The organism is Streptomyces sp. f51, from assembly GCF_037940415.1.
In the GTDB taxonomy this organism is placed as follows: domain Bacteria; phylum Actinomycetota; class Actinomycetes; order Streptomycetales; family Streptomycetaceae; genus Streptomyces.
This window is the reverse complement of the sequence record NZ_CP149798.1, coordinates 6468557-6583023: the sequence shown is the minus strand read 5'-3', so window position 1 is coordinate 6583023 and position 114467 is coordinate 6468557. Positions and strand designations below refer to the sequence as shown.

Below are 114467 nucleotides of genomic sequence, written 5' to 3'. Positions count from 1 at the left end.
TGGCAGCGGTCGCCGGGCGGGGGTTGGATCGGGACGAGGCACCGTACCGACTCAGCGAAGAGGCGTTCCGTCGTGAGGGATGGACACCGTTCGAAGGCCGACCCGACGGACGAGGACCTGGGTGACGCGCTCCTGGACGCGCTGTTCTCCCGGTCCCCGGCCGGTCTGCACGTGTACGACGCGCGTCTGCGGCTGGTACGGGTGAACACGGCCGCGCGCCTGATGCGCGACTTCCCGACCGATCGCATGGTCGGGCGGTCGCTTTCCGCGATCCTCCGGGCGTTCGACGTCGCCGACCGTGCCGTCATCGAGCAGACGGCACGGCGCGTACTGGAATCGGGCCGTCCCGTGTTCGACCTGCCCGTCCGGCTCCGCAGCCGGCTCGAACCCGGCGTCGAGGCGGTCGTCTCGGTGGCCGTGCTCCGGCTCCAGCGCCCCGACGGGACCGTGGTCGGGGTAGCCGCCGCGCTGACCGACATCACCGCCCGGGTACGCGCCGAGGCGGGTCTGCGGCTGCTGAACGAGTCGGCCACCCGGGTCGGCACCACGCTGGACGTGTTCCGCACCGCCGCCGAGTTCTGCGACCTGGCCGTCCCCCGTCTGGCCGACACCGTGACCATCGACGTCTACGACACCGTGCTGCGCGGCCACGCGCCGACCCCGGACTCCCGCGAACGGGAGGCGGCCCTGCGACGCGCGGGATTCCGCTCGGTCGCCGGTCCCGAGCACCAGGGCGTACCCAAGGTGGGAGAGATCACCACCTATCCGCCCGGCACGCCCTACCGGACCGCCCTGGACACACTGGCGCCCAAGCTGATCGGGCGGCTGGACCAGGACGCCCCCTGGCTCGACCCGGAGCGACGGCGTGACGCCCGGATCCTGACCGCGGGCGTGCACTCGATCCTGCTCGTCCCCATCCGGGCCCGCGGCCTCGTGCTCGGACTCGCCTGCTTCTACCGGTGGCGCGCCCCGACCCCGTTCGACGACAAGGACCTGGCCCTGGCGGAGCAGCTGACCACGCATGCCGCGCTCTGTCTGGACAACGCCCGCCAGTACGGACGCGAACGCTCCACATCCCGCATCCTCACCGGCCGCCTCGCCCATCCGGCGACGCCGGGAGCCGCCGCGGTCGACCTCGCCCACGCCTATCTGCCCGCGGGCACGGGCGGCGCGTGGTTCGACGTCATCCCCCTGTCCGGGGCCAGGATCGCGCTCGTCGCCGGGGACACCGCCGGCTCTGCGGACACCGCCGATCCCGCGGCCATGGGCGAACTGCGCGCCGCGATCGAAGCGCTGTCCGACCTGGACCTGCCACCCGACGAGATCCTGGAACGGCTGCACGACCTCGCCAGCCGCCCCCAGCCGGTGCTGGCCGGCACGCCCGACCTCCCCCCGCGCGACACGGCCCCGGCCAGCTGCCTGTACCTGGTGTACGACCCCGTCACCCGCCTCTGTACGGCGGCGAGCGCCGGGCACCCGGCACCCGTCCTGCTGCACCGGGGCGGAGAGGTCGAAGCCCTCGACATCGCACCCGGCCCTCCGCTGGGCCGGGACATCGCCCTCTACCGGGTCACGGAGCGCGCCCTGCCCACGGGCACCACGCTGCTGCTCTACAACAACGCGCTCCTGGGCGGCGCCGCGGACACGGCCCGTTCGCTCGAGGACCTGATCGCGGGCGCCGTCACAGCGCCGGACGGGTCCCTCCAGGCGCTGTGCGACTCCCTCACCCGCGACCTGGGGGCCGACCGGCTCCACCACGACGCCTTCCTGCTCCTGGCCCGCACGCACACGCTCGGCCCCGACCAGACCAACACCTGGACGTTCGCCAACAGCCCCGCGAACGTCTCCCGGGCGCGGCAGGCCGCGGCCGCCCAGCTGGCAGGCTGGGGCGTCGCCGCCGACCTCGTCGACGACACCGCGCTCATCGTCAGCGAGCTGGTGACCAACGCCGTCCGGTACGCCGAGGGGCCGATCCAGCTGCGTCTGATCCTCGGCGAGACCCTCACCTGCGAAGTCACCGACGACAGCAGCACCGCTCCGCACCTGCGCCGGGCCCTGGAGACGGACGAGAACGGGCGCGGGCTCTTCATCACCGCGCAGCTCAGCCGCCGCTGGGGGGTCAGGGGCGGTGGCCGGGGCAAGGCGATCTGGGCCGAACAGGAAAGACGCCGGAGGCCGCCCTCTCATCTCTGAGAAGACGGCCTCCGACCTGCGACAATGAGGTAAACCTCTGTCGGGACGACAGGATTTGAACCTGCGACCCCTTGACCCCCAGTCAAGTGCGCTACCAAGCTGCGCCACGTCCCGGTGCCCTCACCCGCGGTTCCCCGCGTGATCGTGCGAACAGAACTTTACCCCACGCCGGGGGGCCGCTCCGCAGGGGGACGGGGCGCGCGACAATCGGCGTATGACCGGGACATCTGAGACGCGGCGAGCCGGCGGACGCGACAGGGACGCCGAGGGGCGGGCACGGAACGCCCGGCCCCGCGACGGACTGGGGCGCCCGCTGCCGTACGGCGAGGCCGGGGTGGAACGGGCGCCCGAGGGCGTCGTGCGCCGTCCCGTGCGCACGGTCGCCGAGGCTCAGGCGCTGCTGGACGCGGGCCGGCCGTTCCACGCGCACGAGGTCTTCGAGGACGCCTGGAAGTCGGGTCCCGAGGAGGAGCGCGGGCTCTGGCGCGGGCTGGCCCAGCTCGCCGTGGGCCTCACCCACGCGGCGCGGGGGAACGCGACGGGCGGCGCCCGGCTGCTGCGGCGCGGCGCCGGGGCGGTCGAGGAGTGGACGGCCACGACCGGACGGCCACGGCCCTACGACCTGGACCTCGCCGAAGTCATCCGCTGGGCGAGGGAGTTGGCGGCCGTCGTCGAGAGCGGCGACGAACGGGTCGACGCGGCACGGGAATCGCCCCGGCTGCGCGGCGGGGCCGGCTGACGAGGGTACGCGGCGGGGCCGGCTGACGAGGGTACGCGGCGGGGGCGGTGAGAGCGCCCGGTCGTCCGCCGGACGCCTGCCCGACGCCTGGCCATCGGGCATCCGGGCCACACGCGGGCCGGTGTCGGGGCGGGCGCGGGCCCGGGGTCCCGGCCGGTGCGTCCGCGGTCGGTGGCGTGCGGCAGACTCTCGGTGTGCGAAAGATTCATGTCATCGGCATCGGCGCGGGCGACCCCGATCAGCTCACGCTTCAGGCGGTCAAGGCGCTGAGGAGCACGGACGTGTTCTTCATCCTGGACAAGGGCGAGGTGAAGTCGGACCTGGTCCGGCTGCGCCGCGACATCCTCGACGCGCACGTACCCGAGGGGTCGTACCGCCTGGTCGAGGCGCGCGACCCGGACCGGGACCGGACCGCGGGCGGCTCGGCGTACTCGCCCGCCGTCGGGGACTGGCGCACGGCCCGGGCCGGCATCTACGAGCGGCTGATCACCGACGAACTGGGCGAGGACGAGAGCGGCGCGTTCCTGGTGTGGGGCGACCCCGCCCTGTACGACAGCACGCTCGGCATCCTGGAGGAGATCCTGGACCGGGGCACGGTGGCGTTCTCGTACGACGTGGTGCCCGGCATCAGCAGTGTCTCGGCGCTCGTCGCCCGGCATCGCACCGGGCTGAACCGGGTCGCGCGGCCGGTGCAGATCACCACCGGACGGCGTCTCGCCGAGGGCTTCCCGGACGGGGTGGACGACGTGGTCGTGATGCTCGACGCCCACCAGAGGTTCCGGCAGTACGCGGACGAGGACATGGACATCTACTGGGGGGCCTACATCGGCACCCCCGACGAGATCCTCGTCTCCGGTCCACTGGCCGAGGCCGCCCCCCGGATCGAGCGGTTGCGCGCCGAGGCCCGCGAACGCAAGGGATGGATCATGGACACCTATCTGCTGCGCAGGAATCCGGCCACGTAGGGCGTCCGGCCCGTACACCGGGCGGCTCGCCCCGCATGCACGGGACGGCGACCGGTGTGAGGGTGGCCCTTGTGACGATCACCGAGGACACCGCGCCGGTCCCGGCGGCGGCACCCGGGCCGCCGGTGCTCGACAGCCGCCGCCGCAACATCGTGTTCGTGACGATCGCGCTCGGACTGCTGCTCGCCGCGCTGGACCAGACGATCGTGGGCACCGCGCTGCCGACGATCGTGTCGGACCTGGGCGGTGCCGCCCACATGTCCTGGGTGGTGACCGCGTACCTGCTGGCGGAGACCGTGGCGACCGTGCTCGTCGGCAAGTTCGGCGATCTGTTCGGCCGCAAGATCGTCTTCCAGGCGTCGGCGATCATCTTCATCACGGGGTCGTTCCTGTGCGGACTCGCCACGAACATGTCGCTGCTGATCGCCTGGCGCGGACTGCAAGGCGTGGGCGCCGGCGGTCTGATGGTGACCTCCATGGCGCTGATCGCGGATGTCATCCCGCTGCGCGAACGGGGCAAGTACCAGGGCGCGATCGGTGCCGTCTTCGGTGTGGCCACCGTCATCGGACCGCTGCTCGGCGGTCTGTTCACCGACCATCTGACCTGGCGCTGGGCGTTCTACATCAACGTACCCCTCGCGATCCTGGTGGTGATCGCGGCGGCGCGCACCATTCCCGTGGTGAAGTCGGTGACCCGTCCCGTCATCGACTACCTGGGCATCGCCCTGGTCGCGGTCGGGGCCAGCGCCCTGATCCTGGCGACGAGTTGGGGCGGCAACGAGTACGCCTGGGGATCGCCCGCCATCATCGGCCTGTTCGTCGGCGGCCTGATCGCGCTCGCGCTGTTCTGCTGGGTCGAGACCCGTGCGGCCGAACCGATGCTGCCGATGCGGCTGTTCTCCAACCCGGTGTTCACGGTCTGCTCGATCCTCAGCTTCATCGTGGGCTTCGCGATGCTCGGCGCGATGACCTATCTGCCGACCTATCTCCAGTACGTCGACGGGGACTCGGCCACCGTCTCCGGAGTGCGCACGCTGCCGCTCGTCCTGGGACTGCTCATCGCGTCGGTCTTCAGCGGCAACGTGGTGAGCAAGACCGGGCAGTACCGGATCTTCCCCATCGTCGGCTCCCTCGTGATGGCGGTCGGGCTCTATCTGATGTCCCGCATGGGGCCGGGCACCGGGGCGTGGCGGGAGTCGCTGTACATGTTCGTGCTCGGCACCGGGATCGGGCTGTGCATGCAGGTGCTGACGATCGCCGTGCAGAACACCGTCGAGTACACCGACCTCGGCACCGCGACCTCCGGGGTCACCTTCTTCCGTACGCTGGGCAGTTCGTTCGGCACGGCCGTGTTCGGCACGATCTACACCAACGCGCTGAAGCCCAACCTGGCCGAAGGCGTCAGGGCCGCCGCGGCGACCGGTGCGGCACCGCCCGCGGTCATCGCCCGGGCCGCGCAGAGCCCGGAGGGGCTGCACAGACTGCCGGCACAGGCGGCGGCGCCCATCGTCGACGCGTACGCCGACACCATTCACACCGTCTTCCTGTGGACGGTTCCGGTCGCGGTCCTCGGCTTCGTCGTGGCGCTGTTCCTCAAGCAGGTGGAGCTGCGCGACAGCGCGCGCATGGGGTCGACGGACATGGGCGAGGGGTTCGCGTCACCGTCCACCGCCGACTCCCGGCGCTTGCTGGAGGCCGCCGTCGGGAAGATCATCGGCACCACGGAGATGAACACCGCGCGCCGGATCGTGCTGGACTCCGACACCCGGCTGGATGTGGCGGGAGCCTGGGCCGTGATGCAGGTGGAGCTGTTCACCCGCATGGTCGGCCACGCCAATCTCGCGCTGATCGCCGCCCGGCGCAGGCTGCCACCCGAGGTGCTCGTCCCGGTCTTCCAGCGGATGGTCGACGAGGGGTATCTGACCCGGCACGGATCGCTGTTCTCGCACACGGCGGCGGGTGAGCGGGAGGCACAGGTCATCGGCCAGGCCTGGGGCCGATGGCTCGCCGGGCGGGTCGAGAAGGATCTCGGCCGACCGTCCGGCGCGGAGCTGCGCGCCGCCGTCGACACGATCGCCAAACGGCTGTTGGTCGAGGACCTGACACAAGGGCTGCCCGACCGGCCCCAGGAGCTGACGTCGGCCGCGACCCGCTGACGGGCCACGCCGGGGCGACGGGGGCCGCGAACGAAGGTCAGCGCAGCAGCAGTTGTACGCCGCCGACCACCGTCGCCGCGATCACCAGACGCTCGAAGAGCAGCTGGTTGATGCGCTTGACCGCCCACTTGCCGAGGAACGCCCCCGGCACCACGAAGACGGCCAGCGCCGCGTCCAGCAGCAGCGAACGGCCGTCGATCAGGCCGAGGCCCGCGCTGAACGGCAGCTTGGCGACGTTGACGATCAGGAAGAAGAAGGCCGAGGTGCCGAGGAAGCCCAGTTTCCGGAAGCCAGCCGAGAGGAGATACATCGACATGACCGGGCCGCCCGCGTTGGCGACCATGGTGGTGAAGCCGCCGAGGACACCGTAGGAGCGCGCCCTGACACGGCCCGCCCGGGTCACGACCGCGTCGGGTTCCTCGTCCCGGACGGCGGCCCGGCGGCGCCACAGCGTGATAGCGGTCATCAGCAGCAGGGTCGCGCCGATGGAGGCCCGTACGATCCCGTCGTCCGCCCACACCAGGAACAGGGTGCCGAGGACGACACCGGCGGCGACCGCGGGGAACAGCCGCCACAGCGTGGGCCAGTGGGCGTGGCGCCGGTAGGTGGCGACGGCCAGCAGGTCCCCGACGATCAGGAGGGGCAGCAGGACGCCCGTCGAGGCGCGGGCGGGCAGCACGGCGGCGAAGACCGCCAGACTGACCGTGTTGGCGCCGCTGACGGCCGTCTTGGAGAAGCCGACGAGGAGAGCCGCGGCGGCGAGCGCCGTGAACTCCCCGATGGATATGTGCCAGAGCGTCATCGTGTTCATGCGGGGGCCGATGCTATGCCCACGCTTCCCGCCCCCGGGGCGAGGGTCCCACCGGGGTTTCCCTGGCCGGCCGGGGACACCGGACCCGCCCGGCGCCCCCGGCCCCCGCTCCAGGGCCCGTTCGTCAGTGGCGCTCGACCAGGACCGCGCTGCCCTGCCCCACGCCCACGCACATCGTGGCCAGCCCGCGCTCGGCGCCCGTACGGCGCATGCGGTGCAGCAGGGTGGTCAGGATGCGGGCACCCGAGGCACCGAGCGGGTGGCCCAGGGCGATGGCGCCGCCGGTCGGGTTGACGAGGTCGGGGTCGATGCCGAGCTGGTCCACGCAGGCGAGGGCCTGGGCGGCGAACGCCTCGTTGAACTCGGCCTCCTGGATGTCGGCGACGCTCCAGCCGACACGGGCGAGCGCCTTGCGGGTCGCGGGCACCGGGCCGATGCCCATGACGTCGGGATGGACGCCGGCCGAGGCCCCGGCGGCGTAGCGGCCGAGCGATTCAAGCCCGAGTTCGTTCAGGGCCTCCTCGCTGACCAGCAGCACACCGGCGGCTCCGTCGTTCATCGGCGAGGCGTTGCCCGCGGTGACCGTGCCTCCGGCTCGGAACACCGGCTTGAGGCGGGCCAGTTTGTCGAGCGAGGTGTCCTCCCGTACGCATTCGTCGCTGTCGACGACCACACCGTCGGGGCGCTCGAAGGGGAGCAGCTCGGAGGCGAAGTACCCGTTCTTGCGGGCGTCGGCGGCACGCTGGTGGCTGCGGAGCGCGAACGCGTCCTGCCGCTCGCGCGAGACGCCGTACCGCGCGGCGACCTCCTCCGCGGTCTCGCCCATGGACAGGACGCCGTGCAGGTCCTTCATCGCCGGGTTGACCAGCCGCCAGCCGAGCCGGGTGTCGACGGTCTCGATGCGGTGCGGCAGCGCCTCGTCCGGGCGGGGCAGCACGAAGGGGGCCCGGCTCATCGACTCGGAGCCGCCGGCGAGCACGATGTCGGCCTCGCCCGAGGCGATGGCGCGGGCCGCGGTGGTGATGGCTTCGAGGCCGGACGCGCAGAGCCGGTTGACGGTGGCACCGGGCACGCTGTCGGGAAGTCCGGCGAGCAGCGCGGCCATCCGGGCGACGTTGCGGTTGTCCTCGCCGGCCTGGTTGGCCGCGCCCCAGTAGACGTCGTCGACGCGGGCCGGGTCCAGAGCGGGCACCTCGGCGACCAGGCCGCGGACGACGTGCGCGGCGAGGTCGTCGGGCCGCACGGAGGACAGGGCGCCGCGCAGCTTGCCGATGGGGGTGCGGCGGGCGGCCGCGAAGTGGACGGGACGCACGACAGGACTCCTGACGGACACCGGCGACCGGGCACCGGACGGTGATGAGCACAAGCCAGCAACAGTATTAATTAGCACTGCTAGTTTTGGACTATAGCCCCGCGCCGGACGCTTGGGAAGATCCCCCCGCCGCCCGTGTCCCCGCGTCCGCCCGTCCGCCCCGAACGGCCGGGCTCGTACGGAATCTCCCCGCGGGCTCCGGGACCGGGACGGTGGCCGGGGATCGACGGCCGCCCGCTCCGCCCCCGGCCCGGATGGCAGACTGCTCGCGCACCCCATCGAACCCGGGCCGACGGGGTGAACAGGCCGAGCCGAGCGGGGAGTTGTCGTATGACGGGGACGGGGTCCACCGCGGACGGGATCGACACCACCAGGCCGCATCCGGCCCGGGTGTACGACTGGTATCTGGGCGGCAAGGACAACTACCCGGTCGACGAGCGGCTCGGGCAGCAGATCACGGCGCGTGATCCGGGAGCCAAACGGGCCGCCCGCAGCAACCGGTGGTTCATGCAGCGCGCCACCCGGCACCTCGTCCGTACGGCGGGAATCCGCCAGTTCCTGGACATCGGCACCGGCATTCCCACCGAGCCCAACCTCCACCAGATCGCACAGCGCACCGCACCGGACGCGCGGGTGGTGTACGTCGACAACGACCCGATCGTCCTCGCCCACGCGGAGGCGCTGCTGCGCGGCACGACGGAGGGCAGGACGGAGTACGTCCAGGCGGACGTGCGCGAGCCGGGGAAGATCCTCGCCGAGGCCGCGCGCGTGCTCGACCTCGACCGTCCCGTGGGCCTGTCGCTGATCGCGCTGATGCACTTCATCGCCGACGAGGGCGGGGCGTACGAGCTGGTCGGGACCCTGGTCGACGCGCTGGCGCCCGGCAGCTTCCTGTCGCTGTCCGCGATGACCGCCGACTTCGAGCCCGAGGAGGTCCGGCGGGGCATCGAGGCGTACGCGCGCGGCGGCGTCACCCTGGTGGGCCGCTCGCACGCCGGGGTGAGCCGTTTCTTCGAGGGCCTGGACCTGGTCGAGCCGGGTGTCGTATCGGTGAAGGACTGGCGTCCCGGGCTCGCGGAGGGCGAGACCCCGATCGGCGACGAGCCGGTGTCCCTGTACGGCGGGGTCGGTCTGAAGCGCGGGTGAACGCGGGGCCGGGCCGGGGCCTCGGACCCGCACGGACCCCCGACCCGCCCGCCCCTCGACCCGCCCGGACCCTCGACCCGCCCGGGTCCTACGTCCCGCCCGCGGGGACGGTCCGGCCCCCGGCCGAGGACGGTCGGCCCCTGCTCCCGCGCGCGCCGGCCGGGCACGCTGGGAAGCCGTCCGAGCAGGAAGCGAGATGGCGAGATGACCCTCATCGTCGGGCAGGTGATGACCAGCGAGGTCGTCGGGGCGCGCAGGGAGATGTCCTTCAAGGACGTGGCCCGGCTCCTGGACCGGTACCGGATCAGCGGGCTGCCGGTCGTGGACGACGACGACAAGGTCGTCGGCGTGATCTCGGAGACCGATCTGCTGCGGGTACGGGCCCTGCGGTCCGGCAGCGAACGGGAACCGCGCCGCGGACCGCTCCCACCGCGCCGCGGACCGACCTGGCAGCGCCGCGCAGTGCCGTCTCTGCGGCGGGGACTGTTCTCGCTGCGGCGCCGACTGTTCTCGCTGTGCGGCGCGCTGCCCCGGCCGGCCGGCGGCGACGGTCCCTGGCGGGCGGCGGCGCGCCGCTCGGCGGCCGACGGGGGCGGGGCGGTCCGCCCCTCGACCGCGGAGCAGCTGATGTCCACACCGGCGATCACCGTGCATCCCGAGCAGCGGGTGGCCGACGCCGCCCGGGTCATGGAGCGCCATCGCGTCGAACGGCTTCCGGTGGTGGACGAGGAGGACCGTCTCATCGGTATCGCCACCCGCCGTGACCTGCTGCGGGTCTTCCTGCGGACGGACGAGGAGATCCGCCGGGAGATCGCCGAAGACGTCCTCGGGCGGGCGCTGTCGCTGCCCCCGCACGCGGTGATCGTCTCGGTCGGCGAGGGGGTGGTGACGCTGGAGGGCCGGCTGGAGCACCGCAGCGAGATCCCGGAGGCCATCCGGCTGACGTGGCGGGTCGACGGTGTCGTCGGGGTCATGAACAGCCTGACCTTCCGCGTCGACGACACGCACCCGGCCGAAAGGCACCCCTCGCACCGGATCGAACACCACTGGCTGCCCGAACGCTGAACCCTGAGCCGACTGCGGCGGACCCCGACGTACGCCGCACGTCCGCGCCGTCGGCGGACGTACGGGGACCATCTGAACCATTCTCACGTGTTCCTCCCCTCCACCCCCGAAGCCGTCGCCGCGTTCCGTACAGGTGCCCGACCACGGGGGCGTGCGGTCGGGCATCATGGCTTCGACGGGCGGCACGTGGAGGGGATGTCGAATGGACCGGAGCGCACATCTTCCGGAGGAGCCGGCGGCCCCGCAGTTCCGTCTCGACGCCCTCCTGGAGGACCTCCAGGAGCAGGTCCAGCGTGTGCGCGGCACCCAGAACCGGGTGCACACCCTTCTCGAAGCCGTGCTCGCGATTGGCAGCGACCTGGACCTCGACGTCGTGCTGCGGCAGATCGTGGAGTCCGCGGTGCAGCTCGTCGACTGCCGCTACGGCGCCCTCGGCGTCCTCGGCGACGAGGGCGGCATCAAGCAGTTCATCACGGTGGGGATCGACGAGGAGACCATCGCCCGCATCGGTCACTACCCCCGGGGAGAGGGCATCCTCGGTCTGCTGATCCGCGAGCCGCACGCGCTGCGGCTGCCCGTCCTGAGCGACCACCCCGACTCCGTGGGCTTCCCGCCGGGCCACCCCCCGATGACCACGTTCCTCGGCACCCCCGTGCAGGTCCGCGACAAGATCTTCGGCAATCTGTACCTCACGGAGAAGCACGGCGGGGCGGAGTTCGACGCCGAGGACGAGGCCGTGCTGCGCACGCTCGGCGCGGCGGCCGGCGTGGCCATCGACAACGCCCGTCTGTACGACGACGCCCGGCGCCGTGAGCGCTGGCTGGCCGCGAGCAGCGACCTGACCCGCACCCTGCTGTCGGGCGCCGACCCGGTCGACGTCCTGCACGCCTTCACGGCCACGGTCCGGGAGCTGTCCGACGCCGATCTCGTCACGCTGGCGCTGCCGCTGACCGGGACCACGGACCTGGTGATCGAGTCGGCCGAGGGGCGCGACGCCGACCAGGTGCGGGGGCTCACCCTGCCCGACGGCACGAGTCTGGCGGCCAAGGTGTACGCCTCGGGCGAGCGGATCGTCAGCCCCTCGCTCAGCCAGGACCCGCGCACCGGGACGGGCAGTGCTTCGGTCCTCGACCTCGGCCCGGCGTTCGTGATCCCGCTCGGCACCCACGAGCGGGTGCGGGGCGTGCTCCAGGTGGCGAACCGGCAGGGCGGCACCGTGTTCCCCGACGCCACCGTCGACATGATCGCCGGGTTCGCCGGCCATGCGGCGCTGGCCCTGGAGATCGCCGAGCACCGGCGCGACGCGGAACAGCTGCTCGTCCTCAACGACCGCGACCGGATCGCACGCGATCTGCACGATCTGGCCATCCAGCGGCTCTTCGCGGGCGGGCTCAGCCTCCAGTCGGTGCTCAACCGGCTCGCCGACCGGCCCGACGTGGCCGAACGCGTGCAGCGGGTGGTGGACGACCTCGACGACACGATCAAGGTCGTACGGTCCACGATCTACGCCCTGCGGGAGAGCGACCGGTCCGGCGCCACCGCCGGCCTGCGCACCCGGCTCGTCACCGAGGTGGGCCGCGCGGCCGAGACGCTGGGCTTCGCCCCGGCCCTGCGCATGAGCGGCCTGCTGGACACCGACGTGTCCGACGAGCAGCGGGAACACGTGGTCGCGGTGCTGCGCGAGGCCCTGTCCAACGTCGCCCGGCACGCCGAGGCCACCGCGGTGGAGGTCACCGCCGAGGCCACCGCCACCGCGCTGCGGCTGCGGGTGGCGGACAACGGGCGCGGGATCGGCCCCGACGTCACCCGCCGCAGCGGGCTCGGCAACATCGGCACCCGCGCCGAGCACCTGGGCGGCAGCTGCGCCCTGACGTCCAACGAGCCGAGCGGCACCGTCCTGGAGTGGACGGTACCGCTGCGCCACGACGCCACGGCCTGACCCCCGACGGGCCGACCGCCCTGATCCCGATGTCCCGGGCCGGCCCCGTCCCCACCGGGACCCCCGCCGGGGTTCAGTGCCGGTCGGCCGTGGCCGGGCTGTCGTCTATGAAGCCGCCGGACTGGTGGCGCCACAGCTTCGCGTAGGCGCCGTCCGTCGCGAGCAGTTCCTGGTGCGTGCCCTGTTCGACGATCTTTCCCCGGTCGAGGACGACGAGCCGGTCCATGGTGGCGACCGTGCTCAGCCGGTGCGCCACCACGAGCGCCGTACGCCGTTCCATGAGCCGCCACAGCGCCGACTGGACCAGGATCTCGCTCTCGGAGTCCAGAGCGCTGGTCGCCTCGTCGAGCAGCAGGATCGGCGCGTCACGCAGGATCGCGCGGGCGAGGGCGACCCGCTGGCGCTGGCCGCCGGACAGCTTGATGCCACGTTCCCCGACCATGGTGGCGAAACCGTCGGGCAGCGCGTCGGCGAACTCCGTGACATGGGCCGCCTCGGCCGCTCGCCGGATCTCCGCCTCGGTGGCGTCCGGACGGGCGAAGGCGATGTTGTCCCGCAGCGTGCGGTGGAACATCGCCGGGTCCTGCGGCACGTACGCGATCTGGCTGCGCAGATCGGCCTGCCTCAGCCTGCTGATGTCCTGGCCGCCGATCAGGATGCGGCCGCCCTCGATGTCCGTCATCCGCAGCAGCAGCCGGGTGAGCGTGGTCTTGCCGCCGCCCGACCGGCCGACCAGACCGACCTTCGCCCCGCTGGGCACGTCCAGTTCGAGCCCGGTGAACAGCGGCTCGGCGCCACCGTGGGTGAAGGTCACCCGCTCGAAGCGGACGTCGGCCCCGCCGGTCCGCAGCGGCTCCGGAGCGACCGGGTCGAGCACGGTCGGCGGTGTCAGCAGCAGCTCGGTGAACTGCGCGGCCTCCGTCATGGCGCTCTCCAGACGCCGGTAGATCTGGTTGAACTCGAACATGATCCTGGTCGCGTTGGCGTAGTACGTGAAGGCCACCACGACCGCCTCCACACCGTGCGCGCCCCCGCCGAGGGTGACCGCGAGCAGCAGTCCGAGCGCGTTGGTCAGGACGGACATCGGCGCGACGAACGTGTCGATGCGCAGATTGCCGTAGTCCCAGGAGCGCAGGGTGAGCCGCCGGGACGCCGCCACCCGGGAGCGGTGCTCGGCCGCCTCGCGCTCCTCGGCCGCGAAGGCCCGGACGGTGTCCATGTTCATCAGGCTGTCGGCGACATGGCCCGAGACCCGGGCGATCGCCTCCTCGCGCTCGTCGACGAGTGCCTGACGGCGGCGGATGAGGGGCACCACGCACAGCCCCGTCACGGCGATCATCACGAGGAGTCCGGCGACCAGGAGGGGTTCGTAGCGCCACAGCACCACCGAGCCGAAGAGGAGCGGCACGAGGCTGCCCACGACCTGGAAGGTCATGGTGTCGACGAACTCCTCGTAGCGGGAGGCGAAGCTCAGCACCCGCTTGGTGAGCGAGCCGGCGAAGTTGTCGTGGAAGAACGCGGCGTCCTTGGCGAACAGTTCGTCCATGCCGATCACGTACAGCCGCTCGATGCCGAGGGCGTCGAGGCGGTTCAGGCAGTGCAGGCCGAGGCGCCAGAACGCCTCCGCGAGGAGCAGGACACCGCCGAAGGCCAGGACGTACGGCAGTGCCTCGCCGGCGGAGACACCCTCGCCGCCCGCGATCCGGCCGACCAGCTTCGCGACGACGAGCGGCGCCACGTAGCCGATGCCGATGTTGCCCAGTGCCGGCAGCAGCATGCCGGGCACGGTCAGTCGTCGGAGCCTGCGCAGCTCCCTTCCGTAGTAGCGAAGTGCGAGGAGGACCGAGCCCTTGCCCGGTAATGCCTTGCGCGATTCAGGAGATGCCATCACAACCCTGTGTCGTCGTACGGCTGCCCGCCACGCCGTCCGCGGTCCACGGCGCCGGAGGTTCACCGGGACGCCGATGTCCGGATATGGGCAGGCAAGAAGTTAGATGGTCCCGTGACGGGGGCCGTGCGGTCCAAGCGTTTTTCCCGGCCACCGGTCCGTCTCGGCCAGTCGCCCGCCCGCGGCCCCGCGCGACCTCGCGCCCCGGGGCCCGGGTACGACGGAGGCCGTTTCCTCGGTGATGAGAAAACGGCCTCTGAACCACGACTCGAACGAGTCGGGACGACAGGATTTGAACCTGCGACCCCTTGACCCCCAGTCAAGTGCGCTACCAAGCTGCGCCACGTCCCGATGCCTGTCTGACCTGGGGTTTCCCCTGGCCGGACGTGCACGGAAACAATACCGCACTCACGCCGGTGGTCGCGCACCCGTTGTGCGCGGGCCGGGTGGCCTGCGGGCCTGTCCGAGCGGTGCGGCGAGGGTGTTCGCCGACCGGGGCACGGCGCTGTCGACCCGTACCAGACCACGGATCGCGGGCACCGAGAGCAGGGCCACGGGGACGACGAGCGACATCACGCCGGCCACGAGAAGGACGTGGTCCGCGCCCAGGGCCCCGGCGGCGGGCCCGGCGAGCGCCTGGCCGACGGGCATCATCGCCAGGGAGCCCGCGACGTCGTAGGCGTGGATGCGGTTGAGGACGTCGGGGGCGACCTGTGTCTGCACGCTCGTCGCCCACATCACTCCCCACAGCGACATGCCCGCTCCGGCGAGGACGGCGCCCGCCGAGATGGCCGCCACGCCGAACCCCGCCCCCACGGCCGCCGGGAAGCAGGCGAAGGCCAGCAGGGCGAAGGACCCGGCGCGCAGCATGCGGCGCGGGCGCAGGCGCAGGGCCAGGAGCCCGCCGACGACCGTGCCCGCGCCGAGGGCGGAGTTGATCAGGCCGTAGGCGCGCGGGCCGTGCCGTTGCACCACCTCGGTCGCCACCAGGGGCACGGTGGGGCCCCAGACGGAGATCATGTAGACGCACCAGATCACGATGACGGCCCACAGCCAGGTACGGGATCTGAACTCCCACCAGCCTTCGGCGAGATCGGCCTTGAAGGTGCCGCTGTGGATCCGGCTCCCGGGGGCGGCCGGGGGCACGCGGAGCAGCAGCAGGCACAGGGCGCTGAGCGCGTACGTGCCGGCGTGGGCCACGAAGACCCCTCCGGCGGAGGAGAAGGCGACCAGCACGCCGGCGAGGGCGGGGCCGGCGAGCTGGGCGGCGGACTCGGCGATCCGGATGGCGCCGTTGGCCCCCTGGATGTCGGCGGCCAGGCGCGGGACGGTACTGGCGACCCCGGGCTGGAAGACCGCGCCGGCCACCCCGTTGACCGCGCCGATCACGCAGATCTGCCACAGGACCACGTGGCCGGTGAAGAAGAGGGCGGCGGCCATCGACTGGGCGGCGAGCCGCACCAGGTCGGCGCCGATCATGAGTCTGCGGGTGCTGAACCGGTCGGCGATCACGCCACCGAAGATCACCAGCCCGGCGAACGGGGCGGCCGAGGCGGCCATGGCGAGGCCGACGGCACCGACTCCGTACCCGTACCGGAGGAGTCCCGCGGCGAGGGCCACCGGCAGCATGCTCTCGCCGAGCCGCGCGAGGGCTCGCGCGACGAAGAACAGGGCGAAGTCCCGCGACCAGACGGGCCTCGGCGGCCGCTCGCCGAAGGGGTCGGCCCGGGACCGGTCCGCACCCGACGCCCCGGATCTCTCGGACCCGGGCCTCTCAGACCCGGGCCTCTCAGACCCGGGCCTCTCGGACCCGGACCTCTCGGACCCGGATCTCTCGGGCCCGGGCTTTTCGGGCCCCGGCCCGCCCGAACCGCCCCCGCCGTCGCCGTCGCCTCCCCCCGTGCGGCGCCCCACCGCGGGCTCCGACGGCTCCCCCGTCCACGGCTCCTCGCCCGATGACGTCATGGACATCCCGCTCGTGCCCTCCCCCGGCCCCGGCCGCTCCCCCACGAGCGGCCCGCCCCACGCTTCGTTCCCGTCCGGATCACTCCGCGAGGCGGATCATGCCACGGGGCGGCGGCGGTGGAGGGGCCGTTTCACTCGGCGGACGGCAGGCCCAACTCGGGGTGCGCGTCGAGGAGTCGGGGCGGGGCCGCCTGGCGCCAGGAGTCGGCGAGGATGGCGTGGAGTTCCTCGTCGTCCTCCAGGGCCGCGAGCCGGGCCCGGACCCAGGCGAAACCGGCCTCGTGGTCGGCGATCCAGAACTTCTCCGGCTCGGCCAGGACCAGTTCGTCGCGCTCCTCCTTCGGACACCGCACGGCGATGGAGGTCTCCGCCTCGGGCAGCGTGGCGAACATCTTTCCCGAGACCCGGAAGGTGGGCATGCTCCAGGCGATCTTCTCCGCCGTGTCCGGCAGGGATAGGGCGATACGGCGTACGTCTTCGGCATCCGGCATGAGACGCACGCTAGCCAATGGCACTGACATCGACGCGGCGAACCACGACGTCACAGGGGCGTGCCCAGGGTCTCGGCGGCCGGGCGCAACCGCTTGTAGAAGATCGTCGTCGGGTGCGGCTCGCCCGCCGGGGTCGCCGCGTAGTCCGGTATCTCCCCGACCCGGGTCCAGCCCGCCGAGAGGTAGAGCGACTCGGCGGGACTGCCGGTCTCGGTGTCCAGGTGGAGGAGGGTGATGCCCGCGTCGGCGGCATGGGTCTCCGCGGTGGCGAGGAGCGTACGGCCGACGCCCTGTCCGCGGCCGTCCCGGTGGACCATCAGCTTGACGAGTTCGGCGCGGTGGCGGCTGTTGGGCTTGTCCGGGAAGGCGAGGGCGACCGTGCCGAGCAGCCGGTCGCCGACGTGGGCCACCCAGACCGTCTGGTGCCCGGCCGCGACCGCTTCCACGCGCTCCCGCCAATGGGCGACGGCGTCGGCGCGGCGGAGTGGCGCGAGGAATCCGATCGAGGCGCCGCCGTCCACGGTGTCGACGAGCAGGTCCGCCAACTCGTCGAGCACAGTGCGGAGTTCGGCCTCGGTGAGGCGGGTCGCGGTGATCACGGCAGCACCACCGCCAGCGCGTACCGCACGTCCTGGGGGCCGGGGCAGTGGAAGCGGGTCGGCCCCCACACGCGCAGCCGGAGGCAGTCACCGGCACCGAGGCGGTGCTCCATGTCCTGCGCGGTCACGTCGAGCCGGCCGTCGAGGACCCAGATGTGCTGTTCGAGGCCGGGTACGGGGGGACGGTCGTACGCGATGTCCGCGCCGGCCGCGAGCCGCCCCTCGACCAGTTCGCCGCGTAGTCCCGGATGGGGCGGCGAGACCGATCGGCGGACGAATCCGGAGGCGTGGTCCGTCCAGACCGTCTGGTCCTCGGCGCGGACCAGCAGGGCGGACTCCCGCTCGACCTCGCTGAGCAGCTGCGACATGGTCCGCCCGTATACATGGCAGAGGCGGTTCAGGAGGGAGGCGGTGGGGCTGATCTCGGCGCGCTCGGCACGGGAGAGGGTCGATCTGCTGATCCCGCTGCGCTCCGCCAGTTCACCCAGGGTCCAGTCCCGTTCGGCCCTCAGTTCGGCCAGCCGCGCCCCGAGCCGGACGTCGACGGTGCCGTCGTCATCGTTTCCCATATCCGGGATGCTATCCCAGATACGGGAGGGCCCGGGAGTCAGTCGACGGTGGCCGCCCGGGTCAGCGCGTCCAGGACGGGCCGGATCAGGGGGTGGTCCTCGGCTCCCCGGCGAACGGCGGCGAAGACACGGCGGGTGGGGGCGACCCCGTCCACGGGACGGACGACCACTCCGGTGAGCTCCATGCCCCGCAGCGCCGAGCGCGGGACCAGGGCGACGCCCGCGTCCGCGGAGGCGAGGGCGACGACGGCCCTGAAGTCGTCCGAGGAGTGTTCGAGGCGCGGCTGGAATCCGGCGTTCTCGCAGGCCAGGACGACCACGTCATGACAGGGGTTGCCCGGGTAGGGGCCGATCCAGGGGTCCTTGGCCAGCTCGGCGAGGGGCACCTCCTCGGCGTCGGCCAGCCGGTGGGTGACGGGCACGACCGCGTCGAACGGCTCGGCGTACAGCGGGACGTGGGTCAGACGCGGGTCGTCCGCGTCCGGGGCGCCCCGGTACTCGACGGCCACCGCGATGTCGACCTGCCGGTCGAGCACCATCGGCAGGCTGGCGTCGCCCTCGGCGTCCTGGACGCGCACGAGGATGCCGGGCGAGGTGACGGCGAGCCTGGCCAGCGCGGGGGCCACCACCAGGCCGATGCCGGTGGCGAAGGAGGCCACCGTGACCGTGCCGGCCGAGCCCGCGCTGTACGCGGCCAACTCGGCCTCCGCGCGCTCCAGTTGAGCCAGGACGGCGTTGGTGTGGCCGAGCAGGATCTCGCCGGCGGGGGTGAGCCGTACGCCCTTGGCGCCGCGCTCGACGAGCCGGTGGCCCGTCTCCTGCTCCAGGGCGGTCAGCTGCTGCGAGACCGCCGACGGGGTGAGATACAGCGCGGCAGCCGCGGCCGTCACCGTGCGGTGGTCCGCCACCGCACGGAGGATGTGGAGCCGCCGCGCTTCGATCATGCGACCGATTCTCTCAGGTCACACGCGCTTTCCGGCCATCGGACCGGTGTGCGCCCCCGGCGGCGGGGGCGCACTCGGCTGTCAGGCGTCGAGTTCCGCCCGCGCCGCCACGAAGGCGTCGACGGCCCGGTTCACGTCCTCGGTGGAGTGCCCCGCCGAGAGCTGGACGCGGATACGGGCCTGCCCCTGCGGGACGACCGGGTACGAGAAGCCGATCACGTACACGCCGCGCTCCAGGAGCAGTTCCGCCATGCGGCCGGCGACGGACGCGTCACCGATCATGACCGGGGCGATCGCGTGGTCGCCGGGGAGGATGTCGAAGCCCTCCTCGGTCATCCGGGAGCGGAACAGCGCCGTGTTCTCCCGCAGCCGCACCCGCAGGTCGTCGGCCGACTCCAGCAGGTCGAGGACCTTCAGGGAGGCCGCGGCGATCACCGGGGCGAGCGTGTTCGAGAAGAGGTACGGGCGGGACCGCTGGCGCAGCAGGGCGACGATCTCGGCGCGGGCGGCGACATAGCCGCCGGAGGCGCCGCCGAGGGCCTTGCCGAGCGTGCCGGTGATGATGTCGACGCGGTCCATCACCCCGTGCAGCTCGGGGGTGCCCCGGCCGCCGGGGCCGACGAAGCCGACCGCGTGCGAGTCGTCGACCATGACCATCGCGTCGTACCGCTCGGCGAGGTCGCAGATCTCCTGGAGCGGGGCGACGTAGCCGTCCATCGAGAAGACGCCGTCGGTGACGATCAGACGGCGCCGCGCGCCGGAGGCCTCCTTGAGCTGTGCCTCCAGGTCGGCCATGTCGCGGTTGGCGTACCGGAAGCGGCGCGCCTTGGAGAGCCGGATGCCGTCGATGATCGAGGCGTGGTTGAGGGCGTCGGAGATGACCGCGTCCTCGGCGCCGAGGAGGGTCTCGAAGACACCGCCGTTGGCGTCGAAGCAGGAGGAGTAGAGGATCGTGTCCTCCTGGCCGAGGAACGCGGACAGCCGCGCCTCCAGCTCCTTGTGCACCTCCTGCGTACCGCAGATGAAGCGCACGGAGGCCATGCCGTAGCCCCAGCGGTCGAGCGCCGCGTGGGCGGCGGCGACGACCTCGGGGTGGTCGGCGAGGCCGAGGTAGTTGTTCGCGCAGAAGTTGAGGACCTCACCGGGGCGGCCGCCCGCGGTGACGCTCACGGTCGCGGACTGCGGGGTGCCGATGACCCGCTCGGGCTTGTGGAGCCCGGCGGCGCGGATCTCGTCGAGGGTGGTGCGCAGGTCGTCACGGACGGAGTCGAACATCATCAGTTCCTTAAGTCCTCAGAGGGTCCAGTCGAGAATGACCTTGCCGCCACGGCCGCCGGCCGCGTCGTCGAACGCCGCCTCGTAGTCCCGGAACCCGTAGCGGCCGGTGATCACGGGCATGAGGTCGAGTCCGCTCTCCAGGAGGACCGACATCGCGTACCAGGTCTCGAACATCTCGCGGCCGTAGATGCCCTTGATCGTGATCATCGAGGTGACGATCCGGGCCCAGTCGACCGGGAACTCCTGGGACGGCAGACCCAGCATGGCGATCCGTCCGCCGTGGGTCATGTTGGCGATCATGTCGCGCATCGCCTCGGGGCGGCCGGACATCTCCAGGCCGATGTCGAATCCCTCGCGCAGGTTGAGCGTGCGCTGCCCGTCGGCGATCGTCGAGCCCGAGACGTTCAGGGCGAGGCTGACCCCGATCTTGCGGGCCAGCTCCAGGCGCTCCTCGCTCACGTCGGTGATGACGACGTTGCGGGCGCCCGCGTGACGGGCCACGGCGGCGGCCATCAGACCGATCGGACCGGCGCCGGTGATCAGGACGTCCTCGCCGACGAGCGGGAACGACAGCGCGGTGTGGACGGCGTTGCCGAACGGGTCGAAGATCGCGGCGACGTCGAGGTCGACCGGGACGCGGTGCACCCACACGTTGGTGGCGGGCAGCACGACGTACTCGGCGAAGGCACCGTCGCGGCCCACGCCGAGGCCGACGGTGGCACGGCAGAGGTGACGGCGTCCGGCGAGGCAGTTGCGGCACTTGCCGCAGACCAGGTGGCCCTCGCCGCTGACGCGGTCACCGACGTTGATGTCGCTGACGTCGCGGCCGGTCTCGACGACCTCGCCGACGAACTCGTGGCCGAGCACGAGGGGCGTCTTGATGGTCTGCTGGGCCCAGCCGTCCCAGTTGCGGATGTGCAGGTCGGTGCCGCAGATCCCGGTCCTGAGAACCTTGATCAGCACGTCACCGGGGCCCGCCTGCGGCTCCGGGACGTCCATGAGCCGGAGTCCGGGCTCCGCCTTCTCCTTGACCAGCGCCTTCACTCGAACGGCTCCTGTGCGTGAGGTCCCGGGAGTGGGCACGCCGCAGCGGACCGCACCGGGGAGAGGGGTGGATTCACCCAGGAATCTGCCGTACGACGGTGTCCCGGGTCCATCGAGGATTTCTTAAGCGCGTCCCCAGCTTTCCTTCACGCCCGCGTTCCCGGCGGGCGAACCGGGGGGACGACGGCGTCAGGCAGGGCTACGTGGCCATGCGTCACCCCCGTTCCACGGGGGCTCGTCACCTACGTCTGGGGCGGGGTCCGGCATACGTCACAGGATGGGTCCCGGGCGGCCGACCGGGCCGGACCCGCGCCCCGGCGCGTCGTCAGATCCCGTGCGCCTCTTCCCGCCCTTCGAGCTGCCCGGTCAGCTCGGCCGCCATCGCCTTGATGGTCTCCAGACCCGCCCGTCCCCAGGGGCGCGGCCCGGTGTCCACGACACAGATCGTGCCGAGGGCGATGCCGCTGCGGTCGAGCAGCGGGGCGCCGAGGTAGGAGCGGACGCCGAACTCGTCGACGACCGGATTCCCGGCGAAGCGCGGGTAGTCGCAGACGTCCTCCAGGACGAGCGCCTTGCGGCGCACCACCACATGCGGGCAGAAGCCGTGGTCCCGGGCCATGTAGCGGCCCAGTTCGAGCTCGTTCCCGTCCGCGGCGGCCACGAGGCGGCCGCCCCCCGCGCCCGCGTACGGGGTGCGCAGACCGGCGAAGAACTGCTGCTCCTCGTCGATGAAGTTGACCATCGCGTACGGCGCGGAGGCGATCTGGGCGAGCCGGTCCGCGAAGGCGTCGAGCATGGGCTCGGAGCGCTCCCCGAGGCCCAGCCGGCGCAGCCGTCGCACCCGGGCCGGAGCGTCCTTGTCCTGCGGGGTCAGCAGCAGACGACCGGCCGGCCGCGGCGGGTCGTAACTCATGCACGGGCTCCATGGCTCGGGGAGTGGGCGGGCGCGTGGGCGAGGAGGTGACGGACCAGGGTGAGCAGGGTCTGCACGCCCGAGCTGGAGATCCGGGCGTCGCAGCACACGACGGGGATCCCGGGGTCGAGGTCGATGGCGGCACGCACCTCGGCCGGGTCGTAGCGGTACGAGCCGTCGAACTCGTTGACCGCGACGATGAACGCCAGACCGCGCTGTTCGAAGAAGTCGACGGCCGCGAAGCAGTCCTCCAGGCGCCGGGTGTCGGCGAGGATCACCGCGCCGAGCGCGCCGTCGGAGAGTTCGTCCCACATGAACCAGAACCGCTCCTGCCCGGGTGTGCCGAACAGATAGAGCACGTGTTCCGGGTCGAGGGTTATGCGGCCGAAGTCCATCGCGACGGTCGTCTCGACCTTGTTCTCGATCCCGTCGAGCCGGTCGGTCGAGGCGCTGACGGTGGTCAGCAATTCCTCCGTACTGAGCGGCGCGATCTCGCTCACCGCTCCGACGAACGTCGTCTTGCCGACCCCGAACCCTCCCGCCACCAGGATCTTCAGCGCGGTGGGGAAGGGGTCAGAGCTGTCGTCGTAGTCCATCGAGCACTGCCTCCAGAAGGGATCGGTCAGTGGGGTTGTGGTGGAACCGCGGGGGCTTCGTGGTCAGCGCCCCGCAGTCGACGAGGTCCGACAGCAGCACCTTGGTGACCGCCGCCGGCAGCTTCAGATGGGCGGCGACCTCGGCGACCGAGACGGGTGCCCGGCAGCGTTCGAGCGCCTGGTTGTGCTCGGGTCCGAGGTAGCCGAGGGGTGTGGCTCCCGTGGCCATGACCTGGGAGAGGAGGTCGAGCGCCGTGCTCGGCCGGGTGCGGCCGCCGCTGACGGTGTAGGGGCGCACCAGGCGTCCCGCCGCGTCGTCGAGCCAGGGCCCGTCGCCGGCCGCGGCCCCCTTCAAGACCTCATCGCCGAGGGTTCGACGGTGTGCTGCCGGGGCGCGGTGACCAGATAGGGCCGGACGCTCTTGACCAGCATCGCCATCTCGTAGCCGAGGACGGCCGCGTCGGCCTCACGGCCCGCGAGCACGGCGAGACAGGTCCCGGAGCCGGCCGTGGAGACGAACAGCAGGGTCGAGTCGAGTTCGACCACGACCTGGCGCACCTCGCCGCCGTCCCCGAAGCGCACGCCGGCGCTGCGCCCGAGGGCGTAGAGGCCGCAGGCGAGCGCCGCCATGTGGTCGGCGCTGTCGGGGTCGAGGCCGTGGACGGACTTCACGAGCCCGTCGCTGGAGAGCAGTACGGCGCTCGTGGTGTGGGGTACGCGCTGGACGAGGCCGCTCATCAGCCAGTCGAGGTCGGACACGTGGCCGGTCGGCGCATCGCTCGCCATGGGGGATCGACTCCTTGGGGTACGAAGGTCTGCGGGAGCGGTGGGGGTGGGTACGGGGGTCGTCATCCGGCCGGTGCGCTCCCGTCGTGCCGGGTGCCGCTGTCGTGGCCGGAGGAGAGGCCGGGGGCTGCGTGCGGTGCCTGTGCGTGCGTGGCGCGCGAGAGGTCCGGATGAGCCACCTGGGTGCTGTCCTCCGGGGGGACGCCGAGGGGCGCGTCCGGCCCTGCGTCCGGGAGGAGTACGTCCAGGGGGTCGCCGGTGTCGGCGGAGGTGTCCGTGGGCGGCTCGCGGCGGGCCGGGACCGTGCCGTCCCCCGGCCGTTCCTCCAGGCGCGTCCGGTCCGGGAACGACGCGGGTGCGGTCGCCCCCTCCGCGGGCGACGGGCCCCGGGACGGCTCGGGGAGCTCCCGGCCCGGCGGTTCCGTCTGGGCGGCCTCCGCGAGCCCGATCCCGCGCTGGAACGCCGCCATGAGCGCCGGGTCGTGCACGACGGGGTGGTCCGGGGCCGGGCGGGGCGCCTGTCCTTCGCGCAGCTGCGGAACGATGTGCTCCTGGGCGCGCCGCTTGGGCAGGTTGGGCTTGCCCATCGTGCCGCGCACGACACCGGTGCGCGGTGTGGGCGGCATGGCCGCGTTCTCGGCGGCGGCGAGCCGGTCCTCCGGGCGGATGCCGGGGACGGCCTCGGCGGGGTTGGGCCGTGCGTCGCGGGCGCCGCGCACCGGGAGCGGGTTGGCGGCGCGTGCCCCGGCCGGTCCTTCGGCGCCCCCAGGAGACGTCCGTTCCGCTCGCGCGGGCTCGTACGCCGGCTCGCGCGGCGACTGACGTGGCACCACCGGGGCCGCACGGCGTCCGCCGCCGGGCAGGACCGGGACCTGTGTGGGCGACGGGTGCGCGGGCCCGGGGCCGAGGGCCGGACGGTGCCCTGCGTTCGTCCCGTTGCCCGTGCCGTTCACGGGCGCCTGCATCTGCGCCTGGCCCACGCCCTGGTCCGCGTCCCCGGCGTCCGGCGTCGCCCCCAACAGGCCCTGCGGGACGACGAGTACGGCCTGGACACCGCCGTAGATGTTGCTCTGGAGCCGTACGTGGATGCCGTGTCTGCGGGCGAGCTGCGAGACGACGAACAGACCGATGCGCCCGTCCTGGAGCAGTCCGGCGACGTTGACCTGGTCGGGGTCGGCGAGCAGGGCGTTCATCCTGTCCTGTTCGCCCGCCTGCATGCCGAGGCCGCGGTCCTCCACCTCGATGGCAAGACCCGAGGTGACGTGGTCGACGCGGAGCAGCACCTGGGTGTGCGGGGCGGAGAACAGGGTGGCGTTCTCGACGAGTTCGGCGAGCAGGTGGATGACGTCGGCGACGGCGTGCCCGCGCAGGGTGCCGTCGATCGGGGGCACCAGCTTGACCCGTGAGTACTGCTCGACCTCGGCGATCGCGGAGCGCAGGACCTCGGTCATGGAGACGGGGTTGCTCCACTGGCGGCGCGAGACGGCGCCGCCGAGCACGGCGAGGTTCTCGGCGTGGCGGCGGATGCGGGTGGCCAGGTGGTCGACGTGGAAGAGGCCCTTGAGGAGGTCCGGGTCCTCGATCTCGTTCTCCAGCTCGTCCAGGAGGGAGATCTCGCGGTGCACGAGGGACTGGAGGCGCCGGGCCAGATTGACGAAGACCTCGACCTTCTGGTCGCTGCCCGCCCGGCTGGAGAGGCGCGAGGCCTGCACGACGGCCGTGACGGCGCCGTCATGGGCGCGGGAGAGGTCGGCGGCGAGCAGTTCGAAGTCGTCGGCGTCCGCCGGCGGGCGGCGGCGCTTCTTGCGCGCGGGCGGGTCCTCGCCGCGGCTCAGCCCCTCGACGACGGCACGCAGGTCGGTCTCGGTCCTGGCGCTCGCCCGGCGCAGGGCCGCCATCCGTTCGCGTACGGAGGTGGCGGCGCGGTTCGCGGCCACGGCGGCGATCAGGATGCCGGCCAGGGCCACGCCCACGGCTCCGGCGAGGACGGCCCACAGGACGGGGCCGGGCCGGGCTCCGGTGGAGCGGACGGTGAACAGGACGGCGGCGCACGCGCTGAGGGCCACGGCGGTCGGCGGCAGGACCGCGAGGCGCAGGAGCTGGGGCCGCAGGTGCGTCTCGTGCGGCGCGACGGTGGCGCGGGCGGCCGGGCGGCCGTGCCGCCCGCCCTCACGGCGGTCTGCGCGTGCGGCCGGTGCGCGGAGGTGAGACATCGGCGTCCTCGTACTGGATGCGTCGGGGGCGTGGAGCTCCCGCGGTTCCGCGACTCGGGCGTCGCCGTCGCGGTGCCGGTCGAGAGAGCCGAAAAAAACGGCCCTGCGTCGCCCGTCGGCAACTGACAGTAGTCGCCAACGCATCATGTGCGGTGGGCTGTTGACAAACTCCCCCAGGTGACGTCCCGCTCTGGTATGAGCCGTCGTACGGCTGACCGATAAGCCCGTCGGACGCGTGTTCGCACCGCGCTCCGGAGCCGATCAGAGCTGGTCGGAAGCGGTCGCAAGCAAACAGCGGGGGCCGGGGAGCGTCGCGCTCCCCGGCCCCCGCCGTCGGTCGGTGAATCAGCCCGCGGGCACCGTTTCGGGCTCTCCGGTGCCCTCCGTCGAGCCGTCGGCGATGTCACCCGGCGTGTTCTCCGTGACGGCCTCCTCGACGGCCGGCCAGCCGCCCTCGGGCGTGCGCGCCACACCCCGCCACCACGGCTCGCCGGGGACGGTCTCGGCCGTGGGCTCGAAGGGCTCACCGGGGCGGGGCAGCGCGACCCTCGCCCCCACTGCGCGGGCGGCTGCCAGCGTGCCCTCGCCCGGGTCGGCCCAGGCGTGGGTGGAGAGGTTGAACGTCCCCCAGTGGATCGGCAGCATCACTCCGGAGGGCTGCCCGCCCTGGAGGTCCAGGTGGGAGCGCATCCCCTCCTGGGGCGTCATGTGGATGTCGGGCCAGAAGTCGCTGTAGGCCCCGATCTGGATCATCGTGGCGTCGAACGGGCCGTGGGCGGCGCCGATGTCCTTGAAGCCCTGGAAGTAGCCGGTGTCGCCGCTGTGGTAGATCCGGTGCGCGTCGCCCTCGGCGACCCAGGACGCCCAGAGGGTGTGCTGGGTGTTGCGCAGGCCACGGCCACAGAAGTGGCGCGCCGGTGTCGCGGTCAGGGTGATCCCGCCGACCTTGGCCGACTCGTTCCAGTCCAGCTCGCGGATCCGCTCGGCGGCGATGCCCCAGTGCTCCAGGTGGGCTCCGACGCCCAGCGGCACGGCGAACACGGTGTCCGTGCCGCCCAGCGCCTTGATCGTGGGCATGTCCAGGTGGTCGTAGTGGTCGTGCGAGATCACCACGACGTCGACCGGGCCGAGCGCGGCGAGCGGCAGGGGAACCGGGTGGAGCCGCTTGGGGCCGGCGAACGCGAACGGCGAACAGCGCTCGCCCCAGACCGGGTCGAACAGGACCCGGTGACCGTCGATCTCGGCGAGGACGCTGGAGTGCCCCATCCAGGTGAGCCGCAGCCCGGTCGCGGCGGGCCTGGCCAGGTCGGCGAGGGTCGTCGCGTGCACCGGGACGGTCCCGGCCGGGGAGCGGTGGGCGCGCTCCTCGCTGCGGAAGTAGACCTTCGCGAACTCGACCATCGAGCCGTCCGGGCGGGTGCGGGCGGTCTCCGGGTTCTGGAAGACCCCGTCCGCGAAATTCGGCGAATTGCGGATGCGGCGCAGGCGCGCACCAGCCGGATCCGCGCCGAAGGCGGCGGGCCGCAGCGCGCGGAGCCCGGAGCTCAGGGTACGGAAACCGGTCACGGATACCTCCAGATGGAGTCGGTCAGGCTTTCATTATGGTCGTCGCCTCTGACAGCGCCGGGTCACCCCGGTCACAACGCGATGCCCGTGGCCCTGGGTCCGTACGTGCTCAACCCCGTCGAGCCCCCGCTTCTTCCGCTTCGGGGAGGCGATTCCGGGCGCCGTCGCGCCCCCGACCCGTCGGCGGCCCGTTTCCGGACCCGCCGTGCCGGGCGCCGGACCGCCGATGCCGGGCGCCGGACCGCCGGTGCCGGGTCGGTACAGGCCCGGCCCTACGAAGCCGCCCCGACCCCCGCCCCCGGGTCACCCGGCGCCTCGAACGACGCGAGCCTCCCGCGCGTTGACACGACCCGGCGCCTGTTCCGATACTGACTCATGGTTCAGTAGTCCGTACGCGTTCCACCGGTCCGACCGCCGTCGGCGCCCGCACCGTGACCCGCCGCCCGCACTTGGCCCTTCCCCCTTGGAGACACCGTGTCCGACCTCCCCGCCGCCCCGGCCACGGCCGCGGGTGCCTCGCCCGGCCGGCGCCCCGCCGCCACGCGGAGCCTGTGATGGGCGAGAGGCTCACCGGCGGCGAGGCCGTCGTCCGCGCGCTGTCCGGACACGCGGTGACCCGGGCCTTCGGCATCCCCGGGACGCACAACCTGGAGATCTACCGCCACCTGTCCTCGTACGGGATACGGCACGTCCTGACCCGCCACGAACAGGGCGCCGGATACGCCGCCGACGGCTACGCGCGCGTGACCGGGCGTCCCGGTGTCGTGATCACCACGACCGGACCCGCCCTGCTGAACGCGGCGGCGGCCGTCGGCCAGGCCTACTCGGACAGCGTGCCGCTGCTCGTGGTCTCCCCCGGCATGCCCCTGCGCCATCCACGGCTGGCCACCGGTCTGCTGCACGAGACCCGCAGCCAGACGGAGGCCCTGCGGGGTGTGGCCGCCTTCAGCCACCGCGTGTCCTCGGTCGCCGAGATCGACGCGGCGGTGGCCCGCGCCTTCACCCTCTTCCGCACCGGCCGGCCGCGGCCCGCGCACATCGAGATCCCCCTCGACCTGCTGGAGTGCGCCGAGGAGACCGGTCCCGTCCGCGTCGCCCCCGCCGTCGCTCCCGCCGCACCCGCCCCTGAGGCCCTGGAGCGGGCCGCCGAGGCCCTGCGCGAGGCCCGCCGTCCGGCCCTCGTCCTGGGCGGCGGAGCGCGCGGCGCGGCCGTCCCCGCGCTGGCCCTCGCCGAGGCGCTGGGCGCCCCCGTCGTCACCACGGCCAACGGCAAGGGGATCGTCCCCGAGACCCATCCGCTGGCCCTCGGCGTGTCACTCCACAGTCCCTCGGTCCGCGACTGGCTCACGGAACGGGACGCCGTGCTCGCCGTCGGCACCGAGCTCGCCGAGTCCGACTTCTGGTCCGCGCCGCCCGCCCTCGACGGCACCCTGATCCGCGCGGACCTCGACCCCGACCAGATGTACGCGGGCCTCACCGCGGACATCCCCGTCGTCGGCGACGCCCGGCTCACCCTGACGGCCCTGCTCGCCGCCGTCGGGGAGTCCGGCGGCGGCGGCCCGCACGCGCGCGTGCCCGGCGAGGAGCCCCTCCTGCGGGCGAAGGCGCTGCGGGCCGCGCGCAACGCCGAGACCGCCGAACGCGACGCACGCTGGATCCCGTACCTGCGGGCCGTCCGTTCGGTCCTGCCCGAGGACGCCGTGATCACCTCGGACAGCGCCCAGTGCTGCTACTACGGAGCCCTCCCCCACCTCGCGCTCGGGCCCGCCGGCCGCTATCTTCACCCGACCGGCTACGGCACGCTCGGCTACGCTCTGCCCGCGGCGATCGGAGCCAAGGCGGCGTGCCCCGGCCGTGAGGTCGTGGCGCTCAGCGGGGACGGCGGTCTCCAGTTCACCGTGCAGGAACTGGCGACCGCGGTACAGCTGGGCCTCCCCCTGCCCGTCGTGGTGTTCGACAACGGCGGCTACGGAGAGATCCGCGACGAGATGGCCGCCCGGGGCGACACGCCCACGGCCGTCGACCTCGCTCCCGTCGACCTGCCCGCCCTGGCCCGCGCCTACGGAGGACACGGCACGCGCGCGTACGGCCCGGACGAGCTGAGCGCCGCGCTCGCCGAGGCCCTGCGCACCCCCGGCCCCACCCTGATCGCCGTCCCCGAGGAGACCCGATGACCGCCGCCCCCCTGATGACGCTCACCTGGACGGACCATGTCACCGGCCGTCCGGGGTTCCTCGTCGTCGACCGGCTCGTACGGGGCGTGTCCAGCGGCGGCCTGCGGATGCGGCCCGGCTGCACGCTGGAGGAGGTCGCCGGCCTCGCCCGCGGCATGACCATGAAAGAGGCGCTGCACTACAACCCCGAGAGCCGGTACATCCCGCTGGGCGGCGCCAAGGGCGGCATCGACTGCGACCCCCAGGACCCGGCGGCGTACGGCCTGCTGGTGCGCTATCTCCGCGCGATGCGCCCCTACATCGAGTCCTTCTGGACCACCGGCGAGGACCTCGGGCTCAGCCAGGACCTGGTCGATCGGGCCGCCGCCGAGGCCGGCCTCGTCTCGTCCATCCAGGCCGTCTACCCGCTGCTCGACGACGAGGCGGCGGCCCGCAAGCGGCTCGCGGACGCCTTCGCCGTCGAGGTGGACGGCATCGGCCTCGACGAACTGGTCGGCGGCTGCGGGGTCGCCGAGTCGGTGCTCGCCGCGCTGGACCGGGCCGGAACCCCGTACGCGGGAACGCGGGTGGCCGTGCAGGGGCTCGGCACCATGGGCGGGGCCACCGCGCGGTTCCTCGCGCGCGCGGGCCTGAGGATCGTGGCCGTCGCCGACGTCAAGGGGACCATCGCCAACCCGGACGGCCTCGACGTCGACGCCCTGCTCGCGGGCCGGGACGCGTACGGGACGGTCGACCGCGGGGTGCTGCGCGCGGCGGACCGTGAACTCCCCGGTGACGCCTGGCTGTCCGCCGACGCGGAGGTGCTGGTGCCCGCCGCCGTCTCGTACGCGATCGACACCGCGAACCAGCACGGGATCAAGGCCCGCTGGATCGTGGAGGCCGCCAACATGCCCGTCGTGGCGGACGCGGAACGCCTGCTGGCGGCGCGCGGGATCACCGTCCTGCCGGACGTCGTCGTCAACTCCGGTACGAACGCCTGGTGGTGGTGGACCCTGTTCGGGGACATCGGCGCCGACGCGGACGAGGCGTTCGCGTACACCCGGCGCTCCATGCGCGCCCTGATCGACCGGACGCTCGCGCGCGCCCAGGCCGACGGCACGACCCCGCGGGCCGCCGCCCACGCCATCGTCACCGACCGGCTGCCCGTCATCGTCGAACGGTTCGGCTGGTACCGCTGAGGCCCGGGACGGGGGGCTCCCGGCCGGGCGCCGGGACCGTGTCAACTCCTGTCGGGGCCTCCGGCGTGGGGGCTGTGTAGGGTTGCCGCGTGGCGAGAGTTCGGTTGAGCGTGGCGGAGCGGCGCGAGGAGTTGCTGCGGGCCGCCGTCGAACAGATCGAGGCGCGGGGCGTGGCGGCGGTACGCATCGCCGACGTGGCCTCGGCCCTGGGCGTGAGCAACGCGCTGGTGCTGTACCACTTCTCGACCAAGGAGAAGCTGGTCGCCGCCGCGTTCACCCATGCCGCCGAGGACGACCTCGCCCGTCTGCGCAAGCTGCTCGGCCGCCGTACGACGGCACTGCGACGCCTGCGGGCCGCCGTGCGGTGGTACGCCCCGACCGGGCAGGCCAAGGGCTGGCGCCTGTGGATCGAGGGCTGGGCCGTCGCCCTGCGCGAGCCCGCGCTGCGCGAGGTCACCCGGGATCTCGACCGTCAGTGGAAGGCCGCGATGACCGAGGTGATCGCGGAGGGCGTGGCCGCCGGCGAGTTCCGCTGCCCGGACCCCGCGAGCGCGGCCCTCAGACTCACCGCGCTGCTGGACGGTCTCGCGGTCCAGATGACGGCTTACTCCGGCGGGGTCTCACGGGCACGGACCCAGGAATGGGTGGACGAGGCCCTGGCCCGCGAACTGGGCCTGGAACGATCGGCGTTGATGGCGGCGGTGCGCTAGCCGCGCAGTCCGCGGAACCGCCCCGGGCCGGTGCGCGACCCCGGGGCCGGTGTCCGACCCGGGGCCGCTGTCCTGCCCGGGTCCCGCCAAGCGTCACTCCCCCTTGAGGGGTCACCCCCGTCGGTGCCCGTTCCGGGCGGGCCGGGTTCTCCCGCCCGGAAGGACCGGGTTCAGGCCACCGACTCGATGCGCAGCTTGATGTCGTCCGGTGAGAGCGGCCCCTTGGCCGACACGTGGTCGCCCGAGGACTCACCGCGCAGTCGCCGTCCGATCCACGGGACCAGGTACTCGCGGGCCCACTGGATGTTGTCGCGGCGCACCTCCAGCGTGCCGCGCGGCGGGAGGGGCGGCCAGGGCTGGTCCGGGTCGGCCGGGACCTCGAGACCGAGGACCTGTCCGGCGCGGAGGGCCACCCGGGTGTGCCCCTCGGGAGAGAGGTGCAGCCGGTCGCCGTCCCACGCCCTGCGGTCCTGGATCGTCTTCAGGGACCAGAGGTCGAGAACGGGACAGCCGTAGCGGTCCGCGATGGCCCGCACATGTCCGTTGTACGTGGCGATCTTGCCGCGCAGATGCTTGAGCACGGGGACACCACGGGTGTCGAAGCCGGTGGTCACCATCACGGTGCCCACGGCGGAGGTGAGGTCGGCGACCGCGCGCTCGAAGCGCTCCGCGACCTCGTCGGGGTCGGTGCCGGGGCGGAGGATGTCATTGCCGCCGGCGCAGAACGAGACCAGGTCCGGGCCGAGTTCCCTGGCCTGCTGGAGCTGGGTCTCGACGATCTGGTCGAGCAGTTTGCCGCGCACCGCGAGATTGGTGTAGTCGAAATCGCCTTCGGGCCTGCGGTCCGCGAGAAGTACCGCGAACCGGTCCGCCCATCCGACGAACGCCCCGTCGGGCCCAGGGTCGCCGACGCCCTCGGTGAAGCTGTCCCCCACCGCCACGTACGACCCGATCACTGATCTGTTGTCATCCTTCGAATCGTCTGCCACATCGAGCATGATTCACCTTTCGATGTGAGCTACGCGACCGTAGGGAAGGGTTGACGGACGGTGAGATAAGCCACTCGCCAAGCATTGGTCAACTCCGGAATAAGGCCCACATCAGGGATGTTCAAGCAGCGATCACCAAGATGCCCCGCAAACCGGCGCCGTGGAACACACCGGAGGCCGGACCCAGGGGATCTGGGGTCCGGCCTCCGGAGTCGGTCCTGCCGTCAGGAGCAGGAAGTGGGGGCGTCAGCCCACGGCGACACCGTGCGAGCGCAGGTACGCCACCGGGTCGACGTCGGAGCCGTAGTCGGGCGTGGTGCGGATCTCGAAGTGCAGGTGCGGTCCGGTCACGTTGCCGGTCGCGCCGGAGAGACCGATCTGCTGGCCCTCCGTCACGGTCTGTCCCGCGGAGACGGACAGCGACGACATGTGGGCGTACTGGGAGTACTTGCCGTCGGCGTGCTGGATGACGACCTGGTTGCCGTAGGCGCCGCCCCAGCCGGCGGAGACGACGGTGCCCGCGGCGACGGACTTGATGGTGGTGCCGGTCGGGACCACGAAGTCCACGCCGGTGTGGTAGCCGCTGGACCACATGCTGCCCGCGACCTTGTAGCCGGTGCCGATGGTGCTGCTGTCGACCGGCAGGGTGTAGCCGGCGGAGTCACCGGTGGACGCGGTGGTGGTCGCGGCCGTGTCGGCGGCGGGGGTGGCCTGGGACTTCGCCGGAGCCGTCGCCGTGGTGGCCGTGTGCGTGGCCGTGTGTGTGGCGGCGGCCCTGTGGCCGAGCGACAGCTTCAGACCGGGGTGGATCAGCGACGGGTCGCCGCCGATGGCGGACCGGTTGTCGGCGTAGATCTTCTTCCAGCCGCCGGTGACGTTCTGCTCGTCGGCGATCTTCGAGAGGTAGTCGCCGGACTTCACCGCGTACGTCTTCGCCGTGGCCGTGGCGGCCTTCTCGGCGGGGGCGGCGGTCGCGGCCTTCTCGACGTGCTGCGCGACGGTGGCCTGGGTCGCGGCGTGGGCTCCCGTGGCTCCCATCAGAGGCAGCGCGAGTGCGGCGCCGCCGGTTCCGGCCGCGGCGATCGTGCGGGTGAAACGCAGGGACTTGGGACGGCGGTGCTTACCCTTCGCGGGCATGGCGATTTCCTCTCCGGCGCCTGCGGGGTGAGCTGTCGGGTGCGGGCTGGAGATGCCCGGCCGCGCTGCTGCGCGGCTGTACCCCTAGCCTGTTCCGGGAACCGGATCAGGCACGGAACCTGTGGGTCCCCCGCTCCTGCCGTGTACGGGTGAGTGTGCGGAATTCCGGGCGGCGGCAGGATTGGGCGTCCGTCCGGATTGAGGCAGAACGTAAGCGACATGAGAGCGCGTCGACAACTAAGTCCGGTTTCTGTGCGCTCGTCTTTCTTGATCCATGCGGAATTCACCGTCACCCTCCGTCGAATGACGATCTTCCGGACATCTCAACCCGCCCGGAAACGCGGGCGCGTTGAGAAAAGGGGACGGCAACGCATCGTCACGAATATGACGCTCCTCACGCGACTCGCCCCAGTGCGCCCTATTCCAGGGCCAGTTGTCACGAAGGTTCTTATTCGGACAGAACGGTCAGATGCACCGTGCGCGGATATCCAGCACATTCGGCCCCCTCTCCGGAAAGGAAGAACCGAAACTCCATTGATTCGAACATGCGCGCGAATAAATAACTCATTGCCTGAGGAACCCATGTCGTATCGTCGAGAGCGCGAACAGGTACAACTGCCGACGAGCGACGCCGAGTCCAGCCCGGTGACGCCGGAGGCCGAACAGGAGGAGCCCCGTGACGCAGCAGATCCCGTCGACCGAGCCCGAGCTCGGCGGAGTGCGCAACTTCCGCGACGTGGGCGGACTGCCCACCGTGGACGGCCGGCGCGTGCGCCACGGTCATCTGTTCCGCAGCGGCCACCTCGCGCACGCTACGGAGGAGGACGCCGCGTTCCTCTCCTCCCTGGGACTGCACACGATCTTCGACTTCCGCAACGCGGCCGACCAGAAGCTGGAGGGCCCGGACGTCGAACTGCCGGGCGTGCGGAACGTGAACCTCCCGCTGAGCGACCCGGCGGACGGCAGTGAGTTCTGGAAGATGGTCCGCGACGGCGACATCGAGCAGCTGCGCGGGCTCCTGGGCGAGGGCAGGGCCGCGAACCGGATGATCGGCTCGTACCGCGCGATCATCAGGGAGCGCACGGCGGAGCACTCCCAGGTGCTGCACGCGCTGGCCGACGACAGCGTGCCCGCGCTGATGCACTGCGCGGCGGGCAAGGACCGCGCCGGACTGTCGATCGCGGTCACCCTGCTGGCCCTCGGCGTGGAGCGCGAGGCGATCGTGGCCGACTACCTGGAGTCGAACGCCACGCACCGCCGGTACAAGGTGCACCGCACCAATTCCTCGGCGGGCGCCTACTCCCCCGAGGTGATGGAACTGCTCAGCCCGCTGTTCGACGCGCGCGCCGAGTACCTGACAGCGGCGTTCGAGACGATCGAGGAGACCTGGGGCGGCGTCGAGGCCTACCTGGAGCAGGGACTGGGGCTCACGCCCGAGCTGCGGGAGCGGCTGCGCGCGCGGCTCCTGGACTGAGCCGCGCGCCGGGCCCGGCTGCTACTGGTTCTGCGCGCCGAGCGTGAAGAGCAGGTAGATGAAGGCCGCGAACAGGTGGCCGACGGCGACGTAGATGATCAGCCGCACCCACAGGGCGCGCGGGAACCTGTCCTCCATGGACCGGCGGGGTTCCGTGGGTTCGGTCATGACGTCTCTCCCGGGGTGGGGTGGCCCGCCGCCGCGCCCAGGCACAGCGCGGCGACGGGGCTCTGGAGCAGGGTGTGTACGAAGAGGAGCTCGGCGCCGTCGCGCTCGGCGGCGGCGATGCGGTGCGGGGTCAGCGAGTCGAAGTGGGCGCTGTCTCCCGGAGCCAGGACGTGCGCGGTGTCCCCGAGCCGCAGACTGAGCCGCCCCTGGAGGACGTACAGCCACTCCTCGCCCGGGTGGACGCGCACGATGTCGCCCTGCGAGCCGTACGGGACGTGCACGCGCAGCGCCTGCATGCCGCGGCCCGCGGAGCCCGCCTGCCAGTAGGTCCAGCCGCCGGCGGGGGCGGGCTCCATGTCGGCGGCCCGTACGACCGCGTCACGTTCGGGGACCGCCTCGCCCAGCAGCTCGGAGACCGTCGTACCGTAGACACGTGCGAGCGTGAGCAGCATCGGCAGCGAGGGCTGGCGCTGCCCGGTCTCCAGCCGGGAGAGATGGGCGGGCGAGAGGCCGGCGGCGCGGGCCGCGGCCTCCAGCGTGAGCGAGACGCCGCGGCGCAGGGCGCGCAGCCGGGGCGCCACGGCGTACAGCTCGGCGGACGGCTCGTCGGCCGCCCCTGGATCGGCAGGGCTCATGGGACCATTGAGCCAAATAATTACCTCAGGGGCAATTTTCTTGCCTGAGAGGCAAAAGAGCCCGGCCGTTCCCATCGGCCGCCGTGGCGGCCCGCGGGAACGGCCGGGTCTCAGCGGTTGGCCACGGCCTGCTTGACCAGCGTCTTCCCGAAGTCCCACATCAGCCCGCCACCGCTGTGCGCGTCCTCCATCACGGCGGTGAAGGCCTCCACGAACCGGTCGACGTCCTTCTCGTCGATCACCAGCGGCGGGATCAGCTTGATCACCTCCAGGTGGTCGCCGGAGACCTGGGTGAGGATGCGGTGCCGCTGGAGCAGCGGCACGACGACCATCTGCGCGAACAGGCCCTTGCGCGCGGCCTGGAGCATGGTCCAGCGGCTGCGCAGCTTGAGGGAGGCCGGCCGGCCGAACTCGATGCCGATCATCAGCCCCCGCCCGCGCACCTCGCTGAGCAGCTCGTACCGGTCGACCAGGGCCGCCAGCCGGGACTTCAGCAGCTCTCCGGTGATCCGCGCGTTGGCGACGATCTGCTCGTTCTCCATCACGGAGAGCACCGCGAGACCCGCCGCCATGGCCTGCGCGTTGGAGCCGAAGCTGGCCGAGTGCACGAGGACCCGGTCCATGGAGGAGTAGACCTTCTTGAAGATCCAGTCCTTTCCGAGGGTCGCGCCCACCGGCACATAGCCGCCGGAGAGCGCCTTGGCCACGCACACCAGGTCCGGTTCGACACCCTCCTCGTGCTGGTAGGCGTAGAAGTCCCCGGTCCGGCCGAGGCCGGTCTGCACCTCGTCCGCGATGAGCAGGGCCTTGTGCCGGTGCAGCAGTTCCTGGGCGGCGCGGAGATACCCGGGCGGGGACTCGTGGACGCCCTTGCCCTGGATCGGCTCCACGATCAGAGCGGCGACGTCGCCCTTCCTCAGCTCCCTCGCCAGGGCGTCGAGATCGCCGAGCGGGACGGCCGTGTCGGGCAGCAGCGGGGCGAAGCCGTCGCGGAAGCCGTCCTCGCCGTTGACCGAGAGGGAGCCCGTGGTCAGCCCGTGGAAGGCGTGCGAGCAGTACAGGATCCTCGGCCTGCCGGTGGCGTACCGGGCGAACTTCAGCGCGGTCTCGACGGCCTCCGTGCCGCTGTTGCCGAAGAACACCCGGTCCAGGTGCGGGCTGTGGGTGAGCAGCCGCTCCGCGAGGAGGCCGGGAAGGGGCTGGCAGTCGAAGCGGGTGAGGTCGGCGAGCGAGGCGTCGAGGACGTCGTGGAGCGCCTGCCGGACCACGGGGTGGTGGCGGCCGAGTCCCATCACCCCGAAGCCGGCGAGCATGTCGAGGTAGTCGTCGCCGTCGGCGTCCCAGAAGTGCGCGCCCTCGGCCCGCTCGTAGACCTTGTCGAAGCCGATGGTGTGCAGCATGCGCGGGAGCTGGTGGTTCAGGTACTTCGTGTGCAGTTCGTAGCGCTCGGCGCCGCGCTCGGCGAGGAGCGCGCCGAGGTCGAACTCGCCCTTCCGGGCCGGGTCGGTCATTCCTCGTTCTCCTTGGACGGCTCGTCCTCGGCCGGCCGGTCGGCGGCCAGGGTCAGCTCGGGTAGGGCCTTGGCCCGCTCGTCCCTGACGGCCAGCCCGGCGCTGATCCGACCGGCGATCTCCACGGGCGTGAGCCCGATGTCGGCGAGCACCTCGGACCGCTTGGCGTGCGCGAGGAACTGCTCGGGGATGCCGAACCGCCGTACGGGTACGTCGACTTCGGCGTCCCCGAGGGCCAGTGCCACGGCCGCTCCCACACCCGAGGCCCTGCTGTTGTCCTCGACCACGGCGACGAGCCGGTGGCCGGCGGCGAGGCGGGGCAGCTCCGGGTCGACGGGCTTGACCCAGCGCGGGTCGACGACGGTGCAGGAGATGCCGCGGGACTCCAGCAGGTCGGCGGTCTGGAGGCAGACCGGGGCCATCACGCCGACCGCGACGAGCAGGACCTCGGGGTGCTCGCCGCGGTGCAGGACGTCGAGGCCGCCCAGGCGGTCCACCGCCGGGACGACCGGACCGACGGACTCCTTGGGGAAGCGGATCAGGGTCGGCGCGTCGTCCACGGCGACCGCCTCGCGCAGCTGGGCCTTGAGCTGGTCGGCGTCGCGGGGCGCGGCGATCCTGAGGCCGGGCACGACCTGGAGGATCGACATGTCCCACATGCCGTTGTGCGAGGCTCCGTCGACCCCGGTGACCCCGGCCCGGTCGAGGACGAAGGTCACTCCGCAGCGGTGCAGGGCCACGTCCATGAGCAGCTGGTCGAAGGCCCGGTTGAGGAAGGTCGCGTACACGGCGACGACGGGATGCAGGCCGCCGGTGGCGAGTCCGGCCGCGGACACCGTGGCGTGCTGCTCGGCGATGCCGACGTCCCACACCCGGTCGGGGAACCGCTCGGCGAACTTCCCGAGCCCGACCGGATGCAGCATGGCCGCCGTGATCGCCACGACGTCCGCGCGCTCCTCGCCGATCCTGACGATCTCGTCGCCGAACACCGAGGTCCAGGAAGGACCGTTGGACGGCGCGAGGGGTTCGCAGGTGAGCGGGTCCATCACCCCGACGGTGTGGAAGTGGTCCTCCTCGTGCGCGATCGCCGGTTCGTAGCCGCGTCCCTTCTCCGTCAGACAGTGGATGAGGACGGGCCCGTGGAAGCGTTTCGCGCGGCGCAGCGCGGACTCCACGGCTCTCACGTCGTGGCCGTCGATCGGGCCGACGTACTTGAGCCCGAGGTCCTCGAACATGCCCTGGGGCGCGAAGGCGTCCTTGAAGCCCTTCTTGGCGCCGTGCAGCGACTCGTAGATGGTGTTGCCGACGAGGGGGGTGCGCAGCAGGACCTTCTTGCCCCAGGCGAGGACCTGCTCGTAGCTGTCGGTGGTCCGCAGGGTGGCGAGGTGGTTGGCGAGCCCTCCGATGGTGGGGGCGTACGAGCGTTCGTTGTCGTTGACGACGATGATCAGGGGGCGGTCCTTGGCCGCGGCGATGTTGTTGAGCGCCTCCCACGCCATGCCGCCGGTGAGCGCGCCGTCGCCGATGACCGCGACGACATGGCCCGTCCCGCCCTGCACCTGCCGGGCCTTGGCGAGCCCGTCCGCCCAGCCGAGCGCCGTGGAGGCGTGGCTGTTCTCGATGACGTCGTGCTCGGACTCCTCGCGGGAGGGATAGCCGGACAGGCCGCCCTTGCCCCGCAGCTTGGAGAAGTCCTGACGCCCGGTCAGCAATTTGTGCACATAGCTCTGGTGGCCGGTGTCCCACAGGATGCGGTCGACCGGAGACTCGAAGACCCGGTGGAGGGCGATGGACAACTCCACCACTCCCAGATTGGGTCCGAGGTGACCGCCGGTCCTGGCGACCGCGTGCACCAGGAACTCCCTCACCTCTTCGGCCAGTTCACCGATTTCCGCCTCGGACAGCGCCTTCAGGTCGCGTGGTCCCCGGATGTTCTCCAGAATCGTCACGTCGGGCCCCCTCTCGGTCCGTGCTGATCAGCTCACGGTGACGGCCGGTTCCCCGGACGCGACGCCGTCGTTCTCCATCTGCTGGGCGATCTTCATCGCCTCGTCGATGAGGGTCTCGACGATCTTCGACTCGGGGACGGTCTTGATGACCTCGCCCTTGACGAAGATCTGGCCCTTGCCGTTGCCGGAGGCGACCCCCAGGTCCGCCTCGCGGGCCTCACCGGGACCGTTGACGACACAGCCCATGACCGCGACGCGCAACGGGACCTCCATGCCCTCCAGACCTGCGGTGACCTCGTCGGCCAGCTTGTAGACGTCGACCTGGGCGCGGCCGCAGGACGGGCAGGAGACGATCTCCAGGCGCCGCTGCCGCAGTCCGAGCGACTCCAGGATCTGGATGCCGACCTTGCACTCCTCCGCGGGCGGCGCGCTCAGTGAGACCCGGATGGTGTCGCCGATGCCCTCGGAGAGCAGCGCGCCGAAGGCCACGGCCGACTTGATGGTGCCCTGGAACGCGGGGCCGGCCTCGGTGACGCCGAGGTGCAGCGGGTAGTCGCAGGCCGCGGCGAGCTGGCGGTAGGCGCTGACCATGACGACGGGGTCGTTGTGCTTGACCGAGATCTTGATGTCCCGGAAGTCGTGCTCCTCGAAGAGGGATGCCTCCCACAGCGCGGACTCGACCAGCGCCTCGGGCGTGGCCCTGCCGTACTTCTCCAGCAGTCGCCGGTCGAGCGAGCCCGCGTTGACGCCGATGCGGATCGGGATCCCGGCGTCCTTCGCGGCCCGCGCGATCTCCTTCACCTTGTCGTCGAACTGCTTGATGTTGCCGGGGTTCACCCGCACCGCGGCACAGCCCGCGTCGATCGCGGCGAACACGTACTTCGGCTGGAAGTGGATGTCCGCGATGACGGGGATCTGCGACTTCTTGGCGATGGTCGCGAGCGCGTCCGCGTCGTCCTGGGTGGGACAGGCCACCCGCACGATCTGGCAGCCGGACGCGGTCAGCTCCGCGATCTGCTGAAGCGTGGCGCCGACGTCCGACGTCCGGGTCGTGGTCATCGACTGGACGGACACGGGAGCCCCGCCGCCGACCGCCACCGGCCCGACCTGGATCCGCCGCGAGACACGGCGCTCCGCGATCGGCCGGACCGGTACCTCGGGGAGGCCCAGGGAAACGGCGGTCATGGGGTCACCCGCGGCTTTCCGTGAAGGTCTCGCGGGCGGCCCGGATGGATTCCTTGAGCGAGCCCATGGTGGCGAGGACCGCGGTCGGCTCGTAGCCGCAGTGCGCCATGCAGTTCGCGCACCGGTCGTCCTTGCCGCGGCCGTAGGAGTCCCAGTCGGTCTCCTCCAGGAGCTGCCTGTACGTCTGCACGTACCCGTCGCTCATCAGGTAGCAGGGTCGCTGCCAGCCGAAGAGCGAGTAGCTCGGGATCGCCCACGCGGTGCACGGGAAGTCGACCTTGCCCTCCAGGAAGTCCAGGAAGAGCGGGCTCTGGTTGAGCCTCCAGCGGCGCCGGTTGCCGCCCGCGAAGGCCTTCTTGAACAGTTCCCGGGTCTGCTGGACGCCGAGGAAGTGCTCCTGGTCGGGGGCCTTCTCGTAGGCGTAGGCGGGCGAGAGCATCATCTCGTCGACCTTGAGGTCGTCGTTGAGGTAGTTCAGCACCTCGATGACGGTCTGCGGGGTGTCGGTGTTGAAGAAGGTCGAGTTCGTGGTGACCCGGAAGCCGCGCCGCTTGGCCTCCTTGATCGCCTCGACGGCCTCGTCGAAGACGCCCTCCTTGGCCACGGACTCGTCGTGCCGCTCGCGCAGCCCGTCGATGTGCACGGCCCACGCGAAGTACGGCGAGGGCTTGAACTTGTCCATCTTCTTGCGCATCAGCATCGCGTTGGTGCACAGGAACACGAACTTCTTCTTCGCCACCAACTGTCGGACGATCTCGTCGATCTGAGGGTGCATCAGCGGCTCGCCGCCGGCGATGGACACCATCGGCGCGCCGGATTCGAGGACGGCGCCCACCGCCTGGGCCACCGGCATGCGTTGCTTGAGCACACCGGCGGGGTGCTGGATCTTGCCGCAGCCCTCGCACGCGAGGTTGCACGCGAAGAGCGGCTCCAGTTCGACGAGCAGGGCGAACTTGTCCCGCTTCCGGAGCTTCTGTTCAAACAGGTATGCAGCGACCTTCATGGACTGCCGAAGCGGCATGGCCATACGGCTCACCTCCGAGGGAGCGACAAAGAACGGTGCCATTCGAAAAAAGCGGGAAGCACGGCACGAAGAACGCGGAAGGCTGATATTCCACCGCGGAACGTGCCGATTCGGACGAGTTCATGTTCCGGAGCATCCACGACCACCCGGACGGCCGCAACGGGACGGGTGCCCGAGCGGACGGCGCCGAGCAGCGTGGCCGCCGATTCCATGTCGACGGCGATGGCCCCGGTGGCGAGCAGATCGGAGCGCTCGTGACCGCGGACCACGTGGTCGGAGCCGGTGAGCGGCCCGGTGTGGACGGTGCGCCCGGGCACGGCGCGGGCCAGTTCCTTGACCAGCAGGTCGGTGCCCACGCACGGCGTGGTGCCGCCCGGGTCCCGGGTCTCCTCGGCGACGACCAGGTCGCCGGGGTGCATGCCAGGGGCGAGCCCCGCGCAGAACCCGGTGGCCAGCACGGACGCCGTGGCCAGGACCGGGTCGGCGAGCACCCGGGTGACGGACCGGTCGGCGGCCCTGGGCCCCATGCCCGTACGCAGCACGGTGACCGGCCCGCCGGCGCCGCTCCGGTCGCCGCTGCGCAGGGCGAGGTGCTCGATGCCGAGCGCGCAGGCGATCAGGAGCGGGTCCGGGGCGGGCAGCCTGTCCATCAGCCCCCCTCGGTCGCGGAGAACGGGTCGCCGTGGACGTAGCGGCCCAGCGCGGTGAGCGGGAAGACCTGCCGGTAGAGGTGGTAGTTGATCGAGAAGTCCCACGGGAAGCCGGTCCCCGTGAAGTACGGCTCGTCCCAGGTGCCGTCCGGCAGCTGGGTCTCCGTGAGCCAGAGGACCCCGCGCTCGGTGGCCTTGGAGTCGCGTTCCCCGGCGGCCAGCAGGGCGAGCAGTGCCCAGCCGGTCTGGGAGGCGGTCGAGGCGCCGCGTCCGCTCCAGCCGGCGTTGTCGTCGTAGGAGCGCAGGTCCTCGCCCCAGCCGCCGTCGTCGTTCTGCACCGTCTCCAGCCAGGCGACCGCCCGGCGGATCGCCGGGTGCGATCCCGGCAGTCCCGCCGCGACCAGGGCCGGGACCACCGACCCCGTGCCGTAGACGTAGTTGACGCCCCAGCGGCCGAACCAGGAGCCGTTGGGCTCCTGGTGGGACAGGAGCCACCGGATGCCCCGGCGGGTGCGCGGGTCCTGGGTGAGCCCCTCGACCGCCAGCATCTCCACCACGTGCGCGGTGACGTCCGCGGAGGGCGGGTCGATCACCTCCCCGAAGTCGCAGAACGGCAGCCGGTTGGGGAAGGCGCTGGTGTTGTCGACGTCGAACGCGCCCCAGCCGCCGTCCTTGGACTGCATGCCGAGATTCCAGCGGACCCCGCGTCCGATGGCGTTCTCGACGCGGTCCGGGTCGTGATGCCGGACGCGGCGCAGTGCGAGGACGACCTCCGCGGTGTCGTCGATGTCGGGGTAGTTGTCGTTGTGGAACTCGAACGCCCAGCCTCCCGGCGGGAGTTGGGGGCGCTTGACGGACCAGTCGCCGGGCCGGACGATCTCCTCGCCGAGCATCCAGTCCACGGCCTTGACGAGTTGAGGGTGATCGGCGGGCACTCCCGCGTCGGCCAGGGCGATGGTGGCGAGGCAGGTGTCCCACACCGGCGACTGACAGGCCTCGATCATCCGCGCGCCGTCGTCACGCCACACGGCGAAACGGTTTAGCGAGGCCAGCCCCTCACGCATCACCGGGTGTTCGAGGTCGTAGCCGAGCAGATGCAGCGCGATGACCGAGTAGACGGCGGGCGGCTGGATGCCGCCCCAGCAGCCGTCGTTCTCCTGGCGCTCGATGATCCAGCGGCCGGCCGTTTTCATCGCCGCTCTGCGCAGCGCGCGCGGTGCGACCCTGCGGTACTGGTGCAGGGCCCTGTCCAGGCGCTGGAAGGCGCCGTCCCAACTGGTCACCCGGGCAAGGGGTCTGAGCGGATTGGGGTCACGGGCGTCGGTGTGCAGTTCGTCCAGCGGGAACGGCGCGGGCCGCACCGGACGCTTCGCCGAGACGATGGTGAGCGGCACGATGGTCTGCCGCGCCCAGCACCCGAAGTCGTAGATGTTCAGCGGCATCCACTTGGGCAGGTAGATGAGCTCCGGCGGGAGTTCGGGCAGGTCGTCCCACTTCCACCAGCCGAAGAGGGCGAGCCAGATCCGGGTGAAGACACGGGCCGCGGCGATGCCGCCGCGCGCGCGGATCCACGCGGCCGCCTTCGCCATGTGGGCCTCGTCCGGGGCGTCCCCGGCGAGCCGCAGGGCGACGTACGCCTCGATGGTGGTGGAGAGCTCGCCGGGACCGCCGTAGAACGAGGCCCAGGTGCCGTCCTCGCGCTGCTCGCCGCGGATGAACAGCGCCGCGCCCCGGGTGGTCGGCTCGTCGCGGATGCCCAGGAACTGGCGGAGCAGCAGATCCTCGGCGTCCATGGTGACGTTCGTCTCCAGGTCGCCCTTCCACCAGCCCTCGGCGTCCTGCCGCGCGAGCAGGAGGTCCGTGGCGCGCTCCATGGCGCGCGTCGCGGCGTCTCGGGTCTCGACTGTCCCGGCCGCCTCGGGAGTCGTCTCGCGTACGGTCTCGTTGGCCGAGGCAGCGCGGGGAGGAAGTGCCCCGGTGCTTCCGTCGGTCGTCGCTGTCATGGCTTCCCCTTCGTGCAGTGGTGTGTCTCTGCTGTGGGTCCGCCGTCGGCCGGTGCGTTCGTTCGGATGGATATCCCCCCGCTCGAACGAGGTTCGACGCTTGGGGAAGGCACCGGCCGGCGACTACGCGAGGTTTATTCGACCGATGACGATCATCTCTTCCGTACGACGACGAAGTCGGCCAGCGCCACGAGCTGGGCGCGTACCTGTTCGGGCATCGGTACGGCGTCCAGCGCCTCCAGGGCGATCGCGTGCTGGCGGCGTGCCTCCTGGGCGGTCCACTCGCGGCCGCCCGCCTCCTCGATGAGCGCGGCGCGCGCGGCGAACTCCTCCTCGGAGAAGTTCTCGAAGTCGCTGGCCTTGGCGTCCTCGGCGAGCAGGTCGCCGAGCCGCTCGGAGGCCGGGCCGCCCGCGGCGAGCGCGGCCACGACCGGCAGGGACTTCTTGCGCTGGCGCAGATCGCTCCAGGTCTGCTTCCCGGTGGCCTCCGGGTCGCCCCAGATGCCGAGCAGGTCGTCGACGGCCTGGAAGGCGAGGCCGAGGTGGTAGCCGTAGCGCTCCAGCGTGTCGGCGGTGAGGTCGTCGGCGCCGCCGAGGACCGCGCCGATGGAGCAGGCGCAGGCGAGCAGGGCGCCGGTCTTGTTGCCCTCCATCTCCAGGCACTCCTCGACGCTGACGCGGTCGCGGTGCTCGTAGGAGATGTCCTGGGCCTGGCCGTCGATCAGGGCCCGGGTGGCGGTGGTCAGGCGGCGGGTGGCCCGGCCGGCCTCGACGGTGCCGAGTTCGAGGAGGACCTCGTTGGCCAGCGCGAACAGGGCGTCGCCGACCAGGATCGCCTGGGCGGGGCCGTGCACCTTCCAGACGGTGTCGCGGTGGCGGCGCTGCTCGTCGCCGTCCATCAGGTCGTCGTGCAGCAGCGAGAAGTTGTGCACCAGTTCGACGGCGACCGCTCCGGGGACGCCCACCTCGGGGGAGGCACCGGCGGCCTGCGCCGAGAGCACGGCGAGCGCGGGCCGCACCGCCTTGCCTCCGTCGCCGTCCGCGGGGTTGCCCTCGGCGTCGATCCAGCCGAAGTGGTAGGCGGCGACGGTGTCCATGGGCGGCGCCAGGCGGTCGACGGCCGCCTTGAGCACCGGTGTGGCCAGGGTCCGGCCGCGCTCCAGGAGCGCGGTCACGTCCACCGCGTCGGCAGCCGTTTCGGCCGGGGGCACAGTGGGCACAATCTCTCCTCTTGTTGCGGTACCGGGGGTGCGGGGACCTGCCAAGCTCCGGTCGAGCGTCATGCCGCCTCCTCGAAGAGTCCGAGGAGATGGTCGCGGGGCCGGCCCAGGGCGTGCAGCGCGGCGTCCGCCGCACCGACTCCACTGCGAACCGCACTCTCCATGGTCGCGGGCCACCCTGTGGCGGTCCACGCTCCGGCCAGGTACAGGCCGGGGGCCTTGGTACGGGCACCGGGCCGCAGCCGCCCGACGCCCGGGGCGGGGGCGAACGTCGCGGTTCGCTCCCGGGTCACGAAGAAGTCCTTCACCGCGGCGCCGCGCGCACCGGGCAGCAGCCGCTCCAGCTCCGGCAGATAGCGCTCCCGGAGCACGGCGACGGGCTCGTCGATCTCGTCCTGCGCGGCCGACTGCGACAGCGCCAGATACTGCCCGTCCTTGAGTCCGGAGGCCTCGGTGCGGTCGAAGACCCACTGCACCGGGGAGCCGAGGGCCGCGAAGAACGGGGCGGTGAGGACCTGGCGGTCGTAGACGACGTGGATGTTGAGGATCGGCGCGGTGCCGATGTCCAGAAGCCGCTCGGGGGCGTCGAGCGCCCCTTCGGGCAGCAGGTCGTGGGCCTCGCGCTGGGGTACGGCGAGCACGACGGTGTCGGCCTCGATGCGCTCGCCGGGAACCTGAACGCTCCAGCGTCCGTTCCCGTAAGGGGAGACGGAGGTGACGCGTGTACGGATCTCGGTGCGTACGCCCGCGGAGTCGAGCGCCTTGCGGGCCAGAGTGTCGTGCAGTTCGCCCAGCGGGACGCGTGCCCAGCCGATGTCGGCCGCGCCCGGGTCGGACAGCAGACCTGTCTTGAACACCATCGCGGCGAGCCCGAGCGAGGAGTCCTGGGCCACCGCGTTGAGGGTGGCGACCCCCACGAGGTCCCACAGTGCCTCGACGGCACGGCGTGACTGGCCGTGCGCGGCGAGCCAGTCGCCGAAGTTCTGCGTGTCGAGTGCCGGATCGGTGAGATCAAGGCCCTTGAGCGCGAGCGCGGCACGGCCCACCCCGGCGCGTTCGGCGAGCGAGAGGTGCTGGTACGTGGCGAGGCTGCGTGCCAGGTGCAGCGGCACGGGCAGCGCGTCGCGGCCGATCCTTCCGAGCCGTCGTCCCGGCGGTGCGTCCAGATCGAGAACGGGCACGTCGAGACGATCCTGCACGGGCGCGAGCGCGGTCGCGTCGACGCGGTCGAGGAACCAGCGGTAGGCGGTGCAGCAGCGCAGGAAGACGTGCTGTCCGTTGTCCACGGTGAGGTCGCCGCGCTGGAAGGAGAAGGCGAGACCGCCGAGGCGCGGCCTGCCTTCGAGCAGGGTGACCCGGACCCCCGCGTCGGCCAGTGCGAGCGCGGCGGTGACGCCGGCGAGACCCCCGCCGATCACCACGGCGGTGGCCCGGCCGGACGTGTCCGTGGACTCGTCCTCGCTCATCGCGCACCCTCCCCTGCGGCATCCCCGTGATGGTTGAACGATTCACGGCAGGCCGTCGCAGTCAGGGACGCCACCGGGCTCCGGAGGGTTGCCTGCCGTTTTTCGTCGGCCGTATCACCTTGGACCATTTCATCCATCAAACACGCGTCCATTCAGACACGCCTCCGGACCGTACGGCGGGAGACGTGCCGGGCGTCGAGACCGGAGAGGCCGCGCACCGCGACGTACGCCTTCTCGCGTCCCGGCAGGGACACCCGGCCGCGCAGGACGGCCTCCGGCTCGCGCTCGATGCGGTCGAGCAGGCGCCGGTAGATCCCCGCCATGGCCGCGACACAGGCGCCGCTGCGCCGGTCCAGCATGGGCAGCAGGCGGTAGCCCTCCGCGAACAGGGCGCGTGCCCGGCGCACCTCGAAGTGCACGAGGCCCGCGAAGTCGGAGCCCGGCGGCGGGGTCGGCCCGTCGAACCCGGCCGAGCAGCCGAACTTGGCCAGGTCGTCGGCGGGCAGGTAGGTGCGCCCGCCCTCGGCGTCCTCCCGGACGTCCCGCAGGATGTTGGTGAGCTGGAGCGCGAGCCCGAGCGTGTCGGCGTACTCCGGCGCGCGCTCGATGCCGCGCGCCCCCGGTTCGGTGCCGAAGACCCCGAGCGAGAGCCGCCCGATCGCTCCCGCCACGCACCGGCAGTAGACCTTCAGGTCGTCCCAGGTCTCGTACGTCTCACCGCGTACGTCCATCAGCACGCCGTCGATGAGCTCGTCCAGGCCCCCGAGGGGCACCGGGAAGTACTCGGCGGTGTGGCTGAGGGCGACCGCGACCGGGTCGGTGTCGTCCTCGGCGACGTCGCCCGCGCGGACCCGGGCGAGCAGCGCCCGTGTCTCCTCCAGGCGCACCGCCTTCACGTCCGGCGCCAGCGTGCCGTCGCCGATGTCGTCCACGCGCCGGGAGAACGCGTAGAGCGCCGACATCGCACGGCGCTTGGACGTCGGCAGCAGCCTGATGCCGTACGCGAAATTACGTGCCTGCTGACCGGTCACCGCCTCGCAGTAGCTGTACGCGGCGAGTACCGGTGCGGACACGTGCTGTTCCGACTCCACGGTCCGGATCACCCCTCTCCTCGCAGAGTCACTCCCACCTCGCGCAGCAGCTGGAGCTTGCCGGGCTTGGGCGGGCCGGGTAGTACGTCGTATTCGGCGGCCGCGATCGCGCGGACCGCCGCCTTTCCCCCCGCCACGAACCCCGCGAGCAGCAGTTTCAGCCTGCCGTGGACGCTACCCACGAGGGGGGTGCCTTCATTCAGGAGGTTCAAAGCGCGTTCTGCTTCGTATGCAACCAGTGCTCGCACCGATGCGCCTGCTGTGGGGACGGCGAGATCGGATTCGGCGACGTGGAAGCGTTTCATGTCCTCGGCGGGCAGGTACACGCGGTCGCGGCCCAGGTCTTCGGCCACGTCTTGGAGGTGCTCGACGATCTGGAGCCCCGTGCACACCGCGTCGGAGCGGCGGACCCGCTCGGGCGTGGACGTTCCGGTGACGGAGAGGACCAGGCGGCCGACGGGGTTCGCGGAGAGTTCACAGTAGGCGAGCAGATCGTCGTAGGTCTCGTACCGCGTGACGAGCTGGTCCTGGCGGTTGGCCGCGATCAGCCCGAGAAAGGGCTCGGGGGTCAGATCGGCGCGGCGGACCGTGGGCAGGAGCCGGCGCAGCAGCGGGTGCCGCGGGGCCGAGTCGAACACCCGGTGAAGATCGGCTTCGAGCGCGTCGAGGAGGACCAGACGGTCGTCGGCGTCCGTGTCGGACACGCCAAGGAGCCGGGCGTCGGCGCCGCCGGGGGCGAGGTCGCCGTCACCGATGTCGTCCACGAGACGGGCGAAGCCGTACACGGCCATCAGGTCGTCGCGCCAGGCCCTGGGCAGGAAGAACGGGGCCACGGGAAAGTTCTCGTCCGCGGCTTTGTCGAGGGTGCCGCGCACCGGATCACCGGTGCGGGCCGTCCCGGCTTCGATCACCGCTCGCCGCCCGGCGCGGGGACGGCACACGCATCGCGGAGCTGGAGAGTCACCGTAGCCATTGCCGTCACATCTCCCGTTCTACACTGCCGACCCAACCCTGCCCATTTCGGACACGCCGCCCGGATATCCGCTCGGCGTGACGGTGCCGGGTGTCGCGTATTATCGCCCCACTTGACGCGTTTCAGCACCGGTACAGCTTACGTTGTACAACGCGGCACACTCCGCCGGGGTGTCCTGCACATCACAACAACACACCGATTGGCGTCAAGATTCCCCACGCCGACGGGAGTTGGCGTTTCCGTCGCAGACGCAGGGCCCCGCCGGAGAGTTCCGGCGGGGCCCTGGTCGAAACGGGCTACTTGCCCGTGAACTTCTCGTACTCCTTGAGGACGTCCTCGGTCGGGCCGTCCATGCGCAGTTCACCGCGCTCCAGCCACAGCACGCGGTCGCAGGTGTCGCGGATCGACTTGTTGTTGTGGCTGACCAGGAACACCGTGCCCGCGCTCTTGCGCAGCTCGCGGATGCGCTCCTCGGAGCGCCGCTGGAAGGAGCGGTCACCCGTGGCGAGGGCCTCGTCGATCATCAGGACGTCGTGGTCCTTGGCCGCCGCGATGGAGAACCGCAGCCGCGCCGCCATGCCGGAGGAGTAGGTCCGCATCGGCAGGGTGATGAAGTCGCCCTTCTCGTTGATGCCCGAGAAGTCGACGATCTCCTGATAGCGCTCCTTGATCTGCTCGCGGGACATGCCCATGGCGAGGCCGCCCAGGATGACGTTCCGCTCGCCCGTCAGGTCGTTCATCAGGGCCGCGTTCACGCCGAGCAGCGAGGGCTGGCCGTCGGTGTAGACCTTGCCCTTCTCCGCGGGGAGCAGGCCGGCGATGGCGCGCAGGAGCGTGGACTTGCCGGAGCCGTTCGAGCCGATCAGACCGATGGCCTCGCCGCGGTAGGCGGTGAAGGAGACGCCCTTCACGGCGTGCACCTTGCGCACACCGCGTTCCTCGCCGCGCTTGAGGATGCGGCTGAGGGCCGCGGTGGCGCTGCCCTTGCCGGTCTTGGCGCCGTTCACGCGGTAGACGATGTGCAGTTCGTCCGCGATGACGGTCGGGATGTGCGACGTCTTCTCGAGCTCAGCCACGGCCGTACCTCTCCTCAGCCTTCCAGAAGTAGACGAAACCGCCGACGACCGTGACCACGGCCCAGAAGACGGCGATGGCCCACACGTGCGGGGGCAGGCTGGAGGCGCCGTACCCGTCGATGAGCGCGAAACGCATCAGGTCCATGTAGACCGCGGCCGGGTTCGCCTGGAGGACCCGGGCGATCCACTCGGGGCGGCCGGCGAGCATGGCGCTGATGGAGAACATGACACCGGATGCGTACATCCAGGTGCGCAGGATGAACGGCATCAGCTGGGCGAGGTCGGGCGTCTTGCTGCCCATCCGCGCCACGATCAGCGCGAGGCCGGTGTTGAACAGGAACTGGAGGAACAGCACCGGGATGATCAGCAGCCAGGACAGGCCCGGATAGCTGCCGAACCCGATCGCCACGACGAACAGCACGATCATCGAGAAGAGCAGCTGCTGGAGCTGCTGGAGGGCGAACGAGACGGGCAGCGAGGCACGCGGGAAGTGCAGCGCGCGCACCAGTCCCAGGTTGCCCGAGATCGCCCGGACGCCCGCCATGACCGAGCTCTGCGTGAAGGTGAAGACGAAGACGCCGGTCACCAGGAACGGGATGTACACGTCGTGCGACATGCCCCGGTCGGCCTTCAGGATCAGGCCGAAGATGAAGTAGTAGACGGCCGCGTTGAGCAGCGGGGTCGCCACCTGCCACAGCTGGCCGAGCTTGGCCTGGCTGTACTGGGCGGTGAGCTTGGCCTGCGAGAAGGCGAGGATGAAGTGCCGCCGGCCCCACAGCTGACGGACGTACGCCACCAGTCCGGGACGTGCGCCGCTGACCGCGAGGCCGTACCTGGCGGCGAGGTCGGCCGCGGACAGCCCGTCGTCGGGCGAGGGTCGGTCGCTCACCGCGATGCCGCCGTCATGCGTCGTACTCACAAGGGGAAACTTTCGTCTTCGAGAGGCGCACGGCCGGCCGGGCACCGGCATGAGCCGGGGCCGGGTTGTGCCCGGGTGCTCTCAGGATCGAGCTTGTCAGATGACCGGGGGACGGCCCAGTCGGGCTTGTCAGATGACGGGAGGCCGGCCCAGCCGGGTCAGCCGCCACACCGTGCGCCATTTCATGGGGCGCCTCGGTCCGCAGGGACTCCTCCAGCCTTCCCCGAATCCGCCGAACCACGCGCGCAGCGCGGCCCGCGAGGGGCGGCGCAGCAGGGTCAGGAGCATCCAGACGCCCAGGTAGACCGGTACGAGGGGTGCGGGAAGGTTCCGGCGCGCCAGCCACACCCGGTTGCGGGCCACCATCCGGTGGTAGACCGCGTGCCGCGAGGGAGCGGTCGTCGGGTGGTGGAGCACCATGTCGGAGCGGTAGTCGATCATCCAGCCGGCGTCGAGGGCCCGCCAGGCCAGGTCGGTCTCCTCATGGGCGTAGAAGAAGGCGTCCGGGAGCCCGCCGACCTCGGCGAGGACCTTCGTACGGACCGCGTTGGCGCCGCCGAGGAACGTGGTGACGCGCGAGGACCGCATCGGGTCGGCGGCGCGCAGCCTCGGGACGTGGCGGCGCTGGGTCTCGCCGGTCTCGGGGTCGGCGATGCGGAAGCTGATGATGCCGAGCTCGGAGTCGTCGGCGAAGGCCCGGCGGCACAGCTCGGCCGTGTCGTGGCGGGCCAGCAGACCGTCGTCGTCCAGGAAGAGCAGGACGTCCACGTCGGTGCCGCCGGGGCCGAAGGCCTCGATGCCCACGTTGCGGCCGCCGGGGATGCCGAGGTTCTCGGGCAGCTCGACCGTCCGGACGCCCGCGGGGACGTCCGGGACGGGTGAGCCGTTGCCGACGACGACCACCTCGACGCGGTCGCCGTCCTGCTTGGCGACGGAGTCGAGCAGGGCCCTGAGCTCGTCGGGGCGGTTGCCCATGGTGATGATCACCGCGCCGACCTTCGTGGCCGTACTCACTTGAGCCTGCTCGAAGCGAGGATGGACACCAGGTGCAGCACGGTCTGGAGGAGCGCGATGCCGGCGAGCACGGCGGTGCCGAGCCGGGTGAAGAACAGGTCGCCCCTGATCTGGTCCGCGACGGCGAGGAGCAGGATGAGCAGGGACGCCTCGATGCCGAGGATCAGCCGGTGGAACTTGAGCGCCGCGGCGGCCCTGCGGGCCAGCGCCACGCCCGACGAGCGGGGCTCGGACGCGGCTTCCTTGACCGGCGGCAGCCCGCCCTGGTGACGGGCGACGCCGACGAGGTCGGTCTCCGCCTTGACCAGGATCGCGCCGAGCGCGGCCAGCGTGCCGAGGAAGGCCCACAGCCAGTCGACGCGCCCGCCGCCCCACAGGTCCGCGGCCCGCAGGCCGAGGCCGACGAGGACGGCCGCGTCGGTGAGATAGGCGCCGACACGGTCGAGATAGACCCCGCCGAGCGAGTACTGCTTCTTCCAGCGCGCTATCTCGCCGTCGACGCAGTCGAGCAGCAGATAGAGCTGGACCATCACCACGCCGAGCACCGCGCCCGCGATCCCCGGCACCAGCAGGGCCGGGGCCGCGAGCACGCCGCACAGGGTCATCAGGTACGTGAGCTGGTTGGGCGTGATCCTGGTGTTCACCAGGTAGCGGTCGCAGCGCAGCGAGATCTCTCGCATGTACAGGCGTCCCGCCCAGTGCTCACCGCTGCGCCGGTCCTTCACCCCCGGGGGATGAACGACGGGGCGGAGTTCAGCTACCGATGGCCTTGGCATAGTCGGAGTAGATGTCCTTGATCTGGTGGGTTTTCAGGTCGAGATGTTCGAGGATCGTGTAGCGGCCGGGCCGGGTCTGCGGAGCGAACTCCACGACCTCCACGAACTCCTCCACGGTGAAGCCGATCTCCTCGGGCAGCACCGGCAGTCCGTGCCGCCGCAGCACCTCGGCCATGAACGCCGCGTCCTCGTGGGCGCCGCGCAGGTACATCGCGAAGGCCGCGCCCAGGCCGCACTGCTCGCCGTGGCTCGCCGCCCGCTTGGGGAAGAGGAGGTCGAAGGCGTGGTTGATCTCGTGGCAGGAGCCGGAGGCCGGCCGGGAGTCGCCCGAGATCGACATCGCGACGCCGGTGAGGACCAGCGCCTCGGCGAGGACCTGGAGGAAGTCGTTGTCGCCGACGCCCCCGGGGTGCCGGAGCACGGCCTCGCCGGCCTGGCGCGCCATGGCGGCGGCCAGTCCGTCGATCTTCTCGCCCTTGACGCGGTTGGACAGTTCCCAGTCCGCGATCGCGTTGATGTTGGAGACCGCGTCCCCGATGCCCGCCCGGACGAACCGGACCGGTGCCTCACGGATCACGTCGAGGTCGATGACCACGGCGATCGGGTTGGGCACGCCGTAGGAGCCGCGGCCCGCGTCGTTGTCGAGGGTGGCGACCGGCGAGCACAGTCCGTCGTGCGCGAGGTTCGTGGGCACCGCGACCAGCGGCAGACCGACCCGCGCCGCGGCGAACTTGGCGCAGTCGATGATCTTTCCGCCGCCCAGGCCCACGACCGCGTCGTAGTGGCCGGCCCGCATGGCACCGGCCAGCCGGATGGCGTCGTCGAGCGTTCCGCCGCCGACCTCGTACCAGGTGGCGCCGGGCAGCGCCGGGGCGATCCGCTCGCGCAGGCGCGCGCCCGAGCCGCTGCTGACCGCGATGGCCAGCTTGCCCGAGTGCGAGATGCGCTCGTCGCTGAGCACGCTCGCCAGGTCGTCCAGGGCACCCGGACGGATGTCGACGACGACCGGCGAGGGGATGAGCCTCGTCAGTACTGGCACGCGATCTCACGTCCCTTGGCGAGGTCGTCGTGGTTGTCGATCTCGACCCACTTGACATCGCCGATCGGGGCCACGTCGATCCGGAAGCCGCGGTTGACGAGCTCCTGGTAGCCGTGCTCGTAGAACTGCTGCGGGTCCGTCTCCCAGACCGTCTTCAGGGCGTCGGCCAGCTCGTCGGCGGCGGCGCCCTCGATGAGGGTCACACCGATGTACTCGCCGGTGGCCTCGGACGGCTCCATGAGCTTGGTGATCTTCTGGACGCCCTTGTCGGGGTCCACGACGACCTTCATCTCCTCGTCGGCGAGCTTCTTCACCGTGTCGAGGGCGAGGATGATCTTCTTGCCGTCGCCGCGGGCGGCGAGCAGGGTGCGCTCGACGGAGACCGGGTGCACGGTGTCGCCGTTGGCGAGGATCACGCCGTCCTTGAGGGCGTCACGGCCGCACCACAGGGAGTAGGCGTTGTTCCACTCCTCGGCCTTGTCGTTGTCGATCAGGGTGATCCTGAGGCCGTACTTCTCCTCCAGGGCCGCCTTGCGGTCGTAGACCGCCTCCTTGCGGTAGCCGACGATGATGCCGACCTCGGTCAGACCGATCTCGGCGAAGTTGCCGAGGGTCAGGTCCAGGACCGTGAGGGAGTCCTCCTGGCCTGCGGGGCCCACCGGCACCAGAGCCTTCGGGAGGCTGTCGGTGTAGGGGCGCAGACGCCGGCCGGCGCCGGCCGCCAGCACGAGGCCGATCATGCGGGTTCTCCTTCATCGTGTACGGCGGGGGCCCCGGAGGACACCCAGAAGCGGATGCTCTCGGCGAGCACCAGCAGGGCGACGGCCACGGCGAGCGCCGTGAGCGCGACCTTGAACTGTGGGGCGGTGAGCAGCGCGGCGAGGACGGTGACCAGCAGCGTCCTGCCCTCGTGCCCGCCGATCGCCCGCACCAGCCAGTGCGGGGGGGCTGCGGCGTTTCCGCGAATGCGGTACACCGTGTCGTAGTGATGGTAGGCGACGGCGGCCACCAGGCCGAAAGCCGCCGGAAGCACTCCGTTCACGCCGGCGTCGACCGCCAGTGCCAGAACGGTGAGGTATTCGGCGGCGCGGAAGAACGGCGGGACCAGCCAGTCGAGGGGGCCCTTGAGGGGCCTGAGCAGGGCGGCCGGTGACAGCAGGACGTACACGAGGGCACCGAGCACGGGCAGCCAGCTGCCGTACGGGGCCAGTGCGGCGGATGTCACCACGACCGCGCCGGCGACGAGGGCGACGAGGGCCGGGGCGACGCGCGTGAGGCGGCCCGTGTAACGGGTCAGGTACTCGGCGAGCGGGCCGGAGTCGGTGAGGTCCACCAGTGCCTGCGCGGCACGGTCGGTGCGGCTGGCCCTGCGGGTGAGCGAGCGCAGCACCCGGCCCGCCGTGGTGTAGGTGGCCGCGAAGGCGCAGCCGGCGATCAGCGCGTAGAAGGTGATACGGGGGGTCGTCAGCGCCGTCAGGACGGCGATCATCGCCCATCGTTCGCCGATGGGCAGGACTATCATCCGGCGCACCCAGACCGTCCAGCCGACGCTGTCGAGCTTGTCGGACAGGGCTGCGGTGGGGCTGGTGTTGGCCGTGGCGTCGTGGTTCGCCTCGTTGAAGGAGAAGTCCACGACGTGCCGGCAGGTCTGGAGGATCATCGCGCCGAGCGCGAGCGCCCACACGTCGTCGCCGCCGCGGGCCGCGCCGAGCGCGAGTCCCGCGTAGTAGGCGTACTCCTTGGCACGGTCGAAGGTCGCGTCCAGCCAGGCGCCGAGCGTCGAGTACTGGAGGGAGTAGCGGGCGAGCTGTCCGTCCGTGCAGTCCAGCACGAAGGAGCACAGCAGCAGCAGACCGGCGGCGACGAAGCCGACGCGGGTGCCGGTGGCGGCGCAGCCCGCGGCGATCAGCGCGGTGATCAGCGACGCGGTGGTGACCTGGTTCGGGGTCAGGCCGCGGCGGGCGCACCAGCGGGCGATGTAGCGCGAATACGGGCTGATGCAGTACGTGGTGAAGAAGCCGTCGCGGGCCTTGACGGCGCTGCGGAGCCGTACGGCCTCGTCGTCCACGGCCAGGACGGCCTGCCGGACGCCGTTGCGCTCCTGCGGATCGGCGGGGACCTCGGCGACGAGGGTGCCGAGCTCGGGGCGGTGGACGCCGAGGTCGTCCGCCTCCAGGGCCTCGCCGAGGCGCTCGGGGAGGTTCTCCGGGGCCGCGCCGGTGTTGCCCGCGGCCACCGTCTCCCGGGTCAGGGCGCGGGCCAGCGCCCGCCGGGCCTCGGGCTGCACGGACACGGCTCCGGGAAGGGCCGAGGCCGCGAAGCGGGGGTCGGTCAGGCCGAGCCGCAGGGCGTGCACGTGCCCCACGAAGCGGGCGTCCACGACGGCGACGCGCTGGTTCGCCGGCACGGCGGCCAGCAGGGCCTCGGTCTCACCCGCGTCGGACGCAAGACGTACGTCGAAGCCGAGCGACCGCAGATCGCCTTCGAGCGACGATCCGGGGACCGGCTGGCCGGTGAGGATGGCGGTCGGCAGCGAACTCACTCCCTGGGTGCCGGCGCGACCTGGCGTCCGGCGTGTGCGTGATGGGAAGGACCCCGGCTCATGGCGGTGGCCCCGGCGGCATGTCGGCAGAGGCTATCGGATGAACGGAAGCGGGCGTTCACCAGCCGTTCACGGTCCGATCAGCCGATTTTGTCCGGCGGATGCCGCGGTCATCATCAGGGATCACGGGCCCCGGTCACAAGCACCGGTGCGCGGACCGGAACATTCCCGGCAGGGCGTACGGCACGTCATTCTTCCCCGAAAGCGGGGCACACCGGGCGCCGACGCGGACCCCGCATAGGGTGGTCGTCCATGACATGGCTGATCACAGGCGGAGCCGGATACATCGGGGCACACGTGGCGCGGGCGATGGCGGGTGCCGGGGAGCGCGTCGTGGCCCTCGACGACCTGTCGTCGGGGGTGCCGAACCGGCTCCCGCGGAGCATTCCCCTCGTCCAGGGGTCGTCCCTGGACGGTGATCTGCTCAAGCGGGTCCTGGCGGAGCACGCGATCACGGGGGTGGTGCACCTCGCCGCCCGCAAGCAGGTCGGCGAATCCGTGGCCGAGCCGACGCGCTACTACCAGGAGAACGTGGGCGGTCTCGCGACCCTGCTGGAGGCCGTGGCGGGGGCGGGCGTCGAGCGGTTCGTGTTCTCCTCGTCGGCCGCCGTCTACGGCAACCCCGACGTGGACCTCATCACGGAGGACACCCCCTGCGCCCCGATGAGCCCGTACGGCGAGACGAAGCTCGCCGGCGAGTGGCTGGTGCGGGCGGCGGGCCGGGCGCACGGTATCTCCACGGTGTGCCTGCGCTACTTCAACGTGGCGGGCGCGGCCTCCCCGGAGCTGGCCGACACCGGGATCTTCAACATCGTCCCGATGGTGTTCGACCGGCTCACCCGCGGCGAGGCCCCGCGGATCTTCGGCGACGACTACCCGACCCCGGACGGCACCTGCGTACGCGACTACATCCACGTCGCCGATCTCGCCGAGGCGCACCTCGCGGCGGCCCGGCGGCTGACCGAGGGCGCGAGCGGCGATCTGACGGTGAACATCGGCCGGGGCGAGGGAGTCTCGGTACGGGAACTCGTGACGCTCATCTCCGAGGTCACCGGAGACCCGGTCCGGCCCGTCGTCGAACCGCGCCGACCCGGCGACGCCCCGCGGGCGGTCGCCTCGGCCGCTCTGGCCGCCGCCGAGCTGGGCTGGAGCGCGCGCCGAGGGGTCCGCGAGATGGTGGAGTCGGCCTGGCGGGGCTGGCTGCTGCACCACCCGGGGACCACCGGCGCCTGAACCTGTCCGACGCTCTGACCTGCGGATCGTTTCCGCAGGTCAGAGCATATGACAACGGTGTTCAGTGCCGCGTTGCCCGATACCCCCCGCCCGTAGTTGACTGGCACGACCGAGCGGAACACAGGAGGCGGCTTTCATGGGGGCTGGGCACGACCACGGGCACGGGCACGGAGCTCCCCCGTCCGGTACGGCGACCGCCGCGTACCGCGGGAGGCTGCGGGTCGCGCTGGCGATCACGCTCACCGTCATGGTCGTCGAGATCTTCGGCGGTCTGCTGGCCGACTCGCTCGCGCTGGTCGCGGACGCGGCCCACATGGCGACGGACGCGCTGGGCCTCGGCATGGCGCTGCTCGCGATCCACTTCGCGGCACGCCCGCCGAGCGAGAAGCGCACCTTCGGCTACGCGCGGGCCGAGATCCTCGCCGCGCTCGCCAACTGTCTGCTGCTGCTCGTCGTCGGCGGCTACGTGCTCGTCGAGGCGATCCAGCGCTTCATCACGCCCGCGGACACCCACGGCGGCCTGACGATCGCGTTCGGCCTGTTCGGACTGGTCGCCAACACCGTCTCGCTGACGCTGCTGATGCGCGGGCAGAAGGACAGCCTGAACGTGCGCGGTGCCTTCCTGGAGGTCGCGGCGGACGCGCTGGGCTCGGTGGCGGTCATCCTCGCGGCCGTGGTGATCATGACCACCGGCTGGCAGGCGGCGGACCCGATCGCCTCCATCGCCATCGCGCTGATGATCGTCCCGCGCACCTGGAAGCTGCTCCAGGAGACGCTCGACGTCCTCCTGGAGGCGGCGCCCAAGGGGGTGGACATGGCGGAGGTGCGTGCCCACATCCTGGCGCTCGACGGTGTCGAGGACGTCCACGACCTGCACGCCTGGACCATCACCTCCGGTATGCCGGTGCTCTCCGCGCACGTCGTCGTCAGCTCCGACGTCCTGAACGCGATCGGCCACGAGAAGATCCTGCACGAACTCCAGGGCTGTCTGGGCGTGCACTTCGACGTCGAGCACTGCACGTTCCAGCTGGAGCCGAGCGGACACGCGGAGCACGAGGCGAAGCTCTGCCACTGACGCTCCCCGGGCTCCCCGCGCACTCGCCCCTCCCCGGGCCCGCCGCGCACGCGCGCCGGGCGGGAGCGGCATCGGGAAATCCGGAGGCGGCGCCGGGCGGGCGCTGCTAGCTTGGCGGGGATCCCAGGAGGTGGGTTGATGACGGCCTTCGCCGGCGCTGCCCCGCGCAGCGACCTCAGCGTCCCCGTCCTCCGGGCCCGGGGCTGACCGCCGTTCATCCGTCGCGTCGGCCGGGCCCCTCGTCCAAGGGTTTCCCATGACCGACCACTCAGCACACAGCACCGCCTGGCGCACCCGTCAGGAGACCCCGGCCGACGCGGCCGAGGTGCACGCCGTGACCGCCGCCGCCTTCGACCGGGCGGAGGAGGCCGATCTGGTGGACGCGCTGCGTCTCGATCCGGGGGCGTGGCTTCCCGGCCTGTCGTACGTGGCCGAGGCACCCGACGGCACGATCGCGGCGTACGCCCTGATCACCCGCTGTCACGTCGACGACGTGCCGGCGGCCGCGCTGGCGCCGGTCGCCGTCCGTCCCGACCTGCATCGCCGGGGCGCCGGATCGGCGGTCGTCCGCGCGGTGCTGGAGGCCGCACGCGCGCGGGGCGAGGGGCTCGTCCTCGTGCTCGGGCATCCCGGGTACTACCCGCGCTTCGGCTTCGTACCCGCCGTGGACCACGGGATCCGTCCCGGTTTCGACGTGCCGCCCGAACATCTGATGGCCCTCGTCCTCGACGGTTCCTCGCCGGTGGCGCCGGGCACGATCAGGTATCCGGCCGCGTTCGGCGTCTGATCCCCTGCCGGCCGCGTGTCCCGCCCCGCGACCCCGGGGCGGGACATGCGGAGAGTCGCGAAGTGCCGGGAGTGCCGGATTCGTACGGCAGACTTGGGGCTGGAAAACCGATGCGAAGGATGGGTATGCCGATCACACCTGCCACCGCGACGCACAGTTCGTCGAACGGCACCGCTGAAGCGATCTTGCTGGAGCTGGTCGACGAGGACGGCAACACGATCGGCACGGCGGAGAAGCTCGCGGCCCATCAGGCGCCGGGACAGCTGCACAGAGCGTTCTCGGTGTTCCTCTTCGACGAGCAGGGCCGGCTCCTGCTCCAGCAGCGCGCGCTCGGCAAGTACCACTCCCCCGGTGTGTGGTCGAACACCTGCTGCGGACATCCCTATCCGGGCGAGGCCCCCTTCGCGGCGGCGGCCCGGCGCACGTACGAGGAGCTCGGGGTGTCGCCGACGCTGCTCGCCGAGGCGGGCACGGTGCGTTACAACCACCCGGACCCGGACTCGGGCCTGGTGGAGCAGGAGTACAACCATCTGTTCGTCGGAATGGTGCAGTCGGCACTGCGGCCCGACCCGGAGGAGGTCGGCTCGACGGCGTTCGTGACCGCCGCCGAACTGGCGGAGCGGCACGCGAAGGACCCGTTCTCGGCCTGGTTCATGACCGTGCTGGACGCGGCCCGGCCGGCGATGCGGGAGCTGACGGGTCCGTCCGCGGGCTGGTAGCCGGCCCGCGGGCGTTCAGGCGCTCGGAGCGAGCGGCAGGGCGGCCCAGATCACCTTGCCGCCGCCCGCGGTGTACTCGACGTCGCATCCTCCGCCGAACTCCCTGGTCACCTCGCGCACCAGCAGGAGGCCCCGGCCGCCGGTCTGCCCGTGGTCGGCCTCCAGCGCGGTCGGACGGTACGGGTGGTCGTCCTCGACGGACACTCGCACCCAGTCCGCGCCGACCGCGACCTCCACCGCGAGCATCGGCGACAGAAGTGCCGCATGCTTGACCGCGTTCGTGACCAGTTCGGAGACGATCAACAGCAGTCCCTGAACGACATCGTCCGAGACCGGCACCCCCTGGCGGACCAGCAGATCACGGACGGCGTGCCGCGCCTGCGGCACCGAGGCGTCGACGGCGGCGGCGGTGAACCGCCACACTCCCTCGTACGGAAGCGGTCCCGGCGATCTGACGTCGGGAGTCACCACTGCGCCTTCGGGGCTCGGGTCGGACCCCCGCCCGAGGTTCTCCATCGTCCGGTCGCCACCCTTGCGCTCGATTGTCACCACACGTCGAGTGTTGGTAATGCGCCGGTCCGTACCGGTTGACTGAACAGAAGTCAGCAATTATCGCCGATTCCTGATCGTGAATGCGAGAGAAAGTCGTTTCTACGACAGCTGTTATCGCTTTCATGCCAGTTTCCGAAACTATTCGGGTTGTACGGGTTTGCCCCTTCCTGCCGGCCCCGCGCGTTCCCCGCGGCTCCCTCGTCCGCGCGGCGGCCCGGGACCATGATCGAAGTCCGGCCGGCCGGGGCGGATAGCATCCGGCGTATGGAGCCGCAGCTGTTGCACCACGTCGGCGACGGGGTCGCCACCGTCGTCATCCATCACCCCGCCAAGCGGAACGCCATGACGACACCGATGTGGCGAGCGCTTCCGCCGCTGCTGGACGCGCTGGCCGCGCGCGCCGACGTGCGCGCGCTCGTGCTCACCGGTGAGGGCGACACGTTCTGCGCCGGTGCCGACATCTCGGCCCTGCGGAAGTCCCCTGACGAGGCCCAGGGACTCGCCGTGCTCGCCGAGGAGTCCCTCGCCGCGTTCCCCAAGCCGACGCTGGCCGCGATCCGGGGGTACTGCGTGGGCGGCGGATCCCAGCTCGCCGCCGCCTGCGATCTCCGATTCGCCCAGGAGGGTTCGCTGTTCGGGGTGACCCCGGCGAACCTCGGCATCGTCTATCCCGCCTCCTCCACCCGGAGGCTGGCGGCCCTGGTGGGACCGTCCGCCGCCAAGTACCTGCTCTTCTCGGGCGAGTTGATCGACACCGAGCGCGCGCTGCGCACCGGGCTCGTGGACGAGGTGCTGCCCGAGGGCGAACTCGACAAGCGGGTCGCGGAGTTCACCCGTGTCCTGGCCGCGCGTTCCCTGCTGACGCAGTCGGCGGCCAAGGAGTTCGTGAACGGGCGCACCGACCGTGACGCCCACTGGACCCGGCAGGCACGCGCCGGCGACGACACCGCGGAGGGGGTCGCCGCCTTCCTCGAACGCAGGCAGCCGCGCTTCACCTGGGCTCCGTGAGGGCTGCCGGGGTCGCACGGCAGGTCGAAGCGGCGCCCGGCGGGGTCCGCGGTACGAGACGTCCTCGCCTCTACGTCAGCGGGAAACGGCTCCCGCTCCGGAACTTCTCGACGAGGTGCGCGGGGGCCTTCTCCGGGGACCCGGCGTCGTAGGGCGGCTGCGGGTCGTACTCCGTGAGCAGCTGGACCGCCTGGGCGTGTTCGTCCCCGGCGATCCTCCCGAGCAGGGCGAGCCCCATGTCGATGCCCGAGGAGACACCGGCCGAGGTGACGTACGGGCCGTCGAACACGACCCGCTCCCCCGTGGGCTCGGCGCCGAAGCGCTTGAGTTCGTCGAGGGCCAGCCAGTGGGAGGTGGCCCGGCGGCCGTCCAGGAGCCCCGCGGCCGCGAGCAGCAGCGAGCCGGTGCACACCGAGGTCGTCCAGAGACTGGTGGAATCGGCGGCCCGCAGCCAGTCGAGGAGCACCGGGTTGTCCATCTGGTCGCTCTGGCCCGGCCCTCCCGGGACGACCACGATGTCCGGGTGCGGCACCTGCGCGAGGCTCTTGTCCGCTGTCAGGGCGAGCCGGCCGGTGTCGGAACGGACCGGCCCCGTGCGCTCGGCGACGAAGACGGTGTCCGCGTCCGGGAGCCTGCCGAGGGTCTCGTAGGGGCCGACGGCGTCCAGGGCGGTGAAGCGGTCGTAGAGGACGATGGCGATCTGCATCGGGGTCCTTACGTCGAAGGGGTGGACCGCGGGCGTCCGGGTGGACGCCGGGCGGCGGGCTGGTCGCCCCGGGCGGAGCGGCCGGGCCGTCAGGCGACGGGGGCCGCCGGCCGGGGCGGTCGGGCGCGGTGGGACCGTCGGCCGGTGCCGTCGGGGGCCGTCGGCCGGTAGGGGCCGTCAGCTGGTATGGGGGCCGTCGGCCGGTGGGGCCGTCAGCCGATAGGGGCCGTCAGCCGGTATGGGGGCTGTCGGCCGGTGGGGCCGTCAGCCGATGGAGCCGTCAGCCGGTGGGGGCCGGTCTGAAGCGGCGCCGGTATTCGGCCGGTGCCGAGCCGAGGAGCTTCACGAACGCGCGGCGCATGGCCTCGGGCGTGCCGTAACCGCAGGCCCGTGAGACCTCCTCGACCCCGTCGGCGGTGTCCTCCAGGAGACGGCGCGCGTGTTCGAGCCGCACCTGCTCCACGTACCGGCCGGGCGTCGTGCCCGTCTCCGTCCGGAAGGCACGGGCGAAATGGCGCGGCGAGAGACGGGCGCGGACCGCGAGCGACTCGACGCTCAGATCCTCGCCCGGATGCTCGGAGATCCACTGCTGGACCTCCCTCAGCGGTTCGCGTGCCGCGGTCTGGGCGGCGAGCTGGGCGCTGAACTGGGCCTGGTTGCCAGGTCGCCGCAGGAAGACGACGAGATGCCGGGCGACGGTCAGTGCGGCCTCACGGCCCAGGTCCTCCTCCACGAGGGCGAGGGCCAGGTCGATGCCGGAGGTGACACCCGCCGAGGTGGACACGTTCCCGTCGCGGACGAAGATGGGATCGGGCTCGACCGTGACCGCCGGATGGTCGCGGGCGAGCCGGTCGCAGTAGGCCCAGTGGGTGGTCGCGCGACGGCCGTCGAGCAGGCCCGCCGCCGCGAGCAGGGCGGCGCCGGTGCACACCGAGACCAGGCGCTCGGCGCGCGGGCCGTGGGCGCGCAGCCAGTCGGTCAGGCGGGGATCCGGGCGCCGGGTGCCGCTGCCGCCGGGGACCAGCAGGGTGTGCGGGGGCGGCGTGCCGGCGAGCGGGCGGTCCGGGACCATGACGAGGCCGCTGGAGGAGCGGACCGGGCCGCCGTCCAGGGAGGCCGTGCGGATCTCGTACGAACCGCTTCGATACGTTCCGGCGCCCGCGAACACCTCAAGGGGGCCGGTGACGTCGAGGCTCTGCACGCCGTCGAAGAGGACGATCAGCACCGTTCGCATGTCCCGATTCTCGGCCGGTGCGCTCATGGCGGCAATGACGAGAACCCCACCTTTCCTGCCATCGGGGATCCGGAGGTTCACGGCATACCAACCAGTCGGTAATGTGCGGGGTATGACCCCTCCCCTGCCGGAGCGCGCCGGCCGACGCTGCCACAACGTCCTCAATCCGCTGCACTCGACGCACTACTTCTCGCCCGATCTGGGCCGTGAGCTGGCCGCGGTCGGCATCGACGACGAGCGCGCCGGGTACTTCGCGGTGCGGTCCGCCGCGATGGGCGCGGTCGGCGCGGGCACGGTGACGGCGACGTTCTTCAACTTCCGGCACGAACTGGTCGCCGGGCACGTGCCCGCCGTGTGGCGGACCGCGTCTCCGGAGACGGTGCTCGGCGCCCGGCTGCGCGCCGTGGACGCGACGCTCACGCGGCTGCTCGGCAAGGACGTCATCGCCTCCGCGGAGGTGGCCGAGGCCGCGGAGCTCGCCCTGCGCGCGACCGAGGCCTGCGGCAGGACCGCCCGGCCTCTGTACGCCGCGCACGCGGACCTTCCCGTGCCCCAGGAGCCGCACCTGGCGCTCTGGCACGCGGCCACCCTGCTGCGCGAGCACCGGGGCGACGGCCATCTCGCGGCGCTTCTCGACGCCGAGCTCGACCCGGTGGAGGCCCTGGTGAGCCACACCGCGACCGGCAAGGGCATGGCGCCCCGCTGGGTCCTCGGCACCCGTGGCTGGTCCCGGCAGGACTGGGAGGCGGCGTCCGGGCGGCTGCGGGCGCGCGGGCTGCTGGACGCGGACGGCGAGCTGACGCAGGCCGGCACGGAACTGCGCCGGGACATCGAGGACCGCACGGACCGCCTCGACCGCGCGCCGTACGAGCACCTGGGCGCGGCCGGGGTCGAACGGCTCACCGAGCTGGCGAGGGGCCTGCTGCTGACGGCGTTCGCCGCGGGCGCGTTCCCGGACGGAATGATCGGCAAGGGCTGAGGGGCCCAGCGGTACCCGGCCGCGTGCCGCGAGCCGGGGCGCCGATCGGGCCCGCGCGCGGCGCGCGGTGCCCCCGTGCGGTGCCCTGAGCCCCCGTTGTCGGTGTCACCTGCCACAATTGCCGCGCAACCTCAGTGGAGAAGGCGGTACGGGATCGTGACGACACCCCTCGTAGGGTCCATCGAAGGCAGGATCGCCGAAGAACTCGGTGTGCGGGAACGGCAGGTCAAGGCGGCCGTCGACCTGCTCGACGGCGGCTCGACGGTGCCCTTCATCGCCCGCTACCGCAAGGAAGCGACCGAGATGCTCGACGACGCGCAGCTGCGCACCCTCGAGGAGCGGCTGCGCTATCTGCGGGAGCTGGAGGACCGGCGGGCCGCGATCCTCGACTCGGTGCGCGAGCAGGGCAAGCTCAGCGCCGAGCTGGAGGCGCAGATCAGGGGCGCCGAGACCAAGGCGCGCCTTGAGGACATCTATCTGCCGTTCAAGCCCAAGCGGCGCACCAAGGCGCAGATCGCGCGCGAGGCGGGCCTGGAGCCGCTGGCCGAGGGCCTGCTCGGCGACCCGTCCGTGGAGCCGTTCGCGGCCGCGGCGGCCTTCGTCGACGCCGACAAGGGCGTGGCCGACCCGCAGGCCGCCCTGGACGGCGCCCGGGCGATCCTCACCGAGCGGTTCTCGGAGGACGCCGACCTGATCGGCGAGCTGCGCGAGCGCATGTGGGTGCGCGGAAGACTCGCCGCCAAGGTGCGCGACGGCAAGGAGGAGGCCGGCGCCAAGTTCGCCGACTACTTCGACTTCGCGGAGCCCTTCAAGGCACTGCCCTCGCACCGGATCCTCGCCATGCTGCGCGGCGAGAAGGAGGACGTCCTCGATCTCGTCCTGGAGCCGGAGGAGCCCACCGAGGGACCGTCCTCGTACGAGGGGATCGTCGCGCACCGCTTCGGCATCGCCGACCGCGGCCGGCCCGGCGACAAGTGGCTCACGGACACCGCCCGCTGGGCCTGGCGCACCCGCATCCTGGTGCACCTCGGCATCGACGTGCGCCTGCGGCTGCGCACCGCCGCCGAGGACGAGGCGGTGAACGTCTTCGCGGCGAACCTGCGGGACCTGCTCCTCGCCGCCCCGGCGGGCACGCGCGCGACGCTGGGCCTGGACCCCGGCTTCCGCACGGGCGTGAAGGTCGCCGTGGTCGACGCGACCGGCAAGGTCGTCGCCACGGACGTCATCCACCCGCACGTCCCGGCCAACCGGTGGGACGAGGCCATCGCCAAGCTCGCCCGGCTCGCCGAGCAGCACGCGGTCGATCTGATCGCGATCGGCAACGGCACGGCCTCCCGCGAGACCGACAAGCTCGCCGGCGAGCTGATCACGAAGCACCCGGAGCTGAAGCTCACGAAGGTGATGGTGTCCGAGGCGGGGGCGTCGGTGTACTCGGCGTCCGCGTTCGCCTCGCAGGAGCTGCCCGACATGGACGTGTCGCTGCGCGGCGCCGTCTCCATCGCGCGCCGGCTCCAGGACCCGCTGGCCGAGCTGGTGAAGATCGACCCGAAGTCGATCGGCGTCGGCCAGTACCAGCACGACCTGTCCGAGGTGAAGCTGTCCCGTTCGCTGGACGCGGTGGTCGAGGACTGCGTGAACGGCGTGGGCGTGGACGTGAACACCGCCTCCGCCCCGCTGCTGGCCCGGGTCTCCGGCATCACCTCCGGCCTCGCGGAGAACATCGTGGCGCACCGCGACGCCAACGGTCCCTTCACCTCCCGTACGGCTCTCAAGAAGGTGGCCAGGCTCGGCCCCAAGGCGTACGAGCAGTGCGCGGGCTTCCTGCGGATCCGGGGCGGCAGCGACCCGCTGGACGCGTCCAGCGTGCACCCGGAGGCGTACCCCGTGGTGCGGCGGATGGTGAAGACGGCGGGCAGCGAGGTCGCCTCACTGATCGGCAACACGGGCGTGCTGCGCTCGCTGAGGCCGGCCGACTTCGTCGACGAGACGTTCGGTCTGCCCACCGTCACGGACATCCTCAGGGAGCTGGAGAAGCCGGGGCGCGACCCGCGGCCCGCCTTCAAGACGGCCACCTTCAAGGAGGGCGTGGAGAAGATCTCCGACCTGTCCTCCGGGATGGTCCTGGAGGGGGTCGTCACGAACGTCGCGGCCTTCGGGGCGTTCATCGACATCGGCGTCCACCAGGACGGCCTGGCACACGTCTCCGCACTGTCGAAGACCTTCGTGAAGGACCCGCGGGACGTCGTGAAGCCGGGCGACATCGTCAAGGTGAAGGTGCTGGACATCGACATCCCGCGCAAGCGGATCTCGCTGACGCTCCGGCTGGACGACGAGGCCGCGGACCCGGCGGCCGAGGGCGGCGGCCGGCCCCAGCGGGGCGGGCGTCCGCCGCAGCAGCGCGGCCAGCAGCGGCAGGGCCGCGGCGGCGGTGCCGGGGGCGGCACCGGCGGCGGGGGCGGTTCCCGGCAGGCTCCGGCGCCGTCGAACAGCGCCATGGCCGACGCTCTGCGCCGCGCGGGCCTGACCGGCCCCGAGCGGGGCCGGAAGTGACACCGGCCTGACGTACGGGAAGGGGGCGACCGCCGATCGGCGGTCGCCCCCTTCCCGTACGGCGGCAGCGGGGCTCAGCGTTCGGTGACCTTGCCGTCCGCCACTTCCAGGCGGCGGGTCGTGCGCACGGCGTCCAGCATGCGGCGGTCGTGGGTGACCAGCAGGAGCGTGCCCTCGTAGGTGTCCAGCGCGGCTTCCAGCTGCTCGATGGCCGGCAGGTCCAGGTGGTTCGTGGGCTCGTCGAGGACCAGCAGGTTGACGCCACGGCCCTGGAGCAGTGCCAGCGCGGAGCGCGTCCGCTCGCCCGGGGACAGCGTGGCCGCGGGGCGCAGGACGTGCTCCGCCTTCAGGCCGAACTTGGCCAGCAGGGTGCGGACTTCGGCGGGTTCCGTGTCCGGTACGGCCGCGCCGAACGCGTCCAGCAGGGACTCGGAGCCGTGGAAGAGCTTGCGGGCCTGGTCCACCTCGCCGACGACCACGCCGGAGCCGAGCGTGGCGTGGCCCGAGGTCAGCGGCACCCGGCCGAGCAGCGCGCCCAGCAGGGTCGACTTGCCCGCGCCGTTCGCGCCGGTGACGGCCACCCGGTCGGCCCAGTCGATCTGGAGGGTCGCCGGGCCGAAGGTGAAGTCCCCGCGCCGTACCTCGGCGTCCCGCAAGGTGGCGACGACCGCGCCCGACCGCGGGGCCGCCGCGATCTCCATGCGCAGCTCCCACTCCTTGCGGGGCTCCTCGACGACGTCCAGCCGCTCGATCATGCGCTGCGTCTGCCGGGCCTTCGCGGCCTGCTTCTCGCTGGCCTCGCTGCGGAACTTGCGGCCGATCTTGTCGTTGTCGTTGCCCGCCTTGCGCCGGGCGTTCTTGACGCCCTTGTCCATCCAGCCCCGCTGCATCTGGGCCCGGCCTTCGAGGGCGGAGCGCTTGTCGGCGTACTCCTCGAAGTCCTCGCGGGCGTGCCGGCGGGCGGTGTCGCGCTCTTCGAGATACGCCTCGTAACCGCCGCCGTAGAGCGTGATCTGCTGCTGGACCAGGTCGAGTTCGAGGACCTTGGTGACCGTGCGGGTCAGGAACTCGCGGTCGTGGCTGACGACGACGGTGCCGGCCCGCAGACCGGAGACGAAACGCTCCAGGCGCTCCAGGCCGTCCAGGTCGAGGTCGTTGGTGGGCTCGTCGAGGAGGAAGACGTCGTAGCGGGAGAGCAGCAGGGAGGCGAGTCCGGCGCGGGCCGCCTGGCCGCCGGACAGGGACGTCATCGGCTGGTCGAGACCGACGCCGAGCCCCAGGGAGTCGGCGACCTCCTCGGCCCGCTCGTCCAGGTCGGCGCCGCCGAGGTCGAGCCAGCGCTCCAGGCTGTTCGCGTACGCGTCGTCCGCGCCGGGCGCCCCGTCGACGAGCGCCTGCGTCGCCGCGTCCATCACCCGCTGGGCCTCGTCGACGCCGGTCCTGCGGGCGAGGAAGTCCCGTACGGTCTCGCCCTCCCGGCGCTCCGGCTCCTGGGGCAGGTGCCCGACGGTCGCGGAGGGCGGGGAGAGCCGCAGCTCGCCCTGTTCCGGGGCGAGGAGGCCGGCGAGCAGCCGCAGCAGCGTGGACTTGCCCGCGCCGTTGGCGCCGACGAGCCCGATCACGTCGCCGGGCGCGACGACGAGGTCGAGTCCGGCGAACAGAGCGCGGTCGCCGTGTCCGGCGGTGAGGTTCTTGGCGACGAGGGTGGCAGTCATCAGGGAGCCGATTTTAACGGCCCGCCGCCGCGCCCTTCACCGCCGATCCCGGCGGCCCCCGTGGGTGACCGGTTCCACCAGGACGCCTCCCGACGTCCGGGCCACGACGAACGATGTTCCCCTGACGGCTCCGGCCTGGAGCGGGATCCGGTGGTGGCCGGTCGGCAGGACGCCGTCGAAGACGTCGTGCGCGTGGGTGCGCGCGAGGCGGTCGCGGCGGTACGCGGTCAGCCGGACCCGGCAGGTGGAGGTGACCTCGACCCCGGCCTCGTCGTCGGCGGCGACCAGCCGGGTGAGCCGGCGCAGTTCCACCGGGCTGCGGTCCAGGGCGTGCTCGATCTGGGCGACCAGCAGCGGAACGATCGGGGCGAGGCCCTCGACCTGGGCGACCTCGACGCCCGCGCCGCGGAACGACGCGCGTACGGCGGCTCGTGCCGCCTCGGGGACGGCCCGGCCGAACAACACCGCGCCGTAGGAACGCAGTTCGTCCGGGGGCACCCCGGCGGTGTCGCGGGCGATGTCCGCGCCGATGCCGATGGCCCGCAGGGCGGCGGCCGGCTTCGCGAGCGAGGAGCCCCGGGCGCCGATCAGCAGCACACGGCGGCGGGCACCCGCGTCGGCGTCGAGCAGGGAGGACAGCGCGCCGCGGTACTCGGGTCCGCGGAAGCGGAACGGCCCCATGCCGTGGTAGCCGTTGAGTTCCAGGTCGGGCCGCTCGCCGGTCTGCCAGGCGAAGTCCCGCCAGACGTAGTCGTCGCCGTCCCGCTCGATGAGCGCGGTCACGGCACCGCACTCGATGCTCTCGCACTCGGGGCAGCCGTAGATGACGTGTCTGCCCCCGGCGAGCGGCGCGTCGGCCTCCAGGAGCAGACCGCGCACCTGGGCGGTGAAGATCGCAGGGGGTACGTCGGAGGCGAGCGGGGAGACGGCGTCGAGGTCGGAGAGCCGGAAGAGCAGCGGGCGTCCGTCGACGACGAAGTCGACGAAGTCCCGGTGGACTTGACAGTCACCGTCGGTGAGGACTCCACCGGCACGCATCGCCGGTGCCAGGCCGAATGTGGCGTACTCGGAGGACATGCTGTGAGTATTCCCGGACGGAGAGTGACGAGACCATGTTCCGGCGACTTCCGCTAGCGTCCCGGCATGGAGAACCCCGGGAGCGGTGAAGTGATCGTGGTCGGCGCGGGTGTCGTCGGCCTGACGACGGCCCTGGTGCTGGCGGAGGCCGGCCGACGGGTCGGGGTGTGGGCGCGGGAGCACTCCGAGCGGACCACCTCGGCTGTTGCGGGGGCCCTGTGGTGGCCGTACCGCATCGCGCCGGAGGCGTCGGCCCGTGAGTGGGCGCTCGATTCGCTCGGCGTGTACGAGGAGTTGGCGGCGCGGCCCGAGGACAGTGGCGTACGCCTGGTCGAGGGGGTCATGGGCGAGACGGGACTGGACGAGCTGGGATCGTGGGCGGCCCGGGTGCCGGGGCTGCGCGCGGCGAGAGCCGAGGAGTACCCGGGGCCCGCGTTGCGGGCGCGGCTGCCGTTGATCGACATGCCCGTGCATCTGCGCCATCTGCGGGAGCGGTTGCTGCGGGCGGGCGGCACGGTCGAGGAACGTACGGTGACCGACCTCGCGGAACTCGACGCGCCGGTCGTCGTGAACTGCTCGGGCCTCGGTGCCCGCGAACTCGTCCCGGATGCCGCGGTACGGCCCGTGCGCGGGCAGCTCGTGATCGTCGAGAACCCCGGGATCCGTGAGTGGGTCGTCTCGAAGGACGCCGTGGACGGGACGACGACGTACGTCTTCCCGCAGCCCGACCGGGTGATCCTCGGCGGCACCACGGACGAGGACGACTGGTCCCTGGTCCCCGACCCCGAGGTGGCGGCGCGCATCGTCGAGCAGTGCGCGGCGCTGCGCCCGGAGGTCGCCGGAGCGCGGGTGCTCGGTCACCGGGTGGGGCTGCGGCCGGTGCGCGAGGCGGTCCGGCTGGAACGCGAGGTCCGGCCGGACGGGCGGGTGCTGGTGCACAACTACGGGCACGGGGGTGCCGGGGTGACCGTGGCGTGGGGGTGCGCGCGGGTGGCGGCGGAGCTGGTCGGGACGGGTGCGTGAGACGGCCGGACGCGCGGGCATGGACGCGTGAGCCGAGCGGACGCGTGGGCATGGACGCGTGAGCCGAGCGGACGCGCGGGCATGGACGCGTGAGGCGGCCGGACTCGGGGCATCGGCGCGTGAGGCGGCCGGACTCGGGGGTCCGGCGCGTGAGGCGGCCGGACTCGGGGGTCCGGCCGCCTCACCTCTGCACCGCGGTACGCGGCCGCCCGGTTGACCGGCCCGTCAGCCGGTCAACCCGTCGGCGGATGAGCCGGGCGGTGGATCAGTGGGCCTCCCCCGGGACGCGGAGCGCGGTGCGCGGGGCGCGTACACCGTCGAGGACGGACGCGGCCGGGGCCGGCGCGGCCCCCTTGGTGGCCCGTTCGAACGCGTCCGCTCCGCCCACCAGGGGTACCCGGGCCGAGGTGCGGGACAGGTCGAGGGTGAGCGTCGGGGTGTCGGCGGGCGGATCGATGAGGTCCTTGTCGGTGCCCGCGACGATCAGCGCGAGCCGGTGCCCCTTCGGGACGACGTGGTCCGTGGCCGCCAGGTCCAGCGTGATGGTGTACGCCTTCCCCGGGGTGAGCGCGACGCCCTTGTCCGAGGCGTAGTTCCCGAGGTCGGCCCAGCCGCGGCTGACGACCGTGTAGTCGACGCCGGTCCTGGCGGCCTCGGTCGCCTTGTAGCAGGAGCTGTCGCCCGCCGTGCTCGCGCCCCAGCAGGTACGGCCGGTGAGGGTGTCGATCCCCTCACCGGAGCCGGCGTAGTCGCGGATCGTGTCCGGGCCGAGGTCGACCAGTACCGCCGAGAGGTGGGCGGTCGCGGTGGTGGGGGTGGCCGTGACGGTCACCCGGGAGGAGCCGGAGAGCCGCAGGTCGTGCGTCAGCGGCCCGGTGGTGAATCCGGCCTTGTCCGCGGTGGCCTGGTCGATGTGCGCGGCCCAGTCGGTCTCGCTGCGCGTCGGGTCGTCGGTGAACGTCTCGGTCCCGGAGCGGCGGGCGAGCCCGAGGGTGCCGACTCCCGGCTGCGCGCCCGCGCCCGGGCGCAGGGTCGTGGCGCTCGTGGTGCGGGGCGGCCAGACGGCGGAGGTGGTCCACTGGTCGGGGTGGCGTTCGATGTCCGCCATCGGCTCGCGGTCGACTCCGTTGTCGTAGCCGAGGAGTTCGTGGTCGAACCAGCGGTGCAGGGTGTCGACCCAGGCGGCACGGCGGAAGTCGAAGGGGTCGACGTGGCCGGTCTGGGAGAGCCAGATCTTGCGCTCGACACCGTGCCGGGCGAGGGCGTCCCACCACTGGCCGAAGTTCTTGGTCCGGACGTTCAGGTCCTGCATGCCGTGGACGAGGAAGACGCTGGCCTTCACCTTCGCGGCGTCCTTGACGTAGTCGCGCTCGGTCCACAGCGGGGTCCAGTCGCCGGTGCGCGGCGCCCCGTCCACCAGCTTCCGCTGCACGGACGCGCACTTGGCGGTGGCGTCGGGACTGTCGACGTAACCGGACAGCCAGTCGGGTCCCGAGTCGTAGAGCGGGGCGCCCTTGGCGAAGTAGTAGTCGTACCAGGAGGAGATGGCGCTGATCGGCACGATGGTCTTCAGGCCCCTGACGCCGGTGGCGGCGACGCCGTTGGCGATGGTGCCGTCCCAGCTCTTGCCGATCATCCCGGTCCTGCCGTTGGTCCAGGTGGCCCTCGCCGTGGCCGTGCCGGTACGGGTGGTGTAGCCCCTGGCACGGCCGTTGAGCCAGTCGATCACCGCCTTGGCGGACTGGATGTCGGAGCGGCCGCCGACGTCGACGCAGCCGTCGGAGCGGTTGGTCCCGGCGAGGTCGACGCCGACGAAGGCGTAGCCGCGCGGCACGAAGTAGTTGTCGTAGAAGAGCGGCATCTGCACGACGTGGCCGTTCGCGTCGTACGTCTTCTTCTGGCTCTCGTTGCCCCGTCCGCAGCAGGAGTAGTAGGGGCTGGCGTCCATGATCACCGGGACCTTGTGTCCCTGGCGGGCGGGTTCTGCGGGCCGGACGATGTCGACGGCGACACGATCGTGCTTCCCGTCGCCGTCACCGTCGAGACCGGTGTCGACCCAGACGGACTCACGGATCGCGTTCGCGTAGGAGTAGACCGGGGTGCTCTCCCTCGGGGCGCCGTGTGCGGCGGCCGGGACGAGGAAGGCGGCCATCAGGGCGGCGACGGCCGCCGTCGCGAGCGGTCTCCAGGTCATGAAGCGCGTGCGGCGCACTGATTTCGGCATGAGCGGAACGTACCCCGGTCAACTCTGCTGCGACAGAGGGTGTCTGACGGACCATCGGTTCGGGAGGGCTCATGTCGGCCGAATGGCGATCGTGTGACGGGGGTGGCCGTGGACATGACCGGGGCCCCAGGGACTGAATAGGCTCCGGACCGACTTCATGCCCCGACGACTTGGAGCTTGACGTGCACCGCAGACTCATCGCCCCGGGCGCCCTCGCCGCCTCCCTGCTGCTGGCGATCCCGGCATCGGCGGCAAGTTACACCCCGGGCGCACCGGGCATCGGCGACCCCTACTACCCGGCCTACGGCAACGGCGGATACGACGTCTCGCACTACGACCTGAGGCTCACGTACCAGCCCCGGACGGACGAGCTCGAGGGGACGGCCACGCTGCTGGCGACCACCACCCAGGACCTGTCCCGGTTCGATCTGGACTTTCTGCTCGATGTGAGCGAGGTGCGGGTCAACGGCGCGAAGGCGTCGTTCGCCACCTCGGGCCAGCACGAGCTGGAGATCACGCCGGCCAGGCCGCTGGCCAAGGGCACGCAGATCACCGTCGTCGTCCGCTACAGCGGAGTGCCGTCCACGAAGAGCGCGTACGGCTTCTCGACCTGGCACCGCACCCCGGACGGGGCGGTCGCGGCGGACGAGCCCGAGTCGGCGTGGTGGTGGTACCCGAGCAACGACCACCCGCTCGACAAGGCGACCTACGACGTGTCGGTGGCCGTCCCGGACGGCACCCAGGCGATCTCCAACGGCACGCTCCAGTCGACGAGTTCACGGCTCGGCTGGACCCGCTACAACTGGCGCTCCAACAAGCCGCAGGCGACGTATCTGACCACGCTCGCGGTGGGGAAGTTCGACATCACGACCGGCACGTCCGAGGGCGGTGTGCCGGTCGTCAACGCCTACAGCAAGGACCTCGGGGACAACGACGGGGCGGCGCGCGCCAGTGTCGAGCGCACCGGAGAGCTGGTCGACTGGCTGAGCGGCTACTTCGGGCCGTATCCCTTCAGTTCCGCGGGCGGCTATGTGCCCAACACCACCACCGGATACGCGCTGGAGACCCAGACCCGGGTGTACTACAGCCCGCGCCAGTTCGCGAACGGCTCCAACACCTCCGTCGTGGTACATGAGTTGGCGCACCAGTGGTTCGGCGACGACGTCTCGCTCAAGGGCTGGAAGGACATCTGGATCAACGAGGGCTTCGCGCGCTACGCGCAGTGGCTGTGGTCGGAGCACGAGGGCGAGGGCACGACGCAGGAGCTCGCGGACTACGTGTACGCCTCGCACCCGGCGGACGACGCCTTCTGGACGGTGGCACCCGGCGACCCGGGTCCCGACAACCAGTTCGACATCGCGGTCTACGACCGGGGCGCGCTGGCGGTGCAGGCACTGCGCAACCGGGTCGGCGACGACGCCTTCTTCGCCATCCTGAAGGGCTGGCCCAAGGAGCACCCGTACGGGAACGCCTCGGTGGCCGACTTCCGGGAGTACGCCGAGCAGGTGTCGGGCGTCCCGCTCTCGGCGCTCTTCGACACCTGGCTGTTCCAGCCGTCGAAGCCGGCGACACCCGCGGCCCGGAGCGCGGGAGTCGCCCCCGCCGCGGCGGCGAAGGGCCCGGTGACCCGGCCCACGTCGTGGAAGAAGATCGTCGCCACGGATTCGGTCCACTCGGGCTGAGGCACGCCGCCCGGGTACCGCTCCCGGGCTGAGGCACGCGGCCCGGGCAGGGCCGGATGTCGCGGTCCGGGTACGGCCGGATTCCGGATCCGGGCCGGACCCGGGGAAGGGGTGGCCCGGGATTCGCACCGGGTCGCCCCCTTGCCGTGTGCCGCCGGGGCTCCCTAGGGTCGCTGCCGTGCTGGAGAACATCATCGGGGGCCTGATCGTCGCCGGCCTCGGGGTCATCTGGAAGTACGTTCTCGTGCCCGCCGTCTACGTCTTCTACGGCCGTGGGGAGCCCGCCATATCCGGGCGCTGGGAGACCTTCGACGTCGCCGACTGCACCGGGCCCGCGATGGGCGAGATGATCATCAAGCAGAGGGGGCGTCATGTGCGCATGCACCTGACGCGAACCGTCAGCCGCAGCGGGCGGCCGATCAACAGGAAGATGACGTTCAAGGGCCGCTGGCAGTCGGAACAGCTCACCGCCACGTTCAACGACGACTCGGCCCACTACCGCGGGGGTGTCGTGGTGCTGCGCTGGGTCGCGTCGGCGCGGCCGGTCCTGCTGGCGGGGCGGGTCATGTACTGGGACCGCACACCGGACGCTGGCACGCCCGACACGGTGGACGCCCTGGGGATCGTCTCCAGCCCGTACGGTCTGAAGCGCAAGGACTGAGCGGCGGAGGCCGCGGCGACCGAGCGGCGGAGGCCGGACGTCTCTCGTACAGGACGTACCGGCCCTTCCTCGCGGCGTCCTGGCTGCTGCGCACATAGCTCCCGTCGCTCTCGCGCACCGAGGACGGATCGATCAGTCCGCTCAGCAGCGGCCCGAGTATTCGCCTCACCGCCGCCGGGTCGGCGACGCGGGCGAATCCGTTCTTCTCCAGAATCCTGCGCTGCGCCGCGTTGGCGGGGCGGACCTCGCTGAACTGGTAGGGGAACCGCCTCACCGTCTCCCGCACGAGGGAATGGCCCAGGCCACGGCCTCGGTGCCGGGGGTCGACGGCCGTGGCCGACCGTCTGCCGTCCTCCCTGACGTAGGAACAGCCGACGAGACGGGCCCTGTCTCCTTCGCCTTCGACGGCGAGCAGGAGACGGCATCCCTCTCCGTGGACCCGGGCCAGGTGGAGCTCGTCGCGATGGTTGAGCCGGCCGTACGAGACGCTCAGGAGGCCGAGCCATTCCTGCCGCCAGGCCGCGAAGACGACCGCGTCCTCGGGGCGCGAGAGGTCGAGCCACAGAAATCCGAGGTCGGGATCCTCGTCCGAGGAGGGCGCGTGCGCAGACATGCCGAGTCCCTGTCCGGGCCGGATCGCGTTGAACCGTCCTCGCCCGGAGCGGTTCCGGGGCCGGGACCCGGCGCGTCCGCCGGGACGGGCTCCGTCAGGAGAGTGCGGGATGCGCCGCCTGGGCGTCCGACTCGGCCGCCTGGTCGAGGAGTTCCGCGCGGCTGACGGCGTCGGCGCGGGTCGCGGGGACCGTGCAGGCGTAGGCGCCGGCGATCGCGCCGAACAAGGCGCAGCGGGCGAGCGGTTGGCCGGTCAGGCGGCCGTAGAGGAAGCCCGCGGCGAAGGAGTCCCCGGCGCCGTTCGAGTCGACGACCGGGGTGCGCGGCGGGACGACGGGGACGTGGGTCACCTCGTCGTCGGCCAGCATGTACGCGCCCTCGGCGCCGGCGGTGGCGACGACCACCTCGGCCCGGCCGCGCTCCACGATCCGCCGCATGGTGCGCTCGGGGTCGGTGAGGGCCGTGGCCGAGACGAACACGAGGTCGGCGGTGTAGGCGAACGGCTCGTGGTACGGGTTCTCGCCGTCCCAGTCGTGCAGGTCGGTCGAGATGGTCACCCCGGCCTCCCGCAGGACCGGCAGGGCGAAGGAGCACGGGTAGGTGATCGACACATGGGCGTGGCGGCTCGACGCGGCCAGTTCCCGTACCGCGTCCTCGGGCAGCCGGTCCGTCTCGCGCGCGCGGGTGTCGTCGTACAGGGACAGCCTGCGTCCGTCGGGGCCGACCAGGTTGACCGCGCGCTTGGTGCCCGCGGGCTGGGGGACGGCGGTGAACGGGATGCCCCGGTCGCGGTGCAGGGCCCGTACGAGCTCGCCCTCGGGGTCGTCGCCGAGCAGGTCCAGGTGGTGGGTGCGCAGCCCGAGGGAGTGCAGTCCGAGGGCGACGAAGTCACCGGTCTGTCCGGCGCGGGTCTCGATGCCCGGACGGATCATGTAGCTGTCGGCGTAGGGCAACGGCAGTTCGGGGACATGGACGATGGTGTCCACACCCGCACCACCCAGGACGAGGACATCGATGTCGCGGCTCATGACTCTCCCTCTCGAACGCGGGCAGTCGAGTGAACCAGTCCCTCGACGATCACGGCAAGGGGTTGCAGAAACTTCCGCAAACGCCGTCGGCCCTCGTCCCGGCACCCCTCGCGCCGACCAGCCGTGGCCGTGCACGGGCTGCCGGGCGGCGCGCGAGGCGCCGCCCGGCCAGGGGAAGGCGAGAACTATCCGAGGTAGACCAGTCCGTCGGTGGTAACGGTCGGACGCCCCGAGGTGCCCACCACCACGATCTTGACCGTGTGAGTGCCGCTCGCGGACCACGTCTTCGTCCACTGCACGGCGCGGTAGGCGGTGGCGGTCGACTTCAAGTCCACCGTGGTGGTTTTGACGCCGTCGACGTAGATGTCCGCCTGACCGGAGCCGACGGCGCGGGAGACCACCCATGCGACCGAGCGGCCGGTGAAGGTCCAGGTGAGTGCGGCGTTCTTGGCGGTGCTGCTGTAGGACTTGCCGCCCAGGTAGCTGCTGGACGTCTTCGTCGTCCAGGTACCGGTCCGGGTCGCGGCCGTTTCCTGGAGGATCGCCGGGGTGGCGGTCAGGGAGGCGGAAGCGGAGTTTCCGGCGAAGTCGTAGGCGGTCGTCGACCAGGTGCCGGCCGTACCGGAGTTCGCGGTCAGCGCGGCGCTCGTGACGGTCGGCCCGTAGGTGTGCGCGGACGGCTTGGTGAGGCGGACCTCCTTCAGGGCGCCGTTGTCGGCCGCCTTCCACGTCAGCGTCACGGGGACGGCGGTGGTGTCGACGGTTCCGGTACGCAGCGACAGCGACGGCTTGGTGGAGAAGGTCGGCGGGGTGGTCTCGGCGACGACGGTGGTGTCGGGCGTCATCGTCGTCTTCCCCGAGATGTGGGTGACGCGCACAGCCAGGGTGTGACTGCCCCGGGTGAGGGTCAGCGGGGCCGACGTCGCTGTCGGGCCGCCCGTGGTGGCGACCTTCCCGTCCACGAGCACGTCGAAGCGCCGGATGAAGGCCGACGGCGTCGAGGTCGTCCAGTTCACCGTGAGCGGGCCCTTGGTGTACTCCGTGGTGCCGGACAAGCCCGCACCGGTGAAGGGCTTGAGGATGAGTCCGGTGACGGGGCCGCCGGCCAGGGCACGGATCTCGGGTATGGAGGCGTACAGCTTGTTGCCGGGGCACTCGGTGGAGTAGCCGTCACGGTGACCCGAGATGCGGTAGAACGACGCGGTCTGACCGAGCTTGAACTTGCCGTTGTCCATACCGGCCGTCAGGTCGACCTGGCCCGTCGGGTCGTACTTGTACTGGCCGAGTTTCCACGCGGCGATCTGCGCGACCGAGGCTTTGGCGGCAGCGGAAGCGTCGATGGAGGAGTACTCGCCGAGGACGGCGATGCCGGCGGAGTTGGTGTTGAAACCCGGGTTGTGGGCCCCGATCACCGGCTGGTCCACGCCGCCCTTGCGACCCTCGAAAATGGTGCCGCACTTGTCCACCAGGAAGTTGTAGCCGATGTCCTTCCACCCGTTGCTCTCCATGTGATAGGCCCGGATGGCGCGGACCAGAGCGGCCGAATCGGCGCAGGTGTAGGTATTGGCGTCCACGGTGTGGTGGACGAAAACAACCTTGACCTCCGTGCCGTAGCCGGGCGCTTCGTCGTTCAGCGACTCATCGGCTCCCCACTGGGCCCGGGTCACGATGACGGGCCGCGGGGCCGTGGACGCCGGTGCCGGCGGCACTGTCGCGGTCGGTGAAGCGCTGACCGATGCGCTGGGCGTGTCCGTTGCAGCCGGGGCGCTGCTCGACACACTCTCGCCGGGCGAAGGCGACGCGGAATCGTCCACCGGCGTCGGGGACGTGGATTCGTCTTGCTCCGGTGGCGTGCTCACCTCGTCGGACGCGGTCGCGGTGACCTCGTCACTGGGCTCCGCGTCGACGGCGTACGCCACGGGGTCGGGGCTGACGGCAGCGGTGCCCTTACCCGGATCGACCATCTCCAGCCGAAGCCCTGCCGGAAGTACCGAGCCCCGTCCGTCGACGCGCACCTGTACGCCGTCCGACGAGCCCACCCAGGCCGGTTCGGTGGCGCCACGTCGGCTCTCCTCGGCGGCGGCACCGTGACCGCCGACGTCCAGCGACTTCCACGATCCCCAGTCACCGCTGCCGGTGCTGCGGGCGCGGACCTCGACGGAACCCGGCAGATCGGCCGTCGGCTTCGTCCAGGACAGGCCCACCAGACTGAACGGCCGCGTGTCGCGCCGGGATATCTCGGCGCGGTCGCCGTCGACCGGCAGGGCAACAGAGCGCACCTGAGCCCGCACCGGCCCCGTGACGGGCTTGTCCTCGCCGACGTCGTCCCTCCCGGACCCTCCTGAGAGGCCCTGCAAGACAGCGACGCCGCTCACCCCCGCTGTCATGACGGCGACAACAACCCACACTCTTCGTCTACTCATATCGTCCGGACGCCCCTCCACGCCTGACGGCATCGCACGCCGGGAGATCTCCTCAACCGGTGTGTGCCGCGGTTATCGGCCATCAGAGTAACGGGAAACATGGAGAGTCATTGCACACCGAAATGAACACAGGATATACAGCCCGGACCAAGAGGGGATAAAGAATCCCCTACCGGCCCCACAACGCCCATCCCCAGCCGAACCAGTAAAGCGTCAACGCAAAAAGGAATACAGACCTGCCTCACAACCAACCTCACAGGTATCGATGGCCGGATTCATCCCACACGTGGCTTGATCGAATGCATCGGCGACGCTTTGCCACCTTTTCGTATTTCATTTTAGAGATACTTTACCCGTAAAGTTTTAGGCAAAGTGATCTTGGTGTCACGGTGGGCATTTTCACCCCTTTTAGGCTCGGCTAGTTTTGCGGCTGCCCTGTTGATCTATGGGGTTTCCGTGGATGTAGGAGCTTGAATGGGCAAGAGAGCGTGGGCCAGGCACAGACCCGGCTTGTCCGGGTTTGCACGGAGCCGGGGCATAGCCGGTTCACTGGCGCTCACCATGGCGGTGACCGTGCTTTCGGGCGCGGAGAATGCCTGGAGTGTGGGCGAGGCACGACCGGAGGTCGCGAGCAAGGCTGCGAAACGTTACCCGTCGTCGGCCGCGGATCTGGCGTCGGCGCGCGTGCTGGCCCGGTTGTCCGGCAATAAGGTCGAGGCCTTGTCGGAGCGGACGGAGACCTCCACAACGTGGGTGAATCCCAATGGCTCGCTGACGACGGAGTTGGCAGCCGGGCCGGTGCGGTTCAAGGATGCGGGCAAGTGGCGCTCGGTCGATCTGGATCTGCGGGCGGTCGGGGGGCGGGTGGAGCCCAAGGCCCACCCGCGGGGCCTGCGTCTGGGCGGTGGCCAGGCCGCGTCGGCCGCCGTGAAGCGGTCCGCGTCGGCGGTACATGATCTGGTGACGCTGGGCGAGGGCGACCAGCAGATTGCCTTGCGGTGGAAGGGTGATCTGCCCAAGCCGAAGTTGAAGGGCAACCGTGCGACCTACGCGGGTGCCGCCTCCGGCGCGGATGTGGTCGTCGAGGCGACACGTACTGGCTTCGAGCAGTATGTCGTGCTCAAAGACCATCCGGGAAACGGCTACTCCTACACGCTGCCGCTGAAGGCCAAGGGCCTGAAGGTGCGCCAGCTGAAGGACGGGAGCCTGCTCTTCACGGACAAGAAGGGCATGAAGCGGGCGACCATGCCCGCCCCGGTGATGTGGGACGCGCGGGTGGACAAGGTGTCCGGCGAGCACACGCACCAGGCGCCGGTGAAGGTGAAGGTCGTCCGCGGCAAGGGGACGATCAATCTCGTCTTCACCCCTGACGCGAAGTTCCTCTCCGACCCCAACACGCAGTACCCGGTCACGGTCGACCCCTCGACCTCGGCGCTGTCCAACGTCTTCGACACCTACGTCCAGCAGGGCGAGACGGTCGACTGGTCCACCGACGTCGAACTGGACATGGGCAACCCGGGTACGACCAACAGCGACGGCACGCCGCGCACGGCCCGTTCTTTCATCACCTGGAACACCAAGCCGATCTCGGACGCGCTGGTCTCCAGCGCGAAGCTGAGCCTGTGGAACTTCCACTCGGGCAACACCGACTGTGCGGCCTACCCGTGGGGTGTCTACAGCACTGCCACGGCTTCCACAGCCTCGCGCTGGACCTCCCAGCCGACCTGGCCGACCACCGCCTCGGCGACGTCGACGGAGACCAAGGGCAACCCGGGCTGCACCTCGGCGCCGGACGGCTGGGTGAACGCGGATGTCACCAATCTGGTGCAGACGTGGGCATCGGCGAAGAACGCCACCTCCGGCATGGGCCTGCGTGCACCGAGTGAGACGACGACCGCGCAGTGGAAGCGGTTCAACTCGGCGAACGCCGCGTCGAATCCGCCGAAGCTGACGGTGACCTACAACTACCGGCCCAAGACCGGCACCGACCAGCAGGCCGGGCCGCCGTTCTTCCAGGACGCCTCCGGTGCCTGGTACGTCAATACCACGACGCCGACGCTGAGTGACACCTTCGTCGACGCCAACAACGACAAGGTCGACGGCACCTTCGAGATCGACGACGCCACCACCAACGCGCAGGTCGGCAACTATCTGGTGTCGTCGTTCGTGCCCTCTGGGCAGCCCGCGTCGGTGACGGTGCCCTCGGGTCTGCTCGCCAACGGCAAGACCTACAAGTTCCGCACCAACCCCTACGACGGGCTGCACTACAACAACGACTGGTCGGCGTACGCGACGTTCACCGTCGACACCTCCGCCCCGTCCGCACCGACCGCGGTGACCTCCACCGACTATCCCTCGGCCTCGTGGGTCAAGGGTGTCGGCCAAGCGGGCGTGTTCACGGTGACGCCCCCGTCGGGCGACCAGAACGGCATCGAGTGGTCACTGGACGGAACGACCTGGACGAAGGTGCCCACCTCCGGCACCACCCCGATCGGCATCACCGTCAAGCCCACCAAGGCCGGCACCAACACGCTCCAGGTGCGGGCGACCGACAAGGCCGACAACAAGTCCGAGGCCCTGTCCTACACCTTCCACGTCGGCCCCGGCGGTGTGACCAGCCCCGACGAAGGCACCCGCAGCGCTGCCCGGCTTCCGCTGAACGCCGAGGCGGACGGCTCGAAGTACGACAAGGCCACCTTCTCCTGGCGCCGCGGCGAGGCCGACACCTGGACCACCATCCCCGCGGGTGACGTGACGGTCGCGGGCCAGCCGCTGTCGGCCTGGCCGGTGGCCCTGACCAGCGGCAAGACCCCGAAGCTGACGTGGAACGCCACCTCCACCGTCAACCCGGACGGAGCGGTGCAGATCCGGGCCGACTTCACCGGCCCCTCCAGCGCCTCCGCCTCGTCGGACCCGGTCAACGCCACCATCGACCGCACCGCCGACGGAGCCGCGAGCGAGGACGTCGGACCGGGTTCGCTGAACCTGCTGACCGGCGACTACACCCTCTCCGACAACGACGCCTCCGCCTTCGCCCTGTCCGTCGACCGAACCGCCTCCTCCCGCTCGCCGCAGGCCGGGGCCGGCACCGGCCGGCAGGCACCGATCTTCGGAAAGGAATGGCTCTACGGCGCCTCCGGCGACCAGACCTCCACCCCGTGGACGGTGCTGCAAAAGACGTCGGCGACGTCGGTGAGCATCGGCGCGTCGGGCGACGACACGAACCTGAACTTCACCCAGAACGCAGCGAAGACCGGCTGGATACCCGAGGTCGGTGCCGAGGACTACACCCTCACCGGCGACTTCAGCACAACCTTCACCCTGAAGAACACCGAGGGTGAGGTAACGACGTTCACTCCGGCGGGCGCCAGCACCACGCTGTGGAACGCTGCCACCTCCTACCTGGACGGCCTGGCCAACACCACGACCACCACCGTCAGCGAAGCGGTCACCCTGGGCGAGAACAAGACCTCCCGCCCCAAACTGCTCATCGCCCCGACCTCGGCCGTCACGGCGTCGGCGTGCGCGGCCGACCCGTCGGTCAAGGGCTGCCGGGTGCTGCAATTCGTCTACGCCACCGCAACCACCGCTTCCGGCTCCGCGCTGGGCGACTTCAAGGACCAGGTCTCGGCGATCAAGCTGTGGTCGACCGTGCCCGGGGCCTCGCTGTCCACCGTGCAGACCATCGCCTCCTACGCCTATGACGACAGCGGACGGCTGCGCGAGCAGTGGGACCCCCGCATCAGCCCCGCGCTGAAGACCGCTTACACCTACGACAGCTCTGGCCGTGTCACTACGCTGACCCCGGCCGGACAACTGCCGTGGACCTTCGCCTACGGGCAGGCGGGATCCAACCCGGCCGCCGGTGACGGGATGCTGCTCAAGGCTTCCCGCTCGACGCTCACCCCGGGCAGTGCCAGCCAGACCAACGGCACCGCCGTCACCAGCATCGTCTACGGCGTCCCGCTGACCGGAGCGTCCGCACCGGAAGACCTCGGCGCCTCGGCCCTCGCCTCTTGGGCACAGACCGATTCTCCCAGTGACGCCACAGCAGTCTTCCCCGCGGACCAGGTACCGGCAGGCAACGACGGCAGCGCCCTGACCGCCGGCTCCTACACCCGGGCCGGCATCCACTACCTGGACGCCTCCGGCCGCGAGGTCAACGAGGCCACCCCCGGCCACCACATCACGGTCACCGAGTACGACCAGTTCGGCAACACGATCCGTTCACTGACCGCGGGCAACCGCGAACTGGCCCTGGGCACCACTGCGAACCAGAAGACGGAACTGACCGGGCTGGGCATCAGCAGCCTCGTCTCCGCCGAACGGGCCCAGCTGCTGTCCACCACCAGCGTCTACAACGACACCGGCACCCGCGAAGTGGAAGAGGACGGCCCGGTCCACCAGACCGTGCTCGGCGCCAAGCTGCTCAGCGGCGCCACCACCGTCGCCCAGGCCGGCAGCAAGGTCATCGCCCGCACCCAGACCCTCAAGGAGTACGACAGCGGCCGCCCCACCGACGGCACCGCCTCGGTCAAGGACCAGATCACCAAGCAGACCACCGGCGCCCAGCTGCGAGCCTGGCCGACGCTGACCGCCGACCCGCGTGTGGTGGCGACCGGCTTCGACTGGGCCAAGGGCGTGGCCACCACCAGCACCCAGGACCCCGGCGGACTGGCACTGACCACGACCACCACCTACGACGACCAGGGCCGCGTCACCAAGACACAGCTTCCCGCCTCCACCGGCACCGACGCGGGTGCGACGCAGACCACCTACTATTCCGCCACCGGAACGGGCACCTGCAACGGCCGCCCGGAATGGGCGGACCTGGTCTGCCAGACCGCACCCGTGGGCGTGATCACCGGCGGCGGCACCAACCCCGCCCAGCTGCCGACCAAGACGACCGAGTACACCGTCGACGGACAGGTCGCCAAGCTGACCGAGACCGCCAACGGCACCACCCGCACCACCGCCAACGGCTACGACAGCGCCGGCCGTCCCACCACCGTCACCATCACCGGCGGACTCGGCTCGGCCGTACCGGCCACCACCACCGGCTACGACGCGGCGACCGGTCTCGCGATCACGCAGACCTCCACCGCAGGCGGCACCATCAGCAAGACCTTCGACCAGCTCGGTCGACAGATGACGTACACCGACGCCGACGCGGCCACCACCACCACCGAGTACGACGCCCTCGACCGCCCGTCGAAGACCACCGACACGGTTCCCTCAACGACCACCTACACCTACGACACCGCCATCGACCCGCGCGGCCTGACCACTTCGGTCACCGACTCGGTCGCCGGTACCTTCACCGCCCGCTACGACGCTGACGGCGACGTGGCCACCCAGACCCTGCCCGGCGGTTACACCCAGAGCGACGAGCAGGACACCACCGGCTCGCCCACCGCCCGCAGCTACACCCGCACCAGCGACGGCACCGTCCTCGCGGCCGACACCGTCAGCGAGAACACCCACAGCCAGATCGTCGCCCACGGCGGCACCCCCGGCGTCACCGCCTCCCAGGCCTACACCTACGACAAAACCGGCCGCCTCACCCAGGTCCAGGACACCGGCGCCGACGCCGTCTGCACCACCCGCACCTACACCTTCGACAAGAACAGCAACCGCAAGACCCTCGCCACCGTCGCCGCCGACACCGGCCTGGACTGCACCACCACCGGCGCCACCACCACCAGCTCCACCTACGACAGCGCCGACCGAATCGTCGACACCGGCTACTCCTACGACAATCTCGGCCGTACCACCGCCCTCCCAGGCACCACCCTCGCCTACTACAACAGCGACCTCGTCCAGCAGCAGACCGCCGGCACCCAGCGTCAGACCTGGACCCTCGACTCCGACCTCCGCTTCCGCGGCTGGACCACCGAAACCAACGCCTCCGGCACCTGGACCCAGACAGCCGCCAGGACCAACCACTACGACTCCGACAGCGACAGCCCCCGCTGGATCACCGAAGACACCAGCGGCAACCTCACCCGCAACATCGATGGCCCCGCAGGAGACCTCGCCGCCACCAGCACCAAGACCGGCGCCACCGTCCTGCAACTCGCCAACCTCCACGGCGACATCACCTTGCAACTCCCCTTGGACACCGCCGTCGCCCCGACCGTCCTGGACAGCGACGAGTACGGCAACCCCCGCGCCGGACAGCAGCCCACCCGCTACGGCTGGCTCGGGGCCAAGGCTCGCTCCTCCGAGACTCTCACCGGTCTCACCCTCATGGGCGTCCGCCTGTACAACCCCGCCACAGGACGCTTCCTCTCCGTCGATCCCGTGGCCGGCGGCAACGCCAACGCCTACGAATACTGCACGGCCGATCCCGTCAACTGCTTTGACCTCAACGGGCAGTGGGGATGGCGAAGGATTTACCATCGCAGTACGCGCTTCTACTGCGACTGGATCGACTGGTGCAAGTCGTACTCAGGGGCTGCCGCAGGTGCCTACTTCCGGAAGACGAAGAAGAACAAGACCAACTCCGGCGGCAACTACAAAACGAGGGAAGAGGCAGAGCGACGCGCGCGAGCGGCAGCGAAAAGCGGCGGACGCTGCCGATATCGAGGAGTCTGCGGAGCGGGCGACCACGTACACGTCGACTTCTACAACAAATGGGGGGAGATAATGCACACGAAGCACTATCGATGGACCACGAAGAATGTAATAAAGGGGATAATCAAGGGCTTCAAGCCGTGAGGGGCCGCACATGACTGACACGGGCGATGAACGGAATCTGCTGTCACTGGCCGAGGAGATCGCGCAGGCGGTGCAACGTCACGCGCTCATGGCCAGCTACGCCTCCGACGACCCCGGGGCACTGGCGGTTGAAGCCGGAAACATTCGGGAGTTGATGGCGCGCTACGGCAGCCTGCTCGGCGATACGCACGAGAACCCGAAGAATCCGTTCAGAGGGTTGACGGACACGCGCACTGCGCCGGCCGCTTCACGAAGTGTGGCGAAGAACGAGATCGAACTGAACGTTTCCTATCGTCTGGTTGTTGTGGATACGAGCAAAGCCGTGGAGCTCGCGCACAACCTCGCCAGGGCGAAAGGCAGCAAATCAGCGTGCGTGGCGCCTGATAGCGCCGACTCGGATCTCATCTCCGCTCTCTTCATGATCGACGGCTGGGATCCTGGGCGGTACGGCCAGGATGCCGTGCACCTCCTCGAGGAATCCTGGCAATGTAAATTCGCCAAGTAGCGTCGATCCCCTTTCCGTCTCCACGGCCCTGCGGTCGGCGGGCGTTCACATCGCCCATTCGACCGCAGGGCCGTTCCTTTATGGACAGGCAACTCGTCGAACCTGGTCACGGAGGTCAAAGCCACGACCCGCGCCACTCCTGGACGGCAGCTTTCACAACACTGGTGGGACAGCACTACTGTTGCACCGTGCCGTCAGCCGTCACCATGGGCGTGCGCCGCACGACGCGAGAGGCGAGGACCTGCGATGACGACGGACACCGGGGAGCCGACGCTCACGGTCGACGAGCTGGCCGCACGGGCGGGTGTCACGGTCCGCACGGTCCGCTTCTACAGCGCCAGGGGCCTGCTGCCTCCGCCCGTGATCGGGCACCGCAGGGTGGGCCACTACAGCCAGGAGCATCTGGCGCGGCTCGCGCTCATCGAGGAGTTGCAGCACCAGGGCATGACACTGGCGGCGATCGAGCGCCGGCTGACGCAGCTGCCGCCCGGTCTGAGCGCGCACGACCTCGCCATCCACCGTGCCGTGGTGGCCTCCTGGGCGCCGGACGCGATGGAGGACGTGACCCGGGAGGAGCTGGAACGCCGGGCCGGACGGCCCCTCCGCGAGGCGGACCTGGAGCGGCTCGCCGCGATGAGCGTCGTCGAGGTGACGGGTGACGCCGTCCGGCTGGACCCCGGTCTGCTGAAGCTCGGCCTGGAACTCCTGGACGTACCGATCGCGGACGAGGCGATCCTCGCCGCGCGCGCCGTCCTGCTGGAGCACGCGCGCGCGGCGGCCCGCGAACTGTCCGATCTGCTGCGCGAGGCCGTGGGCGAGCAGGAGTCCGTGGCGGCCGTGAAGTCGCTGTCGGCGCACATGCAGCCGCTGGTGGTGCAGGCGCTGCTGACCGCGTTCCAGCGGTCGCTGAAGGACGAACTGCGGGAGTGGCTCAAGGAGTCCTGACCGCGGACGCGGACGGTGCGGCCACGGGTGGGCCCGCCCCGCGTCCGTACAGGGGTGGGCCCGCGTCCGGTCGGGCGCGGGCCCACGGTCCGGTCAGGTCGCGTCGGTGAACCGTTCGCCGTTCTCGGCCTTCTCGACGAGCAGGGCCGGCGGGAGGAAGCGGTCGCCGTAGCGCTCCGCGAGTTCCCGCGCGCGGGCCACGAACGCGGCCGGACCCGTCCCGGTCCCGCCCTCGTAGCCGTTGACGTACTGAAGGACGCCGCCGGTCCAGCCGGGGAAGCCGATCCCGAGGATGGAGCCGATGTTGGCGTCGGCCACGGACGTCAGGACGCCTTCCTCCAGGAGCCGGACGGTGTCCAGCGCCTCGGAGAAGAGCATGCGCTCCTTCATGTCCTCGAACGGGATCTCGTGCCCCGCCTTGGTGAAGTGCTCGCGCAGACCGGGCCAGAGCAGACCCCGCTTGCCGTCCTCGCCGTACTCGTAGAAGCCGGCGCCGCCGCTGCGCCCGGGGCGCCCGAACTCGTCCACCATGCGGTCGATGACGGCCTCGGCCGGGTGCGTCTCCCAGGTGCCGCCCGCCTCCTCGACGGCCTGCTTCGACTCCTTGCGGATCTTCCGCGGCAGGGTGAGCGTCAGCTCGTCCATCAGCGAGAGGACCTTGGCCGGGTAGCCGGCCTGGGCGGCGGCCTGCTCGACGGAGGCGGGCTCGACGCCCTCGCCGACCATCGCCACACCCTCGTTGATGAAGTGGCCGATGACCCGGGAGGTGAAGAAGCCGCGCGAGTCGTTCACGACGATAGGCGTCTTCCTGATCTGGCGGACCAGGTCGAAGGCACGCGCCAGGGTCTCGTCGCCGGTGCGCTCGCCCTTGATGATCTCCACCAGCGGCATCTTGTCGACCGGGGAGAAGAAGTGCAGCCCGATGAAGTCCTCCTGCCGCTCCACGCCCTCGGCGAGCGCGGTGATGGGCAGGGTGGAGGTGTTGGAGCAGAGCAGCGCGTCGGGCTCGACGATGTTCTGGATCTCCTGGAACACCTTGTGCTTGAGCGCGGTGTCCTCGAAGACCGCCTCGATCACGGCGTCGCAGCCCGCGAGGTCGTTCGGGTCGGCGGTGGGCGTGATGCGGGCGAGCAGCGCGTCGGCCTTCTCCTGCGTCGTACGGCCCCGGGAGACCGCCTTGGCGCAGAGCTTCTCGGAGTACGCCTTGCCCTTGGCCGCCGCTTCGGCGGTGACGTCCTTGAGGACGACCTCGATGCCCGCGAGGGCGCACGAGTAGGCGATGCCCGCGCCCATCATCCCGGCGCCGAGGACGGCGGCCCTGCGGACCGGGCGGGGCTCGATGCCCTGGGGACGGTTGGCGCCGGAGTTGACGGCCTGGAGGTCGAAGAAGAAGGCCTGGATCATGTTCTTCGAGGTCTGGCCCGCGGCCAGTTCGACGAAGTACCGGGCCTCGATGACCTGGGCGGTCTCGAAGTCGACCTGGGAGCCCTCGACGGCGGCCGCGAGGATGTTGCGCGGGGCCGGGTAGGGGGCGCCGCCCGTCTGCTTGCGCAGGCTGGCCGGGAAGGCGGGCAGGTTGGCCGCGAACTTCGGGTTCGACGGGGTGCCGCCGGGGATGCGGTAGCCCGGCTTGTCCCAGGGCTGCTGCGACTCGGGGTTGGCGTCGATGAACGCGCGGGCCTTGGCGAGCAGTTCCTCGGGGGTGGCGGCGACCTCGTGGACGAGGCCGTTGTCCCGGGCGCGCGTCGCGTTGTACTGCGTGCCCTGGAGGAGGACCTTCAGCAGGGCGTCGGCGATGCCGAGCAGGCGCACGGTGCGGACGACCCCGCCGCCTCCGGGGAGCAGACCGAGGGTGACCTCGGGACAGCCGATCCTGGTGCCGGAGGTGTCGAGGGCGACCCGGTGGTGGCAGGCGAGCGCGAGCTCGAAGCCGCCGCCCAGGGCAGCGCCGTTGATCGCGGCGACGACCGGCTTGCCCAGGGTCTCGATGCGGCGCAGGTTGCGCTTGATGGCGAGGCCGCCGTCGAAGAGGTCCTGGGCGGTCTCGGGGGTGACCCGGATGAGGTCGCGCAGGTCGCCGCCCGCGAAGAAGGTCTTCTTGGCGGAGGCGAAGATGACGCCGCGGATCGAGTCCTTCTCGGCCTCCAGGCGGTCGGTGACCGCGGCGAGGGAGGCGCGGAAGGCCGCGTTCATGGTGTTGGCGGACTGGTTGGGGTCGTCGAGGACGAGGGTGACGACGCCGGTCTCGTCCTGTTCCCAGCGGATGGTGGTGGGCTCAGTGCTCATCAGGGATGCTCCGTAGATCCTGGATCCGTTGGGAAGGTCAGACGCGCTCGACGATGGTGGCGATGCCCATGCCGCCGCCCACGCACAGGGTGGCGAGGCCGTACCGCTTGTCCTGGCGCTCCAGTTCGTCGACGAGGGTGCCGAGGATCATCGCGCCGGTGGCGCCGAGGGGGTGGCCGAGCGCGATGGCGCCGCCGTTGACGTTGACCTTGTCCAGCGACAGGCCCATGTCCTTCACGAAGCGCAGGACGACGGCCGCGAAGGCCTCGTTGATCTCGACGAGGTCGATGTCGTCGATGGTCAGGCCGGCCTTGGCGAGCGCCTTGCGGGTCGCGGGCGCGGGACCGGTGAGCATGATGGTCGGCTCGGAGCCGGACACGGCGGCGGAGACGATCCGGGCGCGCGGGGTCAGGCCGTAGCGCTCGCCGACCTCCTTGGAGCCGATGGCGACCAGCGAGGCGCCGTCCACGATGCCGGAGGAGTTGCCCGCGTGGTGGACGTGGTCGATCTTCTCGACCCAGTGGTACTTCTGGAGCGCGACCGCGTCGAATCCGCCCAGTTCACCGATGTCCGCGAACGAGGGCTTCAACTTCGCCAGCGAGTCGGCGGTGGTGCCGGGGCGCAGGAACTCGTCGTGGTCGAGGACCGTGAGGCCGCCACGGTCCGTGACGGGGACGATCGACCGGTCGAAGCGGCCGTCCTTGACGGCGGCGGCGGCACGCTCCTGGGAGAGGGCCGCGTACTCGTCGACGTCGCGGCGGGAGAAGCCCTCGATGGTGGCGATGAGGTCGGCGCCGATGCCCTGCGGCACGAAGTTGGTGGCCAGGTTGGTCATCGGGTCGGCGAACCAGGCGCCGCCGTCCGAGGCCATCGGCACCCGCGACATCGACTCGACGCCGCCCGCCAGGACGAGGTCCTCCCAGCCCGAACGGACCTTCATCGCCGCCATGTTGACGGCTTCCAGGCCCGAGGCACAGAAGCGGTTCTCCTGGACGCCGGCCACCGTGTCGGGCAGTCCGGCGGCGATGGCCGCGATCCGGGCGATGTCGGAGCCCTGGTCGCCGACGGGGCCGACGACACCGAGCACGATGTCGTCGACGGCGGCCGGGTCGAGGCCCGGGAAGCGCCGCTTCACCTCGTGGATGAGCCCGACGACCAGGTCGATGGGCTTGGTTCCGTGCAGGGAACCGTTCTGCTTGCCGCGACCGCGCGGGGTGCGGATCGCGTCGTACACGTACGCTTCGGTGCTCACTGGTAAGCCTTTCGAAGAGGGTTTAGCCGAGCAGGGAGCGGCCGATGATCTCCTTCATGATCTCGGTCGTCCCGCCGTAGATGGTCTGGATGCGTCCGTCGGTGAAGGCCCGTGCGACCCGGTACTCCGTCATATAGCCGTAGCCGCCGTGCAGTTGAAGGCAGCGGTCGGCCACGCGCTTCTGGAGTTCGGTCGCCCACCACTTGGCCATCGAGGCGTGCACCGCGTCGAGTTGGCCGTCCGAGTGGTCGACGATGCAGCGGTCCAGGAAGGTGCGGGTGACGGCGCACTCGGTGGCCATCTCGGCTATCTCGAAGCGGATGTGCTGGAGCTTCGCGAGCGGCCTGCCGAACGCCTCGCGCTCCTTCACGTACTGGGTGGTGATCTCCAGCAGGTACTCGGCACCGGCGATGGCGGCGACGGCGATGCCCATGCGCTCCTGCGCGAGGTTGGTCATCAGGTGCACGAACGCGCCGTTGAGCTCGCCGAGCAGGTTCTCCTTGGGAACGCGCACGTCGTTGAAGAACAACTCGGCGGTGTCCTGCGACTTCTGGCCGATCTTGTCGAGGTTGCGACCTCGCTCGAAGCCTTCCGTGCCCCGCTCGACGACGAGCAGCGACAGACCGCGCGCGCCGCCCTCGGGCGTGGTCCTGGCGACCACGATCACCAGGTCGGCGAGGATGCCGTTGGAGATGAAGGTCTTGGAGCCGTTGAGCAGGAAGTGGTCGCCCTTGTCCTCGGCGTGCGTCGTGATGCCCTGGAGGTCGGAGCCGGCGCCGGGTTCGGTCATGGCGATCGCGGTGATGACCGAGCCGTCGCAGAAGCCGGGCAGCCAGCGCCGCTTCTGCTCCTCGGTGGCGAGGTCCGTCAGATACGGGCCGATGATGTCGTTGTGCAGTCCGAGGGCCAGACCCGCCGCGCCCGCGCGCGTGAACTCCTCGGCCAGTACGGCGCTGTAGCGGAAGTCCCGGTTCCCGCCGCCGCCGTACTCCTCGGGCACGGCGAGTCCGAGGAGTCCCTGCTTCCCGGCGGCACGCCAGGCCTCGCGCGAGACGATGCCGTCCTTCTCCCACTGTTCGTAGTGGGGCAGCACCTCCTTGGCGAGGAAGGTGCGCACGGTCTCGCGGAACGCGTCGTGCTCGGCGGTGAAGATCTGCCGCTTCATGCGGGGATCGCCTTCCTGGAGTGACGGGGGTGAGGACGGAACGGCCGGCGTGCCCGCATCAGCCACCGCCCCCGGTCAGCCCGGGGACGTCCCAGTCGCGGGCCACCTCGGCGGTGTCGGCGCCCGGCAGGGCGGGCCCGCCGCGGACGGAGGTGGGGGTGGCCGAGAAACGCGGCGCGGGGGCGGGCTGGGTGATGCCTCCGTGGTCGACGAAGGTGCCCCGGGCGGCGAGGTGCGGATGCCCGGGCGCCTCGCGCAGGGACAGGACCGGCGCCACACACGCGTCGGTGCCCGCGAAGACGGCGGTCCACTCGTCCCTCGTACGGGTCCTGAAGCGGTCGGCGACCGTGCCGCGCAGTTCCTCCCAGCGGGCCGGGTCCTTGTGGGCGGAGGCGAGTCCGGGGATGCCGAGCAGGTCGACGAACTGGTCGTAGAAGCGCTGCTCCAGGGGTCCGACGGCCATGTACCGGCCGTCGGCGGTCTCGTAGGTCCCGTAGTACGGGCAGCCGCCGTCGAGGAGATTGGCTGCGCGCCGGTCCTGCCAGCCGCCCGCGGCGATCATGCCGTGGATCATCGTCGAGAGGTGCGCCGTGCCGTCGACGATGGCCGCGTCCACGACCTGCCCGGAACCCGTCGCGCGCGCGTGGTGCAGGGCGGCGAGGAGGCCGACGACGAGATAGAGCGAGCCGCCCGCGTAGTCGCCGAGGAGGTTCGCGGGGACGGGCGGCGGCTGGCCCGGGTCACCGATCATGCCGAGGGTGCCGGTGAGCGCGATGTAGGCGATGTCGTGCCCGGCGCGCTGGGCGAGCGGGCCCTGCTGGCCCCATCCGGTCATCCGGCCGTAGACGAGCCCCGGGTTGCGGGCCCGGCAGTCCTCGGGGCCGACGCCGAGCCGCTCGGCCACGCCGGGTCGGTATCCCTCGATCAGGATGTCGGCCCGTTCGGCCAGGTCGAGGACGCGGGACGCCCCGTCCCCGGCCTTGAGGTCGACGATCACGGACCGCTTGTTGCGGTTGACGACGTCGTGGGCCGGGTCGACCCCGATCCCGGGGCCGCCGGGCCGGTCGACCCGGACGACGTCCGCTCCGAGGTCCGCGAGCAGCATCGCGGCGAACGGACCGGGCCCGATGCCCGCCAACTCGACCACGCGCACCCCGGCCAGGGGACCGTGTCCCGGCGTACCTGCCGCTGTCATCCAGCCCCCAGCACTGTGACACCACTGATGTGACATCAGTGATGTTAAGAACGTGTTCCACTCCGGGCAAGCCCCTAACGAGCAAGCGCTTAGTTAAATTCCCGACACCGGGAACAGCCTCGGTCGGCCCGCGGCCGGCTCAGCGACCAGCGCGCGTCCAGCTCCCCGGTCAGCGCCTGTCCAGCTCCGCGATCAGCCGTTTGGGGGCTATGACGCGATAGCTCTCCTCGACCCAGTCGCACAGCAGCTCCGCCGTCGGGGCGCCTTGCTCCTCCAGGGGTATCCGCACCCAGCCGGCCCTGCCCAGGCCGTATCCGGCGGGCTCCGCGCCCGGCGAGGTGAGCGCGTGGGCGTGGGCCGCCTCGTCCGTGAGCTTCACGGTGACGCCCATCGGGTGACTGCCGTCGTCGAGGCCGAGGAAGACGAAGACCTTCTTGTTGACCTTCGCGACGGTCTCGCCCCAGGGGAACTCCTCGGCGGCGCCGGGCAGGCCGAGCGCGCATTCCCGCACCTTCTGCCACTTTTTCAGCGCGTTTTGCGACACGGCCACGGCTGCCTCCGGCCTGTTCGTGCGACCTCGTCGTCCGACTGTTCGTACCTCACGCTAGCCTCAGCCACCGACAACGGCGCTTCGCGCACGACGTGGCGCGGACCGCGCGTTCGAGCGCAGCCCACAGTGGTGGAGGGTGTCATGAGCAGGCTTAACGAGCCGGACCGCGCGTACGACATCGTGCTCTTCGGAGCCACGGGTTTCGTCGGGGAGCTCACCGCGGAGTATCTGGCCGCCCACGCGCCCGAGGGACTGCGGTGGGCGGTCGCCGGGCGGGACGCCGGGAAGCTGGAACGGCTGCGCGAGCGGCTGGGCGGCGCACCCGGGGTACTGCGGGCGGACGTCACGGACCCGCAGTCGGTGCGTGAGCTCGCCCGGCAGGCGCGCGTGGTCGCCTCGACCGTGGGGCCGTACATCACCTACGGCGAGGAACTGGTGGCCGCGTGCGCGGACGCCGGGACCGACTATCTCGACCTGACCGGCGAGCCCGAGTTCGTGGACCTGATGTACGTCCGGCACGACACGCGCGCGCGGGAGACGGGCGCGCGGCTCGTGCACGCCTGCGGCTTCGACTCCGTGCCGCACGACCTGGGCGCCTATTTCACCGTCAAGCAGCTCCCCGAGGACGTGCCGCTGCGCGTGGAGGGCTTCGTGCGCTCCCGGGCGATGTTCTCCGGCGGCACGTTCGCCTCCGCCCTCAACCAGTTCGCGCGCGGGCGGCACATGCTCGCCGCCGCGCGGGAGCGGCGCTATCACGAACCGCGCCTGATGGAGCGGCGGGTGACGGCTCCGCTGGGCGCGCCGCGGTTCGCCAAGGAGGTCGGGGCATGGGCGCTGCCGCTGCCGACGATCGACGCCCAGGTGGTGCAGCGCTCGGCGCGCGCCCTGGCGCGCTACGGTCCTGACTTCCGCTACCGCCACTACGCCGCCGTCGAGAGCCTGCCCGTCGCCCTCGGCGGAGTCGCCGGGGTGAGCGCGCTGTTCGCCGCCGCCCAGCTGCCGCCCGCGCGCCGCTGGCTGTCCGGCCGGATCAGGCCGGGCGACGGGCCGAGCGCCGAACTCCGCGCGAAGAGCTGGTTCTCGGTGCGTTTCGTGGGTGAGGGCGGCGGCCGGCGCGTGTACACCGAGGTCTCGGGCGGCGACCCCGGCTACGGCGAGACCGCGAAGATGCTGGCGGAGTCCGCCCTGTCCCTGGCCCTCGACGACCTGCCGAAGACCGCCGGGCAGGTCACGCCCGTGGTGGCGATGGGCGACGCGCTCCTCGAACGGCTCGTCGCGGCGGGGATCACCTTCCGGGTGGCGGCGGTGCGTTAGGGACCTGGACCGGGGCGGTGCGGCGCGTGCGTGGGGGCCGCTCGGTCCTCACGACGCCCAGACGATCACCGTGTAGATCATCCCGCCCGTCCAGGCGAGGCCGGCCGAGACCGCGAGGAGCAGCGCGGTCGTCACCGCGCGTCCGGCGGACCGGGCGGGTTCGTCGGAGGGATGCGGGGTTCGGTTCGTCGTCATACGGACCAGCCTCGCGGCCGTGGCGCGGCCGTACATCCGTACGGGTACTCAGAAGCCGTACTCAGGCGCGCGAGCCGGGCCGCTGGCCCGGACGGAGCCGGCTTCGCGCGCAGGCGGGCGGGCGGAATCAGGCGGTCGCCTCGCGCAGAGCGGTTCTGCACAGGGAGTCCGCGCGGCGGGTCGACTCCGGCAGGCGGTACTTCGGGGTGAGGGCCAGGGTGTGGGCGCAGGCGTTGTCGAGGTCCACGCGGTGGCCGACGGACACGAACACGGGCTTGATCCCGTCCTGGGTGCGCAGCGCGCGGCCCACTTCCTCGCTGCCCGCGAGCAGCGGTGAGGCGCTGCCGCGCGGGACGCCCGGCTCCTCGTAGGAGAAGGTGAACGGGTTCTTGGCGACCCCGATCGTGGGGAATCCGGTGAGGACGCCGAGGTGACTGGCGAGGCCGAAGCGGCGCGGGTGGGCGCGTCCGTACCCGTCGCAGACGACCAGGCCGGGCGGGCAGGGCAGGTTGTCCAGCGCGGCCAGGACGGTCGGGATCTCGCGGAAGGCGAGCAGTCCGGGGACGTACGGGAAGGAGACCCGGCCGACGGCGGTGGCCTCCGCGACGACCTCGTGGGTCACCGCGTCGAGGACGACGGCCGCCGCGACGACGACGTCCCGCTCGTCGTCGTAGGCGACGTCGACGCCCGTCACCCGGCCGGCACCGGGCGGCGGACCGGGCTCGTCGAGCACCACCCGCTCGCGCAACTCGTCCTGTACGGCGCGGGCTTGTTCCTCGGTGGCGGGCCAGCCCGCGGGAATCCTCACGGTCGTCATGATGGGAACGAGCCTACGGGGCGAGCCTCGCCCGGGACCGGCTGGGGCGGTCCGCCCGGCGAAGTCGTCTCGGGCCCTCGGAGTTCGTGCCGCACCGGCTCCAAGGACCGCCCAACCCGGCCCGGGTGCACGGCTCTTGGTGGAGAGCGGTCACGCAGCGGCCGGGCACGGCAGGTGGGCGGCGCGGGGGTAGGCTCGCGATCATGTTCGTACTGGAGCTGTCCTACACCGCGCCGCTCGAAGCCGTCGACGCCGTCCTGGAGGCCCATGTCGCCTGGCTGGACGAGCAGTACGCGGCCGGGACCTTCCTCGCCTCGGGGCGCAAGAACCCCCGCGAGGGAGGCGTGATCCTGGCCGTCGCGGACGACCGGGCGCGGATCGAGGAGATCGCCGCGGGCGACCCGTTCGTCACCGCGGGCGTGTGCGCGTACCGCGTCACGGAGTTCGTGGCGACGAAGACGGCACCGGGCCTGGAACGCTACCGCGAGACCCTCGACTGAGGAACCCGGGGAACCCGGGAACCCCAGGGACCCGGACCCCGTCGGACCCCGCCGGACCCCGGACCCCGGACCCCGGGGGCCGGGACCCGAGGGACCGGGGGCCGGGGGCCGGGACCCGAGGGGCCGGGGACCCGAGGACCCCGAGTCCCCCGGCCGGGAACCCTCCCGCCCCTCAGCGCTCCAGCCGGGCGATCCTGCCCTTCTCGCCCGATGCCCAGCAGCCCAGGTCCGGGGTGCAGTCCACGGTGTCGTAAGAGCCGGTGTCGAGGGTGCGCCAGGTGCGGCCGCCGTCGGTGGTCAGGTCGGTGCCGGTGGGGCCGACCGCGAGGGCGGCGGTGCGGCTGTGCGGGAGCCAGGTGACTCCGGAGCGGTAGGCGGGCGGGGGCCGGTCCGCTGTGGTCCAGGTACGGCCGCCGTCGGGGGTGACCGCCGCGGCCCGCGGTGAGGCCTGGTCGGCGCGGTAGTCGCCGCCGACCGCGATGCCGTGGACGCGGTCGCGGAAGGCGAGGGCGAAGACACCGCGTGCCGGATCCCCGGCCGGCACGGGCGTGTCGGCGGCGGTCCAGGTCAGCCCGCGGTCAGCGGAGTGCAGCACGCGCGCGCGTGCGCCTCCGCCCGTGGCCAGCCACACGTCACGGGGCCCCGAACCGACCAGACACTGCCCGCTCGCGGCGAAGCCGGCCTCGCCGTCCTCCGCGGCGGGCATCCCCTCGCCCGGCAGCACCTTCCAGGTGCGGCCGCCGTCGCTGGTCGACAGGATGCGGAACCTGCCGTCCACCGGATCGCTCATCGCCAGCCCGTGCCGCCGGTCGAGGAAGGTGAGGCAGTCGTAGAAGGCCCTGGCGTCGGTGTTCCGGAAGGACTCGGTCCAGGTGGTGCCGCCGTCCTCGGTGCGGTAGACACGGGACGCCTCGCCCTCACCGATGGCCAGGACCACGGCCCGCCGTGCGTCGAACGCCTCGATGTCGCGGAACTCCAGGTCCGCCGCCCCGGGCGGCGACACGTTCCGCCAGACCGCGCCGCCGTCGGTGGTGCGCAGCACCGTGCCCTTGGATCCCGCCACCCAGGCGGTGTCCCTGCTGACGGCCGACAGACCGCGGAAGCGGGCGTCCGTGCCGCTGTCCTTGAGCGCCCAGTGCGGGGTCCGTGCGGTGTCGTGCGCGTGCTGCGGCACCGCCGCGGCGGGCGCCGCCACCACCAGCGCCGCGGCGAGTGCGGCCGTCGCCGGTCCCACTCCGATCGTCCGGCTCTTGCGTCTCGTCTTCCCCAAGCCCCTCATGGCGGGCGAAGCTAGTGCACTGCCCCGGCGGCGTCCAGAAGGCCTCCGTCCCCCGATGGCGTCCATATCGCGGTCGCAGGGAACCTCAGGGGCCGCCCGGGTGTCTTCGTCGGTGTCGGGCGAGTGCGGAACGGAAAGGGATCACCACGATCGGAGAAAGTGGATCTCCCGGTGCATGACCTCGGTGACAGAGGTCACTCGGGTCAGAGGTGCACGCGCCGGGTCGTTCTTCCGTCTCTTCAATTGACCGGCTTCATCCGCCCGGAGTTCGTCCAGCCGTCACAAGGGAGCAAGGCGTTGTCCACCGTCATCGAGCAGCCCGTAGAGGCCCGCCTCGTCGCCGCCGCGCCGCGGATGCCGAGCATTCCGGCCACGCTCCACTACGACCGGACCGATCCGTTCGCCGTCCGCATGACCTTCCCCGCCCCCGCCACGCTCGAAGGCGTCGAGGTCTGCTGGACCTTCGCCCGCGAACTGCTCGTGTCGGGGCTGGAGGACGCGGTGGGGCACGGCGACGTGCGGGTGCGGCCGTACGGCTTCGACCGCACCGTGCTTGAATTCCACGCCCCCGAGGGCACCGCCGTGGTCCATGTGCGCTCGGGAGAGGTGCGGAACTTCCTCCAGCAGACCACCGACCTGGTGCCGGTCGGTCTCGAGCACCTCCAGGTGGACCTGGACCACGATCTGGCGGAGCTCATGCGGGGCACCCGCTGAAGCGGCTCCGGCCGGGTCAGCCGGCGCGCCCCATCAGGGCGTTGAGACCGGCGTAGTCGAACCCGCCCGTCAGGTTTTCGTAGGTCCCCGTGCCCAGCAGCTCCCGCGCGGCACGCCGGACCAGGCCGTGCGCGGCCGCCGCCATGCTCGAACCCGCGCTGATCCGGGCCACGCCGAGCGCGGCCAGCTCGGCCACGGACGGTGCTCCGGGGCCCACCAGGATGTTCAGGGGTCCGTCGATGCCCTCGACGAGCGCCTTCACGGTCGCCGGATCGGTGGTTCCGGGCACGAACACTCCGTCGGCGCCCGCGGCCAGAAACGCGGCGGCCCTCTCCAGGGTCTCCCCCAGCCCGCCCGCGCCCCGCAGGAACGTGTCGACGCGGGCGTTGACGAACAGCGGCACCTCCGCCGCGTCCGCGGCCGCGCGGGCCACGGCGACGCGCTCCGCCTGCTCCGCCACCGGGCGCAGCGGCCCGGCCCCCTCCCCGTAGAGGGCGTCCTCGATGTTGACGCCCACCGCGCCCGCCGCGAGCACCGCGCGGACGGTGTCCCCCACGCCCTCGGCCTCGGACGCGTACCCGCTCTCGATGTCCGCGCTCACCGGCACCCGGACCACGGCGGTGATCCGCGCGACGGCCGCGAGCGCATCGTCCCTGTCCAGCCGGTCCCCGTCCGCGGCGCCCAGGGCCCAGGCGAGGCCCGCGCTCGTCGTCGCCAGCGCGGCGGCGCCCTCCTCCTCGACGATCCGCGCGCTCACCGCGTCCCAGGCGTTGGCCAGGACGAGGGGACGGCCCGGTACGTGCAGGTCACGGAAGGCGAGGGCGGAGGCGCGGAGCTGCTCGGTGTCGGTCATGCGGCCAAGCCAAGCACGGCCGGCGCGCGACCCGCTGGCAGGAAACCGACATGGACGTGCGGCATGCGGGCGAGGGACATGCCTGCCGGACGTACGTGCCGGCCGCCCCCGTTCACCGTGGCGGGAGCCGGCTCACCGCGGGGCCGCCGCGCGCCCGGTCTCAGCTCGCCGTGGTCGTCGCCGCGCTCGTGGAGGCTGCCGTGGTGGCCGCCACGACCACCGCCGTACGGACGTCCTGGATGACCTTGCGCAGGGCGGGAGCCGCCGCGCCACCACGTTCGGCGAGTGCTTCGATCCGGACCCGGTGGAGCCTGCGTTCCCTGGCCGACGCGAAGGTGCGGAGCTCGGCGGCGGTGGCCAGCGCGACGAGGGCCGCGTCGCGGTCGTCGACCTCGGCGACGGGCACGGGCCCCTCCAGCACCTCCCGTGCCCGGGCGCGCAGGGCCTCGACCGCGGGCACCCGGTCCAGCTCGTACTCGACGGACGGGAAGAGCCCGAGGACCCGCTTCCGCTCCGCCCGCAGATATCCCTCGGCGACGAGCTGGGCGCGTACGGCGTCCAGGGTGTACCGGGCGCGGCAGGTGACCCACGGCTTCCACCCGCGGGGCCGGGACTCCGACACGAGCTCCAGGAGGCCGTCGAGCACGACGTCACCCGTCCGCGAGTCGGCGTCGACGGGGGTGACGATTCCCTCGTCGTCGACGAGCAGCCCGCGCTGGGCGAGCTCGGTGAGGGCGCCGGCGCGCACCAGGTGATGGAGGTGGGTGGACCCGGTGATCCTCCCCTTCGTGGTGTCCCACGCCAGGAGGTGGAGCCGGGCGGGCAACGAGAGCGGGCCGTTCGGCACGGGGTCTCCTCGGTTCGTCGGTGGGCGCGTTAATCCTTTGACAGCCCTCGGGACCGTCCTTACGGTGTGAAGCGGTTCTGTTGCCGTCGAATGGAGAAGGACGTTGCTCGTCTGAGGTCTGAGACACCGCGTCACACCCGGCTGGTCCTGTCGGACCCCGTGTGTGCGCAGCGTGCGACCTCGGCGTTCGAGCCGTCCTTGGTACGGAGCCTTCCTCCCGCTCTCCTCCGAACCGGATCGTCGTCGCCTCGCGGTGTCCCCTACGCGTACCCCCGACCGCATCCAGCATTCGCGAGGCCCTCATGTCAGCGCATCCCACGTCCGTCGCCTGTACCTCCCTGTCCTTCGCCTGGCCCGACGGCACGGAGGTCTTCGACGACCTCCAGGTCGCCTTCGGGCCCGGTATCACCGGGCTCGTCGGCGTCAACGGATCAGGGAAATCAACCCTGTTGAAACTAATCGCCGGAGAACTCACCCCGGCCGACGGCACCGTCCGGGTCGCGGGCGACGTCGGCCATCTGCCGCAGAACGTCACCCTCGACACCGCGCTGCGGGTCGACGAGGCTCTCGGCATCCGCGCGGTCCGCGCCGCCCTGCACGCGATCGAGGCGGGCGACGCGTCCGAGGAGCACTTCGACGTCGTCGGGGACGACTGGGACGTCGAGGAGCGGGCCCGCGCGACCCTCGGCGAACTCGGCCTCGGGCACATCGACCTGGACCGCACGATCGGCGAGGTGTCCGGGGGCGAGTCCGTGCTGCTGCGGCTGGCCGCGCTCCTGCTGCGCCGCCCCGATGTCCTGCTGCTCGACGAACCCACCAACAACCTCGACCTGTACGCGCGGCAACGGCTGTACGCGGCCGTGGAGTCCTGGTCCGGGGTCATGGTCGTGGTCAGTCACGACCGTGAACTCCTCGACCTGGCCGACCAGATCGCCGATCTGCACTCAGGCGAGGTCGGCTGGTACGGCGGGAACTTCTCCGCGTACGAGGAGGCGCTCGCCGCCGAACAGGAGGCGGCGGAGCGCATGGTGCGCGTCGCCGAGTCCGATCTGAAGAAGCAGAAGCGTGAACTGGTCGACGCCCAGGTCAAGTTGGCCCGGCGCAAGCGGTACGGGCAGAGGATGAACGACCAGAAGCGCGAGCCGAAGATCGTCATGGGGGCGCGCAGGCGCTCGGCCCAGGAGTCCGCGGGCAAGCACCGGCTCCTGCACGAGGGCAGACTCAGCGAGGCCAAGGAGCGTCTCGACGAGGCGGTGGAGGCCGTACGGGACGACGATCTGATCCGGGTCGACCTGCCGTACACGGCCGTGCCCCCGGGACGCACCGTCCTGACCCTCGACCGGCTGGAGCTCCAGCACGGCGCGCGGGTGAACGGGGTGTTCGATCTCCGCGGGCCCGAACGGGTCGCGCTCATCGGGCGCAACGGAGCCGGCAAGACGACGCTCCTGCGCACGATCGCCGGGGAGCTGGATCCGGTGTCGGGCGAGGCGCGGGCCCATGTGCCCCTGCGCTTCCTGCCCCAGCGGCTCGACGTCCTGGACGACGCGCTGAGCGTGGCCGAGAACGTGGCCCGGTACGCGCCGGCCGCCACCGGCAACCGGGTCCGGGCCCGTCTCGCCCGCTTCCTGTTCAAGGGGGCGAAGGCCGACCAGCTCGCGGAGACGCTCTCCGGCGGCGAGCGCTTCCGCGCGGCGCTCGCGGCCCTGATGCTGGCCGAGCCCGCCCCGCAGCTCCTCATGCTCGACGAACCGACGAACAACCTGGACATGGCGAGCGTCCGGCAGCTCATCACCGCCCTGGAGTCGTACGAGGGGACGCTGATCGTCGCCAGCCACGACATGCCGTTCCTGGAGTCGATCGGCATCACGCGACGGCTGCTGCTGGAAGGAGGAGAACTGAAAGAAATCGCTCCGGAAACTGTCGGGTATTCCTCATAGTGCGGGGCGCCCGGGCGGCCTAGCGTCGGGGGTGGGCGGTGCCCCGGCGTCGGGCCGGGGGCTTTCGCGCGCGTGCACCGCGCCGCATGATGGTGCGCCGAGACCCCCGGCGGATTCGGAGACCCTCCCGTGCCCAGTCAGAAAGCGCTCGTACGCCGGCCCGGCCCCCGCCTCGCGGAGGGGCTGGTCACCCACGTGGAACGCACGGTGGTGGACGTGGATCTCGCGGCCGAGCAGTGGGAGGCGTACACCGAGGCGCTGCGCACGCACGGCTGGGAGACCGTGGAGGTGGACCCGGCCGACGACTGCCCGGACTCGGTGTTCGTCGAGGACGCCGTCGTCGTCTTCCGCAACGTCGCCCTCATCACCCGTCCCGGCGCCGAGACCCGCCGCGCCGAGACCCCGGGGGTCGAGGAGGCGGTCGCGCGCCTCGGCTGCTCGGTGAACTGGATCTGGGATCCGGGCACCCTCGACGGGGGTGACGTCCTGAAGGTCGGCGACACGATCTACGTCGGCCGCAGCGGCCGGACGAACGCGGCCGGCGTCCAGCAGCTGCGAGCGGTCTTCGAACCGCTCGGGGCGCGGGTCGTCGCGGTCCCCGTCAGCAAGGTGCTGCACCTGAAGTCGGCGGTCACCGCGCTGCCCGACGGAACGGTGATCGGACACGAGCCCCTCGTGGACACTCCGTCGCTCTTCCCGCGCTTCCTGGCGGTGCCGGAGGAGTCCGGGGCGCACGTGGTGCTCCTGGGCGGCGGCAAGGTGCTGATGGCGGCGTCCGCCCCGAAGACCGCGGAGCTGCTCGCCGACCTCGGCCACGAGCCCGTCGTGGTGGACATCGGCGAGTTCGAGAAGCTCGAAGGCTGCGTGACGTGTCTGTCGGTGAGGCTCCGGGAGCTGTACGCCTGAACGAGTGAGCGAGTCATCCGTACGGCCCCGGGCGTCCGACGCCCCGGGTCGCTGCGGCGCGGACCGGGAAGTGCGGGCACCGTCGCCCGCATCACCGCTGATCAGAGACCTTTACGGGCTTCTTAACCTACGGAGACGTAACCTACGGAGACGTAGCCTACGATGCCATAGGTTAGCTTTACCGCTCGTTGTCCCGTCCCTCCCTGGAGCACCTGTGACGATCACTTCTCCCGAACTCGGCAGCCCGTCGGCCGCCTGGACCGACGCCCGCCTGCTGTACGCGCTGGAGGAAGTCGTCGAGACGGAGCTCAATCGCCACCTGAAGGTCGCCAAGGACTGGATGCCGCACGAGTACGTGCCGTTCAGCGACGCCCGCAATTTCCCCGGGATCTTCGAGGACGGCGAGGCCTGGGAGAAGGAGCAGTCCAAGGTCACCGAGATCGGCCGGATCGCCCTCGTGGTCAACCTGCTCACCGAGGACAACCTCCCGAGCTACCACCACGAGATCGCGTCCCTCTTCGGCCGTGACGGCGCCTGGGGCACCTGGGTGCACCGCTGGACGGCGGAGGAGGGCCGGCACGGCATCGTGATGCGTGACTACCTTCTCGCCTCGCGCGCGGTGGACCCGGACAAGCTCGAAGCCTTCCGGATGCAGCACATGAGCGAGGGCTTCGAGTCGGACAACCGCCACTCGATGCTGCACTCGGTCGCGTACGTCGCCTTCCAGGAGCTGGCGACCCGCATCTCGCACCGCAACACCGGTCACCAGTCGGGCGACCCGGTCTGCGACCGCATGCTGGCGCGCATCGCGACCGACGAGAACCTGCACATGGTCTTCTACCGCAACCTCCTGAAGGCCGCGTTCGAGCTCGCCCCCGACCTGACCATGCAGGCCGTGCGTGACGTCGTCGTCAACTTCCGCATGCCCGGTCACGGCATGCCCGGCTTCGAGCGCATGGCGGCGCAGATGGCCATCGGCGAGGTCTACAACATGCGCATCCACCACGACGACGTGCTCCAGCCGGTGCTGCGTCACCTCAAGGTCCTGGAGATCGACGGCCTCGGCCCCGAGGGCATCAAGGCCCAGGAGGAGCTCGGCTTCTTCATGGGCGGCCTCGACGCCGAAGCCTCGAAGTTCGACGAGAAGCTCGCCGCCCGCAAGGCCCGGATGGCGGCCCGCGCCGGCGCGTGACGCAGCCCGCCCGGGCGCGGTGCGTGACCCGCCCCCGCGTGGGCGCGGCGCGACACGAACGGGCGCGGGCGCCCCGGCAGGGTTCAGGTCCTGCCGGGGCGCCCGCGCATGCGTGGCCTTGTTCGGCCTTGTGGGCCCGGTCTAGTCGGGCAGCCGGTCCAGGACCCACTCCCCGATCTCCGGCGTCATGATCGCGTGCGGATCGTTGTCCGCCGAGAGCAGGAAGTCGTCGAGATCCGACTCGTCCGGGCGCAGCTCGTCGATGTTGACGTACAGGTTCTCCTGCCGGTCCAGGTCGCGGACGGCGACCGCGCTGACCGAGGGGACGAAGCACACGGCCCGGTGGACCATGTCGACGTTCTCGCCGAACGCCTTGAGCGTGTCCCCGACGATGCCGAAGGACTCGAGCGTCCCGCCGGGCGCGCCGTCCAGTTCGGGGAAGCCGCTCGTGGTGATCGTGTGCGGCCCGCCGAGGACGCCGTTGAGCACGGCCACCTCCGCGGCCTCGCCCTTGGTCTGGGCGAGGAAGTACGTGCCGTCGAAGAGCGGCCCGGCGCAGGTCAGGGCCTTGGCCCCGGCCCGCACCCCGTTGCCCACGCCGTCACCGCGCCCGCTGGACACCCCGATCAGACGCGGGATGCGCGGCCAGCCGCCCACCCGCTCCAGCTGCTCCTTGAACTCCTTGCGCAGCGGGCTCTCCTTCGGCGTGCCGTCGAGAGCGTCCAGATGGCGCCAGAGCATCTGCTGCGAGGCCGGGCTGCCGATCTGCCGCAGGTAGGTGTCGTCGCCCGCGTCGGCGAGGTAGTGGGCGAGCGCCTGGAGTCCGATCGGCACCCACGCTCCCCGGTGCGGGCTGTCGAACGACGCGTAGACCGCGACGCGGTGGTCCATGCGCTGCGTCTCCATCTTGGCCAGCGCGTAGCGGGCGACGATGCCGCCCATGCTGAACCCGCCGACGAGCAGCCGGGCGTCACCGAGCTGCTCCGCGATGGTCCGCATGATCGCGGCGGTCATCGTCTCGGCGTTGCGCAGGATGGACTCGCTGCGCTCGTCGAACCCGACGAGGACCAGCGTGCGTCCCCGCCGCCGCAGTTCGCTGATGAACGGGAACCTGCCGTTCTCCAGCCCGTCCCACAGCCAGTCGAAGTCGGACGGCCCCAGGTTGAACCCGTCGGCCAGGATCACCGGGCGGACCACACCCCGCTGACCCTGCCCGTAGTACACCCTCGCGCTGCCGCCCGGCAGCGCCCATTCCTCGTCCGCCCGGGGAGCCTCTCCGGGCACGGGCCCGCCCATCGGAGTGACGAGCCCGATCGCCCCTGCGGCCTTCTTCGCTCTGGTGGCCTTGCTGTCGGCCATGACGTCCCTTTCGGTGTCGGTGACAACGATCAGAGGACGTCATACGCAGATTCGGCATGGTCCAAGCGCATATGCCAAGCAGCTCACTCCGATGCACCACGCGACCCGCGGCCGACTGCCGGGGTCCGTCGCTGTCCGGGGCGCGTCGCGGGTCACTCCAGGGCGCGCCGCAGGCCGAGCCGTTCCTTCTCGGAGAGTCCGCCCCACACACCGAAGCGCTCGTCGTTGCTCAGCGCGTAGTCGAGGCAGGCGGGCCGCATCGGGCACATCCCGCAGATGCGCTTCGCGTCACGGACCGAGCTGCCCGGCTCGGGAAAGAAGAAGTCCGCCCCCGTCTGCGCGCACAACGCCTGCTCCTGCCAGGCGAGGTCGGACGGAGCGATGGTTTGCGAGTACATGCCCATGAGCGTGCCCCGCCGCGAAAAACGTTCGCTCAACGCGGGATCAACGCCGGGCGCCCAGGCCGCCGGCCGCCTCGATGATGGCGCGCCGGACCGTGCCGGGCACGGCGGCGCGCGGAAGGAATCGGCGACGATGGGAATCGTGACGGACACCCAGAGTGACGGTGGCGGTCGGCCCGGCGCTTCGCGCGCATCGACGGCGATTGTCAGTGGGCGGTGGAAGAGTGGGAACCAAAGGCAACGGGACCCCTCAAAGGAGGGCAATCATGCTCACCACGCGATTCGTCAACGGCTCCCCGAACTGGCTGGATGTCGGCACGTCCGACATCGAGGGTGCCATCGCCTTCTACGGAGGCCTCTTCGGCTGGCGGTTCCAGTCGGCGGGGCCCGACGCCGGCGGCTACGGCTTCTTCCAGGTCGACGGCAGGACCGTGGCCGGGGGCATGCAGATCACCGCCGAGCAGGGCCCCCCGTCCTGGCACGTCTACTTCCAGGCCGAGGACGCCGAAGCCACCGCCAAGGCCGTCGAGCAGGCCAAGGGCACGGTGCTCATGCCGCCCATGGACGTGATGGGCGAGGGACACATGGCCATGCTCGCCGACAAGGCGGGCGTGACGTTCGGCATCTGGCAGCCGGGCCGGACCAAGGGCCTGGGCACGGCGGGCGAACCGAACTCCCTGTGCTGGGTCGAACTCGTCACCCCGGACGTCGCGGCGGCCGCCGCGTTCTACAACTCGGTCTTCGGATGGGAGACTTCGGCAGCCCAGTTCCCCGGCGGGACCTACACCTGCATCAACCCCGCGGGGACCGAGGAGGAGAGCATGTTCGGCGGCCTGGTGCCGCTGGCCGACGACCCGGTCGAGGCGCGGACGGGGGCGTACTGGCTGCCGTACATCGAGGTCCCCGACACCGACGCGGTGGTCGCCAAGGCCCAGGAACTCGGCGGCACGGTCCGTATGCCCGCCACCGACATGGAGGGCGTCGGCCGCATGGCCAGGATCGCGGATCCGTACGGCGCGCACCTCGCGGTGATCAAGAGCGTGCCCCGGCAGGGCTGACGCCCCGGTCTGCGGACCTCGGCGTCACGACGACGGTCCCGGGGCGTGTCCGCGCGATGTCATGTCCGCGCGATGTCACCCGACCGGCGACGGTCCCGGGTCACGTCGGCGCGATGTCACCCGGCCGACGACGCCCGGCGCGCCGCGCGGGCGGCCGACTGGACGTCGCCGACCCGCCCTACGCCGAGGCCCGGCGTACGACCGTCGTCGGCAGGACCACTCCGGAGGACTCGGACGCCGGGCCCGCCTCCCCGGCCCGGCCCTCCAGCCCGCCGATCAGCAGACGGGTCATCAACCGGCCCATCTCCTCGATGTCCTGACGGACCGTTGTCAGCGGGGGGTCGGTCTGTTCGGCGATCGGCAGCATGTCGTCGAAGCCGATCACGGCGACGTCCTCGGGCACCCTTCGTCCCTGCTCACGCAGGACGCGCAGCACGCCGAGGGCCGACAGGTCGTTCGCCACGAACACCGCGTCCACGTCGGGGCGGCGCTCCAGCAGCTCGCGCATCGCGCGTTCGCCGCCGGCGGGGGTGAAGTCGCCCGTCGCGACGAGCGCCGGGTCACCGTCGGTCATGACGTCCCGGTAGCCGTCGAGCCGGTCGACCGCGGACGTCTGGTCGAGGGCGCCGGTGATGTGGGCGATGTTCTTCCGGCCGAGGCCGAGGAGATGGCGGACGGCCTGACGGGCTCCGCCACGGTTGTCGCAGTCGACGTAGACCGCCTCGCGGACCCCGTCGCCCCAGCCGGGCCTTCCGCCGAACACGGTCGGCACCCCCGCGCCGTGGATGAGTCCGGGCAGCGGGTCGTCGAGGTGCAGCGAGAAGACGAGCGCGCCGTCGACGTGACCGCCGGCGAGGTAGCGGGCGACGCGGGCGTGGTCGTCACGGCCCTCGGTGAGCAGCAGGACCAACTGCGAGTCGTTGGCGGCCAGTTCCTTGCTGATGCCGCGGAGCTGGAGCGCGAAGAAGGGGTCGGCGAAGACCCTGGTCTCCGGCTCGGCGATGACGACGGCGACGGCGTCGTGGCGCCGGGTGACGAGGCTGCGGGCGGCCTGGTTCGGAACGTATCCGAGTTCCTCGACGGCCCGGCGCACCCGCTCGACGAGCGGCTCACGGACTCCGTCCCCACCGTTCACGACCCTCGACACGGTGGCCCGGGAGACCCCGGCCCGCGCGGCCACGGCCTCCAGCGTGGGGCGCGACACTGTCTCGGTCACCTCAGGGCACCTCCTCGGCGGATGCCGATCAGGATAGCCGCGCGGCGGCCCGCGCCGGGGACGGGCTTCCCGATCACCGAGAACGGCTGGAACCGATCTCTCCGAGGGCTCTTCGGCGGGGTCCGCGCCTCGGACCGGCCGAGGGGATCAGTCGCCCGAGGGCTTGGCTTCCTCGTGCTTCGCCCGGCTCGGCTGCACCCGCTTGGGCTCGCCCGGCATCTTCGGGTACTCGGGCGGATACGGGAGGTCGCCGAGGCCGTGGTCGTGCTCGTCGCGGCTGGCGAGTTCCAGCAGGGCCTCCAGTGAGAAGGCGTGGTCGTCCATGTCGGCGTGCACGTCGCCGAGTTCGGCGAAGCGCTTCGGCATGGTCGCCAGGTCGAAGTCCCGGGGTCTGGCGTCCTGCACCTCGTCCCAGCGCAGCGGTGCGGAGACCGGGGCGTGCGGGCGGGGCCGTACGGAGTAGGCGGAGGCGATGGTGCGGTCCCGGGCGGTCTGGTTGTAGTCCACGAAGATCTTCTCGCCCCTCTCCTCCTTCCACCACGCCGTGGTGACCTGGTCCGGCATACGGCGTTCGAGCTCGCGCCCGACGGCGATGGCGGCCCGGCGCACCTGGGTGAAGGTCCAGCGCGGCTGGATCGGCACGAAGACGTGCAGCCCGCGGCCCCCCGAGGTCTTGGGCCAGCCCCGCAGACCGCCGTACTCGTGCAGGACCTCGCGCAGTTCGTGGGCGGCGCGCACCGCGTCGGCGTAGTCCGTGCCGGGCTGCGGGTCGAGGTCGATGCGCAGTTCGTCGGGGCTGTCGACGTCGTCGCGGCGGACCGGCCAGGGATGGAAGGTGAGGGTGCCGAACTGCGCCGCCCACAGCACGGCGGCGGGCTCGGTGGGGCACATCTCGTCGGCGCTGCGGCCGCTGGGGAAGGTGATGTGCGCGGTCGGGATCCAGTCGGGCATGTTCTTGGGCGCCCGCTTCTGGAAGAAGGACTCGCCGGTCACTCCGTCCGGGTAGCGCTCCAGCGTGGTGGGGCGGTTGCGCAGGGCGCGCAGGATGCCCTCGCCGACGGCGAGGTAGTACTGGGCCAGATCCAGCTTGGTGAAGCCGCGCTCCGGAAAGAAGATCTTGTCCGGACTGGACAGACGAACGCTCCGCCCGGCCGCTTCGAGTTCCACCGCATCGCCCATGCGAGCCACGGTAGGCGCAGCTCGCGGGCCCCGCACACCGGGCGGACGGCGCCCCGCCGAACGCCCTACCTCGGCTGAGCGACGCCCTCACCGAACTCAGCGGGTGGCACGCCTACCTCGACAGCGGAACCCCCGCGGTCATGCGGACCCACCGGGCCGGAGCGCGATCCGCCCCGCCCCGCACCCGCCGGCCGGCTCCCTCCTGGGGTGCCGAGGGCGGACGGGCAGCCGTCACCGGCCCGTCCCGTGTACAGCCAGGGCGGTCCGGCCCCTACGCGCTGCCGACCACGGGGCCGACCGCGAGAGTTCAGATGCGGGTGCCCACCGCCAGGGTGTCGTTGCCCGCGAGACGGGCGATCGCGCGCAGCATGACCGCTAGGCGGCGCTCGCCGAGATCGGTCACTGCGGCCAGGGTGACCTGCCCGATACCCACCATCGACAGCGTCAGCCCGAGGAACGCCCGCTGCTCCTCGTCCAGGCCGAGGCTGTAGACCCGGCCTGTTAGCCCCTCCCAGCGGACCGGTGACCAAGCCGGCGCGTCCAGGAGACCGAGCACGCTCAGCACGCTGCGGCGGGCGAGGATCGTCCCTTCCTCGACGAGGGCCTGCGCTGCGGCCCGGTCCCCGGCAGTCTTCACCGAGGCGAGCAGGCGCTTCGCTGGCTCGTCGAGCAGATCGCCGTCCGCGGTCTGGGCCGAGGTGACGGTCATGCGAATGCCTCCGTGGAAAGTCGGGGCCCGCCGCCGGGACCGAGCGCGGCGCCGAGCAGGACAGGGTCAGTGAGTCGTCCGGTGCCGTCCGGGCGCTCCAGCCAGACGCGGCCGCGCACCGGGTACAGCACCGGCGGGCAGCGCAGCACCCAGCCGCGGGGGTGGACGGTGAGGGTGCGGGCGTCGCCCAGCTCCTCACCGAGCGTGGGCGGGAGCAGCCACCAGGCGAGGCCCGTGGTGACGTCGCCGAGGACCGGGCCGCGGCGCGGCTGGTCGATGCGCCGGAGGGCGTCCATGGTCCGCGCGAGCGTCGTCTCGGCGACCATCCAGTGGCCGCCGCTGGGGAACGGGCCGAGTTCGTCGGCGTCCCAGAGGGACCGTATTTCGGCGGGGATGTCGGCGCAGGCGAGGAGCCAGTCCTGTCCCGCCTGCCGTTCGTACAGGGCAGGTTGTAAGGCCATGACCAGCAGGTTAGGGACCGGCGCGAATCAGGACCCGGTCTGATTCGCGAATATTCGACGGCGCTCCTCGGCGATTCGCCGTGATGCTTACGGGCGGTCCGTGAACTGACTCCGGGCCCGGGCGATGAGCCGCCGGGCGTGGGTCCCGTAGACCGCGGCCTGGTCGAGGGTGTCCCACACGCGGCGGTAGAGGGCGCAGCTGTCGGTGTCGTTCAGCCACAGCTCGGCGTGCCAGTCCTCGACGACCGTGAGGCGGTCGTCGTAGAGCCAGAACGAGTTGGCCGGCGGGACGCCGACCTGCGCGCCGATGGGGACGATGCCGAGGCGGACGGTGTCGAGGCCGATCGCGCTGCAGAGGCGGTCCAGCTGCGCGGCCAGGACGTCCGGTGGGGCGACGCCCGCGTGCAGCGCGGCCTCCCAGAGCAAGAGGTGGAAGGTGCGGCCCGGCTGGTACAGCAGCTCTTGCCGCCGGACCCGGGCGCGGACGGCGTCCTCGACGTCGCGGGGCGACTGGTGCAGCTCCGCGTACCGGGTGAACACGGCGCGCGCGTAGTCCGGGGTCTGGAGCATGCCGACGACCATGGAGCCCTGCCACGCGCGCAGCTCCGTGGAGCGCTCGTACTCGATGGTGAGGACGTCCTGCACCGGCCGGTGCCCGGCCCGCAGTTGGCGCCGCCAGGACCGCGTGTGCGTCTCCAGGCCCTGGAGCCGGGCGGTGAGTTCCCCGGCCGTCTCCGGAGCATCTACAGCTGCGGCCCACGCGGTGACGTCGTCCGTGGTGGCGGTCTGCCGCCCGGTCTCCAGCTTGGAGACCTTGGCCTGCGGCCACTCCAGCACGGCCGCCAGGTCCCGTTGGGTGCGCTGGCCGCGCAACTCACGGAGCCGGCGGCCGAGCGCCTCGCGGGCCTGCTGGAAGTCCGTTGCCACGGTTGGGAAGCTACCCGCTGAACTGGCCGTAGGGCACGGCAAAGTGCCAGGCGGCCTCGCGGACCTGCGCGTAGCGGAGCACCTGCACGGGATCGGTGATCAGCTCGACCTCGGTCAGGTTGTCGACGTCGTCATGGTGGAGCAGGGCGACCACTCGTGCGTCGAAGAGCCAGAAGTCCTCACGCGGGAGCCCGAGTTCCTCGGCACGGGTGCGGGTCAGGACGCGGATGTCTTCGCCCACCGCGGTGTTCCGGCGGGCGTTGTCGAGGAGGTACCGCTGCCCGGCGGTGGGCGGCTCGTCGAGGATCCGCACCCGCTCGAACCGCTTCCCGAGCGCGGACTGTTCGCGGCGGCCGGCGCACCACGGGTCGTCGAGGTCCCAGTCGACGCGGCCCTCGGCGAGGAACTGCGCGTAGGTGTCGGTGGTCTCGTCGGAGGCGTAGCGGCGGCGGGTCTCCAGGCGCCAGGCGGAGTGCTTCAGCTTGGCGAACATGCCGCTGAAGTCCTCGAAGCTGATGAGCTGGGACACGTGCACGGGCTCCTTCGGGCCGAAGTTGGCGAGCAGCTCGCGGGGCACGGTGACCGCGGCCTCGCCGTCCGCGAGGTCGAGCTGCGCCACTTCGGCGGGGTCGGTCACCGGGTCGCCCTGCACGACGTAGGTGTCGGTGCCGGGCTCGGTGTAGAGAGTGGGGCATCCGTCGTTGCCGGAGTTCGTGCCGACTTTCCACATCCGTCGCGCCATTGCCAGTCCCTTCGTCGGTCCGGTGATCTGCCGCGCACCGTAGTGCGGACAGGGACGCCCACAACAGGGCGCCAGACATGCCCCTCGGTGACACTACGGTGACGTTGTGTAACGGAAGGGATACAACGCCCCCACGTCTCGATGCGACAGAGCAGCATCCGTCATCTGACCATCTGTCCTTGGGGGACCATGCGTACCAAGCTCGCGATTGCGACGACGACAGTCGCGCTCAGCCTTCTGCTCGCCGCCTGCGGCGGTGGCACCAGCGCCGCGCCTCACCAATGGGCGACGCCCTCAACCTCCACGTCGGCGAGCCCCAGCACCGATACCGCGACCAAGGTCCGAGCCTGGGCAGATGCTGGCGGCTTCGATTCCCTCAACACCCTCGCGAAGAGTCTGGGGCAAGTGGAGAAGGACTCGGACCCGGTGGACCTGGCGGCGCTGCAAACCAGTTGTGCGCAGCTCACCGCGGACGTCGAAGGGATTGCGCAGGAAGACCCGATGCCGGACGAAAAGCTGGCCGCACGCTGGAAGCTGGCACTGGATCATCTGGGAAAGTCCGCCTCCGCATGCACCGTGGGCGCGAACAGCGAGGACCAGGCGTCGTTCGACCTCATGGCCGCCGAAATGTCCATCGGAACCGACCACTTGGACGCCGTGGCGAAGCGGGTCAACCAGATCGCCCGGAGCTAGCGGACAGATGACGTGCTGCCCGAGACCTCCGAGACCACTCCGGGCATGGACAGGCCCACCCCAGCCCGAAGAAGTCAGCATGTACTGTCCTGCCGAAAGAGTCGCTGAGCAGGTGCGACGCGAGAATCCGGGGGACAGCGTGACTCAGTGCACGGCCGTGACGCAGAAGGGGACCCGCTGTAGCTTCTCGCTCATGGTCTGGCACGGCATCGGCCCTCATCCGCAGGTCTGTCAGCGCCACGCCACCCCGGAGCAGAAAGCGGCATCGACAGCGGCCTTGGACGTCCCCATCGACATCGCCACTGCGGACCCGGCCAGGGTGTTTCCCATGGTGTCGATCACTCCGAAGCGAGTGATCAGCGACAGCCCGATCGGCTGGGTCGCGAAGATCCGAGGCACCAACAAGAGGTACGTGTACGCGCGGACGTTCCTCGATCGCAGTGGCCCGCCTTACGGGTGGCCGCTGCCTGGAAACGGCTTGTACGAGTGCCGCGAGATCGGGGCGCTGGGAAAGTTCTCCGGCTTCTTCGTAGTGAAGGGCACTTTCCGCCGCCGGGTGGAACTGGTGACCCCGGAGCAAGCGGCCAAAAAGGCGCACCGGATGGGCCGCAAGCCCGCCGAGGATTGAGCTGTATGCGGTCGGCGAGGGGGCGCCCAGTTCGCGGGCGCCTTCAACGTCTATGCGTCGCCTGGAACATGTACCCGCCCGACGAGGACGGCGGCCGGCGCGTCCGCGCCGACGGCACCATCCTCGGCCGCGCGTTCTCGGTCCGGGACGTCGTCGCGTTCCTGCAAGAGGCCGGGCTCCAAGGCTGGGACGAGATGGACGTCGTCCGATCCGAGCTGATCGAGTGGCGCGGTGGCGGGCCGGATGCCTGGGAACACTGACGCGGGCAGCCGTTCCGCCGTGACAACGGCTGCCCGCGCCGCGCCGTCAGGTCTTCGGCGGGTTGCCCTCGCGGCCCCATCGGGTGGCCCAGTACAGATCGCGAACTGGCACGTACTCCTGGAACGCCTTCATGGCCTCGGTCTGCGCGTCGCGCTCCGCCTTGGTCAGGACGGGAGGATCTTCCCCGGGGGCAAGGGGCTTGGGATCACCCATGATGTTGCGCAGGACCCCG

The 114467-nt window shown here is 71.5% G+C and carries 97 protein-coding genes, 2 tRNA genes, 1 pseudogene and 1 riboswitch (1 of these 101 cut by a window edge); of the genes and pseudogenes, 34 read left to right on the top strand and 66 right to left on the bottom strand.

The genetic code is table 11. The annotated features are described in order from the left end of the window. Positions 1–72: 72 nt before the first annotated feature. Positions 73–2193: a SpoIIE family protein phosphatase gene (locus WJM95_RS28510; protein WP_339132842.1), complete on the top strand. Its 2121-nt coding sequence runs from the start codon at positions 73–75 to the stop codon at positions 2191–2193. A 40-nt stretch (positions 2194–2233) separates the two neighbouring features. On the opposite strand, the gene WJM95_RS28505 is transcribed toward WJM95_RS28510, so the two are convergent. Next, positions 2234–2307, bottom strand: a tRNA-Pro gene (locus tag WJM95_RS28505). 100 nt (positions 2308–2407) lie between these two features. Here WJM95_RS28505 and WJM95_RS28500 point away from each other — a divergent pair. From WJM95_RS28500 to WJM95_RS28490, 3 genes are all read left to right on the top strand, one after another. Continuing rightward, positions 2408–2932, top strand: a complete 525-nt coding sequence (locus tag WJM95_RS28500) for a DUF309 domain-containing protein (protein ID WP_339132840.1) — start codon at positions 2408–2410, stop codon at positions 2930–2932. Positions 2933–3126: 194 nt separating this feature from the next. Beyond that, positions 3127–3897, top strand: coding sequence for a precorrin-6A synthase (deacetylating) (gene cobF, locus WJM95_RS28495; RefSeq protein WP_339132838.1), 771 nt, complete (start codon positions 3127–3129; stop codon positions 3895–3897). Between the two features lie 71 nt (positions 3898–3968). Next, a complete protein-coding gene (locus WJM95_RS28490; protein ID WP_339132836.1) occupies positions 3969–6053 on the top strand; it encodes an MDR family MFS transporter in 2085 nt (694 codons plus the stop codon). 37 nt (positions 6054–6090) lie between these two features. On the opposite strand, the gene WJM95_RS28485 is transcribed toward WJM95_RS28490, so the two are convergent. Next, positions 6091–6864, bottom strand: coding sequence for a sulfite exporter TauE/SafE family protein (locus tag WJM95_RS28485; protein ID WP_339132834.1), 774 nt, complete (start codon positions 6862–6864; stop codon positions 6091–6093). Positions 6865–6988: 124 nt separating this feature from the next. Continuing rightward, a complete protein-coding gene (locus WJM95_RS28480) occupies positions 6989–8176 on the bottom strand; it encodes a thiolase family protein (protein WP_339132832.1) in 1188 nt (395 codons plus the stop codon). A gap of 330 nt (positions 8177–8506) precedes the next feature. On the opposite strand from WJM95_RS28480, the gene WJM95_RS28475 reads away from it, so the two are divergent. The 3 genes from WJM95_RS28475 to WJM95_RS28465 all read left to right on the top strand — a co-directional run bounded on the left by WJM95_RS28475 (position 8507) and on the right by WJM95_RS28465 (position 12326). Next, positions 8507–9322, top strand: coding sequence for an SAM-dependent methyltransferase (locus WJM95_RS28475; protein ID WP_339132830.1), 816 nt, complete (start codon positions 8507–8509; stop codon positions 9320–9322). A 204-nt stretch (positions 9323–9526) separates the two neighbouring features. After that, positions 9527–10387, top strand: coding sequence for a CBS domain-containing protein (locus tag WJM95_RS28470; protein ID WP_339132827.1), 861 nt, complete (start codon positions 9527–9529; stop codon positions 10385–10387). A gap of 202 nt (positions 10388–10589) precedes the next feature. Further along, on the top strand, positions 10590–12326 hold the full coding sequence (locus tag WJM95_RS28465) for a GAF domain-containing protein (protein ID WP_339132825.1): 1737 nt from the start codon (positions 10590–10592) through the stop codon (positions 12324–12326). Positions 12327–12399: 73 nt separating this feature from the next. On the opposite strand, the gene WJM95_RS28460 is transcribed toward WJM95_RS28465, so the two are convergent. From WJM95_RS28460 to WJM95_RS28390, 15 genes and pseudogenes are all read right to left on the bottom strand, one after another. Beyond that, a complete protein-coding gene (locus WJM95_RS28460) occupies positions 12400–14214 on the bottom strand; it encodes an ABC transporter ATP-binding protein (protein WP_339132823.1) in 1815 nt (604 codons plus the stop codon). A 277-nt stretch (positions 14215–14491) separates the two neighbouring features. Continuing rightward, positions 14492–14565 (bottom strand) — tRNA-Pro (locus tag WJM95_RS28455). 57 nt (positions 14566–14622) lie between these two features. Then, positions 14623–15906: pseudogene (locus WJM95_RS28450) on the bottom strand (MFS transporter); the annotation flags it as partial. Between the two features lie 404 nt (positions 15907–16310). Beyond that, a complete protein-coding gene (locus tag WJM95_RS28445; protein WP_339132821.1) occupies positions 16311–16670 on the bottom strand; it encodes an MmcQ/YjbR family DNA-binding protein in 360 nt (119 codons plus the stop codon). A 50-nt stretch (positions 16671–16720) separates the two neighbouring features. Next, on the bottom strand, positions 16721–17266 hold the full coding sequence (locus tag WJM95_RS28440; protein WP_339135900.1) for a GNAT family N-acetyltransferase: 546 nt from the start codon (positions 17264–17266) through the stop codon (positions 16721–16723). After that, a complete protein-coding gene (locus tag WJM95_RS28435) occupies positions 17266–17838 on the bottom strand; it encodes an XRE family transcriptional regulator (protein ID WP_339132819.1) in 573 nt (190 codons plus the stop codon). The genes WJM95_RS28440 and WJM95_RS28435 overlap by 1 nt, the downstream gene beginning before the upstream one ends. Before the next feature lie 38 nt (positions 17839–17876). Continuing rightward, a complete protein-coding gene (locus WJM95_RS28430) occupies positions 17877–18782 on the bottom strand; it encodes a LysR family transcriptional regulator (protein ID WP_339132817.1) in 906 nt (301 codons plus the stop codon). Between the two features lie 81 nt (positions 18783–18863). Beyond that, positions 18864–20057 (bottom strand): glycine C-acetyltransferase, encoded by a 1194-nt coding sequence (locus WJM95_RS28425; protein ID WP_339135898.1) that lies wholly within the window; start codon positions 20055–20057, stop codon positions 18864–18866. 18 nt (positions 20058–20075) lie between these two features. Beyond that, entirely contained in the window at positions 20076–21104 is a 1029-nt protein-coding gene (tdh, locus tag WJM95_RS28420) for an L-threonine 3-dehydrogenase (protein WP_339132815.1), read from the bottom strand. A 325-nt stretch (positions 21105–21429) separates the two neighbouring features. Then, positions 21430–22017, bottom strand: a complete 588-nt coding sequence (locus tag WJM95_RS28415) for a GAF domain-containing protein (protein ID WP_339132813.1) — start codon at positions 22015–22017, stop codon at positions 21430–21432. Next, positions 22014–22613 carry an ATP/GTP-binding protein gene (locus tag WJM95_RS28410; RefSeq protein ID WP_339132811.1) on the bottom strand — a complete coding sequence of 200 codons (600 nt, stop codon included), beginning with the start codon at positions 22611–22613 and terminating at the stop codon, positions 22014–22016. The genes WJM95_RS28415 and WJM95_RS28410 overlap by 4 nt, the downstream gene beginning before the upstream one ends. After that, the gene (locus WJM95_RS28405) at positions 22591–22968 is read right to left on the bottom strand and encodes a DUF742 domain-containing protein (RefSeq protein WP_339132809.1); all 378 of its coding nucleotides are present in this window, start codon (positions 22966–22968) and stop codon (positions 22591–22593) included. The genes WJM95_RS28410 and WJM95_RS28405 overlap by 23 nt, the downstream gene beginning before the upstream one ends. Next, complete coding sequence (locus WJM95_RS28400; protein WP_339132807.1) at positions 22965–23399, bottom strand: roadblock/LC7 domain-containing protein; 435 nt, start codon at positions 23397–23399, stop codon at positions 22965–22967. The genes WJM95_RS28405 and WJM95_RS28400 overlap by 4 nt, the downstream gene beginning before the upstream one ends. Positions 23400–23461: 62 nt before the next feature. Continuing rightward, positions 23462–25612, bottom strand: a complete 2151-nt coding sequence (locus WJM95_RS28395; RefSeq protein WP_339132805.1) for an ATP-binding protein — start codon at positions 25610–25612, stop codon at positions 23462–23464. A 345-nt stretch (positions 25613–25957) separates the two neighbouring features. Further along, positions 25958–27178, bottom strand: coding sequence for an MBL fold metallo-hydrolase (locus WJM95_RS28390; RefSeq protein WP_339132803.1), 1221 nt, complete (start codon positions 27176–27178; stop codon positions 25958–25960). Between the two features lie 554 nt (positions 27179–27732). Between WJM95_RS28390 and WJM95_RS28385 the strand changes: the two genes are divergently transcribed. From WJM95_RS28385 to WJM95_RS28375, 3 genes are all read left to right on the top strand, one after another. Next, positions 27733–29352, top strand: a complete 1620-nt coding sequence (locus tag WJM95_RS28385; protein ID WP_339132801.1) for a 5-guanidino-2-oxopentanoate decarboxylase — start codon at positions 27733–27735, stop codon at positions 29350–29352. Continuing rightward, positions 29349–30530, top strand: coding sequence for a Glu/Leu/Phe/Val dehydrogenase dimerization domain-containing protein (locus WJM95_RS28380; RefSeq protein WP_339132799.1), 1182 nt, complete (start codon positions 29349–29351; stop codon positions 30528–30530). The genes WJM95_RS28385 and WJM95_RS28380 overlap by 4 nt, the downstream gene beginning before the upstream one ends. 89 nt (positions 30531–30619) lie before the next feature. Further along, complete coding sequence (locus tag WJM95_RS28375) at positions 30620–31240, top strand: TetR family transcriptional regulator C-terminal domain-containing protein (RefSeq protein ID WP_339132797.1); 621 nt, start codon at positions 30620–30622, stop codon at positions 31238–31240. A 170-nt stretch (positions 31241–31410) separates the two neighbouring features. Here the strand turns inward: WJM95_RS28375 and WJM95_RS28370 are convergent, their stop codons facing one another. Together WJM95_RS28370 and WJM95_RS28365 are read right to left on the bottom strand one after the other, a co-directional pair. Continuing rightward, positions 31411–32196 (bottom strand): SGNH/GDSL hydrolase family protein, encoded by a 786-nt coding sequence (locus WJM95_RS28370; protein WP_339132795.1) that lies wholly within the window; start codon positions 32194–32196, stop codon positions 31411–31413. Positions 32197–32475: 279 nt separating this feature from the next. Further along, a complete protein-coding gene (locus WJM95_RS28365; RefSeq protein WP_339132793.1) occupies positions 32476–33366 on the bottom strand; it encodes a LysM peptidoglycan-binding domain-containing M23 family metallopeptidase in 891 nt (296 codons plus the stop codon). A gap of 4 nt (positions 33367–33370) precedes the next feature. Further along, positions 33371–33528, bottom strand: a riboswitch (cyclic di-AMP (ydaO/yuaA leader). Between the two features lie 514 nt (positions 33529–34042). Between WJM95_RS28365 and WJM95_RS28360 the strand changes: the two genes are divergently transcribed. Beyond that, positions 34043–34840: a tyrosine-protein phosphatase gene (locus WJM95_RS28360; protein ID WP_339132791.1), complete on the top strand. Its 798-nt coding sequence runs from the start codon at positions 34043–34045 to the stop codon at positions 34838–34840. A 21-nt stretch (positions 34841–34861) separates the two neighbouring features. On the opposite strand, the gene WJM95_RS28355 is transcribed toward WJM95_RS28360, so the two are convergent. The 19 genes from WJM95_RS28355 to WJM95_RS28265 form a co-directional block, all read right to left on the bottom strand. Then, entirely contained in the window at positions 34862–35008 is a 147-nt protein-coding gene (locus WJM95_RS28355) for a DUF6126 family protein (protein WP_245173175.1), read from the bottom strand. Further along, positions 35005–35643 carry an XRE family transcriptional regulator gene (locus WJM95_RS28350; RefSeq protein WP_339132787.1) on the bottom strand — a complete coding sequence of 213 codons (639 nt, stop codon included), beginning with the start codon at positions 35641–35643 and terminating at the stop codon, positions 35005–35007. Before WJM95_RS28350 ends, WJM95_RS28355 begins: the two co-directional genes overlap by 4 nt. 110 nt (positions 35644–35753) lie before the next feature. Next, the gene (locus tag WJM95_RS28345; RefSeq protein ID WP_339132785.1) at positions 35754–37154 is read right to left on the bottom strand and encodes an aspartate aminotransferase family protein; all 1401 of its coding nucleotides are present in this window, start codon (positions 37152–37154) and stop codon (positions 35754–35756) included. After that, the gene (gene dxs, locus WJM95_RS28340; RefSeq protein WP_339132783.1) at positions 37151–39103 is read right to left on the bottom strand and encodes a 1-deoxy-D-xylulose-5-phosphate synthase; all 1953 of its coding nucleotides are present in this window, start codon (positions 39101–39103) and stop codon (positions 37151–37153) included. Before dxs ends, WJM95_RS28345 begins: the two co-directional genes overlap by 4 nt. Positions 39104–39130: 27 nt before the next feature. Continuing rightward, positions 39131–40288 carry a flavodoxin-dependent (E)-4-hydroxy-3-methylbut-2-enyl-diphosphate synthase gene (gene ispG, locus WJM95_RS28335; RefSeq protein ID WP_339132781.1) on the bottom strand — a complete coding sequence of 386 codons (1158 nt, stop codon included), beginning with the start codon at positions 40286–40288 and terminating at the stop codon, positions 39131–39133. A gap of 4 nt (positions 40289–40292) precedes the next feature. Next, positions 40293–41315 carry an adenosyl-hopene transferase HpnH gene (gene hpnH / locus WJM95_RS28330; RefSeq protein ID WP_339132779.1) on the bottom strand — a complete coding sequence of 341 codons (1023 nt, stop codon included), beginning with the start codon at positions 41313–41315 and terminating at the stop codon, positions 40293–40295. A 5-nt stretch (positions 41316–41320) separates the two neighbouring features. Beyond that, the gene (locus tag WJM95_RS28325) at positions 41321–41962 is read right to left on the bottom strand and encodes a 1-hydroxy-2-methyl-2-butenyl 4-diphosphate reductase (protein WP_339132777.1); all 642 of its coding nucleotides are present in this window, start codon (positions 41960–41962) and stop codon (positions 41321–41323) included. Continuing rightward, entirely contained in the window at positions 41962–43965 is a 2004-nt protein-coding gene (gene shc, locus WJM95_RS28320; protein ID WP_339132775.1) for a squalene--hopene cyclase, read from the bottom strand. Before shc ends, WJM95_RS28325 begins: the two co-directional genes overlap by 1 nt. 152 nt (positions 43966–44117) lie before the next feature. Beyond that, the gene (locus WJM95_RS28315) at positions 44118–45248 is read right to left on the bottom strand and encodes a polyprenyl synthetase family protein (RefSeq protein WP_339132773.1); all 1131 of its coding nucleotides are present in this window, start codon (positions 45246–45248) and stop codon (positions 44118–44120) included. Then, positions 45245–46651: a hydroxysqualene dehydroxylase HpnE gene (hpnE, locus tag WJM95_RS28310; RefSeq protein ID WP_339132771.1), complete on the bottom strand. Its 1407-nt coding sequence runs from the start codon at positions 46649–46651 to the stop codon at positions 45245–45247. Before hpnE ends, WJM95_RS28315 begins: the two co-directional genes overlap by 4 nt. A 152-nt stretch (positions 46652–46803) precedes the next feature. Continuing rightward, positions 46804–47754, bottom strand: a complete 951-nt coding sequence (gene hpnD, locus WJM95_RS28305) for a presqualene diphosphate synthase HpnD (RefSeq protein WP_339132769.1) — start codon at positions 47752–47754, stop codon at positions 46804–46806. Continuing rightward, the gene (gene hpnC, locus WJM95_RS28300) at positions 47751–48653 is read right to left on the bottom strand and encodes a squalene synthase HpnC (RefSeq protein ID WP_339132767.1); all 903 of its coding nucleotides are present in this window, start codon (positions 48651–48653) and stop codon (positions 47751–47753) included. The genes hpnD and hpnC overlap by 4 nt, the downstream gene beginning before the upstream one ends. Positions 48654–49011: 358 nt before the next feature. Continuing rightward, a complete protein-coding gene (locus tag WJM95_RS28295; protein ID WP_339132765.1) occupies positions 49012–49791 on the bottom strand; it encodes an ABC transporter ATP-binding protein in 780 nt (259 codons plus the stop codon). Next, complete coding sequence (locus tag WJM95_RS28290) at positions 49784–50761, bottom strand: ABC transporter permease (RefSeq protein WP_339132763.1); 978 nt, start codon at positions 50759–50761, stop codon at positions 49784–49786. The genes WJM95_RS28295 and WJM95_RS28290 overlap by 8 nt, the downstream gene beginning before the upstream one ends. Before the next feature lie 78 nt (positions 50762–50839). Continuing rightward, positions 50840–51685, bottom strand: coding sequence for a glycosyltransferase (locus tag WJM95_RS28285; RefSeq protein ID WP_339135896.1), 846 nt, complete (start codon positions 51683–51685; stop codon positions 50840–50842). Positions 51686–51720: 35 nt separating this feature from the next. After that, positions 51721–52500, bottom strand: coding sequence for a CDP-alcohol phosphatidyltransferase family protein (locus WJM95_RS28280; protein WP_339132761.1), 780 nt, complete (start codon positions 52498–52500; stop codon positions 51721–51723). Beyond that, on the bottom strand, positions 52478–53539 hold the full coding sequence (locus tag WJM95_RS28275) for an iron-containing alcohol dehydrogenase family protein (RefSeq protein ID WP_339132759.1): 1062 nt from the start codon (positions 53537–53539) through the stop codon (positions 52478–52480). Before WJM95_RS28275 ends, WJM95_RS28280 begins: the two co-directional genes overlap by 23 nt. Continuing rightward, positions 53527–54279, bottom strand: a complete 753-nt coding sequence (locus WJM95_RS28270; protein ID WP_339132757.1) for a phosphocholine cytidylyltransferase family protein — start codon at positions 54277–54279, stop codon at positions 53527–53529. Before WJM95_RS28270 ends, WJM95_RS28275 begins: the two co-directional genes overlap by 13 nt. Next, positions 54276–56072 carry a DUF5941 domain-containing protein gene (locus WJM95_RS28265; protein WP_339135894.1) on the bottom strand — a complete coding sequence of 599 codons (1797 nt, stop codon included), beginning with the start codon at positions 56070–56072 and terminating at the stop codon, positions 54276–54278. The genes WJM95_RS28270 and WJM95_RS28265 overlap by 4 nt, the downstream gene beginning before the upstream one ends. 321 nt (positions 56073–56393) lie before the next feature. Here WJM95_RS28265 and galE point away from each other — a divergent pair, with 321 nt between their 5' ends. From galE to idi, 4 genes are all read left to right on the top strand, one after another. Continuing rightward, complete coding sequence (galE, locus tag WJM95_RS28260; RefSeq protein ID WP_339132755.1) at positions 56394–57374, top strand: UDP-glucose 4-epimerase GalE; 981 nt, start codon at positions 56394–56396, stop codon at positions 57372–57374. A gap of 136 nt (positions 57375–57510) precedes the next feature. Then, complete coding sequence (locus tag WJM95_RS28255; RefSeq protein ID WP_339132753.1) at positions 57511–58449, top strand: cation diffusion facilitator family transporter; 939 nt, start codon at positions 57511–57513, stop codon at positions 58447–58449. A gap of 256 nt (positions 58450–58705) precedes the next feature. After that, positions 58706–59236 (top strand): N-acetyltransferase, encoded by a 531-nt coding sequence (locus tag WJM95_RS28250; RefSeq protein WP_339132751.1) that lies wholly within the window; start codon positions 58706–58708, stop codon positions 59234–59236. Positions 59237–59361: 125 nt separating this feature from the next. After that, positions 59362–59955: an isopentenyl-diphosphate Delta-isomerase gene (gene idi, locus WJM95_RS28245; RefSeq protein WP_339132749.1), complete on the top strand. Its 594-nt coding sequence runs from the start codon at positions 59362–59364 to the stop codon at positions 59953–59955. 15 nt (positions 59956–59970) lie between these two features. Here the strand turns inward: idi and WJM95_RS28240 are convergent, their stop codons facing one another. After that, complete coding sequence (locus tag WJM95_RS28240) at positions 59971–60471, bottom strand: ATP-binding protein (RefSeq protein WP_339135892.1); 501 nt, start codon at positions 60469–60471, stop codon at positions 59971–59973. A 300-nt stretch (positions 60472–60771) separates the two neighbouring features. Here WJM95_RS28240 and WJM95_RS28235 point away from each other — a divergent pair, with 300 nt between their 5' ends. Next, positions 60772–61515 carry an enoyl-CoA hydratase-related protein gene (locus WJM95_RS28235; protein ID WP_339132747.1) on the top strand — a complete coding sequence of 248 codons (744 nt, stop codon included), beginning with the start codon at positions 60772–60774 and terminating at the stop codon, positions 61513–61515. 70 nt (positions 61516–61585) lie between these two features. Here WJM95_RS28235 and WJM95_RS28230 read toward each other — a convergent pair whose 3' ends face one another. Both WJM95_RS28230 and WJM95_RS28225 read right to left on the bottom strand, forming a co-directional pair. Beyond that, positions 61586–62221 carry a DJ-1/PfpI family protein gene (locus WJM95_RS28230; protein ID WP_339132745.1) on the bottom strand — a complete coding sequence of 212 codons (636 nt, stop codon included), beginning with the start codon at positions 62219–62221 and terminating at the stop codon, positions 61586–61588. Between the two features lie 280 nt (positions 62222–62501). Continuing rightward, the gene (locus WJM95_RS28225) at positions 62502–63455 is read right to left on the bottom strand and encodes a GlxA family transcriptional regulator (RefSeq protein ID WP_339132743.1); all 954 of its coding nucleotides are present in this window, start codon (positions 63453–63455) and stop codon (positions 62502–62504) included. Between the two features lie 112 nt (positions 63456–63567). On the opposite strand from WJM95_RS28225, the gene WJM95_RS28220 reads away from it, so the two are divergent. Both WJM95_RS28220 and WJM95_RS28215 read left to right on the top strand, forming a co-directional pair. Further along, complete coding sequence (locus tag WJM95_RS28220) at positions 63568–64434, top strand: hypothetical protein (protein ID WP_339132741.1); 867 nt, start codon at positions 63568–63570, stop codon at positions 64432–64434. A 156-nt stretch (positions 64435–64590) separates the two neighbouring features. Further along, complete coding sequence (locus WJM95_RS28215) at positions 64591–66984, top strand: Tex family protein (RefSeq protein ID WP_339132738.1); 2394 nt, start codon at positions 64591–64593, stop codon at positions 66982–66984. Positions 66985–67058: 74 nt separating this feature from the next. Here WJM95_RS28215 and WJM95_RS28210 read toward each other — a convergent pair whose 3' ends face one another. Together WJM95_RS28210 and WJM95_RS28205 are read right to left on the bottom strand one after the other, a co-directional pair. Next, positions 67059–68699, bottom strand: coding sequence for an ABC-F family ATP-binding cassette domain-containing protein (locus WJM95_RS28210; protein WP_339132736.1), 1641 nt, complete (start codon positions 68697–68699; stop codon positions 67059–67061). Between the two features lie 36 nt (positions 68700–68735). After that, a complete protein-coding gene (locus tag WJM95_RS28205) occupies positions 68736–69776 on the bottom strand; it encodes an oxidoreductase (RefSeq protein WP_339132734.1) in 1041 nt (346 codons plus the stop codon). 66 nt (positions 69777–69842) lie between these two features. On the opposite strand from WJM95_RS28205, the gene WJM95_RS28200 reads away from it, so the two are divergent. Next, positions 69843–70799 carry an FAD-dependent oxidoreductase gene (locus tag WJM95_RS28200; protein ID WP_339132732.1) on the top strand — a complete coding sequence of 319 codons (957 nt, stop codon included), beginning with the start codon at positions 69843–69845 and terminating at the stop codon, positions 70797–70799. 265 nt (positions 70800–71064) lie between these two features. On the opposite strand, the gene WJM95_RS28195 is transcribed toward WJM95_RS28200, so the two are convergent. Beyond that, on the bottom strand, positions 71065–73023 hold the full coding sequence (locus WJM95_RS28195) for a Xaa-Pro dipeptidyl-peptidase (RefSeq protein WP_339132730.1): 1959 nt from the start codon (positions 73021–73023) through the stop codon (positions 71065–71067). A gap of 182 nt (positions 73024–73205) precedes the next feature. Here WJM95_RS28195 and WJM95_RS28190 point away from each other — a divergent pair, with 182 nt between their 5' ends. After that, the gene (locus WJM95_RS28190) at positions 73206–74705 is read left to right on the top strand and encodes a M1 family metallopeptidase (protein WP_339132728.1); all 1500 of its coding nucleotides are present in this window, start codon (positions 73206–73208) and stop codon (positions 74703–74705) included. 178 nt (positions 74706–74883) lie between these two features. Further along, entirely contained in the window at positions 74884–75366 is a 483-nt protein-coding gene (locus tag WJM95_RS28185; protein ID WP_339132726.1) for a hypothetical protein, read from the top strand. A 707-nt stretch (positions 75367–76073) separates the two neighbouring features. Here WJM95_RS28185 and WJM95_RS28180 read toward each other — a convergent pair. Both WJM95_RS28180 and WJM95_RS28175 read right to left on the bottom strand, forming a co-directional pair. Further along, complete coding sequence (locus WJM95_RS28180) at positions 76074–77006, bottom strand: adenosine kinase (protein ID WP_339132724.1); 933 nt, start codon at positions 77004–77006, stop codon at positions 76074–76076. Between the two features lie 185 nt (positions 77007–77191). Then, positions 77192–79429, bottom strand: coding sequence for an N-acetylmuramoyl-L-alanine amidase (locus WJM95_RS28175; protein ID WP_339132722.1), 2238 nt, complete (start codon positions 79427–79429; stop codon positions 77192–77194). Between the two features lie 561 nt (positions 79430–79990). Between WJM95_RS28175 and WJM95_RS28170 the strand changes: the two genes are divergently transcribed. From WJM95_RS28170 to WJM95_RS28160, 3 genes are all read left to right on the top strand, one after another. Beyond that, positions 79991–86149 (top strand): DNRLRE domain-containing protein, encoded by a 6159-nt coding sequence (locus tag WJM95_RS28170; protein ID WP_339132720.1) that lies wholly within the window; start codon positions 79991–79993, stop codon positions 86147–86149. A gap of 10 nt (positions 86150–86159) precedes the next feature. Further along, positions 86160–86654 (top strand): hypothetical protein, encoded by a 495-nt coding sequence (locus WJM95_RS28165; protein WP_339132718.1) that lies wholly within the window; start codon positions 86160–86162, stop codon positions 86652–86654. A 246-nt stretch (positions 86655–86900) separates the two neighbouring features. Then, entirely contained in the window at positions 86901–87599 is a 699-nt protein-coding gene (locus tag WJM95_RS28160; RefSeq protein ID WP_339132716.1) for a MerR family transcriptional regulator, read from the top strand. A gap of 93 nt (positions 87600–87692) precedes the next feature. Here WJM95_RS28160 and WJM95_RS28155 read toward each other — a convergent pair whose 3' ends face one another. The 5 genes from WJM95_RS28155 to WJM95_RS28135 form a co-directional block, all read right to left on the bottom strand. After that, positions 87693–89885: a 3-hydroxyacyl-CoA dehydrogenase NAD-binding domain-containing protein gene (locus WJM95_RS28155; protein ID WP_339132714.1), complete on the bottom strand. Its 2193-nt coding sequence runs from the start codon at positions 89883–89885 to the stop codon at positions 87693–87695. A gap of 37 nt (positions 89886–89922) precedes the next feature. Beyond that, entirely contained in the window at positions 89923–91137 is a 1215-nt protein-coding gene (locus tag WJM95_RS28150) for an acetyl-CoA C-acetyltransferase (protein ID WP_339132712.1), read from the bottom strand. A 22-nt stretch (positions 91138–91159) separates the two neighbouring features. After that, positions 91160–92302, bottom strand: a complete 1143-nt coding sequence (locus WJM95_RS28145; RefSeq protein WP_339132710.1) for an acyl-CoA dehydrogenase family protein — start codon at positions 92300–92302, stop codon at positions 91160–91162. 58 nt (positions 92303–92360) lie between these two features. After that, complete coding sequence (locus tag WJM95_RS28140; protein WP_339132708.1) at positions 92361–93497, bottom strand: CaiB/BaiF CoA-transferase family protein; 1137 nt, start codon at positions 93495–93497, stop codon at positions 92361–92363. A gap of 169 nt (positions 93498–93666) precedes the next feature. After that, entirely contained in the window at positions 93667–94047 is a 381-nt protein-coding gene (locus tag WJM95_RS28135; RefSeq protein WP_339132706.1) for an MmcQ/YjbR family DNA-binding protein, read from the bottom strand. 141 nt (positions 94048–94188) lie between these two features. On the opposite strand from WJM95_RS28135, the gene WJM95_RS28130 reads away from it, so the two are divergent. Next, positions 94189–95361, top strand: a complete 1173-nt coding sequence (locus tag WJM95_RS28130; protein WP_339132704.1) for a saccharopine dehydrogenase NADP-binding domain-containing protein — start codon at positions 94189–94191, stop codon at positions 95359–95361. Between the two features lie 48 nt (positions 95362–95409). Here WJM95_RS28130 and WJM95_RS28125 read toward each other — a convergent pair whose 3' ends face one another. Together WJM95_RS28125 and WJM95_RS28120 are read right to left on the bottom strand one after the other, a co-directional pair. Next, positions 95410–95556 (bottom strand): hypothetical protein, encoded by a 147-nt coding sequence (locus WJM95_RS28125; RefSeq protein WP_339132702.1) that lies wholly within the window; start codon positions 95554–95556, stop codon positions 95410–95412. Between the two features lie 127 nt (positions 95557–95683). Beyond that, positions 95684–96373: an endonuclease V gene (locus WJM95_RS28120; RefSeq protein WP_339132700.1), complete on the bottom strand. Its 690-nt coding sequence runs from the start codon at positions 96371–96373 to the stop codon at positions 95684–95686. 203 nt (positions 96374–96576) lie between these two features. Between WJM95_RS28120 and WJM95_RS28115 the strand changes: the two genes are divergently transcribed. Then, positions 96577–96873 carry a YciI family protein gene (locus tag WJM95_RS28115; protein ID WP_339132698.1) on the top strand — a complete coding sequence of 99 codons (297 nt, stop codon included), beginning with the start codon at positions 96577–96579 and terminating at the stop codon, positions 96871–96873. 172 nt (positions 96874–97045) lie between these two features. On the opposite strand, the gene WJM95_RS28110 is transcribed toward WJM95_RS28115, so the two are convergent. Then, entirely contained in the window at positions 97046–98152 is a 1107-nt protein-coding gene (locus WJM95_RS28110) for an oxidoreductase (protein WP_339132696.1), read from the bottom strand. A gap of 297 nt (positions 98153–98449) precedes the next feature. On the opposite strand from WJM95_RS28110, the gene WJM95_RS28105 reads away from it, so the two are divergent. Next, positions 98450–98866, top strand: a complete 417-nt coding sequence (locus WJM95_RS28105) for an SsgA family sporulation/cell division regulator (RefSeq protein ID WP_339132694.1) — start codon at positions 98450–98452, stop codon at positions 98864–98866. A 16-nt stretch (positions 98867–98882) separates the two neighbouring features. Here the strand turns inward: WJM95_RS28105 and WJM95_RS28100 are convergent, their stop codons facing one another. Beyond that, the gene (locus WJM95_RS28100) at positions 98883–99719 is read right to left on the bottom strand and encodes an isocitrate lyase/phosphoenolpyruvate mutase family protein (RefSeq protein WP_339132692.1); all 837 of its coding nucleotides are present in this window, start codon (positions 99717–99719) and stop codon (positions 98883–98885) included. 160 nt (positions 99720–99879) lie between these two features. After that, positions 99880–100566, bottom strand: a complete 687-nt coding sequence (locus WJM95_RS28095; protein ID WP_339132690.1) for a GPP34 family phosphoprotein — start codon at positions 100564–100566, stop codon at positions 99880–99882. A 302-nt stretch (positions 100567–100868) separates the two neighbouring features. On the opposite strand from WJM95_RS28095, the gene WJM95_RS28090 reads away from it, so the two are divergent. The 3 genes from WJM95_RS28090 to WJM95_RS28080 all read left to right on the top strand — a co-directional run bounded on the left by WJM95_RS28090 (position 100869) and on the right by WJM95_RS28080 (position 104601). Next, a complete protein-coding gene (locus WJM95_RS28090) occupies positions 100869–102503 on the top strand; it encodes an ATP-binding cassette domain-containing protein (protein WP_339132688.1) in 1635 nt (544 codons plus the stop codon). Between the two features lie 129 nt (positions 102504–102632). Beyond that, complete coding sequence (ddaH, locus tag WJM95_RS28085) at positions 102633–103409, top strand: dimethylargininase (RefSeq protein ID WP_339132686.1); 777 nt, start codon at positions 102633–102635, stop codon at positions 103407–103409. Between the two features lie 214 nt (positions 103410–103623). After that, positions 103624–104601 (top strand): acyl-ACP desaturase, encoded by a 978-nt coding sequence (locus WJM95_RS28080; RefSeq protein ID WP_339132684.1) that lies wholly within the window; start codon positions 103624–103626, stop codon positions 104599–104601. Between the two features lie 141 nt (positions 104602–104742). On the opposite strand, the gene WJM95_RS28075 is transcribed toward WJM95_RS28080, so the two are convergent. Both WJM95_RS28075 and WJM95_RS28070 read right to left on the bottom strand, forming a co-directional pair. After that, positions 104743–105960 (bottom strand): Mbeg1-like protein, encoded by a 1218-nt coding sequence (locus WJM95_RS28075; RefSeq protein WP_339132682.1) that lies wholly within the window; start codon positions 105958–105960, stop codon positions 104743–104745. Between the two features lie 152 nt (positions 105961–106112). Beyond that, the gene (locus tag WJM95_RS28070; RefSeq protein WP_339132680.1) at positions 106113–106358 is read right to left on the bottom strand and encodes a WhiB family transcriptional regulator; all 246 of its coding nucleotides are present in this window, start codon (positions 106356–106358) and stop codon (positions 106113–106115) included. Positions 106359–106627: 269 nt separating this feature from the next. Here WJM95_RS28070 and WJM95_RS28065 point away from each other — a divergent pair, with 269 nt between their 5' ends. After that, positions 106628–107419, top strand: coding sequence for a VOC family protein (locus WJM95_RS28065; protein WP_339132678.1), 792 nt, complete (start codon positions 106628–106630; stop codon positions 107417–107419). A gap of 178 nt (positions 107420–107597) precedes the next feature. On the opposite strand, the gene WJM95_RS28060 is transcribed toward WJM95_RS28065, so the two are convergent. The 6 genes from WJM95_RS28060 to WJM95_RS28035 form a co-directional block, all read right to left on the bottom strand. Next, positions 107598–108635 carry a LacI family DNA-binding transcriptional regulator gene (locus WJM95_RS28060; RefSeq protein ID WP_339132676.1) on the bottom strand — a complete coding sequence of 346 codons (1038 nt, stop codon included), beginning with the start codon at positions 108633–108635 and terminating at the stop codon, positions 107598–107600. 147 nt (positions 108636–108782) lie between these two features. Further along, positions 108783–109814, bottom strand: a complete 1032-nt coding sequence (ligD, locus tag WJM95_RS28055; RefSeq protein WP_339132674.1) for a non-homologous end-joining DNA ligase — start codon at positions 109812–109814, stop codon at positions 108783–108785. A 307-nt stretch (positions 109815–110121) separates the two neighbouring features. Continuing rightward, positions 110122–110523, bottom strand: a complete 402-nt coding sequence (locus tag WJM95_RS28050; RefSeq protein ID WP_339132672.1) for a hypothetical protein — start codon at positions 110521–110523, stop codon at positions 110122–110124. Further along, entirely contained in the window at positions 110520–110984 is a 465-nt protein-coding gene (locus WJM95_RS28045) for a hypothetical protein (protein WP_339132670.1), read from the bottom strand. Before WJM95_RS28045 ends, WJM95_RS28050 begins: the two co-directional genes overlap by 4 nt. Before the next feature lie 87 nt (positions 110985–111071). Continuing rightward, complete coding sequence (locus tag WJM95_RS28040; protein ID WP_339132668.1) at positions 111072–111911, bottom strand: helix-turn-helix transcriptional regulator; 840 nt, start codon at positions 111909–111911, stop codon at positions 111072–111074. Between the two features lie 10 nt (positions 111912–111921). Next, a complete protein-coding gene (locus WJM95_RS28035; RefSeq protein ID WP_339132666.1) occupies positions 111922–112653 on the bottom strand; it encodes a DUF6879 family protein in 732 nt (243 codons plus the stop codon). Between the two features lie 189 nt (positions 112654–112842). Here WJM95_RS28035 and WJM95_RS28030 point away from each other — a divergent pair, with 189 nt between their 5' ends. The 3 genes from WJM95_RS28030 (at position 112843) to WJM95_RS28020 (ending at position 114234) form a co-directional block, all read left to right on the top strand. Next, positions 112843–113346, top strand: a complete 504-nt coding sequence (locus WJM95_RS28030; RefSeq protein ID WP_339132664.1) for a hypothetical protein — start codon at positions 112843–112845, stop codon at positions 113344–113346. A gap of 193 nt (positions 113347–113539) precedes the next feature. Continuing rightward, the gene (locus WJM95_RS28025; RefSeq protein ID WP_339132662.1) at positions 113540–113974 is read left to right on the top strand and encodes a hypothetical protein; all 435 of its coding nucleotides are present in this window, start codon (positions 113540–113542) and stop codon (positions 113972–113974) included. A gap of 68 nt (positions 113975–114042) precedes the next feature. Next, positions 114043–114234, top strand: a complete 192-nt coding sequence (locus WJM95_RS28020; protein ID WP_339132660.1) for a hypothetical protein — start codon at positions 114043–114045, stop codon at positions 114232–114234. A gap of 46 nt (positions 114235–114280) precedes the next feature. Here the strand turns inward: WJM95_RS28020 and WJM95_RS28015 are convergent, their stop codons facing one another. Then, positions 114281–114467: the 3' portion of a hypothetical protein gene (locus tag WJM95_RS28015; RefSeq protein ID WP_339132658.1), read on the bottom strand. The gene runs 68 nt beyond the window's last position; 187 of the gene's 255 nt are visible here — the last part of the coding sequence; the start codon falls outside the window, past its right edge; the stop codon is at positions 114281–114283.

What these genes read in the sequence shown, in the direction of transcription:
- WJM95_RS28125 (WP_339132702.1), bottom strand. Translation starts at nt 95,556, where the DNA reads ATGACGACGAACCGAACCCCGCATCCCTCCGACGAACCCGCCCGGTCC.
- WJM95_RS28155 (WP_339132714.1), bottom strand. Translation starts at nt 89,885, where the DNA reads ATGAGCACTGAGCCCACCACCATCCGCTGGGAACAGGACGAGACCGGC.
- WJM95_RS28220 (WP_339132741.1), top strand. Translation starts at nt 63,568, where the DNA reads ATGACCCCTCCCCTGCCGGAGCGCGCCGGCCGACGCTGCCACAACGTC.
- idi (WP_339132749.1), top strand. Translation starts at nt 59,362, where the DNA reads ATGCCGATCACACCTGCCACCGCGACGCACAGTTCGTCGAACGGCACC.
- WJM95_RS28100 (WP_339132692.1), bottom strand. Translation starts at nt 99,719, where the DNA reads ATGACCGACACCGAGCAGCTCCGCGCCTCCGCCCTCGCCTTCCGTGAC.
- hpnH (WP_339132779.1), bottom strand. Translation starts at nt 41,315, where the DNA reads ATGGCCATGCCGCTTCGGCAGTCCATGAAGGTCGCTGCATACCTGTTT.
- WJM95_RS28325 (WP_339132777.1), bottom strand. Translation starts at nt 41,962, where the DNA reads ATGGACAGGCTGCCCGCCCCGGACCCGCTCCTGATCGCCTGCGCGCTC.
- WJM95_RS28400 (WP_339132807.1), bottom strand. Translation starts at nt 23,399, where the DNA reads ATGGCGAGCGATGCGCCGACCGGCCACGTGTCCGACCTCGACTGGCTG.
- WJM95_RS28285 (WP_339135896.1), bottom strand. Translation starts at nt 51,685, where the DNA reads ATGGGCAACCGCCCCGACGAGCTCAGGGCCCTGCTCGACTCCGTCGCC.
- WJM95_RS28460 (WP_339132823.1), bottom strand. Translation starts at nt 14,214, where the DNA reads ATGGCATCTCCTGAATCGCGCAAGGCATTACCGGGCAAGGGCTCGGTC.
- hpnE (WP_339132771.1), bottom strand. Translation starts at nt 46,651, where the DNA reads ATGAGCGAGGACGAGTCCACGGACACGTCCGGCCGGGCCACCGCCGTG.
- WJM95_RS28115 (WP_339132698.1), top strand. Translation starts at nt 96,577, where the DNA reads ATGTTCGTACTGGAGCTGTCCTACACCGCGCCGCTCGAAGCCGTCGAC.
- WJM95_RS28130 (WP_339132704.1), top strand. Translation starts at nt 94,189, where the DNA reads ATGAGCAGGCTTAACGAGCCGGACCGCGCGTACGACATCGTGCTCTTC.
- WJM95_RS28270 (WP_339132757.1), bottom strand. Translation starts at nt 54,279, where the DNA reads ATGATCGGCCTCGTGCTGGCGGCCGGCGCCGGCCGGCGTCTGCGCCCC.
- ispG (WP_339132781.1), bottom strand. Translation starts at nt 40,288, where the DNA reads ATGACCGCCGTTTCCCTGGGCCTCCCCGAGGTACCGGTCCGGCCGATC.
- WJM95_RS28110 (WP_339132696.1), bottom strand. Translation starts at nt 98,152, where the DNA reads ATGAGGGGCTTGGGGAAGACGAGACGCAAGAGCCGGACGATCGGAGTG.
- WJM95_RS28255 (WP_339132753.1), top strand. Translation starts at nt 57,511, where the DNA reads ATGGGGGCTGGGCACGACCACGGGCACGGGCACGGAGCTCCCCCGTCC.
- ligD (WP_339132674.1), bottom strand. Translation starts at nt 109,814, where the DNA reads ATGGGCGATGCGGTGGAACTCGAAGCGGCCGGGCGGAGCGTTCGTCTG.
- WJM95_RS28070 (WP_339132680.1), bottom strand. Translation starts at nt 106,358, where the DNA reads ATGTACTCGCAAACCATCGCTCCGTCCGACCTCGCCTGGCAGGAGCAG.
- WJM95_RS28140 (WP_339132708.1), bottom strand. Translation starts at nt 93,497, where the DNA reads ATGACAGCGGCAGGTACGCCGGGACACGGTCCCCTGGCCGGGGTGCGC.
- WJM95_RS28160 (WP_339132716.1), top strand. Translation starts at nt 86,901, where the DNA reads ATGACGACGGACACCGGGGAGCCGACGCTCACGGTCGACGAGCTGGCC.
- WJM95_RS28240 (WP_339135892.1), bottom strand. Translation starts at nt 60,471, where the DNA reads ATGGAGAACCTCGGGCGGGGGTCCGACCCGAGCCCCGAAGGCGCAGTG.
- WJM95_RS28045 (WP_339132670.1), bottom strand. Translation starts at nt 110,984, where the DNA reads ATGGCCTTACAACCTGCCCTGTACGAACGGCAGGCGGGACAGGACTGG.
- WJM95_RS28345 (WP_339132785.1), bottom strand. Translation starts at nt 37,154, where the DNA reads ATGACCGACCCGGCCCGGAAGGGCGAGTTCGACCTCGGCGCGCTCCTC.
- galE (WP_339132755.1), top strand. Translation starts at nt 56,394, where the DNA reads ATGACATGGCTGATCACAGGCGGAGCCGGATACATCGGGGCACACGTG.
- WJM95_RS28230 (WP_339132745.1), bottom strand. Translation starts at nt 62,221, where the DNA reads ATGCAGATCGCCATCGTCCTCTACGACCGCTTCACCGCCCTGGACGCC.
- WJM95_RS28485 (WP_339132834.1), bottom strand. Translation starts at nt 6,864, where the DNA reads ATGAACACGATGACGCTCTGGCACATATCCATCGGGGAGTTCACGGCG.
- WJM95_RS28075 (WP_339132682.1), bottom strand. Translation starts at nt 105,960, where the DNA reads ATGGCCGACAGCAAGGCCACCAGAGCGAAGAAGGCCGCAGGGGCGATC.
- WJM95_RS28200 (WP_339132732.1), top strand. Translation starts at nt 69,843, where the DNA reads ATGGAGAACCCCGGGAGCGGTGAAGTGATCGTGGTCGGCGCGGGTGTC.
- WJM95_RS28395 (WP_339132805.1), bottom strand. Translation starts at nt 25,612, where the DNA reads ATGTCTCACCTCCGCGCACCGGCCGCACGCGCAGACCGCCGTGAGGGC.
- WJM95_RS28195 (WP_339132730.1), bottom strand. Translation starts at nt 73,023, where the DNA reads ATGCCGAAATCAGTGCGCCGCACGCGCTTCATGACCTGGAGACCGCTC.
- WJM95_RS28470 (WP_339132827.1), top strand. Translation starts at nt 9,527, where the DNA reads ATGACCCTCATCGTCGGGCAGGTGATGACCAGCGAGGTCGTCGGGGCG.
- WJM95_RS28415 (WP_339132813.1), bottom strand. Translation starts at nt 22,017, where the DNA reads ATGAGTTACGACCCGCCGCGGCCGGCCGGTCGTCTGCTGCTGACCCCG.
- WJM95_RS28050 (WP_339132672.1), bottom strand. Translation starts at nt 110,523, where the DNA reads ATGACCGTCACCTCGGCCCAGACCGCGGACGGCGATCTGCTCGACGAG.
- WJM95_RS28065 (WP_339132678.1), top strand. Translation starts at nt 106,628, where the DNA reads ATGCTCACCACGCGATTCGTCAACGGCTCCCCGAACTGGCTGGATGTC.
- WJM95_RS28385 (WP_339132801.1), top strand. Translation starts at nt 27,733, where the DNA reads ATGGGCGAGAGGCTCACCGGCGGCGAGGCCGTCGTCCGCGCGCTGTCC.
- WJM95_RS28380 (WP_339132799.1), top strand. Translation starts at nt 29,349, where the DNA reads ATGACCGCCGCCCCCCTGATGACGCTCACCTGGACGGACCATGTCACC.
- WJM95_RS28025 (WP_339132662.1), top strand. Translation starts at nt 113,540, where the DNA reads ATGGTCTGGCACGGCATCGGCCCTCATCCGCAGGTCTGTCAGCGCCAC.
- WJM95_RS28210 (WP_339132736.1), bottom strand. Translation starts at nt 68,699, where the DNA reads ATGACTGCCACCCTCGTCGCCAAGAACCTCACCGCCGGACACGGCGAC.
- WJM95_RS28180 (WP_339132724.1), bottom strand. Translation starts at nt 77,006, where the DNA reads ATGAGCCGCGACATCGATGTCCTCGTCCTGGGTGGTGCGGGTGTGGAC.
- WJM95_RS28410 (WP_339132811.1), bottom strand. Translation starts at nt 22,613, where the DNA reads ATGGACTACGACGACAGCTCTGACCCCTTCCCCACCGCGCTGAAGATC.
- WJM95_RS28205 (WP_339132734.1), bottom strand. Translation starts at nt 69,776, where the DNA reads ATGTCCTCCGAGTACGCCACATTCGGCCTGGCACCGGCGATGCGTGCC.
- WJM95_RS28315 (WP_339132773.1), bottom strand. Translation starts at nt 45,248, where the DNA reads ATGACGCTCGACCGGAGCTTGGCAGGTCCCCGCACCCCCGGTACCGCA.
- WJM95_RS28425 (WP_339135898.1), bottom strand. Translation starts at nt 20,057, where the DNA reads ATGTTCGACTCCGTCCGTGACGACCTGCGCACCACCCTCGACGAGATC.
- WJM95_RS28225 (WP_339132743.1), bottom strand. Translation starts at nt 63,455, where the DNA reads ATGCGAACGGTGCTGATCGTCCTCTTCGACGGCGTGCAGAGCCTCGAC.
- WJM95_RS28355 (WP_245173175.1), bottom strand. Translation starts at nt 35,008, where the DNA reads ATGACCGAACCCACGGAACCCCGCCGGTCCATGGAGGACAGGTTCCCG.
- WJM95_RS28465 (WP_339132825.1), top strand. Translation starts at nt 10,590, where the DNA reads ATGGACCGGAGCGCACATCTTCCGGAGGAGCCGGCGGCCCCGCAGTTC.
- WJM95_RS28175 (WP_339132722.1), bottom strand. Translation starts at nt 79,429, where the DNA reads ATGAGTAGACGAAGAGTGTGGGTTGTTGTCGCCGTCATGACAGCGGGG.
- WJM95_RS28035 (WP_339132666.1), bottom strand. Translation starts at nt 112,653, where the DNA reads ATGGCGCGACGGATGTGGAAAGTCGGCACGAACTCCGGCAACGACGGA.
- WJM95_RS28280 (WP_339132761.1), bottom strand. Translation starts at nt 52,500, where the DNA reads ATGCCAAGGCCATCGGTAGCTGAACTCCGCCCCGTCGTTCATCCCCCG.
- WJM95_RS28170 (WP_339132720.1), top strand. Translation starts at nt 79,991, where the DNA reads ATGGCGGTGACCGTGCTTTCGGGCGCGGAGAATGCCTGGAGTGTGGGC.
- WJM95_RS28165 (WP_339132718.1), top strand. Translation starts at nt 86,160, where the DNA reads ATGACTGACACGGGCGATGAACGGAATCTGCTGTCACTGGCCGAGGAG.
- WJM95_RS28475 (WP_339132830.1), top strand. Translation starts at nt 8,507, where the DNA reads ATGACGGGGACGGGGTCCACCGCGGACGGGATCGACACCACCAGGCCG.
- WJM95_RS28430 (WP_339132817.1), bottom strand. Translation starts at nt 18,782, where the DNA reads ATGATCGAAGCGCGGCGGCTCCACATCCTCCGTGCGGTGGCGGACCAC.
- shc (WP_339132775.1), bottom strand. Translation starts at nt 43,965, where the DNA reads ATGACAGCGACGACCGACGGAAGCACCGGGGCACTTCCTCCCCGCGCT.
- WJM95_RS28145 (WP_339132710.1), bottom strand. Translation starts at nt 92,302, where the DNA reads ATGAAGCGGCAGATCTTCACCGCCGAGCACGACGCGTTCCGCGAGACC.
- WJM95_RS28090 (WP_339132688.1), top strand. Translation starts at nt 100,869, where the DNA reads ATGTCAGCGCATCCCACGTCCGTCGCCTGTACCTCCCTGTCCTTCGCC.
- WJM95_RS28445 (WP_339132821.1), bottom strand. Translation starts at nt 16,670, where the DNA reads ATGCCGGATGCCGAAGACGTACGCCGTATCGCCCTATCCCTGCCGGAC.
- WJM95_RS28235 (WP_339132747.1), top strand. Translation starts at nt 60,772, where the DNA reads ATGGAGCCGCAGCTGTTGCACCACGTCGGCGACGGGGTCGCCACCGTC.
- WJM95_RS28365 (WP_339132793.1), bottom strand. Translation starts at nt 33,366, where the DNA reads ATGCCCGCGAAGGGTAAGCACCGCCGTCCCAAGTCCCTGCGTTTCACC.
- WJM95_RS28020 (WP_339132660.1), top strand. Translation starts at nt 114,043, where the DNA reads ATGTACCCGCCCGACGAGGACGGCGGCCGGCGCGTCCGCGCCGACGGC.
- WJM95_RS28030 (WP_339132664.1), top strand. Translation starts at nt 112,843, where the DNA reads ATGCGTACCAAGCTCGCGATTGCGACGACGACAGTCGCGCTCAGCCTT.
- WJM95_RS28350 (WP_339132787.1), bottom strand. Translation starts at nt 35,643, where the DNA reads ATGAGCCCTGCCGATCCAGGGGCGGCCGACGAGCCGTCCGCCGAGCTG.
- WJM95_RS28500 (WP_339132840.1), top strand. Translation starts at nt 2,408, where the DNA reads ATGACCGGGACATCTGAGACGCGGCGAGCCGGCGGACGCGACAGGGAC.
- WJM95_RS28120 (WP_339132700.1), bottom strand. Translation starts at nt 96,373, where the DNA reads ATGACGACCGTGAGGATTCCCGCGGGCTGGCCCGCCACCGAGGAACAA.
- WJM95_RS28250 (WP_339132751.1), top strand. Translation starts at nt 58,706, where the DNA reads ATGACCGACCACTCAGCACACAGCACCGCCTGGCGCACCCGTCAGGAG.
- WJM95_RS28290 (WP_339132763.1), bottom strand. Translation starts at nt 50,761, where the DNA reads ATGCCGGTGCCCGGCCGGCCGTGCGCCTCTCGAAGACGAAAGTTTCCC.
- WJM95_RS28435 (WP_339132819.1), bottom strand. Translation starts at nt 17,838, where the DNA reads ATGGGAAACGATGACGACGGCACCGTCGACGTCCGGCTCGGGGCGCGG.